Here is a 112549-nt window from a genome sequence, read left to right as displayed (position 1 = left end):
GCGAGATGGCGCGGGCTCACAAGGCCGAAGGGACATAGGAACGCCTCAGCGCCCCTTCCACACGGGCTTGCGCTTCTCGATGAAGGCGTCGATGCCCTCGGCTGCATCCTCGGCCATCATGTTGCAGGCCATGACGTTGCCTGCGTAAGTATAGGCCTCCTCGAGACTCATGGAACGCTGACGCGCGAACATCGCCTTGCCCGTGCGGATCGCCACAGGGCTTTTGGCGCAGATATCGGCCGTCAGGGCGGCCACGGCCTTGTCCAGCTCCGCATCCGGCGCGACGCGATTGACGAGGCCGAAGGACAAAGCCTCGGCCGATGAGATGAAGCGTCCCGTCACCAGCATGTCGAAGGCATGCTTGGGCGCCACATTGCGCGAAAGCGCGACCGCCGGCGTCGAGCAGAACAGCCCCACATCGATGCCGGAAACAGCGAAGGTGGCGCTCTCGGAGGCCACGGCGAGATCGCACGTCGCGACGAGCTGGCAGCCTGCCGCCGTCGCCATGCCGTGAACCCGGGCGATGACGGGGACCGGGAGATCGACGATGGACTGCATGACGCGGCTGCATTGGGCGAACAGAGTTTCGTAGTAATCCTGGCGCGGATTGGCGCGCATCTGCTTGAGGTCGTGCCCGGCGCAGAAGGCCTTGCCGGACGCCGCGAGAACGACGCAGCGCACGGTGTCGTCATCCTTGATATCATCCAGAGCCGCCTGCAGCGCCGACAGCATCTCCTCGGACAGGGCGTTGAACCTGGCGGGCCGGTTGAGAACCAGCGTCACGACTCCATCCCGATCCTCGCGCAGGAGAATGGCCTCGCCGGCAACGGACAGCTGGGCACTCATGATGGTTTTCTCCTGATCCGGGCACGTTGTTTGCCAGATCCAACCCGAATAAGCTCGATCTGGCAATAAGACCCGCGAGGACAGCCGCCTCGCACCGGGTTTCGACAAGAAGAGGTTCACCTGTGAGCAAGCCGCCGATCAGCCGCTTTCCCGTTCCGGAGATCCCGGATCTGCCGGAGGACATCCGTACGCGAATCTTGGCGGTTCAGGAGAAATCCGGCTTCGTGCCGAACGTCTTTCTGGTGCTGGCTCACCGGCCCGACGAGTTTCGCGCCTTCTTCGCCTATCACGACGCGCTGATGGACAAGCCCGGCAATCTCACCAAGGCCGAGCGCGAGATGATCGTGGTGGCGACCAGCAATGCCAATCAGTGCCAGTACTGCGTCATCGCCCATGGCGCGATCCTGCGCATCCGCGCCAAGAACCCGCTGATCGCCGATCAGGTCGCCGTCAATTACCGCAAGGCCGACATCACGCCCCGGCAGAAGGCCATGCTCGACTTCGCCATGAAGGTGGCCCTCGAGGCTCATTCCGTCGGCGATGCCGATATCGCCTCCCTCGGCGCCCACGGCTTTAAGGACGAGGACGTGTGGGACATCGCGGCGATTGCCGCCTTCTTCGCCATGTCGAACCGGCTCGCCAACGTCACCAACATGCGGCCGAACGACGAGTTCTATTCGCTCGGCCGTGGCTGAGCGGGATCTCAGGGCAGGATCACCTTGCCCGGATTGAGTCTGTTGTCGGGATCGAGCGCCCACTTGATCGTGCGGGCGAGCTCCATCTCGGCCGGGGCGCGATAGCGGGCGAGTTCGCCGACGCGATATTGCCCGATGCCGTGCTCCGCCGAGATGCTGCCGCCGAGGGCTGCGACGACGTCGTGCACGATGCGGTTCACGAGGCCCGCATCGTGACCGGCATCGACGAGAATGTTGTAGTGGATGTTGCCGTCGCCGAGATGGCCGAAGGCGTTCACGCGCGTACCCGGAGCGCCGGCAGCGAGCGCCTCCCCGGCCTCGACGAGGAAGCGTGGAACCTCCGTCAGCGGCACGGAGACGTCGTGCTTGACGCTCTTGCCCTCCCGCGCCTCGGATTCCGTCACATGCTCGCGCAGGGCCCAGAGCTGCGCCGCCTGGGCGCCCGACTCGGCGATGACGCCGTCGAGGGCGATCTCCTGCTCGAAGGCCGAGCCCAGCATCGCCTCCGCCGCTTCGCGCAGGCCCGCCAGGCCGGACGCCGCCTCGATCAGCACGAACCATTCGCCCTCAGTGATGGGAGGCTTCAGGCCCGCATGCTTGGCGACGAGCTGCATGGAGGTGGCCGAGATCAGCTCGAAGGCCGAGATCTGGTCGCCGAGCTCGTCCTGGGCGAGTTCCAGAAGCCGCAGGGCGGCGGCCGGATCGGCGATGGAGAGCAGCGCGGTTACAGAATGCTTCGGCCGCGGCAACAGCCGCAGGATCGCCGCCGTGACGATGCCGAGCGTGCCCTCGCTGCCGATGAAGAGCTGCTTCCAATCGTAGCCCGCATTGTCCTTGCGCAGCCGGCGCAGGCCATTGACGATGGTGCCGTCGGGCAGGACCACCTCGAGCCCGAGCACGAGGCTGCGGGTCATGCCGTAACGCAGCACGTTCACGCCGCCCGCATTGGCCGACACAACCCCGCCGATGGTGGCCGAGCCTTCGGCCGCCAGGCTGATCGGCAGGAGGCGGCCTGCCGAGGCCGCAGCGTCCTGCGCCACTTTCAGGATGCAGCCGGCCTCGGCCTCGATGGTCAGGCCGACGGGATCGACATGGCGGATCGCCGCCATGCGATTGAGGGAGAGGACGACCTGCCTGCCCGAGGCGTCCGGAACCGCGCCGCCGGCGAGCCCCGTATTGCCGCCCTGGGGCACGATGACGGCGCCGGCCTCGCGGCAGATCTGCACGACCTGGGCCACCTGCTCGGTCGAGGACGGGCGCACGACGCAGGCCGGCTTTCCCGGAAAGAGCTTGCGCCAGTCGACCGCATAAGGCTGGAGATCGGGTCCTTCGGCAATGACGGCCGCCGGGCCCAGAAGCCCTGTCAGGCGCTGCAGCAGGTCCTTCGGCTCGGTCATCTGAGATCCCTCGCGGTCGCCGTGTCTTTCCGATTGCGGCTATCGCTCCTGAAGGATCGGGCCGCAATCGTCAACTCGGCATCAGCGAGGATGCACCCGCCGGCAGGCTCGGCGAATCAAAGTTTCGCTTAGCGCTTTCCGGATCCCGGCTCCGCCATCTTGCGGTGCTGCTCGGCCAGCATGCCGGCCGGCGTCACGTTGGCGAGGATGGTCGTAAACTTGTTCTTCCAGCCGCTCACCACGTCGCCTTCGCCATTCATCATGGCATCGAACCCGACCTTCGCCACATAGGCGGGGTCATCCTTCTTGGCCTGGCCGACCTGCGTATCCTCCATGCCGGCGCGCTCGAAGAACTCCGTCTCCGTGGCGCCGGGCATCAGACAGGTGACGGTCACGCCACTGTCCTTCAACTCCGCCCGCAGGGCGAACGAGAAGGAATCGATGAAAGCCTTGGTGCCGTTGTAGACCGCCTGGAACGTGCCCGGCATGAAGCCGGCGATCGACCCGGTGATCAGGATCTTTCCCTCGCCTTTCGTGCGCATGTCGCGCCCGACCTTCTGGAGAAGGTAGATCGTACCGGTGATGTTGGTGTCGATCACATGGCGGGCCTCGGCGAAATCCTGGTCGAGGAAGGCGTGCCCGAGCCCGTGCCCGGCATTGGCCAGAAGTGCATCGACCGGCCTGCCCTTGGCAGCCGCATAAAGCTTGTCGACTCCCTCCGGATTGGAAAGGTCGACCTCGACGGCCTCGACCTTGGCGCCGAGCGTCCGGAATTCCTTGGCTGCGTCGTGGATGGCGGCACGATCGGCCGCAACCAGCAGATCGTAGCCCTTCTGGGCACAGAGCTTCGCGAGTTCATATCCGATGCCGGAAGAGGCACCGGTGACGATGGCAAACGGCTTTGCAGTTTCTGGCATGATTGTCTCCCAGCCGGTTCGAAGGAATGCTCCGGCCACGGGTGGAGAAGAGCGCAACCGGCACGTGGTGCTTGAACTCCCGGAGCGTCGCTTCAGTTCAAAAATACCGAACGACGGCAGGATCTCGCCGTTTGAAGGGGCTCGTGAATTCAGTCCAGTCAAAGACCAGTTTTGCCTTAAGCCCAGCCTGTTGCTTTCGCTTTGGGGGCAAGATACCTTCACTATAATAATAAAAGTAAGCTCAGGCCTCGAAGGCCTGCAGCCGGGAGAAGCGCTCTTGGGTCCGCAAGAATCGGTGACGTTCGACGTCGCGGTGAGTGGTAGCGCATGCGGGCATGACATGGCCCGAAACGCGGCGGAACATGACGCCGCGATCATCTCCGCCTATGCTTTCCCTCCTCTTTCGGATCCTGCCAGAATCCCGGGAACGTGCCGATGAGTCTCGTTCTCGAAGGCGTCTCGAAGAAGGTCGGGGCAACGGTTCATATCGACGACGTCAACCTGACCCTTCAACGGGGCTCCCTCAACGTGCTGCTCGGCGCAACGCTCGCCGGCAAGACCTCGCTCATGCGCCTCATGGCCGGGCTCGATGCGCCGACGAGCGGCCGCGTACTCGTCGAAGGCCAGGACGTGACGGGCTGGCCGGTGCAGCGCCGCAGCGTTGCCATGGTCTACCAGCAATTCATCAATTACCCCTCGCTCGATGTCTACGAGAACATCGCCTCGCCGCTGCGCGTTTCGCGGGTTCCGGCGCAGGAGATCGAGACGCGGGTGCGCGAAGCCGCCAAGCTTCTGAAGCTCGAACCCTATCTCGACCGCAAGCCGCTGAACCTTTCCGGCGGCCAGCAGCAGCGCACCGCCATCGCGCGCGCCCTGGTGAAGCGCGCCGATCTCGTGCTGCTCGACGAGCCTCTCGCCAATCTGGACTACAAGCTGCGCGAGGAACTACGCGAGGAACTGCCGCGCGTTTTCGCGGCGTCGGGTGCGATCTTCGTCTATGCCACGACGGAACCGACCGAAGCGCTCCTGCTCGGCGGCAACACGGCCACCCTGTTTCAAGGACGCGTGACGCAGTTCGGGCCGACGCCGCAGGTCTATCGCCACCCTACCGATCTCACCACGGCGCGGGTTTTCTCGGATCCGCCGCTCAATACTTTGCAGGTTCACATCAAAGGCGGCAGCGCGACCTTGAGCACCGGCGGGCAGATCCGGGCTGTCGGCCCCCTCGCCGCGGTCCCCGACGGGGACTACACCGTCGGCTTCCGCGCCCATCACCTCATGCTGGAACCGGGCGCCTCCGACGAGATCGCCATCCCGGCCATCGTCTCCGTCGCCGAGATCACTGGGTCGGAGAGCTATGTCCACCTCGATGCCAGCGACCACCGCCTCGTGGCGCTCGTCCCGGGCGTGAGACGGCTGGAGCCGAAATCCGCAGTGACCGCCTCTATCGACCCGCGGCACCTGTTCCTCTTCGATTCGGCAGGCCGCCTCGCGGCTGCGGATCCCGCCCAGAAGGCGGCTTGAGGAGAGATAGATGGCCCGCATCACGCTCGATCATCTCGCTCACGCCTACAGACCCGATCCGCGCAAAGCGGACGATTACGCGCTCAAGGAAATCAACCATGTGTGGAGCCAGGGCGGCGCCTACGCCCTGCTCGGCCCCTCGGGCTGCGGCAAGACCACGCTACTCAACATCATCTCGGGACTGGTCCGCCCGACGCGCGGGCGCGTGCTCTTCAACGATCTCGACGTGACGGACCTTCCGACAGAAGCGCGCAACATCGCCCAGGTGTTCCAGTTTCCGGTCGTCTACGACACCATGACGGTGCGCGAAAATCTGGCTTTCCCGCTCAAGAACCGACATGTGCCGCGCGACAGGACGGCCCAGCGGGTGGAGGAGATCGCCCGCCTTCTCGATCTCACCCGCGTGCTCGACCGCAAGGCGAGCAACCTTACCGCCGACATGAAGCAGAAGATCTCGCTCGGACGCGGCCTCGTTCGTCACGACGTGGCGGCGATCCTATTCGACGAGCCGCTCACCGTGATCGATCCGCATCTGAAATGGCAGCTCCGCTCGACCTTGAAGGAAATCCACCGCGCGCTCGACATCACCATGATCTATGTCACGCATGATCAGACCGAGGCGCTCACCTTCGCCGACAAGGTGGTGGTCATGCATGACGGCGCCGTGGTCCAGACCGGCACGCCGGACGAGCTGTTCGAGCGCCCGGCCCATACCTTCGTGGGCCACTTCATCGGCTCGCCGGGCATGAACATCCTCCCCTGTCGCGTCGAGGGCGCCACCGCCTTCATCGGCAACGAAGCGATCCCCTTGCAGCGGGTCTACCGCACGCTCTCCGCCGGGGAGAAGGTGGAGCTCGGCATCCGGCCCGAATTCGTGCGGCTCCAGCCGAAGGGATCGGGACTGCCGGTCCAGGTGCGGCGCATCGACGATATCGGGCGTGCGCGGATCGCCCGGGTGGAGATGGGCGGACGGCCCCTTGCCGCCAGCGTTCCGGACGGCATTTCCATCGAGGGGAGCGAGGCTGCGCTCGCACTCGATCCCGGCCATGTCCACATCTATGCCAATGGGCATCTGGTGGCCGGCGAGGCTCTCGGAGGGCACAGGGCATGACGAAGACCGTCTACAACAGGGCTTGGTTCTTCGTCCTGCCGGTCTTCGCCATCGTGGCGTTTTCCGCAATCCTGCCGCTGATGACCGTGGTCAACTATTCGGTTCAGGACACCTTCGGCAACAATCAGTTCTTCTGGAACGGCATCGGCTGGTTCCAGGAACTGCTCGATCCCTCGACCGAGCTTGGCGGCCGCTTCTTCGGCGCGCTCTGGCGCACCCTGCTCTTCTCGGCGATCATCCTCGCGATCGAGGTGCCGCTCGGCATCGCCGTGGCGCTCGCCATGCCACGCGAAGGCTGGACGGTCGCGCTCTGCCTCGTGCTCATGGCGCTGCCGCTGCTGATTCCGTGGAACGTGGTCGGCACGATCTGGCAGGTCTTCGCCCGCAGCGACATCGGCCTTCTCGGCTGGACCGTCAATCGTCTCGGCATCGACTACAATTACACGAACGATCCCATCGACGCGTGGGTCACGCTCATCGTCATGGATGTGTGGCATTGGACGAGCCTCGTCGCCCTGCTCTGCTATGCCGGCCTGAAATCCATTCCCGACGCCTATTACCAGGCCGCCCGCATCGATGGCGCTTCCCGCTGGGCGGTCTTCCGTACGATCCAGCTGCCGAAGATGCGGCGCGTGCTGCTGATCGCGGTGCTGCTGCGCTTCATGGATTCGTTCATGATCTACACCGAGCCCTTCGTGATCACCGGCGGCGGCCCCGGCAACGCCACCACCTTCCTGTCGATCGATCTGGTGAAGCTGGCGCTGGGCCAGTTCGACCTCGGCAAGGCGGCCGCCATGTCGCTGGTCTACAACCTGATCATTCTCGCCATCTGCTGGGTCTTCTACACCGTCATGACCAATGTGGATGCCGAACGCGAGAGGGTCGAAGCATGACAGGCACCATCGCCGTCGGCACCTCCGATGTGAAGCCAACCGCGGCGCCTCTCGCCGCCAACCGCGCCCTGTCCGGTCCGCGGGTCAGCGGGCGCACGGTCGTCATGACCCTCTATCTCCTGTTCCTGATGCTGCCGATCTACTGGCTCGTGAACATGAGCCTGAAGACGAACACGGAGATCACCTCCGGCCTCACGCTCTGGCCGCGGGAGATCACCTTCGACAATTACATCAAGATCTTCACCGATGCGAGCTGGTACTCGGGCTACATCAACTCGCTCACCTATGTGATCATCAACACGGTGCTGTCGATCTCCTTTGCTTTGCCTGCGGCCTATGCCTTCTCCCGCTATAAATTCCTGGGCGACAAGCATCTGTTCTTCTGGCTGCTCACCAACCGCATGGCGCCGGCGGCGGTGTTCGCCCTGCCCTTCTTCAATCTCTATTCCGCCATCGGGCTCTTCGACACGCCCTGGGCCGTCGCTTTGGCGCATTGCCTCTTCAACGTGCCGCTGGCCGTGTGGATTCTCGAAGGCTTCATGTCGGGCGTGCCGCGGGAGATCGACGAGACCGCCGCCATCGACGGCTATTCGTTTCGTCGGTTCTTCATAAAGATCTTCATGCCGCTGATCGCCTCCGGCATCGGGGTCGCCGCCTTCTTCTGCTTCATGTTCTCCTGGGTCGAGCTGCTGCTGGCGCGCACGCTGACCTCGGTCAATGCCAAGCCCATCGCGGCCACCATGACGCGCACGATCTCGGCTTCCGGCATGGATTGGGGTCTGCTCGCCGCCGCCGGCGTGCTCACCATCGTGCCCGGCGCGCTCGTGATCTGGTTCGTCCGCAACTACATCGCCAAGGGCTTCGCCCTGGGCCGAGTCTGAGGAGGTTCGCATGCCCGATCTCGCCTGGATGGCCTGGACCTGGCAGACCGGTCTCTTCTTCGTCGGGATCGCGAGCCTGCTGCTGATCATGACCCTGCTCGCGGTCTATCGTCCGGAAACGGAGCGCGTCGGCGTGCTGCGCATCCCGACGACGCGCGGCGACCGTCTCTTCATCTCGCTTCTCGGTGCGGCCTTCATCCACCTCGCCTGGCTGGGCCTCATCGGCCCAGGCCTGTGGTGGGCTTCCGGCCTTTCGCTTCTCTACGCGGCCTTCGTGTTCCGCTACGTCTAGGAGGGATCGGCTCAAGAACGCCCTCCGGTTTGCCCGGACCGGAGGGAACAAGACCAGCGCGCAAGCCGGCCAGGGCATTACTTGGGAGGAACGAATGAAACTCACCCAATCTCACCGGCGCCTGAAACACTTCGTCACGACAAGCGCCCTCGCCATGGCGCTCGGCAGCACCGCTGCCCTTGCCGGCATGGAGGAAGCCCGACGCTGGATCGACAGCGAATTCCAGCCCTCGACGCTCTCCAAGGACGAGCAGCTGAAGGAGATGGAATGGTTCGTGAATGCGGCCAAGCCTTTCGCGGGCCAGGAGATCAATGTGGTCTCCGAAACCATCACGACCCATGAATACGAGGCGCGGACGCTGGCCAAGGCGTTCTCCGAGATCACCGGCATCAAGCTCACCCACGACCTGATCCAGGAAGGCGACGTGGTGGAGAAGATCCAGACGCAGATGCAGTCGGGACGCAACATCTACGATGCCTGGGTCAACGATTCCGATCTCATCGGCACCCACTTCCGCTATAAGCAGGCTATCGCCCTCGACGACTGGATGGCGGGCGAAGGCAAGGACGTCACCTCGCCGACCCTCGACATCGCCGACTTCATCGGCAAGTCCTTCACGACCGCGCCCGACGGCAAGATGTACCAGCTGCCGGACCAGCAATTCGCCAACGTGTACTGGTTCCGCTACGACTGGTTCCAGCGCCCGGAATTCAAGGAGAAGTTCAAGGCCAAGTACGGCTACGATCTCGGCGTTCCGGTGAACTGGTCGGCCTATGAGGACATCGCCGAATTCTTCACCAACGACGTGAAGGATGTCGACGGCGTCAAGGTCTACGGCCACATGGATTACGGCCGCAAGGACCCGTCGCTCGGATGGCGCTTCACCGATGCCTGGCTCTCCATGGCGGGCAACGGCGACAAGGGCATTCCGAACGGCCTGCCCGTCGATGAATGGGGCATCCGCATGGAAGGCTGCCGTCCGGTCGGCTCCTCCGTCGACCGCGGCGGGGATACCAACGGCGCAGCTGCCGTCTACTCGATCACCAAGTATCTCGACTGGATGAAGAAATATGCCCCGCCTCAAGCGCAGGGCATGAACTTCTCCGAATCGGGGCCGGTGCCGGCGCAGGGCAACATCGCCCAGCAGATCTTCTGGTACACGGCCTTCACCGCCGACATGGTGAAGCCGGGTCTTCCCGTGGTGAACGCGGACGGCACGCCGAAATGGCGCATGGCCCCCTCGCCTCACGGCTCGTACTGGAAGGACGGGATGAAGCTCGGCTACCAGGACGCGGGATCGTGGACGCTGCTGAAGTCGACTCCCGTCGACCGCCGCAAGGCGGCCTGGCTCTATGCCCAGTTCGTCACCTCCAAGACGGTCTCGCTGAAGAAGAGCCATGTGGGCCTCACTTTCATCCGCGAAAGCGACATCTGGCATCCGTCGATGACGGAACGTGCGCCGAAGCTCGGCGGCCTCGTCGAGTTCTACCGCTCGCCCGCCCGCGTGCAATGGACGCCGACCGGCAACAACGTGCCCGACTATCCGAAGCTCGCGCAGCTCTGGTGGCAGAACATCGGCGACGCGGCCTCGGGCGCGAAGACCCCGCAGCAAGCGATGGACGCTCTGGCGGCAGCACAAGACGACGTGCTCACCCGTCTCGAGCGCGCCAATGTGCAGGGCGAATGCGGACCGAAGATGAACCCAAAGACCTCGGCCGAGGATTGGATCAAGAAAGCTGCGGCTGCCGGCACGATCGCGCCGCAGCCCAAGCTCGCCAACGAGAAGCCGAAGGGGGAAACGGTGGATTACGACACGCTCATCAAGAGCTGGCCCGCCTCGCCGCCGAAGCGCAGCTGACGAAGCCAGGCCCCGCCCCCAAAGGGCGGGGCCTTTTTCATGAACGACCGCTTGGATCAACTCCTGCCATGATGCGGGAGCAATTCAGGTTGTTGGTTTGGACTCTTGGCTCATGGGGACCGCATCACCACATGATGTGAAATAGCGTTATCATTCGGAGAGCCCCATGCTCGAACGCACTCCAACCTTTCTTCTCGATGCGGGCGGCGCATCGTCGACCCCGCAATCGCCAACTCCCGAGCAGCAGACAGACGATGCGCGCCTCGACGCCTATTCGCGGGCCGTGACGGCAGTCGTCGACCGCATCGGCCCGGCCGTCGTCCGGGTCGAGCCGCAAGTATCCGGCCGCGGCGCCGGAATGGGATCCGGCGTCATCATCTCGCCCGACGGGTTGCTGCTCACCAACAGCCATGTGATGCAGGGTGCACGCGAGGCGAGGCTGACCGGATCCGACGGACGGCCCATCGAGGCGCGCGTGATCGGGGACGATCCTGATACCGACCTTGCTTTGCTGCGCGCCAACGGCGACTGGCTTCCCTTCGCCGCCCTTGGCGATTCCAAGCTGCTGAAGCGCGGCCAGATCGCCATCGCCATCGGCAACCCGCTCGGCTTCGAATCGACGGTGACCGCCGGCGTGGTCTCGGCGCTTGGGCGCAGCCTGCGGGCGAAGTCGGGGCGGCTGATCGACGACGTGATCCAGACCGATGCCGCCCTCAACCCGGGCAATTCCGGCGGCCCGCTGGTTGCGACCTCCGGCCAGGTGATCGGCATCAACACCGCCGTCATCATGGGCGCGCAGGGCATCTGCTTTGCGGTCGCGAGCAACACCGCGAGCTTCGTCGTGTCCGAGCTCATCCGCCACGGACGCGTCCGCAGGGCCTCGATCGGCGTCGCGGGCCAGACCGTTCCCCTGCCCCGGCGCGTCACCTACGCGGCGGGCCTGGTGGACAATTTCGGCGTGGCGGTCGCGGCCGTGGAGCCGGGAAGCCCGGCGGAGCAGGCCCGGCTCGAGCAGGGCGATGTCATCCTCTCGCTCGACGGCGAGCCGGTCGGCGGCGTCGACGATCTCGTGCGTCTCCTGAACGGCGAGCGGATCGGGCGGTTCGTCGAACTCGTGCTTCTCAGAAAAGGCGAGATGCGCAATGTGACCATTACGCCGGTCGAGCGCAGAACGAAGGCTGCGTGAACGCGACGGGTGCACGGAAGACGGCGGGCGGAATCGGACAAGGTCTCAGCAATGAGATTTGGTGTCGCTCGCAGAAGCCGACGCATCGGCTTCCTCTTCGAGGGTTGACGGATCGAGTGTGAACAACTCCTGCGGCCGGGCGACGCCTCGCAGCGCGTAACGACCGACGGAGACCAGGCACTCCCGGTCGCCGGGCGAGGCTGTCGCATGGAAGGCCGACGACACCAGGACGTCCCGCTCGACGGAGCGGCACAAAGCGCCGATCCGGCTGACCTCGTTCACCGCAGGACCCACGACCGTGAAATCGAGGCGGTCCTGGCTTCCGATATTGCCGTAGAAGACCTCGCCGATGTGCAGGCCGAGATAGGCGGAGGTCACCGGCTGGTTGCACGACAGGCGCTGTTCGTTCAGTGCGCGGACCCGCGAGCGCATCAGCTGCTCGGCCTTGAGCGCGGCCCGGCAGGATTCGGCTGCATCCTCACACCGGAAGATCGCGAGCGTTCCGTCGCCGATCAGCTTCAGCACATCGCCGCCTGCCTCGTAGATCGACGAGATGATCGCCTCGGCATAATCGTTCAGGAACGGGATGATCTGCTCCGGATCCGCGGTCTCCGTGATGTGAGTGAAGCCATGCAGGTCGCTGAACCACAGGACCGCCTGGATCCGGTCGGTGACGCCGCGGGCAATCTGCCCGTTCAGCACAAGACGGCCGGCATCGCGGCCGAGATAGGTCTCGACGAGGGTCTTGGCGATGCGCGCGAGCGAGGCGCATTTCATGGCGAGCATGAGCGGCGATGCCAGTTCGCGCAGAAGGGCCATGTCTTCGTCGGAGAAGCCTCCCGCCGCATCCGTGATCCAGGACGAATAGAAGCAATCCATCTCGCCGATGGCACCTTCCGCCGCGAAGCGATGAATCAGGGCGAGATAGTCGGTCTGGCCTTCCGCGCGCAGGTCCGTGAGGATGGAGAAATCCTCGACCTCGCCGTTGCCGATCCGTCTGCGCAGGAAATCGTCGCCACAGCGCAGCAGGTGATAATAGGTGCTCCGGCGCCAATTATCGGCCGCCTCCCCTTCCACATTGGTGCGGCCATATTCGATAACGGGAGCGAGATCGCCCTGGTCGTCGCGGCGCCAGCGGAAGACACGTCCCTCGTGGATCGGGTGAAGGGTGTCGATGAGAATGTTCACCCGCCCGACGGGCAGGCCTGCGGCGACGAGGCGGTCGCAGAAGCCACGAAGGAGCTCGGGCTCCGTCGTGCCGGTCAGACCCGTCTCCGTCACCCATCGCGCGATGCTCGATGCCTGGGCAGTGTCCATGGAAACTCCTCACACCCGTTTCCGCCGGCGATCTATGGCAGCCGGTCGAGCGGTCAAGCGACCTGCCTATTCGGCCGGCGTCGGCCTGGCACCGGAGGCGTCCGGCCGCTTCGGGACCCTCCGCCTGAACATCCACAACACCAGGAGGCGCACGGCCACGTAGAAGACCGGCGTCAGGAACAGCCCGAACACGGTGACGCCGAGCATGCCGGCGAAGACCGCCGTGCCGAGCGCCTGCCGCATCTCCGCGCCCGGCCCGGTCGCGATCACCAGCGGCAGCACGCCGAGGATGAAGGCGAAGGCCGTCATCAGGATGGGACGCAGCCGCAGCCGGCAGGCCTCGACTACAGCCTCCACCGGCGTCTTGCCCTCGATTTCCGCCTGCTTGGCGAACTCGACGATGAGGATAGCGTTCTTCGCGGCGAGACCGACCAGGACCACGAGGCCGATCTGGGTCAGGATGTTGTTGTCCTGCCTGCGGATCATCACGCCGATCAGCGCGGAGAGCACGCTCATCGGCACGATCAGGATGATGGCGATCGGCAGCGACCAGCTTTCGTACTGCGCCGCGAGCACGAGGAAGACGAACAGCACCGAGAGCCCGAAGATGTACACCGCCGTGTTGCCGGTCTGCCGCTCCTGGAACGCCAGTTCCGTCCATTCGAAGCCCATGCTGGGTGAAAGACTTTGCCGGATCAGGGTCTCCATGGCGTCGAGCGCGTCGCCCGAGGACACGCCCGGAGCCGCATCGCCCTGCAGCGCCACCGACGTGAACATGTTGTAGCGCTGAACGAGAGCAGGGCCCGACACCTCCCGCATCTCGACGAGCGTCCCCAGCGGGATGAGCGCGCCGGTCGAGGAGCGGACACGCAGCCGGTTGATGTCCTCCTGATCGATGCGGAAGCGCTGGTCGGCCTGGGCGCGCACCTGATAGACGCGGCCGAAGGCGTTGAAGTCGTTCACATAGGCAGTGCCGAGATTGATCCGGAGGGTCTCGAAGATGTTCGGGATCGGCACGTTGAGGATGCTCGCCTTCTGCCGGTCGATCTCCAGATAGACCTGGGGCGAATTGGCCGAGAATGTGGTGAAGACGCCGGCGAGATTCGGGTTCTGCCGCGACTGACCCATCAGCTGATACGCGACTGCGAGAATTCCACGCACGTCGTCCCCGGTGCGGTTCTGAAGCTGCACCTTGAAGCCGCCGGAATTGCCGAGGCCGCGCACCGGCGGCGGCGGGATGGCGATGATGAACGCCTCCTCGATCTGCTGCATGCGGGCGAAGAGGTCGCCGATGATCTTCATTCCCGAGTTGCCGTCCCTGACCCGCTCGTCGAACGGCTTGAATCCGGCGAAGATCGCAGCTGCATTGGTGGCATTGGTGAAGGTGGCGCCGGAGAAGCCTGCGAAGGCCACTGCGTTCTGAACGCCCGGCGTTTCCTGCATGATCTTGGAGGCTCGCTGCACCACCGCGTCGGTGCGCGACAGGGAGGAGCCGTCGGGCAGCTGGATCACGACGATGGCATAGCCCTGATCCAGGGTCGGAATGAATCCGCGCGGCACGTGGTTGGAGATCCAGACGGTCCCGGCGAGAAGCCCGACATAGACCGGCAGAACGATGAACTTGTGCCGCACCAATGTTCCCACCGCTCTGGCATAGCCGTTCGACGTCACGTCGAATCCGCGGTTGAAGCCGTTCGCCAATCTGTTGCCCAAGCGCACGAGCGGGTTGCGGGACGGCTCATGGTTGTGTGGTTTGAGCAGGAATGCGGCCAGCGCCGGCGAGAGCGTCAGGGAATTGAAGGCCGAAATGACCGTCGACACGGCGATGGTCAGGGCGAACTGACGGTAGAATTGCCCCGAGATGCCGGGAATGAAGGCTGTCGGCACAAAGACCGCCACGAGAACGAGCGCGATGGCCACGAGCGCGGTGCCGACTTCGTCCATGGTGGCATGGGCCGCGTCCCGCGGCGACATGCCGAGGGCGATGTTGCGCTCGACGTTCTCCACCACCACGATGGCATCGTCGACCACGATGCCAATGGCGAGCACCATGCCGAACAGGGTCAGTGTGTTGATCGAGAAGCCGAGGGCCGCCATGAACGCGAAGGTGCCGATCAGGGAGACGGGGATCGCGACGATGGGGATGATCGCCGTGCGCCAGCTCTGCAGGAACACGAACACCACGATCACGACAAGGGCCGTCGCCTCGAACAGCGTCTTGTAGACCTCGTTCACGCTGTCGGCGATGAATTCCGTCGGGTTGTAAACGATCTGGTAGGCGATCCCGGGCGGGAACCCCTCCTTGAGCTGTTCCATGGTCTTGATGATCTGATCCGATGCGGCGAGCGCATTGGTGGCCGGCCGCTGGAAGATCGCAAGCGCAACGGCCGGCTTGCCGTTCAGATAGGAATTCGTCACGTAATCCTGGGCGCCGAGCTCGATGCGCGCGACGTCCTGCAGCCTGACGAGGCGACCCTCGGGCGTAGCCTGAACGATGATCTGCCGGAACTGGCGCGGATCCTCGAAGCGGCCTTGAGTCGTGACCGTGAGCTGGAACGCGGAATCCGACGGTGTCGGCTCCTGCCCCAGGGCGCCGCCGGAAACTTGGACGTTCTGCTCCTGGATCGCCTTGACCACTTCGCTCGACGACATGCCGAAGGATGCGAGCTTCTCGGGATCGAGCCAGATGCGCAGCGAATATTGCCGCTCGCCGAAGATGATGAGATCGCCCACGCCGTCGAGGCGCAGGAGGATGTCGCGCACGTAGTTACGGGCATAGTTCGAGACGTAGAGCTGATCGTAGGACCCGTCCGGCGAGAGCATGTGCACGACCATCATCAGGTCGGGCGAGCTCTTGAGCGTCGTCACCCCGAGGCGTCGCACCTCTTCCGGCAGGCGCGGCGTGGCGATCGCGACCCGGTTCTGAACCAGCACCTGAGCATTGTCGAGATCGGTGCCGAGCTTGAACGAGATCGTCAGCGCCATGGCGCCGTCGCCCGTGGAATAGGACGACATGTAGAGCATGTTCTCGACGCCGTTGATCTGCTGCTCCAGCGGCGTCGCGACGGTGGCGGCGACCGTCTGCGCATCCGCTCCAGGGTAGCTCGCCCGAACCACGACGGTGGGCGGTGCGATGTCGGGATACTGCGCGACCGGCAGAGTGGTGTAGGCGATGCCGCCGATGATCAGGAAGAGCGCCGACAGGACCGTTGCGAAGATCGGCCGATCGACAAAGAAGTGGGCGAAGCGCATGGCGATCTCCTCGCGTGGGATCAGCTGCCGCTGCGCTCGCGCGTCGGTGGAAGGGTCGTCATCTGCGGCGTGATCGGCATTCCGGGCCGGACGCGGACGAGCCCGTTCACGACCACCGTCTCGTTGCCGGTCAGCCCGTCGCGGATGACGCGATAGCCGTCGATCCGCGGTCCGATGCGCACAGGCTTGAGATGGACGACGTTCTTCTCGTCGACCATGTAGACCACACGCCGGTCCTGATCGCTGCTGATCGCCTCGTCCGGCAGGAGGATGCCCTTGTAGGGATCGGAGGCTCCCACCGTGACGCGGCCGAACAATCCGGGCGTGAGGAAGAGATCCTTGTTCGCGAAGATCGCGCGAAGGCGGATTGTGCCGCTCGCGGCATCGAGGCGGTTGTCGACGAAGTCGACCTCGCCTTTGAGCTCTCCCAGACGCTCATCCGTCAGAGTCAATGTAACTTCATTCTTCTCGCCGTTGGTCGAGGTCCTGGTTCCGCCCTGGGTCTGACGGGAGAATGCGAGAAAGGATCGCTCGTCGACATCGAAATAGAACTGGATCGGATCAAGCGAGAGGACGTTCGTCAGGATCGTCTGGTTCGCGATGACAAGATTGCCCTCGGACACGAGCTTGCGCGAGATTCGTCCCGACAATGGCGATTTCACCTCCGTGAACTCGACGTCGAGCTGCGCCTGCCTCAGCGCCGCCTGCGCACGATCCATTTCGGCCTTGCCTGTCAGGAAGGCCTGACGGCGCTGGTCGAAGAGCTGGTCGGCGATGTTGCCCGTGCGGCGCAGCTGCTCGGCGCGGTCGAGATCGCTCTGCGCGAATTCCAGCCGAACCTGCGCGGAGGTGACGGCCGATTGCGCCTGTTCGAGAATGTTACGGTAGGGTCGCGGATCGATGGTGAAGAGGAGATCACCCGCCTTGACGAAGGTCCCGTCCTGGAAATGAACCTTGTCGAGATAGCCCGTGACCCGGGCGCGGATATCGACCTGATCGATGGCCTCGAAGCGCCCGATGAAATCGGTCCGCTCGATGATGTCCTTCACCACGGGCTTCGCGACGGTGACGGGCGGCGGCGCCTGGCCGGGGCCTCCTTGAGCCTGGGCGCCTTCGCCCAGCACGAACCACGACAACAGAACGCTGAGAGCGAACACGGACCGGGGAGAGCGCATGCGTAACCTCCAGACGGCATCATCGACGCAGCACTAAACTTTAGATCTTTGGTGTGCGGGCCCAGACGCAAGAGGTCCGTGGCGAAGCTTTTGCCCACTTTGTGCTGAAATACTACGCAGCGTGGACCGTCTGGCAAGGCATGAAACACTGCTACATGCCGAACTTGGCCGGACGCGGCATCAGGAATAGGCCTCGGGCAGGTCGAGCGTGCTCTTCTGCCCGATGAACTGATAATTCTCCGCAAGCCATCGTTTCGCGCATGCCCTGCCGAGATCCTTCAACTCCTTGAAGAAGCCCCATTGCGCACTGAGCCGGGAGGCCGCCGTGAATTCGTCGAGCTTCCGCCCGCCATGGATGCGGTGCATGAGCACGCGCTTGTATTCCTTGGTCGAGAGCTTGCCGTCGTCGATCAGCCGGGTCACGAACTCGATCGATCTCAGCTGCTGCAGGAGATTGGCGTTGAAGGTGATCTCGGTCAGCCGGTTCTGGATCTCCTGCGGCGTCCGCGGCGTCGTCCGGCGTTCGATCGGGTTGATCTGCACGAGCAGGATGTCGTCGGACTTCGCCTCGTAGTACAGCGGGAACAGGGCCGGATTGCCCGAATAGCCGCCGTCCCAATAGGGTTCTCCGTCGATCTCGACCGACCTGAAGATCATCGGCAGGCAGGCCGAGGCGAGCACATGGTCGACCGTCATCTCGGAGCCCTTGAAGATCCTGATCTTGCCCGACCAGACATTGGTCGCGGTGATGAACAGCTTCACATCCGTGCAGGCGCGCACCTTGTCGAAATCGATGAGGTCGTTGAGGGCATCGCGCAGAGGATTGATGTCGAGGGGATTCAGATCGTACGGGCTCGCCACCCGCGACCAGGCATCGAACCAGAGCCGGGTCGGCACCTCGTTGACGCTCCAATAGCTCAGCATGCGATCGAACAGCGAGCGCTGGAGCGGCGTGAGCACGCCGTCGAGGCTCACCCGCTTCCAGAACGTGCGCAGCTGCTCGCGCGCGCCTTCCCGCCCGCCTTCGATCCAGCCTTCGATCAGCACCACCGCGTTCATGGACCCGGCGCTCGCCCCGGTGATCGCCTCGACGGCGAGCCGGCCGTCCTCGAGGAGATAGTCGAGAACGCCCCAGGTGAAGGCTCCATGCGCCCCGCCGCCCTGCAGCCCCAGCGACACGGTCTTCTCCGCATGGGGACCCGTGAGGCCGCGCACGGTCTTCTGATGGCGTTCCGCTCGACCGGTCATCCGGGCTCCCCTCGTCGACGGGCTTCCGGTTGCCCGGCCCTGTCCAGATTAGGACAGCCTCGCCGTTCGTCCAGGCTCAAACCCGATCACAACCCGCTTGACGGCCTCGGAGATGTATTACAGGAACAGGGAGGTCGCCGGGCACTTCGGCGACCGCCTCTCCGGACAAGGGGGACGGTCTCGCTTCGGCCAGACAATCCCCTGCTCTCCCTGGAAGGGCCTGTAGCTCAATGGTTAGAGCCGGCCGCTCATAACGGTCTGGTTGCAGGTTCGAGTCCTGCCGGGCCCACCACCTTCACCGCAACACCGCCCCAACCAGCCGGAGACGGCGGCTTCGACGCGGAGCATCTACGGCTTGTAGACTTCGATCGCCTCTGCGAAACCTTGGACTGCGTGCGCGCCGAGCGGCAGGGGATTGCCCCATAGGTGCTCCACGAACGGCTTCGACATCAGCAGCGGCTCGCCGAGGCTCTTGTTCAGATCGGCGATGCGGCTCGCCAGATTCACGTCGCGCCCGATCACCGTGAAATCCAGGCGCTGGCCGGAGCCGACATTACCGTAGGCGGCATCGCCGTGATGCAGCGCAAAGCCGACATTGATCGGCACGGGAAAGCGGCCCTCGTTGTTGGCGGTCTCGATGCGCCGCAAGGCCTTGGTGGCTGCGGTGAGCGCCGATTGCGCAGCGCCGCCCGTGTCGTCACCCTTGTCGCGCACGATGGCGAGCAGCCCGTCGCCGAGATATTTCAGCACCTCCCCGCCCTCGTCCTCGATGGGCGGCACGAGACAATCGAAATAGTTATTCAGCAGTTCGACCGCGCTTTCCGGGCTCAGGGTCGAGGAAATGTGCGTGTAGTCGCGCATGTCGGCGAACAGGATGGCCGAGCGGATGCGCGTCACCTGTCCGCGCTGGATCGCGCCCGAGAGAATGGCCTTGTGCGGATCGTCGCCCACATAGATGCGCAGCACCTCGTCGAGCCGGTTGCTCGTGGCGCGCAGCTCGGTCACGAGGGCGAAGGACGGGATGACCATGCGCAGGATCGTCAACTCGCGCGTGCCGAACCCTTCCGGCGATCGGGTCGCGAAAGAGATCGCGTTCTCGGCCCCGTTCGTGAAGCGGATCGGAATCGTGACGTAGTAGCGGTATCCTGCTTCCTTCAGCTCCGGAATGATCGGGAAGAGATCGTCGGAGGTCTCGGCGAGATCGAGAATCAGCCACTCACCGGTGCGGTTGACATAAGCGAAGGGGCTCGTCTGGTAGATGGCCTCGCGGCGGTCGCCGTGGGGCAGGTAGCGCACGACGGTGCCCTCCTCCCGGGTCCAGAACCGGCCGATCCCGGCATATTCCGAATGCAGCGCCTCGATGGCGGACACGGCGCGGTCGACGGGAAGGCCAAGCTCGATCAGCCGTTCGAGGAAACCGGAGAGAACCTCGTTCGAATCCTCCATCTGGCCCGCGGCCGTGATCAGCCAGTCCCGCAGGCCAATGACGCGCGCGAGGCTTTCGGCATCGAGGCTTCGAGCCATGGTCAAGAGATCGTCCGACGCGAGAGGCGAGAGGGAGGAGGACATCATAAGGCCAAGGTGTGTTGCCCCCGCGGATCCTGCAAGCCGCGAGGTGTCGTTCCCCAGGAAAGCTGGGATGCCCAGACTGAAAGGGCAATGGCTTTGACAGAAGCCGGCGGCCGGAATAGAGCCAAGCCATGGCCAGCATCGATACGCTTTTCGTCACCAAAGTCTACCGCGCCGAGATGACGGGCGCCAAGGCCGAGAGCCGCAATGCGGAGCTCGAAGCCGCCTGCCTGTCCATCGCCGAGGACGACGAGGCGGGCCAGCGCTGGTGCGCCAAGCATGGCTATCCGGGCTACACCTCCTACGCCTCCCTCAACGACCTGCCCTGGCGGGTGCCGGTGTTCGGCGACCTCCTGAAGGAGCTCGACAAGCATGTGACGGCCTTCGCCAAGGAGCTGGAATTCGACCTCCAGGGCCGCAAGCTCGTTCTCGACAGCCTGTGGATCAATATCCTTCCCCCCGGCGGCATCCACACCTCGCATATCCATCCGCATTCGGTGGTGAGCGGCACCTATTACGTAACGATCCCGGAAGGCGCGAGCGCGCTCAAGCTCGAGGACCCGCGCCTCGGCTTCATGATGGCGGCGCCGCCGCGCAAGGCCAAGGCCAAGCAGGAAAACCGGCAGTTCGCCTATATGAAGCCAGCCCCCGGCACCGTGCTTTTGTGGGAAAGCTGGCTGCGCCACGAGGTACCCCTCAACGAGGCCGAGAGCGAGCGCATCAGCGTGAGCTTCAACTATTCCTGGCAGTAGGACCCAGTGGGTCCAGGCAGACCAGACTTCATTCTAACCTCGACCTCATCCTGAGGAGCAGCCGTGAGGCTGCGTCTCGAAGGAGGATTCAGTGCGCGCTGGAATCTCCCTCGAGACGGTCGCTGCGCGACCTCCTCAGGATGAGGGCAGAGTGTTGGCAACATTGCAAAAAATCGAACGCCTACACCTCTGCCCACATCCTGAAGAGATTGGCGCTGGTCTTCGCCAGCAGGTCGAATTCCGGCGTCTTGCCGGATTGGGCGAACAGGCTGCGCTTGGCCGTTTCCAGATCGAAGAGAAGCTCGCGCTTGGCGCTGTCGCGCACATGGCTCTGCGCCCAGCCCACCGCCACCATGCGCTCTCCGCGCGTGACCGGCGCGACTCGGTGCAGGCTCGTCGAATCGTAGGCGACGAGATGGCCCGCAGGCAGCTTGATCTCATCTTCTCCGGACACCGATTCGATCACGAGTTCGCCGCCGTCATAGGTCTCCGGATCGGCCAGGAACAGCGTGAAGGAGACGTCCGTCCGCAGCCCGTGCATCAGCGGGTTGTCCACGTGGGAGCCGTAGGCCTTGCCGGCACCGTAGCGGGCGAAGGTCAGGGGTGTGAGCGCCTTCGGGCGAGCGGCGAGGCCGAAGACCTCGTTGCCGAGGATGGCGCCCGACACCTTATCCCGCAACAGGGTCAGCGCCGCGCCCTCGCGCGCCTGCTCGTTGTCCTTGACGAGCCTGGCGCTCCATCCTGCCGTTGCGCGACCATCCTCGAATCGCATGGAGCCCAGCATGGCGCGGACCTCCTCGAGGTCGGCTTGCGACAGGACATCGGCAATCGTGATCAGCATCGAAAGACACCCTCAGGCTTGTCAGGAGATCCCATAGGATGTAGCTAAATCATTGTAAAGAAAGGCAGTTTTTAGCCATTCTAAACTGCCTGCGGCAGTCCTGCCCGGCCTAGGGAGATACCATGAAGAAACGTAAGATTTGGGCGGGCTTGAGCACCGCCGTGCTGGTCGCAGCGCCCGTGGCTTCTCAGGGCGCCCCACTGCCGGCCCAGGCCCAACCCGGAATCGAAGCCAAGGCCGATCAAAGCCTGCTCCATCTCGCGCAGCACCAGGGCCATGCGACCCCTGCGGCCACGGCCGGCGGCGAGGGAGAGGGCGAAGGTGAAGGCGGCACCGCGCAGCTGCAGCCGTCGCTGCATCTCTATCGCGGCATCGAGATGATCCGCGGCCATCTCCTCGTCGGCGCCGAGCTGATCGAGGCCGGCCGTTGGGCGGATGCCATGCCCCACTTCCTGCACCCGGAAGAGGAGATCTATGCGAGCATTCGCGACCAGCTCAAGACCTACAACGTCGCCCCCTTCCAGGTGGCGCTGAAGGCTCTCTCGCAGACGGTGAAGGCCAAGAACAAGGACGCCTACACCCGCGCCCGCGCGGCCCTCGACGAGCGCCTCGCCGCCGCCGAGACGGCCGTGAAGGCCAAGGAGGAGAACGGCACCTATTTCGTGTTCGAAACCGCGCTCGAAGTGCTGCAGCAGGCAGCCGACGAATACGAGGAAGCGATCGACAAGGGCCGCATCGTCAACGTGGTCGAATACCAGGATGCCCGCGGCTTCGTGCTGGAGGTCGACCGCCTCCTCTCGACCGCCATGCCGGCGATCTCCGCCAAGAACGCCGACGCGGCCAAGGCCGTGCAGGCGAGCCTCAATGACCTGAAGTCGATCTTCCCATCCGTGATGCCGCCCAAGCAGCCCGTCAAGGATATCGGCCCGTTCCTGAGCGACGTCTCGAAGATCGAGCTGCAACTCGGCAACCTGCGCTGATCGACATGGGGCGTTGCGGCCTTGCCGGTACCAGCCGGGTGCTCGCGGTCCTCGCGCTCGCGGCCATCCTCGGCGGGGCGGCCGACAGGCCCGCTCCGCTCGATGCCGGGCATTGGCGCAAGGCCTTCACGCGTCCCGACCACACGCCGGTGCCGCCGGACAATCCGGCGACGCAGGAAAAAGTGTCGCTCGGGGCGAAGCTCTTCGAAGACCCCCGCCTGTCCGGCTCCGGCGACGTGGCCTGCTCGACGTGCCATCAAGCGGATCTGTCGTTCTCCGACGGGATCGACCGGCATCCAGGCCTCGACGGTCAGCCCCTCGACCGCCGCACCCCGCCGCTCTGGAACCTCGCCTGGGCCCTGTCCCTGTTCTGGGACGGACGGGCCGACAGCCTCGAGACCCAGGCTATCGTGCCGATCGAGAACACCCGCGAGATGGCGGGCGATCTCGACCTCTCGCTGCAGGCGCTCTCCGCCGACCCGCAGATGCGCAAGGCCTTCGCCTCCGCTTTTCCGGAGAATCCCGCCGTCACCCGCGCCAACATGGCGAAGGCGCTCGCCGCGTTCCAGCGCACCCTCGTCTCGCCCGAGACCCGGTTCGACCGATGGGTGAAGGGCGAGGATGCGGCGCTGGAGCCGGACGAGCTTGCGGGACTTTCGCTCTTCGTCGGCAAGGCAGCTTGCGTCGCCTGCCACAAGGGCTGGCGCTTCACCGACGACGCCTTCCACGACATCGGCCTGCCGGGGGAGGACAGGGGCCGCGGTCCGATCCTCGGCATCGCAGCGGCCGATCATGCCTTCAAGACGCCGAGCCTGCGCGAGCGGGTCTGGTCCGCGCCCTACATGCATGACGGCTCGCTCGCCGGTTTCGAGGATGTGGTCGACCATTATGCCGACCGCGTCATCAGGCGCCCCACCCTCTCGGCCGACCTGCCACAGCGCCTCGATCTCAGCCCCACCGAGCGCACGCAGCTCGTTGCGTTCCTGAACACCTTGTCCAGCAACGATCCGCCGCGCCCCGCCGGCCTGCCGCCGAAGGTAATGGCCTTCGGCACGGACGCGGAGGCGGTCGCGACCTCCACCGTCAGCCAGAAGGACCGGCGCTTCACGCCCACCTCCGTGCTGCTGAAGGTGGGCGAGGCCCTGCGCATCCTCAACGACGACATCCGCGTCCACAACGTGCGCCTCGATGGACCTGACAAAAGCTTCAACTCCGATGCCCAGAATCCCGGCGACACCGTCACCATCGGCTTCGATCGGGCCGGCCGGTACGACGTGATCTGCGGCATCCATCCGGAGATGCGCCTGAGCGTGACCGTGCTGGCCCCCTCGACAACAGAGCCTGCGCAAAACAAAAAATAGACGCCTCGTTTCCGGCGACAGGATCCCCGCCGTTGGTCTAGATTTGAGCCATGGAACTTCCCCGCGACGACGACACTCTCTTTGCCGCCCTGATCGCCCGCGATCCTTCCTACGAGGGCTTCGCCTATGTGGGCGTGACGACGACCGGCATCTTCTGCCGCCTCACCTGCCCGGCCCGGAAGCCGAAGCGCACGAATGTCGTGTTCTTCTCCTGCCGGGATGCGGCACAGGATGCCGGCTTTCGCGCCTGCCTGCGCTGCAAGCCTCTCGATCTCAAGCGGCCGACGAGCGGCGCCCTCGAGACGCTCAGGGACAGGATCAGGGCCGAGCCCGACCGGCGCTGGAGCGCCGGCGACGTAAGGGCGTTAGGGTACGATCCTTCCACCGTGCGCCGCGCCTTCCAGCGCGAATACGGCGTCACCTTCGCGCAATATGCGCGCTCCCAGCGGCTGGGACTGGCCGTCAACCGATTGCAGCAGGGAGGCTCCGTGATGGATGCGCAACTCGATGCGGGCTACGAATCCGGCAGCGGCTTTCGCGATGCCGTCAGCAGGCTCATCGGCGATGCGCCGATCCGCACCACGGCGCATCAGATCCTGACGGCGCAATGGCTCGATACGCCCATCGGCGCGATGCTCGCGGTGGCGGACGATGCGGGTGTGCATCTGCTCGAATTCGCCGAGCGCAAGGCGCTGCCGACGGAGATCGAGCGCCTGCGCAAGCGCGTCGGACCGATCTGCTTCGGCCAGCACCCGATGCTCGACGTGCTTGCCCGCCAGGTGGATGACTATTTTGCCGGCCACGCTGCCGCTTTCGATATTCCCATCGCTCAGAAAGGCACGCCCTTCGAAGCGATTGTGTGGGACGCGCTACGGCAGATCCCGGCAGGGCAGACGCGCAGCTACGGCGAGATCGCGCGCCATATCGGCCGCCCCGATGCGGCGCGCGCGGCGGCACGGGCCAACGGCGCCAACCAGGTCGCCATCATCGTTCCCTGCCATCGCGTCATCGGCGCCGACGGATCGCTGACCGGATACGGCGGCAAGATCTGGCGCAAGCAATGGCTGCTGGAACACGAGCGGCGCATCGCAACCGATCATTCTCAGCTCTGAGGTCACCATGTCCGATCAAGCAGCCAAGGCCCGCGCGTTCAAGGCGCTCCACGTTTCCGGAAACCCGCTCATTCTCTTCAATGCATGGGATGCCGGCACGGCCAAAGCCGTTGCGGCGAGCGGCGCCAAGGCGCTCGCGACCGGCAGCTGGTCCGTCGCGGCGGCGCACGGTTTCGCGGACGGCGAATACATGCCGTTCGATCTCGCCCTCGCCAATCTCGAACGCATCGTCGCCGCCACCGATCTTCCGGTGACGATCGATCTCGAAAGCGGCTACGGCGCGACGCCGGACGATGTCGGCGCGACCGTCGCCGGCGCGGTGGAGGCCGGCGCCATCGGCTGCAACCTTGAGGACGGTTCCCGCGAGGCCGGCCCGCTGCGCGATGTGGCGGACCAGGTGGCGCGACTCAAGGGTGCGCGCAACGCAGCCGAACGGCTGGGGATTCCCGCCTTCCTGAATGCGCGCACCGACGTCTTTCTGATCGCACCGGCAGCCGAGCATGAAGGCCTCGTCGCGCAGGCTCTCGCGCGCGGCCGCGCTTATGCCGATGCCGGAGCGGACGGGTTCTTCGTGCCGGGCTTAGTGAACGAGACGCTGATCGCCCGCGTCGTCGAGCAATCGCCTCTGCCGGTGAACATCATGATGACCCCGTCAGCGCCCCCGGCCAGGCGGCTTGCGGACCTCGGCGTCGCGCGCATCAGCCACGGACCGGGGCCTTACCGGACGATGATGAAGGCGCTCGAGGACGCTGCGAGGGCGGCGCTGCTCTAGCGGGGCGCCGTCGCCTTCTCAGAAATGCTTCTGCTCGATCTTGGGCAGGAAGTAGGCGAGTAGCCCGATGGCCGGCAGGAACGAGCAGACCTTGTACACGGTCGCGATGCTCGTCATGTCGGCGAGCTGACCGAGCGCCGCTGCGCCGAGGCCGGCCATGCCGAAGGACAGGCCGAAGAATAATCCTGCAATCATGCCGACGCGGCCGGGAACGAGCTCCGTCGCATAGACGAGGATCGCGGAGAACGCCGACGCGATGACGACGCCGATGATCACGCTCAGCACCAAGGTCCAGAACAGGTTTGCGAACGGCAGCGCAAGGGTAAAGGGCAGGACGCCGAGGATCGAGATCCAGATCACGTAGCGGCGCCCGATCCTGTCGCCCACGGGCCCACCGAGAACGGTACCGACCGCGAGAGCGCCGAGGAAGACGAAGAGATAGATCTGCGCGTCCTGCACCGACACCTGGAACTTCGAGATCATGTAGAAGGTGAAATAGTTGGTGAAGCTCGCGACGTAGAAATCCTTCGAGAAGATCAGGAGCATCAGGATCGCGATCGAAACCACGACGCGCTTCCTTGGAACGGAGGATCCCTTCTCCGCGCCGCGCGGCCTCGCGCGCAGATCGGCGAGCTTCGCCCGATACCATCGGCCAACGGCGGAGAGGATCACCATCGCGAGCAGGGCCACGGCTGAGAACCAGGCGATGCTCGGCTGCCCGAACGGGACGACGATGAAGGCCGCGAGCAGCGGCCCGAGCGCGCTTCCCATATTGCCGCCGACCTGGAACACCGATTGCGCCAGGCCAAGGCGCCCGCCTGAGGCGAGGCGTGCGACGCGGGAGGATTCCGGGTGGAAGACCGAGGAACCCATGCCGATCAGGGCCGCGGCGAGCAGCAGCATCGGATAGGACCCTGCCCGCGACAGCGTCAGCAGGCCGACGAGGGTGAATCCCATGCCGACGACCAGCGAGAACGGCTGCGGCCGGCGATCGGTGAAGGTCCCGACCAGGGGCTGGAGCAGCGAGGCGGTGCACTGGAAGGTCAGCGTCAGAAGCCCGATCTGGCCGAAATCCAGATGGAAGCTGCTCTTGAGGATCGGGTAGATCGCCGGCAGCAGAGACTGCATCAGGTCGTTCAGCAGGTGGGAGACGCTGATGGCCGCCAGGATCGGAACCGCGACGCGCTCTGCTGATGGGCGGGCAGGCGCGACGGAGATGGCGGAGGATTCGGTGGTCATCGACAGTCTTCTTGATGCAGCCAAGCTTGCGTTCGAGCCGGGCCTGAGGCGTTTCCAGATCTTCCTATAGACCAGAATGGAGGATCGACCTCCACCCGCTCCTGCAGGGCTGGGTTACGGCCCAGGTAGGGCCCGCCCTCGTTTCAGCCCATGCGACAATGAAACACTAAAACGCTTTGGCCACACCTTTACCCTATTTTGCCTTTACCCGCCGAAGGTATCGCCAATTGGCCCGCAACAGGGCAAAAACATAAGACTAAGGGGTATTTCATGTCGCAAGCGACGGCCTACGAGCAGTTCATGCTCGAATTGGTGAACCGCGAGCGTGCCATGACGGGCGCCCAGCCGCTCGTCTTCAACGGCAACCTCAACGATTCTGCGGATGCGCACAGCAGCTGGATGATCGGAACCGATACCTTCTCCCACATCGGGCTGAGTGGCTCGTCGCCGACCGACCGGATGAGGAATGCCGGCTATGCCTTCTCCGGAACCTGGGCCTCGGCCGAGAACATCGCCTGGGCGAGCACACGCGACCCGGCGGGCTATCAGGACGAGGTGCAGCTGCTGCACACGAACCTGATGAACAGCCCCGGCCACAAGGCCAATATCCTCAACGGCACTTATCGCGAGATCGGCATCGGCTTCCAGACCGGCGCCTACCAGACTTGGGACGGCGCCTTCGTCACCCAGAATTTCGCCCTGTCCGGCACAAAGGTTTTCCTCACCGGCGTGACCATGGACGACAAGGACGGCGATCATTTCTACGATGTCGGAGAAGGATTGGGCGGCCTCACGATCACCGCCGTCAGCACAACGGGCGCGAGCACCAGTACCGCCTCCCAGAGCGCCGGCGGCTACAGCCTCGCGCTGGATCCCGGCACCTATACGGTCACCTTCTCGGGCGGCGGCTATTCCTCCGTGACCAAGACGGTGGCCGTCGGCTCCAAGAACGTGAAGCTCGATCTCGTCGATCCCGCCGGAGCACCCGTGGCCACTCCGACGCCGCCGATCGACGGCACCGCCGCCGGCGAAACCCTCAACGGCACGGGCGGCGCGAACACGATCAACGGCCTCGCCGGCAACGACAGGATCTACGGCAAGGCCGGAAGCGACCGTCTCCATGGCGGAACGGGCAACGACAAGCTCTACGGCGATGCCGGCAATGACCGGCTCTATGGGGATTCAGGCAAGGACATTCTCAACGGCGGCAGCGGCAACGACATCCTCACCGGCGGCACGAACGCAGATACGTTCCGCTTCTCGGGCAAGTGGGGGAAGGACAAGATCGTCGACTTCAAGAATGCCAGCGACCACATCGATCTGCGCGGCAATGGTCTGAGCTTCGACAAGCTGAGCATCGGCGCGTACAACGCGGACAGCGACGGCAAGGCGGACGACGTGCTGATCAAGGCCGGCAGCCAGTCGATCACGCTGCTCAACGTGAAGCTCGCGCTGATCGGCGCCTCGGATTTTTTGTTCTAAAAGGCTGGCTCATCAATCTCCGACCTCATCCTGAGGAGGTCACGCAGTGACCGTCTCGAAGGAGATTTCAGAGAGCACTGGATCCTCCTTCGAGACGCAGCTTCGCTGCTCCTCAGGATGAGGGCTGTGAGTGCACTATCGTTGTCCAAGCAAGCCCCTGAAGGACGTAAATTCAAACGAAAAGGCGGGCCCGAGACGGCCCGCCTTTCTTATTGGCTCGCTTACACGACAATTACTCGGCGGCGACGAGAACGGCTTCCCCCGTCGGAGTGTGCGTCTCGACGGTGCCGTCGTAGACGGCCCGGTCGAGAACGCGCTCCTCTTGCGCCACGACCACCGGCACGAGAATCTGGCCCGTCACGTTGGTCATGGTGCGCATCATGTCGACGACGCGGTCGATGGCGACGATATAGCCGATTCCTTCCAGCGGCAGGCCCGCGGTGCTCAAGGTCAGCGTGAGCATGACGATGGAGGTGCCCGGCACGCCGGCGGTGCCGAGCGAGCCCAGAACGGCGGTGAGGCCGATCAGCACGTACTGCGTCAGCGAGAGGTCGAGGCCGAAATACTGCGCGATGAAGATCGAGGCGATGGCGGGATAGATCGCGCCGCAGCCGTCCATCTTCACATTGGCGCCGAGCGGAACCGCGAAGCTCGCATAGCTCTGCGGCACGCCGAGCTTCTCGACGGCGACGCGCAGGGACATCGGCAGGGTGGCAAGGCTCGACGAGGTGGCGAAGGCCATCTGCATCGCAGGCGCCGCGCCGCGGAAGAAGCGGCCGACCTTCAGGCCGTGCAGCTTCAAGAGGCCGCCATAGACCACGACGATGTGGAACAGGCAGGCGAGATACATGGCCGCGATGAACTTGCCGAGCGGGAGCAGCGAGGCAAGGCCGTAGCGCCCGACGACCCAGGCGATGAGGCCGAAGGTGCCGATGGGCGTGAGCTGCAGCACCCAGCGCGTGATGCGGAAGACGAGCGTCGCGCCCTGATCGACCAGGTTGCGGATGCCGGCGGTCTTCTCCCCCAGGGAGACGAGGGCCGCGCCGACGATGCCGGCGAAGAACAGCACCTGCAGCACGTTGGTGTCGGCCATAGCCTTGATCGGGTTCGTCGGCACGATGCCGATCAGCACCTCGAGCGGGCTCGGGATCGTACGCGGCTTCACCTCGCCGAGCGGCAGGTTCGACAGGCCGAGGCCGGGATCGATCAGATGGCCGAAGGCGATGCCCACCAGCACGGCGATGGCCGAGGTGGCGATGAACCAGAACAGGGTGCGCAACCCTAAGCTCGCCACGTTGCCGGCCTCCGCCAGCCTGGCTACGCTCGACGTGATGGTGAAGAACACGAGCGGGATGACGATCATCCGCACGAGGTTCAGGTAGATGTCGCCGAGCGGCTTGAACCAGATCGCCGCCTGCTCGCCCGCCAGCACGCCGGCCAGGATGCCGAGGGCGAAGCCCACCGCAACCCGCTGCCAGAGCGGGCGGGTAAACCACGATTTAAACATGTTGATTGCCTTATATTCACGAATTTCACGTGCAAATAGAGCTTTTGGCGCAAAAGCTCAATTGCGGCCGGCGCAGGGCAGGGTCTGGAGCGCCGCATGGGTGGGAGGGGCTCACAATGGCGTGTGAGACGTTGCCCCTCCGGAATGCCCGTCCATTTTCCGTTCTGTGCGACAGCGCCATGGATGTCCCAGCTCTTCATGCATCTCCTCTCAAGCTTCGCCCACCCTAAAGCCGGATTGGCGTTCCTCCTGGCGCTGACCTTGGCGTTCGGCGCGTCCGCACAGCCTGCCGCCCCTCCTCTCACGCCGGACAGGACGCTGATCGAGGAGACGGTCGAGCGCGCCGCGGCTGTGCCCAATCTCCGCTCGCTCATCGTGTCCCATGACGGAACTGTGCTGGCGGAACGGGCGCTCCAGGGCGCGCGGCTCGACCGGCCGACGAACATCAAGTCGGCCTCCAAGACGATCATCTCGGCGCTCGTCGGCGTCGCCATCGGGCGCGGCGTCCTGCAGGGCACCGGGCAGCCCATCGCATCGATCCTCGGGCCGAGCATTCCGTCCGATGCCGATGCGCGGATCCGGCAGGTCACCATCGGCCATCTGCTCTCCATGCAGGCAGGATTGGAGCGCACCTCGGGCCGCAATTACGGCGCCTGGATCGGCAGCGGCAACTGGGTCCGCTACGCGCTCTCGCGTCCCTTCGTCGACGAGCCCGGCGGGCGCATGCTCTATTCCACCGGCAGCACGCATCTCCTCTCGGCGGCACTGACGCGCGCCGCGAAGCGCAGCACCCTGGAGCTTGCCCGCGACTGGCTCGGCGAGCCTCTCGAGATCACGATCGCGCCGTGGACACGCGATCCGCAGGGCATCTTTCTCGGCGGCAACGAGATGGCGCTCTCGCCACGCGCGCTTCATCGCTTCGGCGAGATGTACCGGCTCGGCGGCACTATCGACGGCAAGCGCGTGGTGCCGGAGAACTGGGTTCGGGAATCCTGGACGCCGCGCACGTCCTCCCCCTTCACCGGCGACCGATACGGCTATGGCTGGTTCCTGCGCGAGATGCACGGACACATGGCCTATTACGCCTGGGGCTTCGGTGGGCAGATGCTCTACGTGATCCCGAGCCTCGGGCTGACGGTGACGATGGCCTCCAATTCCACGGAACCCTCGCGTGAAGACAATTATGTCGGACAGCTTCATGCGCTCGTCGCGGACGGCATCGTTCCGGCGTTGCTGCCGAAGGAGAACGAGACGACCGGCAGCTTGGGAACGAACGATCCGCAGCCGTCCGAGAAACCGCTTTAGGTGTGATGCATGTTTCCCCTTCCTTGCGAGAAGGGATGACGGGTGAAGGTCGGAACTCGACACCTCATCCAGCATGCACAAAGTCTATACAGCACATCCCCTCTCCCGAGCGGGAGAGGGGCAGGGGTGAGGGTGGGGCGCATGATCGACCCAGCGCCACCGCTTCCGCCGCGACACGTCTCCCTCACCGCTTCATCCGGCACCGGCCTTCCCTCACCCCGACCCTCTCCCACCCGGGAGAGGGAGAAATGCCAATCTGGTTTTAAGATTTCACCTTCCCGGCGGCTTTCTTCGACATGTTGAGCGCGACCGCAGCACGGATGAGCGCCTTCAGCGCCTCTTCATCGATCGTCTCGCCCTCACGGATATCAATGGCGCGTCGGGTATTGCCTTCGAGGCTGGAATTGAAGAGGCCGGAAGGATCCTCCAGCGAAGCCCCCTTGGCGAAGGTCAGCTTCACGACGGTCTTGTAGGTCTCGCCGGTGCAGATGATGCCGGCATGCGACCACACCGGAACGCCTCGCCATTTCCACTCCTCGACCACGTCGGGATCGGCCTGCCTGATGAGATTTCGGACACGGGCGAGCGTCTCGCCGCGCCAGTCGCTCAACTCCTCGATTTTTGCATCGATCAGCCGAGAGGGATTGTCCCCTTCATTGGCCTCCACCGCATCGTTCTTCTTCATGATTGTCGTCGCTTTCTTCATCCGTTGTCGCTCACATTCTCTCGCCGGGCAATTGGCCGGCTTGCTTCACCCAGTCGACGAACTGAGCTTCGTCCAGTCGGTCATCTTCGTGGATGTGGAAGTAGCGCACATCCTTGTGCTTGGATGTTTCGGGAGGGGCAGGATTCAGCGACGCACCGCGGAAGAAAGCCACCTTGATGTATTTTGTGAAGCAATGAAGGCTGAGGAACCACCCCTCGCCATCGACGCCATATAGCGGCGAGTTCCATTTGACGGCCTTGTGCACATCGGGGATCGTGCGCGCGATGAGCGCGTCTAGGCGGCGTCCGACATCGCTCTTCCAGCCCGGCATGGCGGCGATGTAAGCCTGCACCAGAGCATCGCCATATCCTTTCGCGATCTGGGGATTGCCACCCGAGAGGAGAGTCGGCTGCGCGGCGTTGGCCGGCTTGCGGATCGACGACTTCTGAGGTGTGGCCGCCTTTGCGGCCTTCGCCGGCTTCTTGGGGGTCTTTTTAACCGCAGGATCGGTCATGATGGGTGCCTTCACGATTGGCGATGTGCTGACGCGCTTCATACTGCTCCTATTGTGTAAACGAGCCCTAATCCAGCAGCAGCTTCAGCACCAGCGGCAGAAGCAGCGCGGTGACGAGCGCGTTGAGGCCCATGGCGATGCCGGCGAAGGTGCCGGCGAGCGAATTGACCTGAAACGCGCGCGCCGTCCCGATGCCGTGCGAGGCTAGCCCCACCGCGAAGCCGCGGGCGCGCCAGTCCTTCATGCGCAAGGCGTTCATGAGCGGCGTGACCATGATCGAACCGGTGACGCCGGTGAGCATGACGAGAATGGCCGTGAGAGCCGGATCGCCGCCGAGCGCTTCCGTGATGCCCATGCCCACCGGCGCGGTGACGGATTTCGGCGCGAGCGAGATGAGGATGGATTTTGGCATGCCGAAGAGCTGCGCGATGCCCACGGCCGAGACGATGGCCGTCACCGAACCGACCACGAGCGCCACCGTCATCGGCACGATGGAGCGCAGCACGATGTGCCGGTTCTCGTAGAGCGGAATGGCCAGCGCCACGGTCGCGGGACCGAGCAGGAAATGCACGAATTTCGCGCCCTCGAAATAGACCGGATAGGATGTGCGCGTCGCCCACAGCACGAGCGCGACGGCGACGACCGAGATCAGCACCGGATTGAAGAGCGGATGCCGCTTGAAGGCCTGCGAGATGCGGTCCGCGACGATATAGGCGCAGAGCGTCACGACGAGCCAGAGCAGCGGGGTCTGCGAGAGATAGACCCAGAGCGAGAAGGCCTGGTCAGTCACGGGCTTTGCCCTCCTCCGCGGATTCCATCGACGAGCCGCTCAAGCGCGACACCACGACGAAGGTCACCACCGTCACGACCAGGGTCACGAAGGTCGATACGACGAGCGCGACGGCAAGGCCGGTGCCGTAATCCGCCAGCACGTCGAGCCGCTGAACCACGCCGACGCTCGCGGGAATGAAGAGCAGCGAGAGATGCGCCAGAAGCCCCTTGCCCGTCGAGTCGAGGGTCTTGCCGAGTTCGGGCACCTTTTTCGCGACGCTGTCGCGCAGGCTCAGGAAGACGAGGAGAAAAAGCATCCCGAGCACCGGACCGGGCAGCGGCCAGCCGACCCCGCGGGCGACGACCTCGCCGAGGAGCTGGCAGAGGAGGATGACGGTCAGACCGAAGATCATGGAAAAGCCTCTCTATCCGGCCGCGCGATAACGCGGGTGCGGAGCCCCTGGTATAATGGCCGCGGTCCGATGCAAAGCGCCCGCCTCCGACAGATCGGGCCGGCATTGTTGCGCCAAGCTTGACCATGATACGAACCGGAGGAGCACGGTCAAAGGGCACGGAGGGCGAAAAGCCGGATGGACGATACCTCTCTCTTCTTTCGCCTGGCGGTCGCCCTCGCCATCGGCCTGCTCGTCGGCCTGGAGCGCGGCTGGCAGCAGCGGGACGAGGCGGAGGGAGAGCGCACCGCGGGCCTGCGCACCTACACGCTGGTCGCCCTGCTCGGCGCCCTGTCGGCCGTCCTGACGAGCCATACCGATGCCGCCTTCCTCGCCCTCTCGTTTCTCGGATTTTCCCTGGCCTTCACCGCCTTCTCCTGGCTGGAGGCGAAGGCGGAGGGCAACTTCAGCGTCACCGGCGTCGTGGCAGGGCTCATCACCTTCGCCCTCGGCGCCTATGCGGTGCTCGGCGAGCTTCAGGTTGCGATCGCAGCTGGCGTGGTCGTCACCCTCATCCTCGCGCTGAAGCGGCCGCTGCACCAGTGGCTGCGGCGGCTGACCTGGCTGGAGATCCGCTCCGCGCTGATCCTGCTCGCCATGACGTTCCTGGCGCTGCCGCTGCTGCCGGACCGGACCGTCGATCCATGGGATTCCGTCAACCCATCGGAGATCTGGCTGCTCGCCATCATCATCGCGGCGGTGTCCTTCGCCGGCTACATCGCGGTCAAGATCATGGGGAGCCAGGCCGGCGTGGCGCTTGCGGCGCTCGCAGGCGGCCTCGCCTCCTCCACCGCCACCACGCTCACCCTCGCCCGCATGGCGCGCGAGCATCCGGATGCGAGCCCGCTGCTCGCCGGCGGCATCCTTCTGTCGGGTTCGGTGATGGTCGCCCGCGTGCTGGTCGTGGCGAGCGCCCTGAACCGGGAACTTCTCCTCCCGCTCGCATGGCCCCTCGGCGCGGCAGGCCTCGTGATGATCGCGACCGCAGGCCTGCTGTTCTTCACCCACGGCAGAGGACGCAGCGAGCATCCGCAGCTTTCCATGAAGAGCCCCTTCGAGCTCGGCACCGCGTTGAAGCTCGCCGGTTTGATCACGGTGATCAGCCTGCTGGCGAAGGTGATCAGCACATCCGTGGGCAATGCCGGCATCACCGTTCTGGCGATCCTCTCCGGCATCGCCGATGTGGATGCCATCACGCTCTCGCTGGCGCGACTGGCGAATAACGGCATCGGCCTTGCGACCGCAGCGCTCGGCATCGGCATCGCCGCGGCGGTGAACACGGTCGTGAAGGCCGGGATGACGGTGAGCTTAGGGGGAATGAAGGCCGGCTGGATCGTCTCGGCGGCGAGCGCCGCCGCCATCGCGGCGGGCGGAACGGCCTTCGCCTTCTTCGGTTGACATGAAAAAGGCGGGTCGTGAAACCCGCCTTTGAACCTGCTTCAGTTGTCGAGGAAGCTCCGGAGCTTCCGGCTCCGCGACGGATGCTTGAGCTTGCGCAGGGCCTTCGCCTCGATCTGACGGATGCGCTCGCGGGTCACCGAGAACTGCTGGCCAACCTCCTCGAGGGTGTGGTCGGTGTTCATGCCGATGCCGAAGCGCATGCGCAGCACGCGCTCCTCGCGCGGGGTCAACGACGCGAGGACTCGCGTCGTCGTCTCACGAAGATTGCTCTGGATCGCCGCATCGATGGGCAGGATCGCGTTCTTGTCCTCGATGAAGTCGCCGAGATGCGAATCCTCCTCGTCGCCGATCGGCGTCTCGAGGGAGATCGGCTCCTTGGCGATCTTGAGAACCTTGCGCACCTTCTCCAGCGGCATGGCGAGCTTTTCGGCCAGCTCCTCCGGGGTCGGCTCGCGGCCGATCTCGTGCAGCATCTGGCGCGAGGTGCGGACGATCTTGTTGATCGTCTCGATCATGTGCACCGGGATGCGGATCGTGCGGGCCTGGTCGGCGATCGAGCGGGTGATCGCCTGCCGGATCCACCAGGTGGCATAGGTCGAGAACTTGTAGCCGCGCCGGTACTCGAACTTGTCGACCGCCTTCATCAGGCCGATATTGCCCTCCTGGATCAGGTCCAGGAACTGCAGGCCGCGGTTCGTGTATTTCTTGGCGATGGAGATCACGAGGCGCAGGTTCGCCTCGATCATTTCCTTCTTCGCCTGGCGCGCCTCGCGCTCGCCCTTCTGCACCATCATGACGATGCGGCGGAATTCCTGGATCTCCAGGCCGGTCTCGCTCGCCAGATTGTGGATGTTCTCGCGCAGGTCGTGGATGCCGTCCTTCGCCTTGGCGACGAAGTCCTTCCAGCCCCTGCCGCCGAGCTTGGAGACGCGCAGCACCCATTTGGGATCGAGTTCCCATCCCTGGTAGTGCTTGAGGAACTCCTCGCGGGCGACGCCGTGGCTCTCGGCCAGGCGCATCAGGCGGCCCTCATGGGAGATGAGGCGCTTGTTGATGTCGTAGAGCTGCTCGACCAGGGCCTCGATGCGGTTGTTGTTCAGCGACAGCGACTTCACCGCGGTGACGATATCCGCCTTGAGTTCCTTGTACTTGCGCTCCTGGGCCGGGGTCAGCTGCTTGTTCTGCATGCGCTGTTCCACATGCTCGACCTGCAGGCGGCGCAGCTTCTTGTAGTTGTCGGCGATGGAGTCGAAGGTTTCGAGCACGCGCGGCTTCAGCTCGGCCTCCATGGCCGAGAGCGACACGTTGTTCTCCATGTCGTCGTCGTCGAGCTCGCCCTCGGGCGGGGTCATGCCCTCCTCAGTCTCGGCCGTCTCTTCTTCGGCCTCGCCCTCGGCGAGACCGTCCACCTTCGGCGCGCCCTTGCCGTCGGGTCCGGCGTAAGTGGCTTCGAGGTCGATGATGTCGCGCAAAAGCACCCGGCCTTCGACGAGCTCGTCGCGCCAGATGATGATGGCCTGGAAGGTCAGCGGGCTTTCGCACAGGCCCGCGATCATCGCCTCGCGGCCAGCCTCGATGCGCTTGGCGATCGCGATCTCGCCCTCGCGGGAGAGAAGCTCCACCGAGCCCATCTCGCGCAGGTACATGCGCACCGGATCGTCGGTGCGGTCGGTCGGTTCCTTGGTCGTCGTCTCGCGGACGACGACGGCGCGGGTCTGCGCGGTCTCGACGAGGTCGCCGCTGTCGGCTTCCTCCTCTTCGGTCTCGGCCTGAGCGTTCTCGTCCGTCTCCTCGGACTCGACCACGTTGATGCCCATCTCCGAGAGCTGCCCGAGCACGTCCTCGATCTGTTCCGAGTTGAACTCCTCGGGAGGCAGAACCTCGTTCAGCTCATCATAGGTGACATAGCCGCGCTTCTTCGCGAGCTTGATCATCCGCTTGACGGCGGCATCGCTCAGGTCGAGCAGAGGCCCGTCGGTCTGCTGCTCGGTCGTCGTCGTATCGCCTTCGTCGCCGCCGGTTGTCTTCGTTGCCATGCTTTGCTCAACTCCAGCGCTTCGCCCATCCCCCCTACAGGACCTGCGATGCGCGAATGGGCGGCAAGCCTGGAAGGCTCCACCACCCGAAATTCATTCCGACTATAAACAGCGAGTCGCTTGACTAACCGTTAACCATCCCCTGCCCGGACTGCGGCAGCCGCCCTGCTGTCGCACCCTGACGTGTGAGACATCAGTGACCCCCGAGAGTCCCTGCATTGTCCATGTCGGCCTCGGCACCTTCGACGGAGGACAGCTGGTTTTGGACCTCCCGCAGCCAGGCGAGATTGGCCTCATTGTCCTCTTCGGCGAGAGCGCGCTCGGCAGATCGAAGTTCGCTATGTAACGTGCGTGCGCGGCGATGCAAGGTGATGGCTTGCCTCAATGCGTCCTCAAGCCGCAAGGGATCCGCATGCGGATCCAGCATCCACCGGTCGCCGGGACGGACCAGACCTGTCAGCCTGTCCGCCGCCGGTGTCAGTCCGGCCCGTTCCAATCGAGCCTTCATGACCGCCGGATCGGCAGGTTCGCCGCTCGCCGCTCCATCGAGCAGGAGACTGCGCACCATTTGGGTGGACCGGCCCTCAAGTTCAAGATCCGCAAGGGTTTCCACGTGGTTTTGAACGAGTTCCGGATGGATCAGGAACGTGGAGAGGATCATCGCCTCCCGGGGGCTCTCCCCCGTGTTTCCGGCAAAAAGCGGGTTGCGCGCGAGCAGCGGCGACACGCTCAGGCGGGCGCTCGGCGTTACCGGCTGGGGCCGCTGGAAGTCCCGCCGGGAGCCGCCGCCCTGGCGGTTGAAACGGCCCGAACGGGTATCGGGACTTAAGCCCGAAAGCCGGCTTTCGACCTCCTCCCGATAGTAACGCTTGAGGGTTTCGTCGCGAATCAGCGCAAGTGATTCGCGCAGGCGCCGCTCCAGGGCCGCCCGCCGCTCCGGCGTATCGAGCGGTCCCGCCTCGAGCTCGCGCGCCCAGAGCACGTCCACGAGGGGCCGCGCCGAGGCCAGCACCCGCTCGACGGCGGCGCTGCCGCCGGCGCGGGCAAGATCGTCGGGGTCCTGGCCCTCCGGCAGCATGGCGAAGCGCAGGGACTTGCCCGCCGTCAGGTTGGGCAGGGCCACATCGAGCGCCCTATAGGCCGCCCGCTGCCCGGCCTTGTCGCCGTCGAAGCAGAGGATCGGCTCCTCCGCGAGACGCCAGAGCAGGGTCAGCTGATCCTCGGTGAGCGCAGTGCCGAGCGGCGCGACCGCGTGGGGAAAGCCCGCGACGCTGAGCGAGATCACGTCCACGTAGCCCTCGACCGCGATCACCGTGCCCCGGTCATGGGCCGGCTGGCGGGCGGCGTGATAGTTGTAGAGGAGCCGCCCCTTGTTGAAGAGCGGCGTATCGGGCGAGTTGAGATACTTGGCCGGCACGTCGGCGCTCATGGCCCGTCCGCCGAAGGCGATGACGCGCCCGCGCAGGTCGCAGATCGGAAACATGACCCGGTCGCGGAAGCGGTCGTAGGGGATCTTCACGTCCTGGCCCGTGATCACGAGCCCGGCCTCCTCCATCATCTCGACGCTCACGCCCTTGCCGGCGAGATGATCGCACAGGGCGAAGCGCTCGGGCGGCGCATAACCGATGCGGAAGCGCACCTGCGTGTCGCGGCTCAAAGAGCGCCCGGCGAGGTAGTCCCGCGCCTTCGCCCCGAAGCGGCCCTGCAGCGAGGTCTCGAAGAACTCCGCCGCCATCTCCATGACGTCGTGAAGGCTCTTGCGCTTCACCTCCTCTTCCCGGTCCTCGCGGGAGAGCTTGGGCAGGGGCACCCCCGCTTCGCCTGCGAGCCGCTCGACGGCCTCGGGAAAGGACAGCCCCTCGGTCTCCATGAGGAAGGTGAAGATGTCCCCGTGCTTTCCGGAGGAGAAGCAATGGTAGAACTGCTTCTGGTCGTTCACGTAGAAGCTCGGCGTCTTCTCCGCGTTGAACGGCGACAGCCCCTTCCATTCCCGCCCTGCCTTCTTCAGCCGCACACGCTTGCCGACGACCGCCGAGGTCGGAAGCCGGGCGCGGATCTCTTCGAGGATTTGGGGCGGGTAGCGCACGAGGCGTGAATCTCCAAACCTGCTCCATAAACTAGAGCGGCTGCCGCGAGGTTAAAAACCCAAGGCCACGCTTGTCTGTACCCGCTATCCACAGGGCTGGATGCAGGAGTCTTGCTTCTCAAGACCGCCTCCGACGGAACCCCGAAGCGTGGCCGTCGATTGAATAGGAAGAAGCCTTTCACAGGAAAGGTTTTTCCAAGCTCAGGGCCGATCCATGCCGCTTACTCAAAACCCCATCGTCGAATGGCCGACGGAGTTCCACCACCTTCTGGCAGGCTTCGAAGTGGCAACCGGCGGGGACGGAAAGCGCTTCGGCCGCGTCGACATCGACATCGATCCCGAGACGCTGTTCCTCCTCAACGATTTCGAGGCGCATGTGCGCCATCGCCAGGTCCGGCTGAGACTGGCAGACAGTGCCGATTGTCTCGTGGGCGAGATGAACGTGCTGATCGGTCTGGGTGCCGCGGCCGATAGGACCCGGCACGCCAGTCGGATCCGGATCAGCTTTCACGACCTTCTGGACGACGACTGCGTCGATCGCCACGCTCGCGTTTGAGGGCTGCCTAGCCCGAAATTCGGTTTGCTTCCTCAGCCCTCACCCTGAGCGTCTGGCTCGTAAAGCGAGGGCAACCCTCCTCCCCCTTGTGGGGAGGAGTTGGAGGTGGGGGTGTGAGCGATAGCCTATCAGGCTCCGGCGCCGGCACCCCCACCCCAGCCCTCTCCACAAGGGGGAGGGAGAAGGCGTCTGCGCCTCATGATGATTAAGATTTGTGAGCCGGACCTTCAGGTCCTGACGAGGCTGGCCGCAGATGAAGAGCCGCCATGACAAGATGACGTTGCTTGCTTGGGAAACGTCAGCACTCCAATCTGCGGCTTTGGAAGCGGGTGGGGCACCATAAACCAGAGCATTGCTCATATCGCCATCGTCGTTCGCGACTACGACGACGCCATCGACTTTTACGTCAACAAGCTTCGGTTCGAGCTGGTCGAGGACACCTACCAGCCGGAGCAGGACAAGCGCTGGGTGATCGTCAGGCCGCCGGGAAGCGCAGGCACCTCGCTGCTGCTGGCGCGTGCGTCCACGGCTCATCAGGAAGCGTTCATCGGCAACCAGGCCGGCGGCCGGGTCTTCCTGTTTCTCCGGACCGACGACTTCCGGCGCGATCATGCCGCCATGATCGAGGCAGGCATCACCTTCGTCCGCGAGCCGAAACAGGCTTCCTACGGCATCGTTGCGGTCTTCGAGGATCTATACGGCAATCTATGGGATCTCGTTCAATTCACGGACGGCCGCCCGTGACGATCCCGGGGTCGGATGATCGGGGATCGATGGTTCCGACCTTAGGCACTGCGCCGTCGCTCGGCCGACTTGCTGGCCCGCTTGGCGCGTTCGGCCTTGGTCTTCTGCAAGGTGACCTGGGTTTCCTTGGCCATCTGCTCGCAGCGCTCGTGGAGAACTTCCAGCTCCTTGTCGGTCAGCTTCTCGATTCCCATGAACACGTCGTCTGCGCTCGATGACCGGATGAGTTCGTCGAGCTTGGTCTGCACGGCGGCGCCGTCGCGGTTCTGCGTGTTCTGGATCAGGAACACCATCAGGAAGGTCACGATGGTCGTTCCGGTATTGATCACCAGCTGCCACGTCTCCGAGAAACCGAAGAAGGGGCCCGACACGGCCCAGACCAGCACGACGACGACGCAGGCCAGGAACACCGCCGGCGTTCCCGCCACATGGGCCGTGGCATTGGCGAACTTGGCGAAGAATTTGTCCATTGCGGCTCCGCAGCGCTTGCGGAATCATAACGGTCGAGCTGGCTTTTCCGTTCAATTCGAGGCTGCGCGGCCTCTAGCGGCTCGCCGTGGTCAGCGCCGCGCCGATGCCGACGAAAGTCGCGCCGGCGGCGCGGTTGAACCATCGGCCGTGGCGGGTCAGCCAGGGCGCGATTCGCTCGGCCATGACGGCAAGGAGCAGCTCGTAGAGGACCTCCACGATGACGAAGGTGCCGCCGAAGATGGCAAGCTGAACCGTGAAGGAGACGCCCGTCACCATGAATTGCGGCAGGAAGGCCGCGAAGAAGATCAGCGCCTTCGGGTTCGACACGGCCACCAGGAAGCCCTGGTTGAACATCCAGAGCGGACGCGCCCTGCGCGGTCCCTCCTCCTGCCGGGCAACCTCCAGGACGGAAGCCGGCGCCCGCCAGATGCGGATGCCGAGATAGACGAGGTAGGCCGCACCGATCCACTTGGCGATGGTGAAGGCCTGCTCCGAGGCGGCGAGCAGGGCCCCCATGCCGGCGAGCGACGCGGCGATGAGGATGAAGAACCCGAGCGCCCCGCCGAGCACGGTGTAGATCGTCGGCCGAAAGCCGTAGCAGACTCCATGCGTCAACGACAGCAACCCGTTGGGTCCGGGTGTGAGCGAGAGGCCGATGGCGGACACGAGATAGATCAGCCAGAGTTCAAGGCCCATGTGTCACCGTCGCCCGCTCCCGCGGATGCCTCATCGATAAGGAGAACCGTCGCCCTTCTTAACACGATGGGCGGGAAAACCCCGAGCAGGAAATCGCCTGCCGCATCGCCCGTCTCCCTCCACTGCCCAATCCCGAGCCGCCGCCCGGCGATCCGCAGCCGACGGGCAAGCGACATTCCCTCTCCCGGTCGGGAGAGGGTCGGGGTGAGGGCAGGCCGGTGCCGGATGAGGCGCTGAGCGGGACGCACCGCAGGAGAGGGTGGACGCGCTTTGCTTGTGAAAGCCCCACCCCTGCCCCTCTCCCGCCCGGGAGAGGGGAATAGCGCCGGTGTCATCCCCGGCGGTCCGCAGGACCGGGAAGGGGATCCAGTCCCACGCTCTACGCTATGGATTCCCGTTCTCTCCGCTGGCCGCGCCATCTCCGGCCGGGACTGACACTGACGGTTCGCCTCATCCTCTCACGTCATCCCCGGGCTTGTCCCGGGGATCTCGATGCGAAAGGCGCCGCGCCTCACCGTTCGGGATGGCCGGCACGAGGCCGGCCATGACGTGGGAGGGTGACAGGAGGGGGTGAGCGGAAGAGCGCGGGCAACGTTATGTTCTCACTTTGTTCTTGACATCATTCCCAATCTTAGCTATACCCTTGCGCAGGATCTGCTCCTGACGAGGGGCGCGCTCGCGAGGCGTCGCAGTGTGGGAGCAGGCACGGTCCCGTGACAGGTCTCGCACCCCTGTCGACGGGAGGCCCAGGCTGCGTGCCGCTGAATAGGGATTGGTCCCAGGCCCCCGCTGACGTTGCGGTTCCCGCCTGGCGCAGTCACCGAACCGGCACCGCCTGTCCGCCTAAAAAAGCCGTGCGCGAAGCGGCCTCCCGGCTCTTCCATCATCACCATGCATCATCGAGCCGGGCCGCCCTTCGCGCCACCCTCGATCGCACCAAAAGGCTCGGAGCCAAACGGCTCCGGGCCCCATGGTGCTGGCTGTTTGACATCGCTCTTTGACATCGAAGATCGCCACTCCCCTCGCCGTCATGGCTGGACTCGATCCGGCCACCCACGTCTTGCGACCCTCTGCGCTGTCAAGACGTGGATCCCCGGGACGAGGTGGGGCTTGAGAGAGCTGGACGAGACGGGCGCAGCCCACCTCTCCTTGCGGGAGAGGTCGCGCCGGAGGCGCGGGGGAGGGGTTACACCCTCTCCGGATCGACCTGTACCCCCTCACCCTCGCTGCGCTCGACCTCTCCCCACCGGGGAGAGGTGGCTGTATCGGCGCTGAGGCCTGCTGGATGACACGCAGCATCCCGTCTTTGCGACCCCCACCCTCGGGCAAGCCCGAGATAGGTGGGGAGAGAAGAGCACCCGATCCCGGATCGTCACTCGCGCACCGTCCGCGGTGACAGCCGGTTTACCCCTTCGGCAGCAGATCCTTCACGAGGCCGCTCGCCTTGGCGAAGTCCATGCGGCCGGCGTATTTGGCGCGCAGCGCGCCGACGACCTTGCCCATGTCCTTCATGGAGGCGGCGCCGGTCTCGGCGATGGCGGCCTCGATGGCGGCCTTGGTCTCGGCCTCGTCCATCTGCTGCGGCAGGTAGGAGGTGATCACCGCGACCTCGTCCTTCTCCTGCTGGGCAAGCTCGGTGCGCCCGCCCTGCTCGTACATGGCGATCGATTCCTGGCGCTGCTTCACCATTTTCTGCAGGAGAGCCAGGATCTCCTCGTCCGAGAGGGGCTCCTTGCCGTTGCCGCGGGCCTCGATGTCCTTGTCCTTCAGGGCAGCCTGGATCAGGCGGATGGCGCCGAGGCGGCCCTTCTCGCCGGCCTTCATGGCCTCCTTCATCTCGGCGGTGAAACGGTCGCGCAGCATGGGGTTCTCCTTGGTTTTTCAGTCGCTCGAGCGTTGACGGGACGCGCATGGCCCCTTAAGTCACGGGGATAGTTCACGGGCGGCTTGGTTCTGGCCTGCTCAAGCACGGCCTCTCGGCCCCGGACTTACAAGAGATCATGACGATGCTGCAAGACAAAGACACCGCCGGGTCCCTCTCGGGTGGCTGGACCGAGCCGCGCGCGACGGCCGTTCTCGTGCTTCAGGACGGCACGATTCTCGAAGGCTTCGGCATCGGCGCTCTCGGCGAGGCGACCGGCGAGGTCTGCTTCAACACCGCGATGACGGGCTACCAGGAGATCCTGACCGACCCGTCCTATGCCGGCCAGATCATCACCTTCACCTTCCCGCATATCGGCAATGTGGGCACCAACGAGGAAGACACCGAGAGCGTCAACGCCGCCTCGTCCTCCGGGGTGCGCGGCGCCGTGCTGGCGGCCTCGATCACCGAACCCTCCAACTGGCGCGCCTCCCGCGATCTCGATGCCTGGCTGAAAGCCCGCAGCATCGTCGGCCTCACCGGCATCGATACGCGGGCTCTGACCGCGCTCATCCGCGACAAGGGCATGCCGAACGCGGTCATCGCCCATAGCCCTGAGGGCAATTTCGACCTCGAAGCCCTGAAGGCCAAGGCCGCCGCCCTCCCCTCCATGGACGGCCAGGACCTCGTGCCGCTCGTCACCAGCGCGCAGCGCTACGGCTGGGACGAGACCACCTGGACGCGGGGCGAAGGCTACGGCCATCAGGACGGCGCGACCAAGCATCACGTGGTCGCCATCGATTACGGCGTGAAGCGCAACATCCTGCGGCTTCTGGCACGCGCCGGCTGCAAGGTTACGGTGGTCCCCGCCACCGCCTCGGCCGAGGACGTGCTGGCGCTCAAGCCCGACGGCGTTTTCCTGTCGAACGGCCCCGGCGATCCGGCCGCGACCGGCGAATATGCGGTGCCGGTGATCCGCAAGGTGCTCGACGAGAAGATCCCGACCTTCGGCATCTGCCTCGGCCACCAGATGCTGAGCCTCGCCGTCGGCGCCAAGACCAAGAAGATGCACCAGGGCCACCATGGGGCGAACCATCCGGTGAAGGACAGGACCACCGGCAAGGTCGAGATCACCTCCATGAACCACGGCTTCGCGGTCGACCCGCAGACCCTGCCGACGAACGCGGTCGAGACCCATGTCTCGCTCTTCGACGGCTCGAATTGCGGCATCTCGCTCACCGACCGCCCGGCGTTCTCGGTGCAGTACCACCCCGAGGCCTCGCCCGGCCCGCAGGACAGCCATTACCTGTTCGACCGCTTCGTGCAGCTGATGGACGAGAAGAAGAAGGCCTGACAGATCAAAGCCTGACGAAAATGTGTTGGGAGAGCCGGCGCCGCGACAATGGGTCGGTTGCGCCGGCCGCCCAAATCACGGTAACCGATCATTAACCATAAAAAGCAAATGATTCCGGTCCTTGGTTTGGGGGTTTCTCCAATGGATTTCGATGACGATTCCGGCGAATTCAGCCGTCTGCACAACCTGTTCACGTTTCATCTCGGCATCGCGGTCACGCTCTCCTGGCTGACCTCGCTCTATGCCGCGCTCTACGCTCCCTGGGTGCGCAACATCCGTCCCCTGATCGACCCCGGCCATGTGGGCACGGTCGAGAGCACCTGGTCCTATCTCTTCATCTTCCCGGTGGTGCTCACGGCGGCCTGGCTGATCTCGGTCTTCGGGCAGAACCTGTTCGCCCGGTTCCGCATCATGAAGAGCCAGGCGGCCGAATTCGCCATCGCCGCCCTCGTCGCCTTCGGGATGTTCTACCTGTCCATCGACCGCGCCGTCGCGGCGATGCTCATCGGCATGTAGGACTGGAAGAGGCTTCGCGAGGCCCCGTTCGATCTTTCGCCTGCGCCGGACGTTTTCTCCCGACCTCACGGGAGAGTTTCATGGCTCAGGCAAAAGGTTATGGCGACCCGCATGGCTACAATGCCCCGCTCGGGACGGAGACTTACGTCTTCCGCAGCAACGGCATCGTTCCGAACTCGTCCCTGCCGCTGATCGTGCGGCGCGGGGCGGTCTCGCCCTCCGAACATGACGCGGTCAGGACCTTCAAGGCGACCTTCGCCAGGAACGGCTGGACGAATGCCTGGATCAACGGCATCCATGACTTCCATCACTATCATTCCAACGCCCATGAGGTGCTGGGCATCGTCTCCGGGTCGGCCCAGGTCCGTTTCGGCGGCGAGGATGGCGACCTCGTCGGCGTGAGCGCCGGCGACGTGGTCGTGATCCCGGCCGGCGTCGCCCATGCCTGCATCGAAGCGAGCGACGATTTCTCGGTGGTCGGCGCCTATCCGAACGGCGCCGATTACGACACGATCCGTGACGATCCCGGAACGCTCGCAGCCTCGCAGCAGCGCATCGCGCAAGTCCCCGTGCCGGACGCCGATCCGGTGGACGGCGCCGACGGTCCGCTCGTCAAGCTCTGGACCTGAGAGCGCGAAGACCTTCCAAACGTCGAAAGCCGGTGTTGCGAAACGGTGCCGTACGCTCCATGACTCATGGCCAGGGACTTAAGCGGGGCACTTCTTCCAATGAACTGGCGCGATTACTGGAACCAGGACACGCCGATCTATACGAGCGAGCGGCACAAGCTTCTGCACTACCGCCTGATCGCCAGCGACATCGCGGGTCTCATCCCCTCGCCTGAGGCGATCGTGCTCGACTACGGCTGCGGCGAAGCGCTGTTCGCGGATACGATCGCGACCAAATGCGCCCGTCTCTATCTGAGCGATGCCGCGCCGCTGGTGCGTGAGCGCCTGAACGACAGGTTCAGGGGCAACGGGCGGATCACCGTTCTCTCGACGGATGACGTCCCCCATCTGCCCGAGGCTTCGCTCGACCTCATCGTGGTGAACTCGCTCGTCCAGTATCTCTCCCTCGACGAGTTCCGCGCTCTGCTGTCGCTGTCGCGCGATAAGCTGAAGAGCGATGGACGGCTGGTTCTGGGCGACATCATCCCGCCCGACATCAGCCCCATCACCGATGCGAAGGCGCTGCTCTCCTTCGCCTGGCAGGGTGGGTTCCTACGGTCGGCCGTCACCGGCCTCGCCCGCACCGCGTTCTCGGAATATCGCAAGATCCGCGAGGAAATCGGCCTTGCCCAATACAGCGAGGAGGAGATCGTCGACCTTCTCAAGGATGTCGGCTTCGAGCCCGAGCGTGCCGCGCGCAATCTCGGCCACAATCAGGCCCGCATGACCTTTGTGGCGCGTCCCGCTCAGGCCCGCGACAGCGAGGACCTCGTCTAGCGCATCGTGCGGAAAAGTGGTTCCGGTTTTCCGCCTTCAACGATGCGCCAGCCAAGAGGGAGAGCATCGGATTTGATCCCAAAAGTGGGACCACTTTTGGGTCCGATGCTTTAGCGCTGATCGCTTAAGAGCGACACGCCGAACACCACCAGCCCTGCAACGGCGAGAGCCGCGCCGACCCATCCGGTCGCGGCGAAGCCGTAGCCTGCCCCGATCGCAAGCCCACCGAGCCAGGCGCCGAGCGCATTGGCGATGTTGAAGGCCGAGTGGTTGAGGGCCGCAGCAAGGGTCTGCGCGTCGGCCGCCACGTCCATGAGCCGGGTCTGAAGCGCCGGCCCGATGGCGACGCTGCAGCCGACGAGGAAGACGCAGGCCGAGAGCATGAACGGGTTCTCGGCGGTGAGCCAGAGCACCGTCATCACCACCACGCTGCAAGCCAGCGTTCCGCCGATGGTCGCCATCAGGTTCCTGTCGGCGAACCACGCGCCGACGAGATTGCCCACGATCATGCCGGAGCCGAAGAGTGCCATCATCATCGGGACGGCGCTTTCCGGCATCCCGGCGACCTCCGTCGCGGTCGAGGCGATGTAGGAGAAGACGGAGAACAGGCCGCCGAAGCCGACCGCGCCGATGCCAAGCGTGAACCAGACCTGCTTGCGCCTGAAGGCCCCGAGCTCGCGCATCGGGCTTGCGCCCTCCTGCACCTTGTCCTTCGGCAGGAAGAGCCAGATCAGGACGACCGTCAGCGCGCCCATGAAGCCGACGGCGCCGAAGGCGATGCGCCAGCTCAGGGCCTGCCCGAACCAGGTCGCTACTGGCGTGCCGAGCAGGGTCGCGACCGTCAGGCCCATCATGACCCGGGCGACCGCCTGGGTGCGCTTGTTGGGCGGGACCAGGGAGGCGGCCACCAGCGCGGCGACGCCGAAATAGGCGCCGTGCGGCAGGCCGGTGAGGAAGCGCAGGAGCACGAAGGATTCGAAGGTCGGCGCCACGGCGCTGACCACATTGCCGACGGCGAAGACCGCCATTAGCAAGAGGAGAAGCGTCTGGCGCGCGAGCTTCGCCGCCAGCACGGCGATGATCGGAGCGCCGACCACGACGCCGAGCGCATAGGCGCTGATGGCGTGTCCGGCCTGGGGCGTCGTGACGTTGAATTCCTGGGCGAGGTTCGGCAGCAGGCCCATGATCGCGAACTCGCCCGTGCCGATGCCGAAGCTGCCGACCGCAAGCGCCAGCTCGATCAGCGCGACGGCCAGTCGCGATTGCACAACGGCGGGAGCCCCGTCCTTCGCGGTCGGACAGACTTCCTCGGCAACGGTCATGTCGGAAATGAAGGCCCCAGGCTTCTTGGGAAATATCGGAAAAGGAACGAAGCTTTATATTGCACCGCAAAAAGATTCGCGGGACCCGCCGGAATGCAGCCCTGCCCTGCACGGGACGTTTGAAACCTCGTCCGATGCCGCATTAACGGACAGACAGTCTAGGCGAATGTCCAAATCTTGTGCGCCACGAAGCTCCAGAGCATGACCACGCCCGTGGTGACGATCTGCGCTGGAAGATAGGGCCCGTCGAGCCACACCGTGAAGGCATGCATCAGGACCCAGGTCACCAGGAAGCCGACGAAGGCGACGAGGGCGAAGCGCCAGGTGGCCTCCCGGTGCGGCCGGTCGCTGGCATAGGTGTGCCTGCGATTGAGGACGTAGGAAACAGCACCGCCGGCCACATAGCCCGCAAGCGTCGCCGGAACCGGGTGCGCGCCGGCTCCCTCCACGAGCGCAATGAGAAGCCCGTAATGGACCACGGCCGCGGCGAGGCCGACGCCGAAGAAGGCGGAAAACTGCCGGGCGAGGCCGTGAAGAGGACGAGAGACGGTCACGGCGCTTCGATAGCCGCTTCAGGCCGGCCCGTCACCTCATTCCCTGTAGGAGCCCGGCGATCCTGCGGGAGACGGAGCGTGGCGCGAACTTCGAGCCAAGCGCCCCCGCCCGGTTCCTGGTCCCGGGAATGACGATGGCCCTTCCCGCCTCGTAGCCGTCGATTCCGGCACGGGCGACTTCCGCCGAGGACATGACGCCCGCCTCGAAGAGCCGCGAATCCTTCAGGCCCGCCGTATCCGAGAACTCGCTCTCGGTCGGTCCGGGACAGAGCGCCGTCACGGTGACCCCATGCGGCTTGGCCTCGTCGTGCAGCGCCTCGGACAGGGACAGCACGAAGGCCTTGGTCGCGTAATAGACCGCCATGTAGGGCCCGGCCTGGAAGGCCGCGAGGGAGGCAACGTTCAGGATGCCGCCCTGCCGGCGCTCGATCATTCCGGGCAGCATGAGGCGGCAGAGGGAGGTCAGCGCCGTCACGTTGAGGTCGATCATGGCCAGCTGCTTCTCGTGCGGAAGGCTTTCGAAATACCCCCGCAGCCCGAACCCGGCATTGTTGACGAGGGTGTGGACCGCGATGCCCCGCTCCCGGAGCATGTCGTGAAGGTCCAAGGGCGCCTCCCGGTCCCCGAGGTCGAGGGCGATCGGCTCGACCGGGACGCCATGGGCTTGGCGAATCTCTTCGCCGAGCCCCTCGAGCCTCTCGTGCCGTCGGGCGGTCAGGGCGAGCGCATATCCCCGGGCGGCAAAAGCGCGGGCCAGCTCCGCGCCGATGCCGCTCGATGCCCCCGTGATCAACGCCCAGCGCGGTTCTTCGATCATGGCCATGTTTTCCCAGCTCCGTTCCTGCCTCGCCTTTAGCGGATCTAACCGCATGGGCATTGCCTGTCTAAATCATGGCTCGGGCCTTTGAATTTGCTCAAGGTCCGTGTAAGAGCCTCTCTCAACCTACAATCCGATCACATCCCGGCTGCGCTCGAAGCGCCGTAGCTTTACGGCCGCGCGGCTGGACACGCCTGGGTGGCCCAATGCCAAAGCGGACAGACATCTCCTCCATTCTCATCGTCGGCGCCGGACCGATCATCATCGGCCAGGCCTGCGAGTTCGATTACTCGGGCACACAGGCCGTAAAGGCCCTGAAGGAGGAAGGCTACCGCATCGTCCTGGTGAATTCGAACCCTGCGACGATCATGACCGACCCCGATCTCGCGGATGCCACCTACGTGGAGCCGATCACCCCCGAGATCGTCGCCAAGATCATCGAGAAGGAGCGCCCCGACGCGATCCTGCCCACCATGGGCGGCCAGACGGCGCTGAACTGCGCCCTGTCGCTCAAGAAGATGGGCGTGCTGGAGAAGTTCAACGTCGAGATGATCGGCGCGACGGCGGAGGCCATCGACAAGGCCGAGGACCGCCAGCTCTTCCGCGAGGCCATGACCAAGATCGGCCTCGACACGCCGAAATCGCGCCTGGCCAATGCCTCGGCCCTGAAGAAGGCCGACCGGGACGCCTATCTCGCCGAGCTCGCCCGGCTCGAGGCTCTCGACATGCACCCCGGCGACAAGAAGCGGGTGATCTCGAGCTACAAGCTGAAATGGGATGCCGGCGAGAATGACCGCCGCAAGCGCTACCAGGAGCACGCCATGGGCGAGGCCCTGATCGCGCTCTCCGAGGTGGGCCTGCCCGCGATCATCCGCCCGTCCTTCACCATGGGCGGCACCGGCGGCGGCATCGCCTATAACCGCGAGGAGTTCCTCGACATCGTGGAGCGGGGCTTGGACGCCTCTCCCACCAACGAGGTGCTGATCGAGGAGAGCGTGCTCGGCTGGAAGGAGTACGAGATGGAGGTCGTCCGCGACAAGGCGGACAACTGCATCATCATCTGCTCCATCGAGAACTTCGATCCGATGGGCGTGCATACCGGCGATTCCATCACCGTGGCGCCTGCCCTGACGCTGACCGACAAGGAATACCAGATCATGCGCGACGCCTCGCTGGCGGTGCTGCGTGAGATCGGCGTCGAAACCGGCGGCTCGAACGTGCAGTTCGCGATCGACCCGGAAACCGGGCGCATGATCGTGATCGAGATGAACCCGCGCGTGTCGCGCTCCTCCGCTCTGGCCTCGAAGGCGACCGGCTTCCCGATCGCCAAGGTCGCGGCCAAGCTCGCCGTCGGCTACACCCTCGACGAGATCGCCAACGACATCACCGGCGGCGCGACGCCTGCCTCCTTCGAGCCGACCATCGACTACGTGGTCACCAAGATTCCGCGCTTCGCCTTCGAAAAATTCCCCGGCGCCGAGCCGACGTTGACCACTGCGATGAAGTCCGTGGGCGAGGCCATGGCCATCGGCCGCTCCTTCCCCGAATCCCTGCAGAAGGCGCTGCGCTCGCTGGAGACCGGCCTCACCGGCCTCGACGAGATCGATATCGAGGGCCTCGGCAAGGGCGACGATCGGAACGCCATCAAGGCGGCCATCGGCACGCCGACCCCGGACCGGATCCTGAAAGTGGCGCAGGCGCTTCGCCTCGGCATCAGCCACGACGAGGTCTATGCCTCCTGCAAGATCGACCGCTGGTTCCTGGAGCAGCTCCAGGACATCGTCGACATGGAAGCCAAGGTGAAGGCCCACGGCCTGCCGCAGACGCCCGGCGCCTTCCGCCAGATCAAGGCGCTCGGCTTCTCCGATGCCCGCCTCGCCGTGCTCACGCACAAGACCGAGGCCGAGGTGCGCGAGCTGCGCCGCGCTCTCGCCGTGCGCCCGGTCTTCAAGCGCATCGACACCTGCGCGGCCGAATTCGCCTCGCCGACCGCCTACATGTACTCGACCTATACCGCTCCCTTCGCCGGCAAGCCCGCCGACGAGGCCAATCCGTCCGATGCCAGGAAGGTCATCATCCTCGGCGGCGGTCCGAACCGCATCGGCCAGGGCATCGAGTTCGATTATTGCTGCTGTCATGCCTGCTTCGCCCTGAAGGACGCAGGTTTCGAGACCATCATGATCAACTGCAACCCGGAGACGGTCTCGACCGACTACGACACCTCCGACCGGCTCTATTTCGAGCCGCTGACGCAGGAAGACGTGCTGGAGATCATCGAGACCGAGCGCTCCAAGGGCACGCTGCACGGAGTCATCGTCCAGTTCGGCGGCCAGACGCCGCTCAAGCTCGCCCGCGCCCTGGAAGAGGCGGATGTGCCGATCCTCGGCACCTCGCCGGACGCCATCGACCTCGCCGAGGACCGGGACCGGTTCAAGCGCCTGCTCGACAAGCTGCACCTGAAGCAGCCCAAGAACGGCATCGCCTATTCGGTCGAGCAGTCCCGCATGATCGCCGCCGATCTCGGCCTGCCCTTCGTGGTGCGGCCATCCTACGTGCTCGGCGGCCGGGCCATGGCGATCATCCGCGACGAGACCCAGTTCGAGGATTACCTGCTCGGCACCCTGCCGAGCCTGATCCCCTCGGACGTCAAGGCCCGCTATCCCAACGACAAGACCGGCCAGATCAACACGGTGCTCGGCAAGAATCCCCTGCTCTTCGACCGCTACCTCTCGGATGCGATCGAGGTCGACGTGGACTGCCTCTGCGACGGCAAGGACAGCTTCATCGCCGGCATCATGGAGCATATCGAGGAAGCGGGCATCCATTCGGGCGACTCGGCCTGCTCGCTGCCGCCGCGCTCCCTGTCGCCGGAGATCATCGCCGAGCTGGAGCGCCAGACGAAGGCCCTGGCCCTCGCCCTCTACGTGGGCGGCCTGATGAACGTGCAATACGCCATCAAGGACGGCACGATCTACGTGCTGGAGGTCAATCCCCGCGCCTCGCGCACGGTGCCGTTCGTGGCCAAGGTGATCGGCGAGCCGATTGCCAAGATCGCGGCCCGGATCATGGCCGGTGAGAGTCTGGCCACGTTCGGCCTGACGCCGAAGGACCTGCCGCATATCGGCGTGAAGGAGGCCGTGTTCCCGTTCAACCGCTTCCCGGGTGTCGACGTGCTGCTCGGGCCGGAGATGCGCTCGACGGGCGAGGTGATCGGCCTCGACCGCAGCTTCGGCATCGCTTTCGCCAAGAGCCAGCTCGGTGCCGGAAGCCAGCTGCCCAAGACCGGAACGCTCTTCGTCTCCGTGCGCGATTCCGACAAGTCCCGCATCCTGCCGGCGGTGAAGATGCTGGAGGAGATCGGGTTCCAGATCCTGGCGACGGCCGGCACCCAGAGATATCTCGAGGCCGAGGGCGTCAAGGCCAGGCGGATCAACAAGGTTCTGGAAGGCCGGCCCCATGTGGTCGACGCCATGAAGAACGGCGATATCCAGCTCGTCTTCAATACCACCGAAGGGGCCGGCGCCCTGTCGGATTCCCGGTCTTTAAGACAGGCTGCCCTCTTGCATAAGATACCTTACTACACCACTCTTGCAGGAGCGGTCGCTGCGGCCGAGGGCATCAAAGCATACCTCAGCGGCGATCTCGAAGTCCGGGCGCTTCAGGAATATTTTGCCTGAGGCATCCGGCCTCACATTGGAACTGCGAAGCTTCTGGTAAGTTTTCGTTGACATGCGAGGGCGCTGGCGACAGCGGCCTCGTACCTCTTTTTGGACGAGACAAACGATGGACAAGGTCCCTCTGACGATCAAGGGTTATGCGGCGCTCGAGGAGGAGCTCAAGCACCGGCAGCAGGTTGAACGCCCCCGGATCATCCAGGCGATTGCGGAAGCCCGCGCGCTTGGCGACCTGTCGGAAAACGCCGAATACCATGCAGCCAAGGAAGCCCAATCCCTCAACGAGGGCCGGGTTCTCGAACTCGAAAGCCTGATTTCCCGCGCCGAGGTCATCGATATCGCGAAGCTCTCCGGCGACCGGATCAAGTTCGGCGCCACGGTGAAGCTCGTCGACGAGGACACCGAGGAAGAGAAGACCTACCAGATCGTAGGCGAGCCCGAAGCCGACGTGCGCTCGGGCAGGGTCTCGGTCGCCTCCCCCATCGCCCGTGCGCTCATGGGCAAGACCATCGGCGATACCGTGGAGGTTTCCACCCCGGGGGGCGGCAAGTCCTACGAGGTTGTGGGCGTCCGGTTCGGCGCCACCTGATCGGCGAAAGAGGAGCGGGCCTGGAACGGGCCCGTTCCTCACGAAGCGGACAATCAAGGCAGAATCAGCGCATTCGTTTGTTATTTTATATAATTCCATTTAACTAGGCTGTCGCTTTCCCTAAGGGGCCGATCATGCCTTACGTTCGCCGCGGTTCTGAAACTCGTACCCACACGACCACCGCGGGAGAGGAGAGAAATGCCGAAAGGCTTCTCACCACCCTCTCCGACGGGACCATGGTCGCCACCTGGATGATCGTGGACAACGGGGACGAGGGGGTGGCGCCGGGCGTCTTTCAGCAGCGTTTCGACCGTCTGGGAAACCGCATCGGCGCTGAAGTGCAGGTCAACACGACGGCCGCGGCCTCGTTTGACAGCACCGTCAGGACGATCGCCCTTCCCGGCGGACGCTGGGCAACCTCATGGGTGACGCACGACGGGGTCTCCAAACCGCTCGGTGCCTATGTCCAGATTTTCGACGCTCAGGGAAAAGTCGGGAGCGAGATCCAGCTCGACGCCGAGCAAGGGGAGATCCTGAACTGGCAGGTGTGGACCTTTCCGCAGGCGGACGGTGGCTTCGTCGCAATCTGGGGCGGCGAAAGCAGCGAGGGCCGCGAAGACGTTTACATGCAGCGTTTCGATCGGACGGGCGCCACGGTCGGCGACCCGCAGGCAGTCGGCGGGTCCGGCACCGCCGGATTGTACGACCTTTCCGTGGTCGAGACGGACGACGGATTCACTGCCATCTGGAACACGAAGATCAACGACACCGGCGAGGATCCAGACGTTTTGCTGCGCCGCTTCGACAAGAACTTCGAACCGCTGGGCGAGGCGGCGACCCGCGTCAACGAGGCCGTGGAGGGTCGCGCCGAGAGTTTTTCTAGCGGCGGCCATGCACAGCTGTCGGATGGCAGGTTCGTGATCGTCTATGGCAATCCCGGAGGGTATTTCCAGCAGCTCTTCGACGCAGACGGCACGAAGATTCGCGAAATCACCGTCCCCGAGGGTCCGAGCCAGGGTGGGGAATATTACCCTCCCCTCGTCTATGCCCTGGAGGACGGCAAATGGATGGTGGCCTGGAGCGGAATAACCCCGGGCAACGTCACCGACGCCTATTACCAGGTCTACAACGCCGATGGCACTTCGGACGGCGAACCTGTCCGCGTTTCCGCATCCACTTCAAACTCTCAGTCCCTGACCGCGCAAACCGTGCGGCTGCGGGACGGCGGCCTCGTGCTCTTTTGGGGAGGCACTGGCACGCAGGAGGGCCAGGAGGATCCTGACGGCCTGTTCTTCCAGCGCTTTGACGCGCAGGGCCGGAAGGTCGGCGGTGAGACGCGGATCAACACCTCGACGAATGGCGAGATCTTCAACCTGCAGGCCGCGGCCCTTCCGAGTGGCCACTTCGTCCTCACTTGGAACGGCGCAGGCACTCAGCCAGGGCAGCAGGATGACGCGGGCGTCTTTCAGCAGGTCTTCGACGCCGATTTCCGGCGCGTCGGCGGCGAGACCCGCGTGGCGACGTCGGTCGACGGCTACCAGAGCGTGCCCCAGATCAACGTCCTTCCCGACGGCTCGTGGGCGGTCATCTGGTCAGGCCGAGGCACGCAGAAGGATCAGGAGGACAGCTGGGGCCTCTTCTTCCAGCGCTTCGGGTTCAACGCAGCGCCGACGAGCATCGCTCTGGCCGGGGCCTCCATTCGGGAGGACGCGAAAGGCGGCGATGCGGTGGGAGTTCTGTCGGGCACCGACCCGGACGGCGACAGCCTCGCCTTCACCTTGCTCTCGCATCAGAACCTGTTCGAGATCGCCGGCACCACCTTGCGTCTCAAGCCCGGCGCGACGCTCGACCATGAGACGGCACCGTCTCTCACCCTGCGCATCGAGGCCGATGACGGTTATGGGGAAAGCCATGTTCGCGATCTGACCGTCACCGTTACGAACACTCTCGAGACGACACCCTTCGTCAGGACCGGCACGCCCGGCGACGATGCGCTCTTCGGCGAGCTGGGCAACGACACGCTGCAGGGCGGCAGCGGGAACGACACCCTCGACGGCGATGCTGGGAACGATCTCCTCTACGGCGGCGCAGGCAAGGACCTCCTGAAGGGCGGCGTGGGCCGGGACATCTTCGTTTTCAACAAGGCTCCCAACAAGAAGACCAATCTCGACCGGATCGCCGACTTTAGCGTGAAGGACGACACGATCTGGCTCGACAATGCGGTCTTCAAGAAACTGGGCAAGGGCAGCCTGACGAAGAAAGGCAAGCTCGACAAGGAGTTCTTCGTCATCGACACCAAGGCGAGGGAGAAAGACGATTACCTGATCTACAACAAGAAGACCGGCGTCCTCTCCTACGACGCGGATGGTTCCGGGTCGAAGAAGGCGGTCGAGATCGCTGCCCTCACCAAGAACCTCAAGCTGACCTCCGCCGACTTCCTGATCGTCTGATGCTGCCGCGGCGCGAGGGTCCGTAACGGCGCCCGGTCTTCGGATGCTGTGATGCCGTGAGAGCGGGCGGCCGAGTCCACATTTTCGCGCGCTGCACTAGAACAATCCGTAGAGGAGCGAAATCGTTTCGCCGTTCAGAGCATGCAGCACGTTCAAGTGAGGATCGGTTTCGCACAAGCGGGATCGGCTCCTGAGAGGGTCGAGGACCGTTCACGATGCAAGAGAAGCCCATGACCCTCTTTTCCCGCCGTTCGGTTCTGGGAGCTATGACGGTCGGCATCACTATTACAGGGGCGGGCTGCGTCCCGGCGGGTCTTTCATCCGACGGCTCGCCCTTTCCGCAGGCTTTCTCCGGGTTCTCGGTGGATGTCAGCGCCCTGAAGGCCAAGGGTCTCGGCCCTTTCGCCGATCTCATCGGCGCGGCCGCCCTCGATGAATTGCAGCGCTCCTTCGCCGACCGCGTCGACCCGCGCGGCCCCCGTCTCGTCCTGCGCGTGACGAGCGTGTTTTTCACGCCGTTTCCCGACAATAGCTCCGGCCGCCTTGGCCACGGAGGCAGCCGCGGCGGCGGCAACAGCGGGCACGATGCGATGGAAGGCGAGGCCCTGGCCGTCGGCCGCAGGGGCGAGGTTCTGGCGAGCCATCCGATGCTGGCCGTGCGCGACGTGAACACCAGTCCTCTAACGCCCGACGAACAGGCTCGCGCCGTCGCCGTGGCGCAGCATTACGTCCGCTGGCTGCGGCGGCAGATCTAAGACGGCTCGAACTAAAAATATTGCAAATATATAACCTTTCCCTAAGCTACGCCGCACCGCGTTCTTAAGGTCTCCAGCCATGCCTTACAATGTTGTCAGCCTCGGCGGGGAAACCCGCATCCACACGTCTATGGGCGGAGTGCAGGCTGCACCCCAGTTCATCAGGCTGCCGGACGGGCGTTTCATCCTGCAATGGGTCGGCAACGGAACCGTTCAGGGACAGGAGGGTACAAACGGCTATTTTCAGCAGCTTTTCGATGCCAACGGGGTGAAGATCGGCAGAGAGGTTCGCGTCAACGCCATGACGGACGGCGAGGTCAAACCGGATTTCGTTTCGGTCGCCCTCCCTGGCGTCGGATGGGGCTCCATCTGGAAGTCAGTCTCGGACGATCCTGCTGTCGGCGGCAACGCCTATTTCCGCACCTTTGACATGAACGGTACTCCCGGGCAGCAGCTCAGGATCAACGAGACAGAGAACGGCATATCGGAAGACTGGCGGAACGTGTTCCTGCGCAACGCCAATTCGATCGTCCTCTGGAACGGAAAAGGCACTCAGGAAGATCAGACGGACGACGCAGGCATCTTCTTCCGCCTCATGGACGAGGATGGCGACTTCATCGGAGGGGAGACGCGCGTGAACGTTGCCGTGGAGGGGCGTGAAGAAAAGCTGAGTGGCGTCACGGCTCTCTCGAACGGCGGATTTGTCGTCACCTATCGTGCTGGATCCGAGGCGTTTCAACAGGCCTTCGACCGCAATGGTGCGAAGGTCGGGGAAGAATTCACCCTCATCTCCAACGCGAGCATCACGCCATCCGCCCGCAGCCTGGCGGATGGCAAATGGGCGACCTTCTGGAATCTTCCCGTCACCGCCCAAATCAGGGACATCTACTACCAAGTCTTCAACGCCGATGGCACAGCCGACGGCGAGGCAAAAACCGTCAATACAACCGTCGACGGAGATCAGATCAGAGCAGCCACCCTGACGATGGAGAGCGGCGGCCCGCTGATATTCTGGCAGGGGAATGGCACGCAGGAGGGCCAGGAGGACGATCATGGGCTCTTCTACCAGCGCTTCGATGCCCATGGGAGGAAGATCGGCTCCGAAACGCGTCTCAACACGACCGTCGACGGGGAACAGTCCAACCTCCGGATCTTCACCAGCTACCAGTTCAATGAGAGCACCAGCCGATACGTCGTCAAGCACTACGTCACAGCTTGGACAATCGGTGACCCCGAGGCGCAGGATCCCGATGATCTATTCGTCCAGGTGCTCGATCCGTCCGGGGGCAAGATCGGCCCTGAAATCCGCTTCCAGGCAGTCGGCGACTTTCTCGATACGAACTTTGCGTATCTCCCTACCATCGGGCGTTCCGTTCTAACCTGGTCGGGCAAGAGTACGCGACAGGGACACGAGGACGATGCCGGAATCTTCATGCAGCTCTTCGACGTCAACGGCACGAGGATCGGCGCGGAGGTGCGCGTCAACAGCAGCACGGAAGGGGTCCAGAGCGGCGCCATGATCCGCGTATTGCCGAACGGCAGCTTCGTGGTGGCCTGGAACGGATCCGACGGCAGCGAAACCGGCCTCTTCATGCAGGCCTTCGATGCCAATGGCCAACGCGTCGGCGGCGAGATCCTGGTCAACACCTCGAAGACCGGCGCTCAGATGGGCACGTTCCTGGAATTCACGGCGGATGGTACGCTCTTGGTAGGCTGGGAGGGTGTCGGCGATCAGCCTGACCAGCAAGACGGGAACGGAGGCCTGTTCTTCCAGCGCTTCAAGATCAATTCGGCGCCGGAGAGCATCGCCGTCAGCGGATCGATCCAGGAAACGGCAGCCGCGGGCACAACGGCGGGCACACTCTCGACCGTCGATCTCGATCAGTCCGACAGACACACCTTCACGCTCGTCGACGCGGGCAACGCGCCGGCTACGCATCAGCTTTTCGAGGTCTCGGGCAGCACGATCAAGCTCAAGTCGGGCGCCAAGCTCAATTACGAGGTTGCGACATCCCACAATCTGCGCGTCAAGGTAACAGACGCCTTTGGCGGCAGCCATGTTCAGGACGTGGCCGTGAGCGTCACCAACGTGCGCGAAAAAACGCCTCTGCGGAAAAACGGCACCGCGGGCAACGACATCCTGTTCGGCGAGCTCGGCAACGACACGCTGTCGGGTGCGGGCGGCAACGATCGCCTGCATGGCGACCTCGGGCGCGACCGGATTTCCACCGGCAGCGGCAAGGATGTGGTGGTCTTCGACCGGCGCCCGTCGAGCAGCAACCGCGACACGATCACCGATTTCGATCCACGCAAGGACTCGCTCTATCTCGACAATGCCTTCTTCACGAAGCTGGGGAAGAAGGGCTCGCTCGAGAAGCCGGTGAAGCTCTCCAAGACCTATCTCGAGTTCGACGCACCGAACGACGCCAACGACTACCTGATCTACAACCGGAAAACGGGCGTGCTGTCCTACGACGCCGATGGCAACAAAGCGGGAAAAGCTGTCGAGATCGCGGTCTTCACCAACAAGCCCAAGCTCACCTACGCCGACTTCTTCGTGATCTGAGCCTGCCGCGGGAGGTGGATCCGGCCCCGCCGGATCAGGCCTTCTCCGGCTCGACTTCCTCGATCGGCACCAGAGGATCGTCCTTGATCAGGTCGAGAGTCAGGGCCGTGCGGACGTTGCGCACATTCGGCAGGGAGGTCAGCTCGGAGACGAGGCTCTGGAAGGAGGCGAGGTTCGGCGCGACGCATTTCATGATGAAGTCGATGTCGCCCGACAGGGTCCAGCACTCGCGGACCATGGACCAGTCCTTCACCTTCTGCTCGAATTCCTTGAGCTCCTTCTTGCCCTGCACATCGAGCTGGACCATGGCGAAGCAGACGATCTCGAAGCCGAGATTCTTCGGGTCGAGGATCGCGCGATAAGCCTTGATGATGCCGGCGCTCTCGAGCGCCCGCACCCGGCGCAGGCATGGCGGCGCCGACAGGCCGACACGGCGCGCCAGCTCCACATTGGTGATGCTGCCGTCAGCCTGCAGTTCTTTCAGGATGGCCCAGTCGATGGAATCGAGGCGTCCGCGCACGGTAACTCCGCTAGAGCACGATCGGGAGGGCGGGAACCGGCCGGCGGCCCGGATCGTGCGGGATCAGGTCAAAAAATCTCGTCTTGGCTGAGTAGACCGTGTAGAGGGTCTGCACAAGAAGGACAGGCGATTAAGTCGCAACGAACTTCATGAACTCCACAGGCTCGTTGATCGAATGTTGCGCAATGATACCGGCCTTATCACCTGGGTTCTGACCGATGGCAAGGCCGGAGACGAGCTGCAGGCGCTGAGCGTGACCGAGGCGCTCGGTCTCGATCCCGAGATCCGTCGGGTCGATCCGAAGTCGCCCTTCGACTGGTTCATGCCCTGGGGGCCCATCGATCCGCGGGAGCGTCCGGGCGCCCCGAACAGCCCCCTCGCCCCGCCCTTTCCCGACCTCCTCGTCGCCTCCGGCCGCCGGGCGGTGGCCTATCTGCGCTTCGTCAAGAAGGCCACCGGCGGGCGCACCTACACGGTCTTCCTCAAGGACCCCCGCACCGGCCCGAAGACGGCCGATCTCATCTGGTCGCCGGACTACGACCGCCTGCGCGGCCCGAACGTGCTCAACACCCTCACACCGCCGCACCGGGTCTCGGAGGGGCGGATCGCAGCTGCCCGGAATCGACCGGATCCCCGCCTTGCCTACCTGCCCCATCCACACGTTGCAGTGCTGGCCGGCGGCGACAGCCGCCATCATCGCTTCACGCAAGCCGACATCGCCCGCTTCGTCGAGCACTTGACAGCCGTCGCCGAGGCGGGAGCGGGATTGATGGTGACGGCCTCGCGCCGCACGCCGCAGGCCCTGCGGGACGCTCTCGTCGCGCTCACCGACCGGCATGGCGGCTTTCTCTGGGACGGCGCGGGGGAGAACCCCTATGCCGACCTCCTCGCTCTCGCCGATTTCGTGGTGGCGACGGGCGATTCCTTCAACATGATCGGAGAGGCCGCCGTGACAGGAAGGCCGATCCTGGTGTTCGAACCTTCCGGCGGACACCGGAAACTGGATGTTTACATGTCGGCCCTGAAAGCTCATGGAATTGTGCATCCGTTCGAGGGGCGTCTTGAAGGACAGCCCTATGAACCCCTAAATTCAACACCCAAGGTCGCGGAGGCCATTGCCGAGGGCTTGAGCCGCCACCGCCGCGCTCTCGGCTTGCCAGACCTCGCCTTTTTACTGGAGACCCCCTGATGGCCCATTCTCACGCCAAGCTCATCATCATCGGCTCGGGGCCGGCGGGCTATACGGCGGCGATCTACGCGGCGCGCGCCCTGCTCGAACCGGTGATGATCTCCGGCTTCCAGCCCGGCGGCCAGCTCATGATCACCACGGATGTGGAGAACTATCCGGGCTTCGCCGACGTGATCCAGGGTCCCTGGCTCATGGAGCAGATGCGCCTGCAGGCCGAGCATGTGGGCACCAAGATGGTCTCCGACCACATCACGAAGGTCGACCTGAAGCAGCGCCCCTTCCGCCTGGAAGGCGATTCCGGCGACACCTATACCTGCGATGCCCTGGTCGTCGCGACCGGCGCCCAGGCCAAATGGCTCGGACTGCCCTCGGAAGGGCAGTTCCAGGGCTTCGGCGTCTCGGCCTGCGCCACCTGCGACGGCTTCTTCTATCGAGGCAAGGAGGTCGTGGTGGTGGGCGGCGGCAACACCGCCGTCGAGGAGGCTCTGTACCTCGCCAACCTTGCCTCCAAGGTGACCCTCGTCCACCGCCGGGATTCCTTGCGTGCCGAACGCATTCTGCAGGACCGCCTGTTCAAGCACCCGAAGATCGAGTTGGTCTGGAACTCGGCCGTCGAGGAAATCTGCGGCAGCGAGAACCCCTCCTCCGTTACCCATCTGCGGCTGAAGAACTTCGGTACCGGCCAGACCTCGGATTTCAAAACCGACGGCGTCTTCATCGCCATCGGCCACAAGCCCGCGACTGAACTCTTCACCGGCCAGCTCGACATGAAGTCGGGCGGCTACCTCCTGACCAAGCCGGGCTCGACCGAGACGAACATTCCGGGTGTCTTCGCAGCCGGCGACGTCACCGACGACATTTATCGTCAGGCCGTCACTTCGGCAGGCATGGGCTGCATGGCCGCTCTCGACGCCGAGCGCTATCTCGCCGCCCTGGAGGCCACCCAGGAAGCCGCCGAATAGAATTTATTAACAACTGGTTAGCTCTCAGGCCGATTTCCTGTTGCGTCGAACCCTCGGCTCATAAGAGATAAAAGAAGCCTTGCATAAGGAGCATGCGGGGCATGAGGGGAACGCCGTGGACTGGGACAAGATCCGGATTTTCTATACGGTCGCAGAAGCGGGCAGCTTCACGCGGGCCGGTGACGATCTGGGCTTGAGCCAATCCGCCGTGAGCCGTCAGATCAGCGCCCTCGAGCGCGAGTTGAAGGCTCCCCTCTTCCACCGTCATGCCCGCGGGCTGATCCTGACCGAGCAGGGCGACTTGCTGTTCCGGGCCGCCCGGGACATGCGCATGCGGCTGGAAACGACCAAGGCGCGCCTCGTCGAGACCAGCGAGCGTCCCTCGGGCGAGTTGAAGGTGACGACGACGGTCGGCCTCGGCTCGATCTGGCTGGCCCAGCGCATCGCCGAATTCCTCGACCTTTACCCGGATGTGCGCGTGGAGCTGATCCTCTCCAACGAGGAGTTGGATCTGGCCATGCGCGAGGCCGATGTGGCGATCCGCCTGCGCCGACCCGCCCAGCCGGACCTGATCCAGCGCCGGCTCTTCACGGTGCATTTCCACGTCTATGCCTCGGCCGACTACCTGAAGCGGTTCGGCGAGCCCAAGACCCTGGAGGATCTCGATGAGCACCGCATCGTGTCCTTCGGCGGCGACCAGCCCTCCTATCTCATGGCGGTGCATTGGCTTTCGACCGCCGGGCGCGAGGGGCGCGAACCGCGCCAGTACCATTACGTGGTCAACAACATCACCGCCCTGAAGCTCGCCGTCGAGACCGGTGCCGGCATCGCCGTGCTGCCGGATTACGCGGTGGTGGGCAATCCGGATCTCGTCCAGATCCTGCGCGATGTGGAGATGCCCTCCCTCGACAGCTACCTCGTCTATGCCGAGGAGATGCGCTCCGTCGCCCGCGTCCAGGCTTTTCGGGACTTCCTGATCTCCAAGGCCCAACGCTGGACCTTCTAAGAGGCTGGCTCGTCAATCTCTCCCCTAATCCTGAGAGGCTGGCTCATCATTGAAAGGTGCACAGGCCATCTCCCTCCCCCTTGTGGGGAGGGCCGGGGTGGGGGTGTAGGCGCTGAACTGGACCAGCGTAGCGCCCACACCCCCACCTCCAACTCCTCCCCACAAGGGGGAGGAGGGTTGCCCGCGCTTTTCGAGCCAGACTTTCAAGATGAAGATAGGAGCGGAAGCCGCTTACGGTCCGGACTCTAGAGTCCTCTCAAAAAAGCGCTTTTCAGCCCTTGAGCACCGAAGCCGGGGCGCCGATCAAGCTCGGCAATATTCCAATTTTGTCACGGCCATGACGGAGCCATGCGCCTCACGCAGCCCTTTTATGAGGCATGCTGCATTGCAAATAAGCGCAATGCGGCCGATATCACCCTTGGCTGATTTCAACGCGGCACCGCTTTCTTCCTCCCGGCGATGCCGTGTCGGCCGTTCCCTCTGGAAGGTTTTGACTTTTGTCGGACCTCTACTTTAGCCGGGCTTCGAGCCCGGCTTTTTTTTGCTTTCGGGCCATCGAGAAACGTCAACGCGGCGTGGACCCTTCCACCTCTTCTTTGAGCGCGCGCCGCAGCACCTTGCCGACATTGGTCTTGGGAAGCGTCTCGCGGAACTCGATCCGGCGCGGCACCTTGTAGCCGGTCATGTTCTCCCGGCAGAACTTGCGCAGTTCATCGGTGGTGAGGGCCGGGTCGCGGCGCACCACATAGGCGACGACAGCCTCACCCGAATGCTCGTCCGGCAGACCGATGACCGCCGCTTCCACAACGCCGGGATGCTTGACGATCACCTCCTCGACCTCGTTGGGATAAACGTTGAAGCCGGAGACGAGGACCATGTCCTTCATCCGGTCGACGATCTTCACCTGCCCGTCGGGTAGAACGACCGCCACGTCGCCGGTGCGGAAGTAGCCGTCCGCCGTCATCACCTTCGCGGTCTCGTCCGGCCGCTGCCAGTAGCCGGCCATGACCTGCGGTCCCTTCACGCAGAGCTCACCCCGCTCGCCGGGAGGCAGGACCGCGCCGTCGGCAGAGCGCACGGAGATGTCCGTCGACGGCAGAGGATAACCGATGGTGCCGGTGAACTCCTCGATGTCGAGGCGGTTGGCGCAGACCACGGGCGAGGTCTCCGACAGGCCGTAGCCTTCGACGATGGGCTGCCCCGTCACCTGCTTCCATTTCCTTGCCACGACCTCCTGGGTCGCCATGCCGCCGGACACGGCGAAGACCATCTGCGAGAAATCCACCGTCTCGATGCCGGGCGCATTGGCGAGCGCATTGTAGAGCGTGTTGAGTCCGGACATCAGCGTGATCCGGCTTTTCTGCAGCGTCTTGACGAAACCGGGTATGTCGCGCGGATTGGCGATCAGCAGCTGGCATCCGCCGATGCGCGTCATCAGCAGGGCGCAAACCGTGAGTGCGAAGATGTGGTAGAGCGGCAGGGCCGTCACCATCACATGGTCCTCGCGATCGCCGAAGAACGGGCGCATCCAGGCCTCGCACTGGATCACGTTGGCGGCCACGTTGCGATGGAGCAGCGTGGCGCCCTTGGCGACGCCGGTCGTGCCGCCCGTATATTGCAGGAACGCGATGTCCTCGGGCGAAACGGACACCGATTGGGCTTTGCGTTTCGCACCCTCCGCAATGACAGCCTTGAAGGCGATTGCCTGCGGCAGCTGGAACGGCTTCACCGCCTTCTTCACATGCCGTGAAACCAGATTGACGATGGCGCCCTTGAGACCGAGCAAATCGCCGGGCGTGACCAGCACCACGCGATCGAGCTTCACCTCGGGCAGCGATTCCTGAACGGTTGCCGCGAAGTTCTCCAGCACGAACAGGAAGCGTGCGCCGGAATCCTTGAGCTGATAGGTGAGCTCGCGCGGCGTATAGAGCGGATTGACGTTGACCACGGTGCCGCCGGCCACCAGGACTCCGAACAGGATGGCGGGAAAAGCCATCACGTTCGGCAGCATGATCGCCACCCGATCCCCCTTCTTCAGCCCCTGCCCCTGCAGCCATGAGGCCACCGCATCGGCCTCTCGACCCAAAGCGGCATAGGTCATGCGCTTGCCGAAGCTCTCGATGGCGGCCCGGTTCGGATAATCCGCGACGGCCTTGCGGAAGATATCGGTGAGAGTGCCGATCCTCGCCTCGTCGATCGTCGGGGGAACTTGGCTCGGATAGGAGCTCAGCCAGGGGCGGGACGCATAAGGGTCCTGAGCGCCTGCGGTGGCAGGCGCCTGGGTGGTGGCATTCATCGTTGTCCTCCGCTTCGCGGCGAGGTTTGCTTCATGGGAGATGGCGTCTCCGTAAAGCACAACTTGGCGCGGAAGACCGCGTTTGTCGATGGAAATAGTTTAGGTCTGAACGATCATATCGGATCGCTCAGACCCAGTTTTCTCAATGCGCCTTCTGCAGCACCATCTCGGCTGGGCGGCCGCTGAGTTCCGCCATATGGTCGAAGCGGGTCGAGAACGTCCCGACGCCGGCCGTGGCCGAGCGCAGCTCGACGATGAGATCGCCGATCTCCGATTCCGGAATGGTGGCGCTGAGCACCTGCCATCCGTTCCAGCCGGGCCGCTCGTCATAGCCGAGGATCTGCCCGCGCCGTCCGGTCGCGAGGGCGGTCGCCTTGGCCAGCGCGTCGGACGGGATCGTGATCTCGACCGACAGCACGGGCTCCAGCAGGACCGGCTTCGCCTTCGGCAGGGCATCCGCCAGGGCGAGCCTGGCCGCCGCCTGGAAGGCCGCATCCGAGGAATCGACCGTGTGGTAGGAGCCGTCCGTCAGCGTCACGGCCAGATCGACCACCGGAAAGCCCAGCGGCCCGCATTTGAGCGCATCCCGGACGCCGGTCTCGACGGAGGGGATATACTGGCGGGGCACCACGCCGCCGGTGATCTTGTCCTGGAAGGCGAAGCCCTCCCCGCGCGGTAGCGGCTTGATCTCGATCATCACGTCGCCGAACTGGCCGTGGCCGCCGGTCTGCTTGCGGTGCCGCCCCCGGGCCGATGACGGGAGCTTGATCGTCTCGCAATAGGCGACCTTCGGCCGGGCGGTCTCGACGCCGACCTGGAAGCGGGAGGCGAGCTTTTCCACCGCCACGCGCAGATGCATCTCGCCCTGCCCGTGCAGGCGGATCTCGCCCATCTCGGGCCGGGTTTCCACCGCGAGGGACGGATCCTCCTCCGTGATCTTGGCAAGCGCGCTCGAGAGACGCACGTCGTCCTTGCGGTCCTTCACTTTGAGGGCGAGCACGTAAACCGGCTCCGGCGGTGCCGGCGATACGATGGCGTCGGGCCGCGCCTTGCCGGCAGCGAAGCTGTCTCCCGTGGCGATGCCCTCCAACCGGCCGAACCCGACCGTGTCGCCTGCACCGGCCTCGGCCTTGCGGGTCGTCGCGCTGCCCATGAGCGTCAGCAGGCTGCCGATCCGCGCCTCGGCGCTGCGCGAGCCGACCACCGTATCGCCCTCATGGAAAGTGCCGCGCATGACGCGGGAGACGGAGAGCTTGCCGCCTTGACCCATATGCAGGGTCTTCATGCCTTGAGCGAGCGGCGGGCCCTCCTCGGGAATGCCGAGGCGCGCGCGGGTTTCTGTCAAAGTCGGCGCCTCGTGGCGCAGCGCCTTGAGCAGCCGCGTGACTCCGTTGCCGCGCTCGGCCGAGCCGATCAGGGCCGGCACCACGTGGCGCTCCTTCAGCTCCTTCGAAAGATCGTCGAAGATCTGGTCGCGCGGCGGCTCGATCTCGGAGATCAGCTCTTCCATCAGCTCATCGTCATGGTCGGCCAAACGCTCGAGCATGGCGAAGCGCGCTTCCTTCTCGCGCGGCAACTCGCCCTCGGGCAGATCCACGATCTCGCTCGGCGCATGCTCGCGATAGATGAAGGCGCGCTCGAGGGCGAGATCGATGAAGCCGACGGCGATGCCGTCCTTCCAGAGCGGGATCTGACGCAGCAGAAGCGGCGTGCGCGATGCCTGCTGCAGCAACGCGAGCGTCTCGCGGATGCGCTGGTTGGCGGTGTCGATCTTGTTGATGAAGAGGAAGCGGGGGATATCGGCTTCTTCCAGCTCGCGCAGGATGATCTCGAGCGCCGGAATCTTGCGCTCATCAGCCTCGCAGACGACAACCGCCGCATCGCAGACCGGCGTGACGTTGCGCATCTCGTGCAGGAACTCGGTCGAGCCGGGGCAGTCCACGAAGGTCATGCTCTCACCGAGAAAATCGACACTCGCCACGTTGGGCTCGATGCTCATGGAATGGGCGCGGGCCTCGGCGCTCGCATCGCCCACGCTGTCCCCGTTCGCAACGCGGCCGGCGCGGGAGACAGCTCCCGTCCGCTCCAGAATCGCCTCGAGCAGGGTGGTCTTGCCGCTCTGAAACGGGCCGACGATCGCGATGCATCGCGGGCCCGCAGCTAGTCTGCCGTTGGGTGCCATAGGACGTCATCCTTCCCTGCTCCCACCTTTTGGCGCGTTCTTGTCAGGACGCGTTAGGTCGATGCTCTGCCTCTGGCGCAGAGTTGGCAAGAGGTCATTTAGGTTCAAGGGGGATCGCATGCAGAAACGGCCAGACTCGCGTCCGACCGTTCCTTGTAAGCAATATCCGTGAAATTACCGCGCCGCGCGCAGCTCGAGGTCGCCGACGCCGAGGGCGAAGTTGAGGCCGGTCTGGCCGCCGACGGAGACGGGCTGGAGGGCGATGGAACGGTTGGAGCCGCCGACGAGGACGTTGGCGCCGAGCCCCGCCCCCACCGTCGCCTCGGCGGCACCGCCCACATAGCTGCCGGCGAGAGAGCCCGGCGCCACGCTGCCGCCGGAGAAGACCGCCCAGGCCAGCACGCCGCGGCGGGTCACGCCGATGTCGAGGCCGAACCGGCGGATGAAGCCGACATACCGTTCGTTGCGCCCGCGGCGCGGGTTGAAGGTGCAGACGGTGCTCTTCTGCGATCCGACGATGAGCCCGATGCCGCCGGACACGTTGCAGGTCAGGACGCCCGCGCGGGTGCGGTTCTGGGCTTGAGCCTCGGTCACCCCGAGGGATGCCAGGAGCGCGAGAGCGGCAAGGGGGAAAGCGGCACGGACCATGGGTGAACTCCTAAGCTTAGCGTTCAACGGCGCAGAAGCGGCGCCGTTCCATGCGGAGGCTGTCAACCTTAAGACGAGGGAGCGGAATCCTGATGCTCGCCGCGGCGCACCACCCGCATGGCGGTGATCGTCACGGGGCCGGCGCGGAGCAGGTTCATGGCCGAGACGATCATCTCGGCCAGGCGCTCCGGGGCGACGCTTTCGCCCTCGATGTCGAGCAGAAAATCCTTCGCCTCCACATGGCCGCCATTGGTGAAGTCGACGCGGGCGTCGAATTTCACGCGGTGCGTGGAGGCGGGATCGGCCCGATAGGCCTCCGCCGCAGGATCCGGATGAAAGGTCCGCGGCAGGCTCATCCGCACATCGTGTGGAAAAGTGGTCCCAGTTTTCCGCATCAACGATGTGCTCCTTAAGAGACTAGGCATCGGACCCAAAAGTGGTCCCCACTTTTGGGTCCGATGCTTTAGCGCAAGCTTCCGCAGAAGCGCTGGACGCGGTGGCAGGCATCCTCCAGCGCCGCATTGGACGTGGCGTAGGAGATGCGGAAGTTCGGGCCGAGGCCGAAGGCGGAGCCGTGGACTGCCGCAACGCCTTCCGTTTCCAGAAGCTCGGAGACGAAGTCCTCGTCCGTCTTCAGCACCTTGCCGGAGGGCGCGGTCTTGCCCATGGCCTCGGCGCAGGACGGATAGACGTAGAACGCGCCTTCCGGCATCGGGCACTTCAGGTATTTCGACTGGTTGAGCATGGAGACCACGAGGTCGCGACGCTCCTGGAAAGCCTTCCTGAACACCGTGAGGTGATCCTGCGGGCCGTTCAGCGCTTCCACCGCCGCCCATTGGGCGATCGAGGTGGCGCCGGAGGTCTGCTGGCCCTGCACGAAATCCATCGCCTTGATCAGATGCTCAGGGCCGGCCGCGTAGCCGATGCGCCAGCCGGTCATGGCATAGGCCTTCGAGACGCCGTTCATGGTGAGCGTGCGCTCGTAGAGTCCGGGCTCGACCTGGGCCGGCGTGACGAACTCGAAATCGCCGTAGGTCAGGTGCTCGTACATGTCGTCGGTGAGCACCCACACATGCGGATGGCGCATCAGCACGTCGGTGATCGCCTTCATCTCCGCGCGGGTATAGGCGGCGCCCGTCGGGTTCGACGGCGAGTTGAGGATGATCCACTTGGTCTTCGGCGTGATGGCGCGCTCGAGCGGCTCCGGCTGGAGCTTGAAATTGTGCGCCATGGTGCATTCGACGAAGACCGGCGTGCCACCGCACAGACCGACGATCTCGGGATAGGACACCCAGTACGGCGCGGGGATGATCACCTCGTCGCCCGGGTTCAGGGTGGCGAGCAGGGCGTTGTAGATCACCTGCTTGCCGCCGGTGCCGACGATGGTCTGCGAGGGCTTGTAGTCGAGGCCGTTCTCGCGCTTGAACTTGCGGGCGATGGCCTCGCGCAGGGGCACGATGCCGGAAACCGGCGTGTACTTCGTCTCGCCACGGCGGATCGCTGCGATGGCCGCTTCCTTGATGTTGTCGGGGGTGTCGAAATCCGGCTCGCCGACGGAAAGACTGATCACGTCCCGCCCCTGGGCTTTCAGATCCCGCGCTTTCTGCGTGATGACGATGGTTGCAGACGGCTTGATGCGGGAAAGGGCGTCAGACAAAAAGCCCATGGGAATCCTCCGATCGGGGCGTTAGATAAGGACCGTGACGGCGGCGGACCCTAATGCGGTCAAGCCGCCCAAGCAAGCAAAACAGCCAGTAAAATAACCCTTCCCAAACGGGTTTTTGAGGAGCCGCCTTTTCCGATGACCACATCCGTCACCCGCCGCCTTGCGTTCGGCCTCGTCGCCGGCGCGACCCTTCTGGCCACCGCCGCCGCCGCCCAGGAATTCCCGAACCGCGTCATCAAGATGGTGGTCCCCTATCCGGCCGGCGGGCCGACCGACGTGATCGCCCGCATCGTGGCGGAGGAGATGGGCAAGTCTCTCGGCCAGAACGTCATCGTCGAGAACCTCGCCGGCGCCTCCGGCGCGGTCGGCACCCGCTCCGTCGCGAAGGCGGATCCCGACGGCTACACCATCGTGTTCGGCAACAACCAGACGCACGGGAACAACATGTTCCTGCTGAAGGAGCCGGGCTACGACGCGGTGAAGGATTTCGCGCCGCTTGCCGGCGCCGGCGCCTTCGAGCATGTCTTCGTGGTCAAGAACGACCTGCCCGCCAAGACGATCCCCGAGCTGATCGAGATCGCCAAGAAGGACCCCGGCAAGCTGAATTACGGCTCCACGGGCGTGGGCTCGGGCTCGCACCTGGCGACCGAGCTGTTCATGACCCGCACCGGCACCAAGATGACCCACGTGCCCTTCCGGGGCGCAGCACCCCTGGTCACCGAGCTCATGGCCGGTCGCATCGACGTGTCGAACTCGACCCTGCCCAGCGTGCTGTCCCAGTTCCAGGCCGGCCAGATGCGCGCCATCGGCATCGCCAGCCCGCAGCGCAACCCGCAGGCGCCCGACGTTCCGACCCTGCGCGAACAGGGCATCACCGATGCGGATGCGGAATCCTGGGCCGCCTTCTTCGCGCCGGTGAATACGCCGAAGCCCGTCCTCGACAAGCTGTCCGGCACGATCATCGCAATCCTCAACAAGCCCGACGTGAAGGAGCGCATCACCAAGCTCGGCTTCACCCTGAACGTCCGCGATCCGGAAGCGTTCAAGCCGTATCTCGCCAAGGAGATCCAGACCTGGGCTGAGATCATCAAGGCGGCGAACATCAAGGCTGAATGAAGGTTCTCGCCACGGTCATCCCGGACGGCTTCAGCCGCTCCGGGATCGCCTTCAGAAAAGGGCGCCATATTCGTCAACCGATCTTGGGGTCTCCTACGCAGCCCCGGGATGACGCGAAGGAGCGACTGCATGGAATTTCATCTGGGCCGCCTGATCGATCACGTCCACCTTCGCGTCTCGGATCTTGAGGCGAGCCGGCGGTTCTATCGGGCCGTTCTGAAGGCGGTCGGGCGTGAGTTCTCCTCGGAAAGCCCCAAGCATTTCGCCTGCGACGAATTGTGGGTCGATCGGGCGGACGGCCCGGTGTCACGGATCCACCTCGCGTTCCAGGCCCGCGACCGGGAGGCCGTTCAGGCCTTCCATGCGGCGGCACTCGCCAATGGCGGACGCGACAACGGCGAGCCGGGAGAACGATCCTATCACCCGGGCTATTATGCCGCCTTCGCCTTCGATCCGGACGGACACAATATCGAGGCAGTCTTCCATGGACCGGCCGAACGCTCTTCGGAATCCGTCGTGGTGCGTGCAAAGGCCTAATGCCACGCTGCCACATTGGTTAATGATTAGTTAACGCCGATACTTAGCCAAGATTCCGGAAGCGGCACTTTCGGATGATGCGGGAACTTTCTTGAATCGCACAAGTTTTTCTCCCGCAGCCACCGTTCGGTTGCAGGGTATGGTCCGATGAAAACATTCCAGCCGAGAAACGCCTGCCACGTCTCCTCACGTGCCCAGCGTCTCGATCCGCGCCGGGAAAGCCGCTGCTCGCTCGCTCTGATCATGCTAATGAGCCTTGCGACGCTCTCCGTGATGGCGACCACCCAGACCCTTTCGGCTCAGGACACGAAGGCTGCCCACATCCATTTCCAGCGGTAACGTGTGATTGAACTGCGTGGCGGTTGACGCCCTCGCGCAGGAGTTTAGCTCTCCGGCATCGGAACGACGGAGAGAACGATGTTGAGAGTTCGCCTTGCCCTGGCCTGCGCCCTGACCTTTGGCGCGCACCCCTCCGCCCTGGCCCAGGACACGCAGCGTCTTCGCACCGACAAGGTGGAAGTGATCGTCGAGACGGTCGCCCGCAATCTCCAAAATCCCTGGGGCCTCGCCTTCCTGCCGGACGGCCGCATGCTGGTCACGGAACGGCCCGGCCGCCTGCGCATCGCCGATGCCGACGGTTCGCTCTCCGAGCCGGTTCAGGGCGTCCCGCGCGTCGCTGCCCGCGGGCAGGGCGGGCTTCTCGATGTGGCGCTCGATCCGAATTTCGCGCAGAACCGGCTCGTCTATCTGAGCTTCGCGGAGGATCGCGGCGAAGGCCGTGCCGGCACCAGCGTGGCGCGAGGACGCCTGAGCCAGAACAGCAGCGCGCTCGAAACCGTTCAGGTCATCTTCCGCCAGGAGCCGACCCATACCGGCAACAACCATTGGGGCTCGCGCCTCGTCTTCGACCGCGACGGCAACCTCTTCGTAACCCTGGGCGACCGGTTCGACCTTCGCAACCAGGCTCAGAACCCGGCCAATCACCTCGGCAAGATCGTTCGTATCAAGTCGAATGGCGGGGCGGCACCGAACAATCCATTCCTGAATCGCGAGGATGCCAAGCCCGAGATCTGGTCTCTCGGCCACAGGAACCTGCAATCGGCCGCTCTTCACCCGACCACCGGTGAGCTCTGGACCGTCGAGCACGGAGCCCGTGGCGGCGACGAAGTCAACATCCCGCAGAAGGGCAAGAATTACGGCTGGCCGATCATCTCCTACGGCGTCGATTATTCCGGAGCCAAGATCGGCGAAGGCACCAAAAAAACGGGGCTGGAGCAGCCGGTCTATTATTGGGACCCGTCTATCGCACCGTCCGGCATGGCCTTCTACACCGGCGACAAGTTCCCGGCCTGGCGCGGCAGCATTCTCGTCGGCGCGCTCGCAGGCAAGCTCGTCTCGCGGCTCGAGACCAACGGCAACCGGGTGACGGGCGAGGAGCGCATGCTGCAGAATCTCGGCGAGCGCATCCGCGATGTGCGCCAGGGTCCGGATGGCTTCGTCTATCTCCTCACCGATTCCCGCGACGGACGCATCCTGCGGATGAAGCCCGCGACCTGACGGACTGCAGGCGCGAGGCCCGAACAGGGTGAGAGCCGCGCCGGCGATGTTCCATCGGTTGGGCTTCGCGCCTTCTGCGATCCAGAGCCCAGGATCTCGGCGAGTGCGGCCGTCGCGTAGACGAGAAGCGTCATGGGCGGCCCCGCTCAGCGCCCCTGGAAGATGAACGCCGCGCCGCCCGCGATCAGGATGAAGCCGATGAGATGGTTCCACCCCAGCGGCTCCTTGAGGTAGAGCACCGAGAAGCCCGCGAAGACCACGAGGGTGATCACCTCCTGCATGGTCTTGAGCTCGGCCGCCGAATAGACCTCAGAGCCGATGCGGTTGGCGGGCACGGCAAACCAATATTCCACGAAGGCAATGCCCCAGCTGGCCATGACCGCAAGCCAGAGCGGCGATGTCTTGAACTTCAGATGCCCGTACCAGGCGAAGGTCATGAAGACATTCGATGCGATCAGCATCAGGACGGGCGCGGTGTGAGGGCTCATGGGGAAGACCGGAGGAGATGGGAGAGAATTTGGAAGAACCGCCCTGCCCTATTCCTCCCCACAGCCATGTCAAGTTGCAGAAAGGAAGCAGCCTTAGAGCATCGGACCCAAACGTGGACCCACTTTTGGGATCCCATCCGATGCGCCACTCTTTGAAGGCCGCATCGTTGGATGCGCTAACGGGCGCCGAGGCGCTCCAGCACCTGAGAGCCGCCGGCAATCTGCGGATTGGATGGATCGAAGCCTTCGCGCCGCTCCCGCTGCGTGACGAGGCCGCGGGCGCGCTCGAAAGCGATATCGAGTCGGCGCTCGCCGCGGAGAGCCTTGTTGAAGAAGGCATCGCCGAAATAGGTCCAGGTCGCGCCGTCGCGGCAGCCGAAGGACGGCTTGTCGGCTGCGGCCGCCGTGATGACGAGGGTGCGCGCATCGGCCAGCTCCCGGGCGAAGACGCCCGAATAGCAGGCCGAGACAATCAGGACCCGATTCTGCGCCCGGGTCCGGTCCAGCAGCGTCCTGACATCCCGCGGCGTCACGAGGCGGGCGTCCCGTCCGGCCACGAGCCCGATTCCCTCCGGCGCCCCATGCGAGGTGAGGACGAGGACAACGATATCTTCCGCCGGGTCGAGAACCTGTCCCGCGGTCGTCGCTGCAGCCAGGAGGGTTTCCGGCGTCGCGCCCGCCCGGCGCTTGGTGTTGAACCGGACGATGGAACGTCCCTTCGCGTCTAGCTGCGCCTCGAGGACGCGCGCCGCGCCCTTGGCCTCGCTCTCGAACACGCTCTGCGGACCCCAGAGCCCGAAGGACAGGACGTAGACATCGACTTGGCCCGGACGCTGCGCCGCCAGCCGGACCGGGTCGGCCCGGCGTGCCGCCTGCGCATGGGCGTCGTGAAGCGGGCTCAAGGCGAGCGAGAGCCCAACCAGACAGAAAGCGATCAACCGGCGCATCGAACACCCCACCCTCGACTTACTTTACGCGCAGCCGGTGCCGAAAGCCATGGATCGGCCCAGTGAACGGCATCTGCCGAACCGAATCCCCTCTTCCGGGTTTCTCTGTCAGAGATTTCTCGAGAGGGCTTACATGGACATCGCGCTCGACAAGGTTTGCGAACTCATTCTCCGCGTCCGGGCCATCGACGTCAAAGAGGGCATCACAGATCCGGCCTCGGGCTCGAACCCTATCGACGACGGCAGCATCGACGCCCTCACCTCCGATCCGGACGATGCCACGGAGGACGAGCTTCGCGACGTGATCGCCGGCCTCAACGACGACGAGCGCGCCGACCTGATCGCCATGGTCTATATCGGCCGCGGCGATATGGAGCCGGAGGAATGGGGCGCCGCCGTGCGTCTCGCCCGCGAGCGGGAGGCCGCCAGCTCGCTGTCGACGGCCGACTGGCTCATTGGCATCCCGAACCTCGCCGACCTCCTCGACGAGGGCCTCAACGCCATGGGGCGCAGCTGCGCCTGAGGCAGGCGACGCACCGGACGTCCGGTGCGTCGCCGCCCCCAGCCTACATGGCCTTCGGCATCGCGGCGATGTCGCGCACATTGCCCTCGACGCCTGATACCACGGCGACCTGCGAAGCTTTGCCGGTCGTCAGATCGACCTTGTAGAGCGTCTTGCCGCTCATGAGCCAGCCCTCGCTCATGGCATCTCCTGACACGATGTTAAAGGCGATGGAGCCTGCTTCCATGCCCAGCATGCCGACCGAGTTGAGCACGCCGTCATTGGGCGGCGACTGCTTGACCAGAACGCCGCTCGCCTCGATATCGTACAGCGTCGTTTCCTTCGCGCCCTTCATGGAATTCGTATAGGCGCCGGCCACGACCTTCGGCATCTTGCCCTTGTGCATGTCGGCTTCCGCAAATTTGAGCTGTCCGTCCTTCGTGACCTTTCCGTCATCCACATTGGCCCGCAGGTTCATGCCGTCGGCGCCGATGATCCGCAGCCTGTCCGCGACCGGATTGAAATCGACGGTCGCCATGGTGCCCGGTGTGAGCATAGCGTCGAGCTTCGACTTCATGGTCGCCTTGCCCGAAGCCGGATCGATCGTGACCACCGTGCCGTCGGCCACGACCCCGTAGAGCATGCCGTCGGCCGGGCGGACATCGATCCCGACGAGCGTCCCGGTGAGACCCGAAACCTTCATCGACCGGTCGACCTTCTTTGCCGCGACGTCGACGATGGCGATCGTGTCGTCTCCGACAAGTGCGGCGACGCTCTGCGCATGGGCGGCCCCGGCCAACAGACTCGACCCGACGAGAGCCGCGGCCAATGACGTGATTTTCATGATCTTCCTCCGGCGAATGGCGCCGGCCATGCATGGCCGGCGTTGCGGATACCCACGGGAATCCCCTATGGATGCAGGGGCCGTGAATTTTTTCGGCACCCAGCGCATCCAGAGGCTGGATCCGAGTGTATTGTCCGCAAGTGGAAACGGAGATCTCGCGTGAAGGCAGTGCTGGGGGAGGCAGCCTCCCCGGCTTCGGACCTGAATCGCGCCCTGAGCCTCTGCGCCGGAGGCGATCGCTCGGCCTTGCGTGCCGTCTATGACAGCGAAGCGCCGCGGATGCTGGGTGTCGCCATGCGACTCCTGCGCCGACGGGCGCTGGCCGAGGAAGCCGTGCACGACACCTTTCTGCAGATCTGGCGCAAGGCGGACAGCTTCGATCCGATGAAGGGCGATGCCCGCTCCTGGCTCTATGCCATCCTGCGCAACCGCGCGCTCAACATCCTGCGCGGCGAAAACAGGACGGATCTGGTTGAGGATTTCGAGCCGATGGGTCTCGTGAGCGAGGAGGAGGACGCCGAGACCGTGATGCTGCGCCTGTCCGATACGGGCCGCCTGAAGGGCTGCCTGCAGCGCCTGGAGCCTTCGCGGCGCCAGGCCATTACGCTCGCCTATATCCACGGCCTCAGCCACGGCGAGCTCGCCGGACGCCTCGGCGTTCCCCTCGGCACGATCAAGTCGTGGATCCGCCGCGCCCTGGTCTCCCTGCGGGAGTGCATGGCATGACGCGGGACGAGCAGGAACGGCTGGCAGCGGAACACGTCCTGGGGCTCCTCGAAGGCGAGGAGCGCGGACAGGCCGAGCGCCTGCTCGCTTCCGATGCGACTTTCCAGGCCATGGTCGAAGAGTGGCGCAGCCGCTTTTCCGAATGGGACAGCACGGCAGCCGCCCTGCCACCAGGCAATGCTCTCTGGCAGCGTATCGAAGCGGGCCTCGCGGCCGAGCCGGCACGGGCAACGCAGCGCCCGCTCGCGGCAGCCCCGCTTTCGTCTCCCTCGGGGCCACTTCGGAGCCTGTGGGACAGTCTCGCCTTCTGGCGCGCATTCGGCCTTGCCGGAGCGCTCGCGGCTCTTCTCCTCGCTATGGGTATGGGCTTCTTTGCCCTGAAAGCCTCGCGCCAGCCGATCCTCGTGGCCGTGCTGATGAACGACGCCAACCAGCCCGGCGCTGTGCTGCGCACCTTCGCCGATGGCCGGGTCGAGCTGACCCCCCTGGGCGACATGCAGATCCCGCACAACCATTCCATCCAGGTCTGGACGTTCCCCGACCCGGCCTCGGCACCGGTCTCGGTCGGAATCGTCCATGCGGCGAGAACGGTTTTCCTCGACCTGCGGAACCTTCCGCAGCCGCACACCGATCAACTGTTCGCGATATCCGTCGAACCCCTCTCCGGATCGCCGACGGGTCTCCCCACAGGGCCCGTCATCATGAAGGGAACTGCAACGACGGCCCTGTGACGGTGCCCTATTTGTGACATGGATCAGGCCAATACTTCGGCCTACTCCCGAAGGAGGATGTCATGGCTCCGCGCCAGCCGCCGGAAAATCCGGACGACGACAGGCAGAGTGATTTGCTGCGAGCCGTTCATCGGGCGCTCAACGACGCCGTGCCGGTGAATGTCCCTGTGGAGGAACAACCCCTCACCGAAATGCAGCAGGACCTGCCCGAACCCGAATCCGTGGACGAGACGCAAGTCGAAATCGACCGCATCGAGGCCTACATGAAGGGACCGACCGCCTTTACGGCCTGACTTATATTTTTGCGTGACCCTGCATCCAATCGCGTCGATGCAGGGTACCCGCCCTGAAGGTTGACCCTTCGGTTTCCGGCAACCGGGCCGGAAACCCATGCAACCCATTCAGGGATCCAATTCCATGAACATTCGCATCGCCTGCATGACCGCCGCTTTCGCCTTTGCGGCTCCCGCCCTCGTAATGTCATTGCCCGTGACCGCCCAGGAGCAGACCAAGACGGTGGGCGGCGCGCCGATGTATGCCTCGAAGTCCATCGTCGAGAATGCCGTCAATTCGAAGGACCATACGACCCTGGTGGCCGCGGTGAAGGCCGCCGGCCTCGTCGAGACCCTGCAGGGCAAGGGGCCTTTCACGGTCTTTGCACCCACCAACGCAGCCTTCTCCAAGCTGCCCGCCGGCACGGTCGACACCCTGCTCAGGCCCGAGAACAAGGCCCAGCTCACGGGCGTGCTCACCTATCATGTCGTGCCCGGCAAGATGACCGCGCAGGACCTCGCCATGAAGGTGAAGGACGGCGGCGGCAAGGCCATGCTGAAGACCGTCCAGGGCGAGATGCTGACGGTCACCCCCTCCGGCAATACGCTCACGATCACCGACAAGAAGGGCGGCAAATCCACCGTCAGCATCGCCGACGTGATGCAGTCGAACGGCGTCATCCACGTTGTGGATACGGTTCTGCTGCCGGGTTAAGAAGCAGGCTATCCCAGTAATTTCCAATGAGGGCAGCCTTTTGAGGCTGCCCTTTTGCCGTTTAGAGCCTCGGACCGGAAATGAGACTCCTGGCTTCTGTGCGAGGCCGAGCTGTGATTCACTGCCTGGACTGGGAGGTGGATTATGGGTCATTGCTATTCCCTGGATCTGCGGGTGCGCGTCGCCGACTTTGTCGATGCAGGTCATTCCTGCCGGGCGGCAGCCCAGCACTTTGACGTCAGCGAGAGTTTCGCCATCAAGCTGGTGCAGCGGAAGCGGCGGTTCGGCTCGCCGGCACCGGCCCGGCAAGGCCGTCCGCCCGGACGCGGCAAGCTGGTGCCCTATGAGAGCTTCTTGATCCAGACGGTCGAGGCCGAGCCGGCCATCACCATGCCCGAGCTGGCCGCAAGGCTGCTGACTGAGCATGGGATCGTTGCGGCTCCCGCGATGCTCTCGCGCTTCCTGTGCCGGCACGGCTTCTCATATAAAAAAATGCCTGATGGCGGCGGAGTGCGCACGCGCCGATGTGCGGGATGAGCGCCGGGTCTGGCATGCCCAGCGCCAGCCGCGCATGCGCCAGGAGACGCACCGGCTGGTGTTCCTGGACGAGACGTATGTCAACACCAAGATGACGCGCCTGCGCGGGCGGAGCCGCAGGGGCCAGCGCCTACGCATGAAAGCTCCCTTTGGACACTGGAAAACCCATACCTTTCTGGCTGGGCTACGGTGCAACGAGTTGTGCGCGCCGTGGATCATCGATGGCCCGATCACCCGGTTGGCGTTCGAGGCTTACATTGAGACGCAGCTCGCGCCGACGCTGCGCAAAGGCGATGTGGTGATCCTCGACAACCTGGCTGTCCACAAGAGCGAGAAGGCCGCTCAGTGTCTGAAGCAACGCGGAGCCTGGTTCCTGTTTTTACCTGCTTATTCGCCTGATCTTAATCCAATTGAACAGGCCTTTGCCAAGATCAAAGCGCACTTGCGCAAGGCCGAGGCCCGAACGTTCGACGCGCTCTGGCGAGCGCTCGGTGAGATCTGCAACCTGTTCGAACCACAAGAGTGCTGGAACTACCTTAAGGCTGCCGGATATGCGTCCGTTTAACCGTCCGATGCTCTAGAGCGGACGCCTGCGGAACTTGGATTACTGTCCTGGAGAATAATACAAATCTTAGGTTGATTGACTTGGGTACTATATCTTATGGATGTATAAATATAACGATACACGCCTCGGTTATGTGCGTTGCCTTCTCCACCTTCCTTCCCGAATTCCGACGCCGTCGAGGCATTCATCAACCGATGGACGGCCCGTGAAGGCGGCGCGGAACGGGCCAACTTCCCGTTGTTTCTCTTGGAGTTGTGTGACATCATCGGTGTCCCGCGCCCTGCGCCTTCGGGACATCAGCGCGAGCTGAATGATTATGCTTTCGAGCGTGCCGTAAGCCTTCGCGAAAGCGCCACAACGAACGGATCAAAATTCATCGATCTCTACAAGAAAAGTGCCTTCATTCTCGAGGCCAAGCAGTCGCGCCTGCCTGACGGACGAAAGGTTGAGCGAGGCAAACTCGCACCTGTCACTGACGAGCCCGCCAATCTCGGCCAACGCAGCATCGCGAAGGGCTGGGACGTGCTGATGAAGAATGCGCGCCAGCAAGCGGAGTCTTACGTCTTCCTGCTCGATGCGGATCATCCGGCGCCGCCCTTCATCATTGTCTGCGACGTCGGCCACTGCCTGGAGCTTTACGCCGACTTCACCGGAACCGGGCGCGCCTATGGCCATTTCTCCGACCGCAACCGGTTTCGGATCTACATGGACGATCTCCGCAAGGACGACGTTCGCGCGCATCTGAAGCGCATCTGGCAGGAGCCGCATTCCCTCGACCCGTCGAAGGAAGCCGCCCGCGTCACCCGCGACATCGCCAAGCGCCTTGCGCAGGTGAGCAAGGGGCTGGAGGAGCGCGGATGCACCGCGGAGGATGTGGCGCATTTTCTCATGCGCTGCATCTTCACCATGTTCGCGGAGGATGCGGAGCTTCTGCCGAAAGGCGCGTTCACGCAGCTTCTGAAGGAGTGCATCGATCATCCCGATGCGTTCGCGCCGCTGATCGAGGAACTCTGGTTGAAGATGGACGAACCGCAGCACGAGCGGCGTTTCTACTCCCTGTTCAAGACACATCTGCGCCACTTCAACGGCAGCCTGTTCAAGCGGGCCCGCGCCTTCCCGCTGGGCCGCGAGGAGATCGGCGAGCTTCTGGCGGCCGCGGGCTATTCCTGGACCGAGGTCGATCCCGCGATCTTCGGCACCCTGCTCGAACAGGCCCTCGACAGGACCGAACGCAGGAAGCTCGGCGCGCATTATACGCTCCGCGCCTATGTGCAGCGCCTCGTCGAAGCGACCGTCATGGAGCCCCTGCGCGAGGATTGGCAGTACGCCCTGCGCAAGGCCGAGCATGCGAAAGAGACCGGCGACGAGAGGGCGGCCATCGCCACCATCCGTGCTTTCCATCGCCAGCTCTGCGCCACACGCGTGCTCGACCCTGCCTGCGGCACCGGCAATTTCTTGTACGTCTCGCTGGAGCTGATGAAGAAGCTCGAAGGCGAGGTGCTGGAAGCGCTGGCGCAGCTCGGTGAACCGGAGAGCATGGGTCTCGACCGCGAGACCGTCGACCCGCACCAGTTCCTCGGATTAGAGCTCAATCCACGCGCTGCAGCGATTGCCGAACTGGTGGTGTGGATCGGCTATCTGCAGCAGCACTACCGCAACCGCACCGGCCACCCCTCCGAGCCGATCCTGCGCGCCTTCGAGAACATCAATCTCGGGCGGCGCCAGGGTTATGACGCCGTGCTCACCTGGGACGGCTATCCCATGCCGCAGGTGATGGAGAAGGATGGCAGGCGCATCGAGGCCTATCCGAACGCGCGGCGGCCGGAATGGCCCGAAGCGGAGTTCCTCGTGGGCAATCCACCGTTCATCGGCGGCAAGGACCTGCGAGCCCGCCTCGGCGATGCCTACACGGAAGCGCTTTGGGCCGCGCACAAGCATATGAACGACAGTGCCGATTTCGTCATGTACTGGTGGGATCGCGCGGCGGAGTTCTTGACCGCGAAAGGCTCGCCCCTGCGCCGCTTCGGCTTCGTCACCACCAACTCGATCACACTGGAATTCTCACGCCGCGTGATGAAGAAGCGCATGGAGGCGAAGACGCCGATCTCACTTGTGATGGCGATTCCGGATCATCCTTGGACGAAATCAGCAGCAGATTCAGCTGCGGTGCGGATCGCGATGACCGTGGCGGCGAAGGGTGAGCGGGATGGTATGTTGTGCGAAGTCGTGCGCCAGAGTGGGCTCGATACGGATGAGCCATCCGTTGAACTTGTGGAGCGCGCGGGGCGCATCAACACGGATTTAAGCATTGGAGCTGATATAACGGCAAGTCGTTCACTAACTGCGAGCGTAGGTATATGCCACGATGGTGTGAAGCTTCATGGACGCGGCTTTATTGTTACCTCGCAGGAAGCTCAGCAGCTTGGGTTACAAATTCGAGAAGACCTTGATCAATACATTCGGCCATATCGGAATGGCCGTGATCTTGCTGCCTTATCACGCGATCTTAGGGTTATCGATCTTTACGGCCTGGACGCTTGTGAAGTGCGACAACGTTTTCCGGAGGTGTACCAGCACTTGCTAGCTACTGTGAAAGCTGAACGAGATAAGGTCGCTCAGAGATCTCGGACAAAAGATTCTGAGGCCTATGCAAGATTATGGTGGCTCTTTGGGAAACCTCGGCAGGAACTGCGCCCTGCGCTCTCTGGTTTACGAAGGTATATCGCCACTGTAGATACGGCCCGCCATCGCGTCTTCCAGTTCTTAGACCCCGCAATAGTTTGCGACGACAAGAGTGTGATCATAGCTGCGGATGATGCCTGGCTTCTGGGCACTCTACAATCGAGGATTCACGTTGTTTGGTCTCTACGTGCCGGAGGTTGGCTCGGTGTTGGCAATGACTCGGTCTACGTGAAGTCTAAAGTTTTCGACCCCTTCCCGTTCCCCGATCCGCCCGAATCCCTCAAGTCCGAAATCCGCGCCGTCGCGGAGGAACTCGATGCGTTCCGCAAAGCCCGTCAGGCCGAGCACCCGAAACTCACGCTGACGCAGATGTACAACGTGCTGGAGAAGCTGAAGGCGATGGCGGCGGCACAACGAGCCTCCAGTGTCATTCCCGGCCGGAGCGCAGCGGAGGGGAAGGGAATCCATAGCGTTGAGCATGATCGTCAATCCCCTTCCCTCGCCTCCGGCTCGCCGGGGATGACACGGGGTGAAGCAGTTGCCCTCACCTCCGACGAGGAGCGGATCAAGGACGAAGGCCTGATCCTCATCCTGAAGGAGTTGCACGAGCGCCTCGATGCGCTCGTGTTCCGGGCCTATGGCTGGCCTGACACCCTCACCGACGAAGAAATCCTCGAGCGCTTGGTGGCGCTCAACGCCGAGCGGGCGAAGGAGGAAGCTGCGGGCCTCGTGCGATGGCTGAGGCCCGACTACCAGATCCCGCGCTTCGCCAAGGGCGCCGCAACGGCGAGGACCGGCGAGCTCGATCTTGGCGAAAACGTCGTCGCTATCGACCGCTCCCTTCCGGATTTCCCGAAGGACCGGCACGAGGACCCGCTCGCCGTCGAGCACGCCCTCCTCGCCGCCGGCCGTCCGATGGATGCGTCGGCGCTGGCACGCGGGTTCAGGCGCGGCGGCAAGCGCATCGAGCCGCGGATCGCGCAGGCGCTCACCACCCTCGTCCGCTACGGGCGCATCGGCATGACCCAGGACGGCCGCTACCTCGCACGCCGGGCGGCGTGAGGCGGGAACGGCGGAGGAGAGTGGCATGCCGCCTTCCCTCCCCCTTGCGGGGAGGGATTGAGGGTGGGGGTCGGAAAGTCTAAGCGCTGCCCGTCGTAACTCTCTCGACGTCATCGCCGGCCTCGTGCCGGTGATCTCGATTGTGTGAAACGCCGTGCCTTACGGGCCGGGATGGCCGGCACGAGGCCGCCATGACGTGGCGGGTGCGACGGGACGGTCTCACCCAGCCGGCCCACCCCCACCCCCCGCAAGTGGGAGGGCAAGGGAGCCTCATCCCGCTCACCATCCTGGGTCGGCTTAGCCCTCCGGGACGACGCGCAATCCTGCACCCAATCCGGTCTCAAGACGTTGTCGAAGCTGGAGCAGCCGTGTAGCTGATTCCGACAGTCACGGTTTGGATTTCGACGGGAGCCCTCATGAGCATCGGCCTGATCGCCTTGCTGGACGACATTGCGGGCCTGGCCAAGGTCGCTGCCGCCTCGCTCGACGATGTGGGAGCGCAGGCCGTCAAGGCGGGCGCGAAGGCAGCCGGCGTGGTGATCGACGATGCCGCCGTGACGCCGCGCTATGTGGTCGGCTTTGCCGCCTCGCGGGAGTTGCCCATCGTCGGCAGGATCGCCCTCGGCTCGCTCAGGAACAAGCTGATCTATCTCCTGCCCGCGGCGCTGATCCTCAGCTTCGTCGCGCCCTGGGCGATCACGCCGCTGCTCATGATCGGCGGCGCCTATCTCTGCTACGAAGGTTCCGAGAAGGTGTTCGAGGCGCTGTTTCCGCATGGGGCGCACGAGCATGAAGCTGCCGTCGGCGCCGCCACGCAGACGGAGCAGAACGTCGAGGACGAGAAGGTGAGCGGCGCGATCAAGACCGACTTCATCCTCTCGGCCGAGATCATGGCGATCACGCTCGCGAGCCTACCCTCCGGCTCGACCTGGATGCAGGCCCTGGTGCTCGCTGTCGTCGGCATCGGCATCACGGCCCTGGTCTATGGAGGCGTGGCGCTGATCGTGAAGGCGGACGATGCCGGCCTGGCGCTCGCCGCCAACGACAGGCCGGTCTCGAGCCTCCTGCGCCGCGACGATGCGAGCGCCAAGCTGCATACGGACCGGCTTCTGGCGCCGCTCACGAAGGGTTTCGGGCGCGGCCTCGTGAAGGCCATGCCGATCCTGCTCAAGCTCCTCGCCATCGTCGGCACGGCCGCCATGATCTGGGTCGGCGGCGGCATCATCATCCACGGCCTCGAAGGCTACGGCTTCGCCGGCCTCGCCCACGCCATCCACGATATCGCCGCCGCGGCGGGCCATGCGGTCCCGAGCCTCGGCAGTGCGGTGGAATGGCTGGTCTCGGCGGCAGCCGCCGGTCTCTTCGGGCTGATCCTCGGCGCCATCCTGATTCCCCTCACCCATTACGTGGCCGTGCCGGTCGCGAAGGCCCTGCGGGGCGGGAGCCGCAAGGCCGAGAAGCATACGGTATAACTCCCTGCACTCTTCCAATCCCCGGCCGTTCGTACCATATTCGTTCTATGGCCAAATCACCCAAGAAGCCCAAGCTTTCCACCGGGAAAGCCTCCAAGCCTGAGCTCAAGCCGCTGGATCCCTATCTGGCCGATCTCCTGAATCCCGCGGTCAACCGGGAGCGGGAGGCGGCCAAGGGCTTTGCCGAGCGGGCGCAGGAAACCTTCATCCACGGCGATATTGCCGATGTCGACCCGGCTTTGGCCAAGAAGCTCGGCCTCAAAGGCCCGGATGACGGGCCGGACGTGGCCGAGGAGCTGGGCGAGCTCTCTCCCGGCTCCGGCGTCTCGGCCACGGTGGATGCATTGACGCGCCTCCTCACCGAGGGCGATCCGCGCTTCAAGGACGGCAAGGCCTGGGTGCCGCACCGCCCGCCGCGCCCTGAGAAATCGGAAGGCGGCATTCCATTCAGGATCCAGTCCGACTTCACGCCCTCCGGCGACCAGCCGACCGCGATCCGCGAGCTGGTGGACGGCGTGCGCCGCGCCGAGCGCGACCAGGTGCTGCTCGGCGTCACCGGCTCGGGCAAGACCTTCACCATGGCCAAGGTGATCGAGGAGACGCAGCGCCCTGCCCTCATCCTCGCGCCGAACAAGACGCTCGCCGCGCAGCTCTACGGCGAGTTCAAGTCGTTCTTCCCCGACAACGCGGTCGAGTACTTCGTCTCGTATTACGACTACTATCAGCCCGAAGCCTATGTGCCGCGCTCGGACACCTTCATCGAGAAGGAAAGCTCGATCAACGAGCAGATCGACCGCATGCGCCACTCGGCGACCCGCGCGCTTTTGGAGCGCGACGACGTGATCATCGTCGCCTCCGTGTCGTGCATCTACGGTATCGGCTCGGTCGAGACCTATACGGCCATGACCTTCTCCGTGAAGGTCGGCGAGAAGATCGAGCAGCGCCAGCTCATAGCGGACCTCGTGGCCCTGCAGTACAAGCGCATCCAGAGCGATTTCGCCCGCGGCACGTTTCGCGTCCGCGGCGATGTCATTGAACTCTTTCCGGCCCACTTGGAGGACCGCGCCTGGCGCATCGGCCTCTTCGGCGACGAGATCGAGTCGATCGTCGAGTTCGATCCGCTCACCGGCAAGAAGACCAACGACCTGCAATTCGTGAAGGTCTACGCGAACTCGCACTACGTGACGCCGCGCCCGACCCTGCAGCAGGCCGTCAAGGGCATCCAGGACGAGCTGCAGCATCGCCTGCAGGAGCTCGCCCGCATGGGCCGACTGCTGGAAGCGCAAAGGCTCGAGCAGCGCACGCAGTTCGACCTCGAGATGATCGAGGCCACCGGCGTGTGCAACGGAATCGAGAACTATTCGCGCTATCTCACCGGCCGCAAGCCCGGCGAGCCGCCGCCGACCCTGTTCGAATATCTGCCCGACAACGCCCTCGTCTTCACCGACGAGAGCCACGTCACCGTGCCGCAGATCGGCGGCATGTATCGCGGCGACTTCCGCCGCAAGGCGACGCTCGCCGAATACGGCTTCCGCCTGCCCTCCTGCCTCGACAACCGCCCCTTGCGCTTCGAGGAATGGGACGCCATGCGGCCGCAATCGGTGCACGTCTCGGCAACGCCCGCCAAGTGGGAGATGGAGCAGACCGGCGGCATCTTCGTCGAGCAGGTCATCCGCCCCACCGGCCTCGTCGATCCCATCGTGGAGATCCGTCCGGCGCGCTCGCAGGTGGACGATCTCGTGCACGAGGTGAAGGAGCTCGCGGCCCAAGGCTACCGCACGCTCGTCACCACGCTGACCAAGCGCATGGCCGAGGACCTGACCGAATACATGCACGAGAACGGCATCCGCGTGCGCTACATGCACTCGGACATCGATACGCTCGAGCGCATCGAGATCATCCGCGACCTGCGCCTCGGCGCCTTCGATGTGCTCATCGGCATCAACCTCTTGCGCGAGGGCCTCGACATTCCCGAATGCGCGCTCGTCGCCATTCTCGATGCGGACAAGGAGGGCTTCCTGCGCTCCGAAACCTCGCTGGTGCAGACCATCGGCCGCGCGGCGCGCAACGTGGAGGGCAAGGCGATCCTCTACGCGGACAAGATCACCGGCTCCATGGAGCGCGCGATCGCCGAGACCAACCGCCGCCGCGACAAGCAGCTCGCCTACAACGCCGAGCACGGCATCACGCCGCAGAGCGTGAAGAAGAACATCGCCGACATTCTCGAGAGCGTCTACGAGCGCGACCACGTCTCGGTCGATACCGGCCTCGCCGACAGGACGGTCGGGCACAACCTCAAGGCCGTCATCGCCGACATGGAAAAGCGCATGCGCGAGGCCGCCGCCAATCTCGAATTCGAGGAGGCCGCGCGGTTGCGCGACGAGCTCAAGCGGCTGCAGGCGACCGAGCTTGCGATCAGCGACGATCCAATGGCGCGACAAAGCGATGTGGAGCGCGAGGCCGGCCGCTACGGTGGCTCGCGCAAATACGGCCGCAGCGCCAACCTGCCGCCGAAGGGCCTGCCGCCCCCGGCCGAGGGCGCGGCGGAAGGCGACGAGAATTCCGCATCCTACGGACCTACCGGCAAGGGCCGCTCGGATGAGGGCACCCGCATCCGCAAGCCCGGCCTCGACGAGATGGGCCCCGGAACCGACCGCGAGGTTCCGTTAAACTTCCGCGAGCGGCCGGCGGCGCGCTCGACGCAGGGGCTCGCCGGACAGAAGCCGAAGTACAAGGGTGGCGGTGGGAAGCGGCGGTAAACCCTAGGCGGACGGCAAGGCTCGCCCGAGCCAGTGGCGCAGCGGCAACAGCCGCTGCAAATGAGGCCCCTTATCGACCTCCCCCTCCGTTTAGAGAGCAGAAGCGGCGAAACCCATATGGAATAACGATTCGAGTGTCCCTCGTTTCGGTCCTGCTCTGATGGCCCTTTCCCACCGTTCCGACGTCGCTTCCCGCACGACCCGGTCGCGCCTGCTGCTCCTCGTTCTCGCCGCCACGACGTCCCTCTGCGCCATCGACCGCGCGGCGGCGGATTGCGTGCTGACGAGCGGGCCCGGAACGGCGGACAATCCGCAAGGCGGCGCGCGCGTCACCTGTCAGGCCGCTGGAGGAGCCGAGGACACTCCGGTCGCGGCCGAGGCGGGCAGCTCGGACGTGCAGGTCACCATCCAGAACGGAGCGACCTTTACCTCCGACACAACCTACGTCACGATCAGGAACGACAGCCTGATCACGAATGCGGCCACCCTCACTGCCGCAACGATCGACGGCAGCTCCATATTTGTGGTCTCGGGGAACAACAACACCGTCACCAACACCGGCACCCTCATCAACAATACGGGGACGGGGATTATCGTCGACAATGGAAGCGGGAACACAATCCGCAATGATGGATTCATCCGGACCACCAGCAGCGCTCATTACGGCCTATTCCTGATAGGTGCCGACAATGCCACAATCATCAACAACGGCGAAATCACGGGCCGGGCTTCTCAGCCCGGCGGCTACGGAATCGTCATCAGCAGTGGGCCGGGTCAATCAAGCCTGGTCGTCAACCGGGGACTAATCGAGTCAACACTTGGCTTCGGCTTCTTCTCGGGAGCGGGAAATGAGCGTCTGGAGAACTTCGGCATCATTCGCAGCGAGCCGACCTTTGCAGCTGTCACCCTGGGCTCAGGCAACGACACCTACGTGATCGGTGGCGCTTCATCGTTCGACACTTTCATCGATGGCGGCGCGGATATCGACACGCTGGCATTCGGCCTCGACTCCGGCAGCCTCGACGTCTCGCGGATCGAATCCACGGCAGGTGCCTATCGCAACTTCGAGCGGTTGGAGAAGATCGGGAGCTTCGACTGGACGCTCACGGGCACCAACAACGCGACCCTGCCGATCACCGTCGGTGAAGGCCGCCTGTTCGTCGACGCCACCATGCCGAATTCAGCCGTGAACGTCGCCAGCGGCGGCACCCTCGGCGGAACGGGCTCGGTCGGCGCGGTCGCCGTCGTTTCGGGTGGAGCGTTGGCGCCCGGCGGGCGGACGTCCATCGGGATCCTCACGGCCGCTTCGGCAACCCTTGAGGCGGGCTCGCGCTACCTTGTGCGGGTCAACGACCAGGGCGGCAGCGACAGGCTCCAGGTGAACGGCACCGCGACGATCAATGGAGGCGCAGTCTCCGTGGATGTCTCGCGCGGCTACGTGCTCAGCACGCCCTACCGCATCCTGACCGCGAACACCCTGGCGGGCGGACGCTTTCAGAGCTCGACGGCAAGCCTCGCCCTGCTGCAGACCGTGCTGAGCTACGATGCCACGAATGTCTATGTGACGCTCGAGCGGACAATGCAGCCACCGGACGATCTGAACCAGCCGGACGATCCGAACCAGCCGGACGATCCGAACCAGCCGGACAATCCGAACCAGCCGGACGAACCTGACGAGCCGCCCCCGGTGATCACCCTCGACCAGGTCGGCCGCACGTGGAACCAGATCAGCACCGGCCGTGCCGTCGAATCGCAGGGCCTGAGCGGCCCGCTTCTGAAAACGGTGCTGGCGCAGCCGACGATTCCGGAGGTCCTGCAGGCGCTCGATCTCCTGTCCGGCGAGATCTATGCGAGCAGCGTCGGCCTTGCTCGATGGATGCCGAGACCATTCACCGTACGTTGCTCACCCGCCTGCGGACCGTCGGAGCGCCCTCCCCCGCGGCGGAGCCCCTGGCCTATGCGCCGGCCCCGGCCTTTCCGGCAGGAGTCCCGCCGCGCCGCAGCCTATCGATCGATCTGTGGGGGCAAGGCTTCGGCGCGTGGGGGCATCAGAGCGGCCAGTCGGTGATCGGTTCCGCCTTGATCGACAGGACCACCGGAGGCTTCATCCTCGGGGCGGAGACGGCATTCGACACGGCGTGGCGGATCGGCATGGCCGGCGCCTATACCCAGACCTCGTTCGATCCGACCGGCCGCCTCTCGTCGGGCCGCCTCGACGGCTATCATGCCGCCCTCTACGGCTCCGGCGCCGTCAGCGGCTTCAATCTCCGCGGCGGCGCCACCTATGCGCGCCATGAGCTCGATGCGGATCGCAGCGCCGTCTTCGTGGGCTTTCGCGACAAGGCCCATGGCACGCTGTCCCTCGACAGCGCCGGCCTCTTCGCGGAGATCGGCTATCCGGTGCGGTTCGCGAGCCTGACCGCCGAGCCCATCGCCAACCTGTCCTATCTGCACACGGGCTCGGGCTCCTTCGTCGAAGAGGCCGGCGCCATGGCGCTTTTCGGCACGACGCGCAGTTTCGACACGCTCAGCTCGACCCTGGGCCTGCGTCTCTCCGGCGATCTCTCGGGCGATGGCCGCCTCACGGGCTATTCCTTCCTCGGCTGGCGGCACGCCTTCGGCGATCGTCTGCCGGAGACGGTCAACCAGTTCATCGCCGGGGGCGATCCGTTCCTGATCATCGGCGCTCCCGTCGCTCGCGACAGCCTGATCGCGGAGACCGGGCTCGACTGGGCCATGACCTCCTTCGCGACCCTGGGCCTGCGCTATGGCGGCGAGTTCGGAGACCGCAATCGGAGCCAATCCGTCCGCGGCCAGTTCACGGCCCGGTTCTGACACGCCCGCTCGAATCCCAGGAGCCATTTTCCTTTCCTGTGCGAAGGCCAGCACCTGTAGGCCCGCAGCGATGTGCTGCGAGCCTGTGGTGAGATCGAGGGTGGCGCGAAGGGCGGCCCGGCTCGATGATGCATGGTGATGATGGAAGAGCCGGGAGGCCGCTTCGCGTCCGGTTTGTTTCGGCGGACAGGCGGCGCCGGTTCGGCGACTGCCCGAGGCGGTGACCGCAATGTCAGCGGCGGCCTCGACCCAATCCCTATTCAGCGGCGCACAGCCTGGGCCACTCGCCTGGCCCGCGTGCGAGGCGAACCAGCGAGACCGGGTCTGCTTCCACACTGCGACGCCTCGCGAGCGCGCCCCTCGAAGAAGAGACCCTCACGATATAGCAGAGCTTATGGCCGCCGTCAAGAACAAAGTGAGAACACAACGTTGCCCGCGCGCATCCTCTCCCGTCCCCCTCCACGTCATGGCCGGCCTCGTGCCGGCCATCCCGATGCGGACAAGCGCCGCGCTCCAAACAATCGAGATCACCGGCACAAGGCCGGTGATGACGTGAGAGGGTGAGGCGAACCGTCAGTGTCATTCCCGGCCGGAGATGGCGCGGCCAGCGGAGAGAACGGGAATCCATAGCGTAGAGCGTGGGACTGGATCCCCTTCCCGGTCCTGCGGACCGCCGGGGATGACACCGGCGCTATTCCCCTCTCCCGGGTGGGAGAGGGGCAGGGGTGGGGCTTTCACAAGCAAAGCGCGTCCACCCTCTCCTGCGGTGCGTCCCGCTCAGCGCCTCATCCGGCACCGGCCTGCCCTCACCCCGGCCCTCTCCCGCACGGGAGAGGGAGTGTCGCTCGCTTGTCGTCAGTGTCGCTCGCCTGTCGGCTGCGGAGGCAGGGATGGCATGTGCGGGTCTCCCTCTCCCGCACGCGAGACACGCGCCGATGAGCGTCGCGCTCACTTCCACGGCACCTCGTAGGCGTCGACCGGCTGCGCGAAGCCCTTCAGGCTGCGGCGGCCGAGGCCGGTGAGGCGGGAGGGTTCGGGCAGGAGGCCGCGGATCGCCGCGGAGACGACGATGGTGTCGGGCTCGGCGCTCTGGCACAGGCGGGCGGCCATCTGCACGGTGGCGCCGAACAGGTCGTTGTGGTCGGCGACGGGCTCGCCGGCATCGAGGCCGATGCGCAGCTGCAGCTTCTCGCGGCTTGCGAGGTTGAAGGCCTCGAAGGCCTGCTGAATGGCGCGGGCGCAATCGACCCCTGAAGCGGCCTCCTCGAAGGAGGCCATGATGCCGTCCCCCGTATGCTTGACCTCGCGCCCGCCCCGGCCGTTGAGGGCCCGGCGGACCATGGCGTCGTGCGCCCGCACCATCTCGACGGCGCGCACGTCGCCGAGGCGCGCGGTCATGGCGGTCGAGTCGACGATGTCGGTGAACATGATGGTGCGCATGGCCGGATCGACGCGCTCATGGGAGCAGCAGCCCGCCGGCTCCGGATCGGAGACGCGCCCCAAAAAGGCCTCGACGGCGGAGAGATCGACCTCGATCACGTCGCGGGCGACCTGCCCATGGGCCTCGTCGTGGACGCGCATGGCGGTCTCGATGTCGGGCGCATCGACGAGGCAGAAGGCCGTGCCGCGGGTGTCGTCGAACCAGTAGGTCAGGAACCGCACCCCATACTGCCCCTGGACCTCCAGATCCCGGCGATGCGCCTCGGCGATATCGGCGGCACTCAGGCCCTTCAGGTCATGCCGGTCGAGGAAGATAGGCATCGGTTTCCTCCGCGCCCCCTTGCGGAGTTTACATGGTTTGGGTGGGGGCTAGAATGTCAATAAATCTATGCGCCGGTTTAAGCTAGGATCTCTCGCGAAACGCGCAGGGTGGCAAGCACGGGTCAGTTTGTTCCGAACTCAAAACCTAAGTGTTGAAAATGGAACTGTCAGATCATTGTTAATTAAACCGCAGTTGTCACAATTCGCATATTGACAACAATCTGAGCGCGATATTTTCTAGTCCTCACAACTATAGCATGAATTCGGCTAGCAGCGTCAAAAAGCTAAATAAGAATTTTTGCAATGCTGCAAGTATTACAGGGGGCATATGGAGATGGCTCGGCCGCGTTTGATTACGGTTGGTTGCTTAAATATTTCCAATCCAAACGAAAGCGCAACTACTTATAGCGAACTCATCAGATCAGCATTTCGCCTAAAGCGACCAGTTAAGCTCAGCGCTCATAAGTTCGTTATCTTAAATCATATATCTCGGGATGCTACTGGCTTACGCGGTACATTTGCACGCTATAACGAAATAGATCCGGATCTCCCTTGGTTCGATATTGAAGCTCTAAATCAAGCGGATGATGAAACCACAAGCTCTATATCAATTCCAGACAACCTGCGCGTAATTACCCACGCCCCTATTTCGCACTGAGGTTCAGACGGACACGGTCTGAAGGATTGTGTTGAACGCATTGGTTCCCGGACCGAGACGAGCCGTGTCGACGACCGTTCGAATGTCCGCCTCGCCCTTGGCAGCCCACATGGCCCGATAACCGTTGGTCACCTTGCGCTGAACGACGGCCGGTCTGAGCGCGCGTTCGCAGGCGTTGTTGGTCGCATCAACCAGTCCGGGCCACTGGGCGAAGGTCAGAAGCTGATCGCGGGCGCGCCGGACCTTGCTCTGAATGTCACGGGCCAGATCGCAGGAGGTCGGCGCAGCCAGGATCGCCTCCAGACTTCGCTCCAGGGCCCGGCGCTTGCGAGCGAGGGTCGAGGCGGCAAGGGATCCGACCTCCTCCGCCAGGGCAAAGGCCCGGTGCAGCCACAGCTGGAGGCGGGAGGGCAGGACATCCGCGCTCGCCTCATCGGCAGAGGCGACGTCGCGGGAAAGATGGGCCAGGCAGGTCTGGTGGGCGTCGGCATGGCCCTGTTGCGCGCTGTAGCGGTCGGAGCACCAGACCTCGGGTCGGTGCCCGTCCATCATCGTCCGGACCACGATGGCGCCCCGGGTCGGCGAGGCGTAATGGACCACCGCCTCCGAACAGCGAAACACCCAATGAGAGGCGTTCGAGCCCTCGATCCGGACGCCGGTCTCATCGGAAGCGGTGACCCGGGCCCGGCGCAACGCCGCAACCGCCCTGTCGCGCTCGCCCGCGAAGGCGCCCTGCGCCCGGCGCAGCATGGTCATCAGGCCGCCCTGGCTGACGGTGAGCCCGAACAGATCCGCGAATGCGCTTTGCAGCCGCTCGTAGGACAGAGCCTGGAAGGTCTTGAGATAAGTCGCCATGGCATGGACGCGGGGCCCGAACGGCGTCCCCTTTGCGGCGTCCGGCACGGCCGCGGCGACCCGGGTTCCACACGCCCGGCAGCGCACCGCCAGGCGCCGATGCTGGGTGACACGGGGCGCCACCTCCGGCAGCTCGATCTGCTCGTGGATGCTGATCGTCTCCGCCGGCCAATCCGCCATCAGGACAGCCGAACAGCACGAGCACCGGTCAGGACGGTGCTCGACCACCTCATCCGGCGTGGCGCTGATGATCCGGCTGTGGCCTTCGTGACCGGGCTTGGCTCCGCCCGGTTTGGAGCGCTCGCGCTGCTCTTTGCGATCGGTCGAGGGCGGCTTGGAGGATGTGCGTGAGGTCTTTGCGGCCGCTGCAGTCGCAGCACCAGCTCGATCAGCTCTTCCTTGCTCAGACGCTCAAGATCGCTGCGGCCCATGACAACAGGGAATCAGCGAAACCCGCTTTGCGCAAGGGCCTGGGTAATTACCTACCTGCGCCCAAATTTCGTGCCCTTCCTTTTTTTCTTCGACTCACAAAAGCATCAGCTCTTCTTTGAGATCAAAGGACCTGACGGGTCTATTGCTCCAACAGAAGTCGAGAGGTTTTTTGCAATCCTGCTCACTCAAAGAGAACTGTTTGAGAAATATGGCCCAGTCTATGTGAATCTTGTTTCACGTCGGGAAAGTATTGATAAGATACTTTCTGGTCTTGATCTAAAAAAACTAGCAATTCGCATACAACGACCAAACCCGGACGATCACCAAGATTTAGATCGAAGAATGCGCGACAGATTGAGAAGGCAGCGAGCATCATCTCTAACTGAAACGCTACAAGCGGCGCCTGGAGAAACATTCGACCCAGATGAAGATACGCTTGCACTTGCCAAAGTTGCTACGATTAACGGCGAAGTCTCGGCGACTGGACGCGATGAGAATGGAGCAAGCGTCACGCGCTCTACACGCTCATACCCCGCGATTGAGACAGTATCGTATGATCCAGACGTGATATCTAATAACCAGGCTTTTATAACCTCGATTAGGAATTTTTGAGCCAAGAATATGAAACACTACAAAGGGGCGTGGACCGTTATCAAGGAGTATTTCACCGCTTATGGCGGCTGGAGAGCCGTATTTTGCAGTCCTTATTTTCAATTATCGACAATTATAACCTTCATTTGCCTCCAAGTATGGCAGGATGGATCGCGATGGAAAGAGTTGATAGTACAAATAATGCCCAATCTACTTGGCTTCTCGATTGGAGCTTTTGCTATATTATTTTCGTCGTTCCAGGGGAAAATTGGTCCATTCATGTTTGAGAGAGAAGAAGGCGATAAATTTACCCCAGCTGAAGAACTATCAGCGACGTTCATGCATTTTATTATGGTTCAGGCACTAACGCTGATTTTTGGAATCATATCATATAGCGGCTTAGGGGCAACATTGGTTAGAATTTTCACCAAGATGGATGCATTAAGGTATATCGACTATCCACTATTTATTTTGTATCAATGCTTTAAAGGTTTTGTCTTCTTGTTGTTTATCTATTCGATAATGATGCTTGTTTCTGCGACAGCTGCAATTTTTAGAACAATAACATGGGAAGCAATTGCAAATAACGAATAGGTTGCAGATTTCCCATAGCCTCGATTTGTGCAAAAAGGGCGGCTCAAGGCCGCCCTCTTTCGTTCCAGCGGTCTCGCCAGACCGTTACAGCCGTCCCATCAGCAGCAGGATGATGAGGATGAGCAGGATCACGCCCAAGAGGCCGCTCGGGCCGTAGCCCCAGCCGCGGCTGTGGGGCCAGGCCGGCACGGCGCCGATGAGCAGCAGAATGACCAGAATGAGCAGGATGGTGCTAAGTGCCATCGCGGGTTTCTCCCTTCCAACTCGGCCGCGTTCGGTGCGGCCGTCCGGTGAGGGAAACTTGACCGTAAGGGAAAAAGTTCCCGCCTATTTTGCCTGTGGATGGGTTCCGGCGGGGTAGGTCCGGGGCGGAACGAAGACCCCGGCTTGGCGTTACCTCCTCGGCGATCGGGAGATGCCCTCAACGCATCCCCTGCGGGAGGTCGCTGCCCTCGATGGTCCAGGACAACGCAATGCAGAAGAAGAACGCCAACATCATGCCCATCGACGATCCCGAAACCGTTCCTGGCCTTCACCGTTCTTCCTCTCCCGCCCTGAGCCGGTCCGTGCAGGCCCAGCTCGGGCAAAGGCTGCGCCAGTTCTACGAGGCGCTGGCGCTGGGCGAGCAGCCGGTGCCGGAACGTTTCATCGAGATCATCAATCGCCTCGACGAGCGTAAGCCGGAGCAACAATCCTCATGAGTATCGATCTGGATTTGCGCAATTCCATGCTGAAGGCGACGCCGAACCTGCGCGCCTTCGCCATCTCCCTCACGAACAACGTCGACCGGGCCGACGACCTCGTGCAGGAGACCCTGATGCGGGCGATCGCCAATATCGACCGCTTCCAGCCCGGCACCAACATGCAGGCCTGGCTCTTCACCATCCTGCGCAACCTGTTTCATTCCGAATACCGCAAGCGCCGCCGCGAGGTGGAGGATGCCGACGGCAAATACGCCGCCGCCCTCTCGGTCCAGCCGGACCAGCTGCCGCATCTCGATTTCGAGGATCTGCAGCGGGCGCTCGCCCGCCTGCCCCACGACCAGCGCGAGGCGCTGCTGCTGGTGGGCGCCTCGGGCTTCTCCTACGAGCAGGCGGCGGAGATCTGCGGCTGCGCGGTCGGCACCATCAAGAGCCGCGTCAACCGCGCCCGCAACCGGCTCGCCGAGCTCCTGCACTTCACCGATCTGGAGGAGGATCTCGGCCCGGACCGCGTCACCCTCTCGGTGATGCACGCGGTCGCCTGAGTTCCAAGGGAGCGCAACGCTCTTCCCTCCCCTTGCGGGGAGGGATGAAAGGGTGGGGGTCGCAAAGTCGAAGCTCTGTGCTTCCCTCAGAGAGCATAAAGGCTGCTACAGCGTCTTGCTCGTTTGATCTCTCACCCCGTCGTCCGACCCCCACCCCTACCCCTCCCCTCAAGGGGGAGGGAAACGCAGCGTAGAGCTTATCTGGCGGGCCTCGGACGTTAAGCCGTCACTCTCAGCTCAAACCAATCGGCGCGTCCAGCATGGGTGCGCCGATTGTTTTAGCGGCGCCGGAACTGCTGGTTGCCGCGCTGCGGCGGGCGCGGACCGGAAGAGGCACCCGAATCCTTGTGACGGAAGATGAGACGGCCCTTCTCGAGATCATAAGGAGACATCTCGACGGTCACGCGGTCGCCGGCGAGGGTCTTGATGCGGTTCTTCTTCATCTTGCCGGCCGTGTAGGCGATGACCTCGTGCCCGTTGTCGAGCTGCACGCGGTAGCGCGCATCGGGGAGAATTTCGGTCACAAGTCCTTCGAAGGTGATCAGTTCTTCCTTTGCCATGCAAAGCCTTCCTCATAACAAAAAAGCCGCCCCTGAAACGGAACGGCCATATGCAAGAGGACGTGCGGGGCACGTCCTCCGGCATCAAACCTTAGGCATTCTGCAGGTTCACTGCAGACTGGCGACCGGTGCGCTGGTCGGTCTGAAGCTCGTACGAGATCTTCTGGCCTTCGCGCAAGCCGCGCATGCCGGCGCGCTCGAGCGCGGTCGCATGAACGAACACATCCTTGCCGCCGTTGTCGGGCTGGATGAAACCATAACCCTTGGTTTCATTGTACCACTTCACGGTTCCCTGTTCCATGGGAAATCCTCTTCACTGTCGTTTGCACGTGGATGAGGGGCGAGCCCGCACACCCGTTAGTCGATAGATGGTAGAGAGAAGGAACGTGCGCTCGGCAGTGCCAAAGCGTGAAGCCCAGTCGTCCGGCCAAATGTCGATGGAAGCTACCTAGGACACAGATGGGGCAATTACAAGGCAAAGCCTCTGCCTTGGCCGGGCGAAAAAGATCTTCAAAGTCAGGTCTTTCGGGCGCTCCGAATGGCCGCGACCACGCGCTCCAGCGCCTCTTCGCCGGCCGGGGTGAAGACGATCTCGCGCTCCTCCGCCCGCACGAGGCCGCGCCCGTCGAGCTCGTCCGTGGCGGCCGCGCTCGCCCTGTGGCCGGCGCCGTCCTTGCGGACCACGCTGAGGATCTTCTGGCCGGTCGCCAGCCGGTGATAGGCGGCAAAGGCGAAGACCGCCAGCGCCTCGTCGCTCAATCCGGACAGATCCGCCATCTGACAACCCCGATCGTTCTCGCTCCGCGCAGGATGGAGTCCCGCACCCTGCCGGTCAATGCAGCGGCGGCGCGGCCGTTCGGGGAAAGCCAAAAAAAGCCGGCCGGAGGACGCGTCGTTCCCCAGGAACACTCGCAAGCGGCTCACGTTGGTTTGCGCGAGGGGGCCGCCCCGGCGCGGCCCGATCCACCAGCAGGAGGAGCGCAACCATGGCCACCGACCGCCGCTATGGCAATCAGGATTTCGACCGGCGCGACCGGGAGGACGACGGCTACATCGCCCGGCGCGGCTTCGGCAACCGCAGCGCGGGCTACGACCGCCGCTCCGACGAGGATGAAAGCAGGCGCTGGGGCGCGGACGAGGACCGCGGCTGGCGCTTCGAGCGTGAGGTCCGCGAGCGCGATTACGGAGATTCCGCCGGCTACGGCACCGGCGGCTCCGCCCTCGACTGGCGCGACGTGGTCGGCGACGAGGGCGGCACCGAGAAGCCTTTCTTCGGCACCGAACGCCGGCGCGAGCGGGACGCCTACCGGCGCGACCGCTACGGCTCGGACAGCTTCGGGCGCGGCTCGCGCGACTACGACGAGGAGCGCGGCTTCTTCGAGCGGGCCGGCGACGAGGTCCGGTCCTGGTTCGGCGACGAGGATGCCGAACGGCGCCGCGACAGGGACATGCGCGAGGCCGGCCAGCATCGCGGCCGCGGCCCGCGCGGCTATCAGCGTTCCGATGCCCGCATCCTGGAGGATGTGAACGACCGCCTCACCGAGGATCCGCATATCGACGCCTCCGAGATCGAGGTGCGGGTCGAGAACCGCGAGGTGACGCTTACCGGCACGGTCAACAGCCGCTTCGAGAAGCGGCACGCGGAAGACCTCGCCGAATCCGTCTCGGGCGTCACCCATGTGCAGAACAACCTGCGCATCCAGCAGGCGGCGGACGCGGGCATCAGCGGCAGCGCGCGCTCCGCCGGCGCGGCGGGGGCCGGCAGCGTCGGCATGCCGGAAACCTCGGGCAGCGGCACGGCCGCCGCGATCCGCCGCCGGACCGGCGGCCCGTCGGACAGCGGGATCTGACCGTACGCCCCGTGGCGGTTTACCAGGATGCGCTTCTCCCCTTGGGGCGGGAGCGCATCTGTCGTACGAAAGGCTCTGCCTTCCCCTGGACAGAAATGACCCCCATATGGGGGGCGGGAAGGACGAGGACATACATGGCAGGCATTTCCGTCACGCTCGAAGGCGACAACATCCAGCTGGCATTCCAGAAGGGCGAGCAATCAACCGCGGTGGTCATGGACCCCCATGCCGCCCGCTCGCTGGTCCGTGCCGTCAGCCAGCTGCTCTCCGCCATCGGCGAAGCCGCAGAGGAGAGCGAAGACATGCCGGAAGAACTGGTCGACGTAACCTCGCAGACCATCGATGTCGGCATGGACGAGCACGGGATGGCCGTGGTGGCTCTCCAGGCCGGCATGATGCCGCCCTTCCTGCTGCGCCTGAAGGACGACGAGGCTCGCCACATCGCCAACAGCCTGATCGAAATCCTCAACAGCCCGCGGGACGCCAGGATCTCGCACGGCGACCACTAGATTTAACCAATCTTCCTCGGGGGAAGCAGAAAAGAATTGATCCGAATAGCGGCGCCTGACATATGTAACATTATAAATATACATTCGGTCCAGGACGGGATACCTGGCCGGGCGATCGGGATGATGTCATGGCGGATTGGTCCTCGGGCTACGTGGTCGATGTGGAATACACCCACGGTTTCTATCAGGAGCTGACCCCGAGCCTGCTCGGCTTCCTGGCGCTTTTGCAAGGCGTGCAGTCGCCCGATCTCGGCCAGTCTTCTCTGAATTACTGCGAGCTCGGATGCGGCCAAGGCTTCTCGACCAACCTTCTCGCCGCCGCCAACCCGCACATCCAGTTTGACGCCACCGATTTCAATCCCGGCCATATCGTCGGCGCCCAGGCGTTCGCGCAATCGGCAGGACTGAAGAACGTCCATTTCTACGACGACAGCTTCGCCGAATTCGTGGAGCGCAGCGATCTTCCGGATTTCGACTTCATCACCCTGCGCGGGATCTACAGCTGGATCTCGCCCGAGAACCGCCGCACCATCGTCGAGTTCATGCGCCGCAAGCTCAAGCCCGGCGGCATCGTCTACATCTCCTACAAATGCATGCCCGGCTGGGCCGCCATGATGCCGCTGCGGCGTCTTCTCGTCGAGCATACGCTGGCCCGCGGCTCCCTCTCCGCGCCGTCGCGGGCCTCGACGTTCCTCGACCTCGCAGACAAGTTCGGCAGCCTGGACATGCGCTATTTCGCCACTCATCCCAAGCTGGCGAAGCGTCTCGAGCGGCTCAAGAGCCACCACCCCAACTACATCGTCCATGAATATTTCAACCAGGACTCCAACCCGTTCTACTTCATGGACCTGGCGCAGGAGCTCGCCGAGGCCAAGCTCAGCTGGGTCGGACCGGCGAACGCGCTCGACACCTTGGACGAGGTCAGCCTGACGAAGGAGCAGCGCGATTTTCTCGGCGGCGTCGACGATGTCGCCCTGCGCCAGACGACGCGCGATCACATGATCGACCAGCAGTTCCGGCGCGACATCTTCATCAAGGGGCCGGTGCGCCTGCCCGCCCATAAGGCCCGCGAGCGATGGCTCGACATGCGCTTCGCCTTAACCATGAAGGGGGCCAAGGTCCCGCGCGAAGTGCGCGGCATCCGCCATACGGTGAAGCTGCAGAATGCGATCTACGACCCATTGATCGCCTCCCTCGAACAGGGTCCCAAGACCCTGCGCGAGATCATGAGCGAGCCCGCTTTGGCCGCGATCGGCTTCAGCCGTCTGGTTCAAGCCGTCACCTTTCTGGTCGCCCTCGGCGCCTGCCACCCCTGCCTGCCGGCCAAGGGGCTCGCCGAGCGGAAGCTGCAGACCGACCGCTTCAACAGGGCGGTTGCCGAGGAATCGCGCGCCGAGCGCAAGTACAGTTATTTCGCATCGCCCGTCACCGGCGGCGGCCTCGGGGCAGACCGCATGACGCAGTTCATGTGGCTCGCCTTGCACGACGAAGAAACGGACCTTGCCCGCTATGTCGGAAAGGTCCTGTCCGACGCTGGCCAGCGCCTGCTGAAGGACGGCAAGCCGATGGACGGAGACGCTCAGCTGAAAGAGCTGCGGCAGCGCGTGGCCGAGTTCGAGGGCGATCAGCTCGCCATCTGGTCCCTTCTCGGCCTCGGGGCTCCCCAGCCGCAGAAAACCGCCGAGCAGCGGCGTCTGCGGGCCTGAGCCGGAACCGCCCGGCGCATTAAGCTCGGCCGCTACGGAACTTCATTCCTGCCATTCCGGTTGTCGAACGCGGGTCGCTCTTGGCCGCGCTTCGGACAGGGCCCATGGCAGTTCACGATCCAGATCTGGTTTCCGGTCTCCATCACGGCGTGCCCCTCATGGATGCCAAGGCAGAACCGACCCTTAAATACCCGGAATCCGAAGCCTTCTATGCCGAATCGCTGCGGGAGCTGAACCAGCTCGGCCTGCCCTTCCTGCTTGCCGGCACCTATGCGCTCTCGGCCTATACCGGCATCACGCGGCCGACCAAGGACCTGGACATCTTCTGCAAGGCCGGCGACTACACGCGCGTCCTCTCGCATTTCAAGCACCTCGGCTACTCGGTCGAGATCGAGGACGACCGCTGGCTCGGCAAGGTCTTCAAGGGCCAGTATTTCTTCGACGTCATCTTCGCCTCGTCGAACGGCACCATGCCGATCGGCGATCAGTGGTTCCAGCGTGCGCGCCAGATCGAGGTGTTCGGCCAGCCGGTGCGGATCGTCGGGCCGACGGAACTCGTCTGGTCGAAATGCTTCATCCAGCTGCGCCACCGCTATGACGGCGCCGATGTGGCGCACACGATCCTGAAGGCCCACGACCAGATCGATTGGCACGCGCTGCTCGCTTATATGGAAGTGCATTGGGAGGTGCTGCTCATGCACCTGCTCAACTTCCGCTGGATCTACCCTTCCGAGCGCGACAAGGTCCCGCGCTGGGTGATGGACGAGCTTCTCGACAGGCTTTCGAAGCAGCTCGATCTTCCGCCGCCGCAAATGAAAGTCTGCCGCGGTCGGATGTTCTCCCGCATCGATTACGAGATCGATGTCAAGCAATGGGGCTTCGCCGATGTCGGCGGCGAAGGTGAATGGCGGAATGAGTGACGAACCACAGCAGCGCAGCGAGCCGCAGCAACTCATGAAGATCGCCGCCATGGGCGATCTTCACGTGCGCGAGGATAACTGGATCTCCTATCGCGATCTGTTCGGCGAAATCTCCAAGGAGGCCGACGTTCTCGTGCTGGCCGGAGACCTGACCGATCTCGGAAAGCCCAGGGAAGCCGAGTTACTGGCGCAGGACATCAAGTCCTGCTCGATTCCCGTCGTCGGCGTTCTCGGCAATCACGATTACGAATGCGGCGCGCACGAAGAGGTTACGCATATCCTGCGCGATGCCGGCATGCGCGTGCTCGACGGGCAATCGGTGGAGATCGACGGCGTCGGCTTCGTCGGCGTGAAAGGCTTTGCCGGCGGCTTCGGGCGCCGCATGCTCGGCTCCTTCGGCGAACCCGCCATCAAGCAGTTCGTCGGCGAGACCATGAACGAAACCCTGCGGCTCGAGAACGCCATGCGGCAGGTGCGCGCCAAGCGCTCCATGGTCATCCTGCATTACGCGCCGATCACCGAGACCATCGAGAGCGAGCCGCTCGAGATCTATCCCTTCCTCGGCTCGTCGCGTCTTGCGGAAACCATCGACCGCTTCAAGGTCAACGCCATCGTCCACGGACATGCGCATCGCGGCCGTTTCGAGGGCAGGACACCCGGCGGGCAGCCGGTCTACAACGTCGCCAAGCATATCGAGAAGCCGACCGGCAAACCCTACGCCATCATCGAGATCTGAGCCGGCATCGCATCGCGGCCGGCCCACGTTTTCTCGTCATCTCAATAGCGCGTGCCCGGATCGGTGGGATTGCCCGGCAGATAGTCGGGCTCGGAGCCCGGCCCCTTCGGATCGGAGATCCTGGGATCGTTGACGGGATAGGGCGAGCGCGGCCCGGTCGGTCCGATATCCGGCTCCTCATCGGGCATCGTCCCAGGCGGCACTTCACTCGGAATATTGCCGCCGGGCGTCGGCTCGTTCGTCGGTACGCCTGGATTGACCATTTGCATCCTCGATCTCTGCAGGTTTCTGACTGGGTCAACAGGCCCGCAGAGGCGATGTTCCGGGACGATCTCGCAGGAACCGCACACCGCTCCACCCGTTTCCAACCATATTCCCCACACAGAAACGGAGACCATCATGCCTGACATCAAACAGGCCAAGATCCTCATCATGGCGACCGACGGCTTCGAGCAATCGGAACTGATGGTGCCGCAGGAGAAGCTGTCGGATGCCGGCGCGACCGTCGAAATCGCCGCTCCGAAATCGCGCATGAAGTCCGGCAAGATCTATGGCTGGGACAAGACGGATTGGGGCAAGACGGTGTCCGTCGACAAGGACATCGACGATGTGAACCCGGCGGAATACGACGCGCTCGTGCTGCCCGGCGGCCAGATCAATCCGGACAAGCTGCGCGCCGAGCCGAAGGCCATCGAGATCATTCGCGCCTTCTACTCTTCCGGCAAGACGGTCGCCGCGATCTGCCACGCGCCGTGGCTGCTGATCGAGGCGGGCATCATCAAGGGCAAGAAGTGCACGTCCTACCATTCGATCAAGACCGACGTGATCAATGCGGGCGGGCAATGGCGCGACGAGACGGTCGTGACCGATCAAGGCCTCATCACCAGCCGCAATCCAGGCGATCTCGAAGCCTTCGTGAACAAGATCATCGAAGAGGTGCGCGAAGGCTCACATGCAGGCCGTCGTCAGGCGGCGGAGTAATCCCGCCATCCAGTGACCGAAATAAAAAAGCGGCCGGTTTTCACCGGCCGCTTTCGTATTTGCATGAAGAGGATTCGTTAGGCCTGCTGGATCGCCGAGACTTTCCACTCACCGCCCTGGTCACGGCGGAAGGTCCAGAGCTCGGTCGCCTCTTCGACCTTGTTCGGATCGCCTTCCACCACGCGGCCCGTGGTGCGGTCGGTCATCACGTCGGTGATGCCGAAGCGCATGGCGACGGTCGCGTAGTCGGCTGCGCCCTCACGCCAGGCCTCCGACAGGTCACCCTGGTTGAGGCGCACGTTGGAGAGCTTGTTCACGACGCCGCGGGCGGCGTTGTCGTTCAGCTCCTCCTGGATGTAGCCGGCCATCTCGGGCGTTGCGAGCGTCCAGAGCTTGGCGACATCCTCGCGGGAATAGGCGTCCTGCATCTCGACGAGACCCTTCTCGAAGGCGGCAAAATCCTGCTCGCCGATGCCGATCTCGTCGCGCACGCCCGGACGGGCCTGCGCCTGCTGAGCCCGGCCACCGAGGGCGCCGCCCAGAGCACCGCCGAGGCCGGCACCCAGGCCGCCGCGAAGTCCACTGCCAAGTCCACCACCAAGTCCGCTGTTCATGGGCCGTCCGCCCGTGGGGGGCACGCTGCCGCCCGTTGAACGGGCATAGCCTTGGCCCGCGCCGGCATAGGCCGGCTGCTGGCGCCTGTTGCGGAACCACTTCATAGCGAAGGAGACCAGCAGGACCACGAGGCCGATCTGGAGCAGCAGGCCGAAGATCGAGGCGAGGCCCCCGAGGCCGCCGAAGAAGCCGTGGCCCATCAGCATGCCGAGCAGGCCCGCGCCGAAGAGGCCGGCCATCAGGCCCGTGCCGAAGCCGAAGCGGCGCGGCTGCGCCACGTTCGGAGCCGGGGTGCCAGGACGGGTGACGTTCGGACCCTGGTTCGGAATCTGCGAGCGCTGGATCGGGGCTGCCGCTTCCGGCGCCGTCCGAGTGGCCGGCGGCGCGGTATAGGTGCGCGCGCCGCGCGAGCCGAAGCTGCCGCTTCCCCGCCCGACGCGAGCCTCGGCCGCGGAACCGGCCAGGACCAGAGCGGCCGCCAGGGCGATCATGACCCGGCTGCGGCGAGAAGCAATTTTCATCATCGTCTTCGTTTCATCCCTGTGGAGCAGAAGGCTCCTGCGGCATATGTGGTGATGCCCAAAGCGTTGCGGAAGAGTCGACGTGCCCAATTTCGGGCTTCAAGCCTCTTCTGTCATTCCGGGCTGCGCAGCGGCGTCCGGAATCCATAACCGCTGACGCTGCAGGAAAGTTCGCAACGCCGATCGCCTCATCGTGAGACGTCGTGTTTCGCCGGATGACAGGCCTCAACCGCCTCACCTCCCCTGCTTCTGCTTCAACCGGTCGATCCGCTTCGACGCCTCGGCCTTGTCGAGATCCGGATCGAAGGCCTTCGGATCGTGCGCCTGCTCGGACAGGGTCTTGAGATAGGAGGCCTGGGCTCCGGTCATGGGATCGTCGCCCGAGACCCACTCGTCCGGATCCTTGATTCCGTTGTCGGAAAGGTCAAGATGGGTCTTCGGATTGTCTGCCTCTGCGGAAGCATTATGGTTAACGGAAGTAGGTCGGGTCACTTTGTCGTGCGAAGACATGGGAGACTCCAATTGTTCTCGTTTTGTTCAGAAATGAGAACACTTCCTGCAGGACTTTGGTTCCTCAAGGAAACCCGGATTAACCCGGCCGATTATTCCCCGTTATCCACAGTTTTCTTGCCAACACCGGCACAAACGCCACATTCCCGGTTTGTTCGGCAGAGTGCAGCCCCTCGGCAGCCGGGGGAAACCGCCCTGCTTTCCTGCCTCCTTACGGAGCGTGCCCGAAAAATGTCATGCCCGGCTCAGGGCCGGGCATGACGATAGGACGTGAATGAGGCGGAAGCGTTACGCTGCCTTGCTCTTCGGCTGAACCTCGGCCGAATAATCTTCCATCAGCACCTTGGTCATGTTGCCGGGCTGGAACTTGTACGGGCCGATCTCGGACACGGGCGTCACTTCCGCCGCCGTTCCGGTGATGAAGCACTCGTTGAAGGTCGAGAGCTCGTCCGGCATGATCCGGCGTTCGGTCACCTCGAAGCCGCGGCGCTTGGCGAGATCGATTACCGTGCGGCGGGTGATGCCGTCGAGGAAGCAATCGGCGGTGGGGGTATGGACCACGCCGTCCCGGATGAAGAACACGTTGGCGCCCGTGCATTCCGCGACGCGGCCCTGCCAGTCGAGCATCAGCGCATCGGCATAGCCCTTCCGCTCCGCCTTGTGCTTGGAGATGGTGCAGATCATGTAGAGGCCGGCCGCCTTGGCGGCCGACGGAGCGGTCGCCGGATCCGGGCGGCGGTACTCTGCCATGTCGATGCGGATGCCCTTCATCTTCTGGGCCGGGTCGAAATAGCTCGGCCATTCCCAGGCGGCGATGGCGAGGTGGATCTTGTTGGCTTGAGCCGCGACGCCCATCATCTCCGAGCCGCGCCAGGCGACCGGGCGCAGATAGGCGTCCTGCATGCCGTTCTTCTGCAGCACGAGGCGCTTCGCGGCATCGATTTCCGCCACCGTGTAGGGGATCTCGAAATCGAGGATCTGCCCCGATTTCTTGAGGCGCTCGGAATGCTCGGTCGACTTGAAGATCTCGCCGCCATAGGCGCGCTCGCCTTCGAACACGGAGGATCCGTAATGAAGGCCGTGCGAGAGGACGTGGAGCTGGGCATCCTTCCAGGGTACGATCTGCCCGTCGTACCAAATCCAACCATCACGTTGATCGAAAGGGGTCGCGGACATCGTTGTTCTCCTTGCATGCAGACCTTGTGGCGACCGGGGTCGTGTAATTTCCGGTTCGCTTCCAAGCGATTTCAATTTCATTCATTTCGCGGAAGCGGCTTGACGAGTAACAATCGTCCTGAGATATGTCAACAAGGCTGACATAAAATTTGGGATAGGGATGGTGCCTGACGCATTTCCGGCTTTGAGGTCTCAGCAATCCGGCAGGGATATCCTGGACGAGCAGCCGGCTTACGACCTGATCGAGCTGTTCTTCTTCGCCTACCGCGACTTCGTCAGCGATCCCGACCGGATCCTGGACGAATACGGTTTCGGGCGCGCCCATCATCGCGTCCTGCATTTCGTCAGCCGCCGGCCGGGCCTGACCATCGCCGAGCTCCTCGACATCCTGCGCATCACCAAGCAGAGCCTCAACCGGGTGCTCAAGGAGCTGATCGAGAAGGATTTCATCGAGAGCCGGATGGGCACCTCCGATCGGCGCCAGCGGCTGCTCTTCGCCACCACGAAGGGCCACGATTTGGCCTTGAAGCTCGCCAAGCTGCAGACACGCCGCATCATGCGGGCCCTGTCCGGGATGGAGCTGGAGGCGAAGGAGACGATCAGCCGCTACCTGCTTCGCCTCATCGACCCCAGCGACAGCGCCCACGTGAAGCAGCTCGTATTCGGGCCCAACGAAACCTGATAAGCAGGGCCCGACAAAGAAGCCCGACGCCTCATGGATGTACGCATCGACATTCCCGACCACGCCCCGCACGTTCTCGTGGTGGACGACGATCGCCGCCTGCGCGATCTCCTCACCCGCTTCCTGAGCGAGAACGGCTACCGGGTGACGGCGGCGGCGAGCGCGGCCGAGGCGCGGGCCAAGGCGGAAAATTTCGTCTTCGATGCTCTCGTCCTCGACGTGATGATGCCGGGCGAAACCGGGTTCGACTATGCCCGCAGCCTGCGCCAGCATTCGCAGGTGCCGATCCTCATGCTCACCGCCCGTTCCGATGCCTCCGACCGGGTAACGGGGTTGGAAATCGGCGCGGACGATTACCTGCCCAAGCCCTTCGAGCCACGCGAGCTGCTCTTACGCCTCGGCAACATCCTCAAGCGCGCCACGCCGGTGGCCGGCACCGGCAACGGGACCGTGCCGGAAGTGGTCCATTTCGGCCCCTTCTCGTACCGCTTCGACCGCGGCGAATTGCGGCGCGGCGACGAGATGGTGCGCATTACCGAACGTGAGCGCGAGATCCTGACGATCCTCGGCAGCCATGCCGGCGACAATGTCCCGCGCGAGGCGCTCGCCGGTAACGGCATTGCCGCCAACGAACGCACGGTCGACGTGCAGATCAACCGGCTGCGGCGCAAGATCGAGACCGATCCGGCAAACCCGATCTTTCTCCAGACCGTGCGCGGCGTCGGGTACCGCCTCGTGATCGACCGATGAAGATCGGGGCGACCCTGCGCTACACGCCTCTCGACCACGCCGCGCGCTGGTTCGGACGCTTTCTGCCGAAGGGACTTTACGCCCGCGCGCTCATCATCATCATCGCGCCCGTCATCCTGCTGCAATCCGTCGTCGCCTATGTGTTCATGGAGCGGCATTACCAGCTCGTCACGCGTCGCCTGTCCTCCGCGGTGACCGCCGACATCGCGGCACTCATCGACATCTACGAGAGCTATCCGCAGGACAAGAATGCCAGCACGCTCGCACGGATCGCGTCGGAGCGCCTGCAGCTCGACGTGGACATCCTGCGCAACACGGACCTGCCGCCGCCGGGCCCAAAACCCTTCTTCGACATTCTCGACGAGACCCTCACCGACGAGCTGCGGCGACAGATCGACCGTCCCTACTGGGTCGATACGGTCGGCCGTTCGAGTTATGTGGAGGTGCGCGTCAAGCTCGACCAGAACGACGTGATGCGCATTCTGGCGCGGCGCAGCCAGGCCTATGCCTCCAACTCGCACATCTTCCTGGTGTGGATGGGCGGGTCGTCCTTCGTGCTGCTCGGCATCGCCATCCTGTTCCTGCGCAACCAGATCAGGCCGATCCTGCGCCTTGCGGAGGCCGCCGAATCCCTCGGCAAGGGGCGCGAGGTCGATTTCCGACCGCGCGGCGCGCGCGAGGTGCGCCAGGCCGGCCACGCCTTCCTCGAGATGAAGCGGCGCATCGAGCGGAACATCGAGCAGCGCACGACGATGCTCAACGGCGTCAGCCACGACCTGCGCACGATCCTCACGCGCTTCAAGCTGTCCCTCGTCTTCCTCGATCAAACGACGGAGGTCGAGGATCTCAAGCGCGACGTGGACGAGATGAGCCGCATGCTCGAAGGCTATCTCGCCTTCGCCCGCGGCGAGAGCGGCGATGCCGGCGAGCAGGCGGTGCCCACCGATCTGCGCCAGCTCCTCGAGGAGGTGCAGTCGGACGCCGAGCGGCAGGGCCATGTGACCGAGCTCGACATCGTCGGCGACCCGATCATCACGGTGCGCCCCGATGCCTTCCGCCGCCTGCTGTTCAACCTCGTCGGCAATGCCGCGCGGCATGGCGACCGGATCGAAATCACCGCCAATCACGAAACGCGCTGGCTCATCCTGCATGTGGACGACGACGGGCCGGGCATTCCCGCCGACAAGCGCGAAGAGGTCTTCAAGCCGTTCGTGCGCCTCGACGAAGCCCGCAACCAGGACGAGGGCGGCTCGGGCCTCGGCCTTGCCATCGCCCGCGATGTCGCCCGTACGCATGGCGGTGACATCGTGCTGGGCGAGAGCCCGCTCGGGGGCCTGCGCGCGACGGTGCGGCTGCCGGCCTGAAATCAGGGGGTCTTCTTGCAGCGCATCTCCGGCGCGCCGTAGCCCCATGTCACAAGCGCTCCGCCCTGATGCTCCCAGAAGCTTTCGTTGCGTCCCTGATAGCGGGCGCCGCTTCCCGAGGGCTGCACAAACATCAGCGAAACGCTGTCGCCGCGCTCCGCAATCATCGTCGCCGGATCGGTCTGGAAGAATGTGGCGACCACCTCATTGCGCGGATCGCCGTCGCAGATGAAGGTGACCGGACCGATTCCGGGAACGAGGCGATAGCGCGCCTGCAGCTCCGCGATGCGGTGTTCGTACGCCCCTTGCACGCAGGCCCGCTTGTCGTCGCTCTTCCAGCACTCGTCGCGACCCTTGATCCAGCCGCGCTGCTCCGCCTGCAGCACAGGTGGATGTTCGTTCGTCGCCTTGCGGGACGCCTGCGCATAGACATCGGCAAGCTTGCGGTCCAGGGAGGATAGCGCGCCATCCTTGCAGATCATCTCCTCGATGCTGCCGGTTTCGACCTGATTGCAGGAGAAGGACGGAGCCTGTGCCAACGCTGCGCCGCCGATGACGGCGAAGGCGGCTGCAAGAATTGCCAAGGCGGAATACCTGCGAACTGCATTCATTGACTTGCCTCACTCCTGAATTGGCGCGATGGCATGAGAAACCTCTACGGGAATGGAGCGGTTGCGCCCTGATTGCATTGTCGAGAAACCCGTCCCGAAGCATCGCGATCCGGCGCAAATGCCCTCATTCAGACGTCATCCCGGACGAATATGACGCTGTCATCCCGGCGAAGGCCGGGATCCATAAACACGATCTTCAACCAGTTCGGCACCGTCAGCGGATATGGATTCCCGCCTGCGCGGGAATGACAATGGTGAGTTTCGTGCATGCATTCTTCACCCGATCCGGATCTCCATTGCGCTCCGTCCGGGACGGCAATGCTAAGCCAGCAAAGTGGAGCCTAATAAAGCCGCCCGCCCACCGGCACGTCGCGGTCCGGCCTGATCAGCATGACATCGCCGTTGGCATCCGGCACGCCGAGCGTCAGGACCTCCGACAGGAACGGGCCGATCTGGCGCGGCGGGAAATTCACCACGGCCATGACCAGCGATCCGACGAGATCGTCCGGCGCATGATTGATCGTGATCTGTGCCGACGACCGCTTGGTACCGATCTCGGGGCCGAAATCGATGGTGAGCTTGAACGCCGGTTTGCGCGCTTGAGGAAACGGTTCAACAGCGACGATCCGGCCGACGCGGATGTCGACCTTCAGGAAATCGTCGAACGTAATGAGTGCCGCTGTCGAACTCGCCTGATCCATTTATGCCCCTGACCTCTTTTTTTAGATCGCTGCCGCCGGATTGTCCTTGTCGCCGTTGCCCTCGTCGCTGCGGCGCGTCTCCCGGCGCGAGGGACCGCGGCCCTGCATCAGGGCGCGCCCGACGGCGCGCAGCGGCGCGCTCAGGCGGCGCAGATCCTCCGCGCCTTCGATGACGCGCTCGCCGCGGCGCAGCTCGCGGTCCAATCGCGCCATGGTCTTGGCCTGCGCCGGATCGTCGTCGTCGAGCCATGTGCGCATGGCGTTTGCATAGACCAGCACCGCGCCCTGAAGCTTCAGCGCGCCGAGAGGGCCCTCCGTGTCGATGCCGGCGGCGGCGAGCATGAAGCGTTGGGAATTGAGCGAGACCTTGTTGAGCGCGGCGAGCGACACCGGATCGTAGCGCAGGTCCTGCGTGATCCGGCGCAGCGCCGGCTTGTAGGGCTGCAGCGCATCGAAGCGGCGCATCAGCACGTCGAAGATGCGTTCGCGCGCGGGCTCGCCGGCGAGATCGTCGCTCGTTCCCTCGAGCACCTGCCGGTCGATCTGGCGCGAGAGCGCGCCGAGCACCGCGCCCTTGGACGGAAAGAGATCGCGAAACTCGGCAAGCGATACGTTGGCGGCTTTCGCGACATCGGTGATCTCGATCTCGTGCCAAGCCCGCCGCGAGGCGAGATCCATGAGCGCTTCGACGATCGCCTTGCGCTTGTCCGTTGGAGCTTCTGCCGTCACGATCACTCTCCTCGAAATCATCCATTGAGGATTAATCTAGGGGCCGAGGACAGCAAGCCCAATGGCCTAACCCGCGAGTTCTTCCGCACGCCGCTTGGCCGCCGCCACCGCTTCGCGCATGAGGGCCTTCAGGCCGTCCGGATCCCGCATTAGGACTTCAAGCGCTGCGGCGGTCGTGCCGCCGGGCGAGGTCACGTTCTGCCGCAGAATCGCCGGCGGCAGGTCGCTCTGGAACAGCAACTCGCCCGCACCCGTCACCGTGGCGCGCGCGAGGCGCTGCGCGAGATCGGCTGGAAGCCCGGCGGCAGCGCCCGCCTCGGCAAGGCACTCCACGAGATGGAACACGTAAGCAGGGCCGGAGCCCGACAGGGCCGTGACCGCATCGATCAGATCCTCCGACGGCAGCCATTCGACGATGCCGTTGCTGCCGAGCAGGGCGTCGGCCATCAGGCGCTGGTCCTCGCTCACCGTGTCGTTGGCGGCGGCGCCCGTCGCGCCGCGCCCGATGCTGGCGGGAAGGTTCGGCATGGCGCGCACGATCGCGCCGGAGGCTGGAAGCCTGCTCCGCAGGTCGCCGATGGTCTTGCCGGCGAGGATCGAGATGATGAGCGTTCCAGGTCCGAGAGAGCCGTTCAGCGCGGGCGCGGCCTCGTCGAGCATCTGCGGCTTGATCGCCAGCACCAGCACCTCGGGAGCGGAGGGGCTTGCCGGGTTGAGCGCGATGCCGCGCTCCCGGCAGAAACGGGTCATCTCGTCGGAAGGCTTCGGATCGAGAACCGTCACGCCCTCCGGCCTCACGCCGACCTTGAGCCAGCCTTCCAGCATGG

General features: G+C 64.3%; 105 protein-coding genes, 1 tRNA gene and 2 pseudogenes (2 of these 108 cut by a window edge). 61 read left to right on the top strand and 47 right to left on the bottom strand.

The genetic code is table 11. The features are described 5' to 3' along the window. On the top strand, positions 1-38 hold the 3' portion of the coding sequence (locus BB934_RS19035) for an acyl-CoA synthetase (protein ID WP_099511038.1). Its footprint begins 1606 nt before the window's first position; 38 of the gene's 1644 nt are visible here — the last part of the coding sequence; its start codon lies beyond the left edge, outside the window; it ends in the stop codon at positions 36-38. Between the two features lie 7 nt (positions 39-45). On the opposite strand, the gene BB934_RS19030 is transcribed toward BB934_RS19035, so the two are convergent. Beyond that, a complete protein-coding gene (locus BB934_RS19030) occupies positions 46-846 on the bottom strand; it encodes an enoyl-CoA hydratase (RefSeq protein WP_099511037.1) in 801 nt (266 codons plus the stop codon). Positions 847-968: 122 nt separating this feature from the next. Between BB934_RS19030 and BB934_RS19025 the strand changes: the two genes are divergently transcribed. Beyond that, positions 969-1541 (top strand): peroxidase-related enzyme, encoded by a 573-nt coding sequence (locus tag BB934_RS19025; RefSeq protein WP_099511036.1) that lies wholly within the window; start codon positions 969-971, stop codon positions 1539-1541. An 8-nt stretch (positions 1542-1549) separates the two neighbouring features. On the opposite strand, the gene BB934_RS19020 is transcribed toward BB934_RS19025, so the two are convergent. Together BB934_RS19020 and BB934_RS19015 are read right to left on the bottom strand one after the other, a co-directional pair. Then, the gene (locus tag BB934_RS19020; RefSeq protein ID WP_099511035.1) at positions 1550-2938 is read right to left on the bottom strand and encodes an FAD-binding oxidoreductase; all 1389 of its coding nucleotides are present in this window, start codon (positions 2936-2938) and stop codon (positions 1550-1552) included. A gap of 128 nt (positions 2939-3066) precedes the next feature. Next, positions 3067-3855 carry an SDR family NAD(P)-dependent oxidoreductase gene (locus BB934_RS19015; RefSeq protein ID WP_099511034.1) on the bottom strand — a complete coding sequence of 263 codons (789 nt, stop codon included), beginning with the start codon at positions 3853-3855 and terminating at the stop codon, positions 3067-3069. A gap of 435 nt (positions 3856-4290) precedes the next feature. Between BB934_RS19015 and BB934_RS19010 the strand changes: the two genes are divergently transcribed. The 7 genes from BB934_RS19010 to BB934_RS18980 all read left to right on the top strand — a co-directional run bounded on the left by BB934_RS19010 (position 4291) and on the right by BB934_RS18980 (position 11600). After that, positions 4291-5379, top strand: coding sequence for an ABC transporter ATP-binding protein (locus tag BB934_RS19010; RefSeq protein WP_099511033.1), 1089 nt, complete (start codon positions 4291-4293; stop codon positions 5377-5379). A gap of 10 nt (positions 5380-5389) precedes the next feature. Next, a complete protein-coding gene (locus tag BB934_RS19005) occupies positions 5390-6490 on the top strand; it encodes an ABC transporter ATP-binding protein (RefSeq protein WP_099511032.1) in 1101 nt (366 codons plus the stop codon). Then, positions 6487-7383: a carbohydrate ABC transporter permease gene (locus BB934_RS19000; RefSeq protein ID WP_099511031.1), complete on the top strand. Its 897-nt coding sequence runs from the start codon at positions 6487-6489 to the stop codon at positions 7381-7383. The genes BB934_RS19005 and BB934_RS19000 overlap by 4 nt, the downstream gene beginning before the upstream one ends. A gap of 104 nt (positions 7384-7487) precedes the next feature. Further along, positions 7488-8264, top strand: a complete 777-nt coding sequence (locus BB934_RS18995; RefSeq protein WP_099513029.1) for a carbohydrate ABC transporter permease — start codon at positions 7488-7490, stop codon at positions 8262-8264. Between the two features lie 10 nt (positions 8265-8274). After that, complete coding sequence (locus BB934_RS18990; protein ID WP_099511030.1) at positions 8275-8556, top strand: DUF2160 domain-containing protein; 282 nt, start codon at positions 8275-8277, stop codon at positions 8554-8556. Positions 8557-8710: 154 nt separating this feature from the next. Beyond that, complete coding sequence (locus BB934_RS18985; RefSeq protein WP_237050345.1) at positions 8711-10414, top strand: ABC transporter substrate-binding protein; 1704 nt, start codon at positions 8711-8713, stop codon at positions 10412-10414. Positions 10415-10580: 166 nt separating this feature from the next. After that, positions 10581-11600 (top strand): S1C family serine protease, encoded by a 1020-nt coding sequence (locus BB934_RS18980; RefSeq protein WP_099511028.1) that lies wholly within the window; start codon positions 10581-10583, stop codon positions 11598-11600. Between the two features lie 45 nt (positions 11601-11645). Here the strand turns inward: BB934_RS18980 and BB934_RS18975 are convergent, their stop codons facing one another. The 4 genes from BB934_RS18975 to BB934_RS18960 form a co-directional block, all read right to left on the bottom strand. Next, positions 11646-12917: an adenylate/guanylate cyclase domain-containing protein gene (locus BB934_RS18975; protein ID WP_099511027.1), complete on the bottom strand. Its 1272-nt coding sequence runs from the start codon at positions 12915-12917 to the stop codon at positions 11646-11648. A gap of 66 nt (positions 12918-12983) precedes the next feature. After that, positions 12984-16169 (bottom strand): efflux RND transporter permease subunit, encoded by a 3186-nt coding sequence (locus BB934_RS18970; protein ID WP_099511026.1) that lies wholly within the window; start codon positions 16167-16169, stop codon positions 12984-12986. A 20-nt stretch (positions 16170-16189) separates the two neighbouring features. Next, the gene (locus BB934_RS18965; RefSeq protein ID WP_099511025.1) at positions 16190-17344 is read right to left on the bottom strand and encodes an efflux RND transporter periplasmic adaptor subunit; all 1155 of its coding nucleotides are present in this window, start codon (positions 17342-17344) and stop codon (positions 16190-16192) included. Between the two features lie 180 nt (positions 17345-17524). Continuing rightward, positions 17525-18592 carry a patatin-like phospholipase family protein gene (locus tag BB934_RS18960; RefSeq protein WP_099511024.1) on the bottom strand — a complete coding sequence of 356 codons (1068 nt, stop codon included), beginning with the start codon at positions 18590-18592 and terminating at the stop codon, positions 17525-17527. Between the two features lie 216 nt (positions 18593-18808). Here BB934_RS18960 and BB934_RS18955 point away from each other — a divergent pair. After that, positions 18809-18884 (top strand) — tRNA-Ile (locus BB934_RS18955). A 56-nt stretch (positions 18885-18940) separates the two neighbouring features. Here the strand turns inward: BB934_RS18955 and BB934_RS18950 are convergent. Then, positions 18941-20116, bottom strand: a complete 1176-nt coding sequence (locus BB934_RS18950; RefSeq protein ID WP_237050014.1) for an adenylate/guanylate cyclase domain-containing protein — start codon at positions 20114-20116, stop codon at positions 18941-18943. Positions 20117-20292: 176 nt separating this feature from the next. Between BB934_RS18950 and BB934_RS18945 the strand changes: the two genes are divergently transcribed. Next, positions 20293-20913 (top strand): TIGR02466 family protein, encoded by a 621-nt coding sequence (locus tag BB934_RS18945; protein WP_099511023.1) that lies wholly within the window; start codon positions 20293-20295, stop codon positions 20911-20913. Positions 20914-21094: 181 nt separating this feature from the next. Here the strand turns inward: BB934_RS18945 and BB934_RS18940 are convergent, their stop codons facing one another. Continuing rightward, complete coding sequence (locus BB934_RS18940; RefSeq protein WP_099511022.1) at positions 21095-21754, bottom strand: Fe2+-dependent dioxygenase; 660 nt, start codon at positions 21752-21754, stop codon at positions 21095-21097. Positions 21755-21876: 122 nt separating this feature from the next. On the opposite strand from BB934_RS18940, the gene BB934_RS18935 reads away from it, so the two are divergent. Genes BB934_RS18935 through BB934_RS18920 form a run of 4 tightly spaced genes read left to right on the top strand, consistent with a single transcriptional unit; the run spans position 21877 to position 25979 of the window. Then, positions 21877-22734 carry a hypothetical protein gene (locus BB934_RS18935; protein ID WP_099511021.1) on the top strand — a complete coding sequence of 286 codons (858 nt, stop codon included), beginning with the start codon at positions 21877-21879 and terminating at the stop codon, positions 22732-22734. 5 nt (positions 22735-22739) lie between these two features. After that, on the top strand, positions 22740-24095 hold the full coding sequence (locus BB934_RS18930; RefSeq protein WP_099511020.1) for a cytochrome c peroxidase: 1356 nt from the start codon (positions 22740-22742) through the stop codon (positions 24093-24095). A 50-nt stretch (positions 24096-24145) separates the two neighbouring features. Then, positions 24146-25207, top strand: a complete 1062-nt coding sequence (locus BB934_RS18925; protein ID WP_099511019.1) for a bifunctional transcriptional activator/DNA repair enzyme AdaA — start codon at positions 24146-24148, stop codon at positions 25205-25207. A 7-nt stretch (positions 25208-25214) separates the two neighbouring features. Further along, positions 25215-25979: an isocitrate lyase/PEP mutase family protein gene (locus tag BB934_RS18920; protein WP_099511018.1), complete on the top strand. Its 765-nt coding sequence runs from the start codon at positions 25215-25217 to the stop codon at positions 25977-25979. Between the two features lie 18 nt (positions 25980-25997). On the opposite strand, the gene BB934_RS18915 is transcribed toward BB934_RS18920, so the two are convergent. Further along, positions 25998-27218 (bottom strand): MFS transporter, encoded by a 1221-nt coding sequence (locus BB934_RS18915; protein WP_099511017.1) that lies wholly within the window; start codon positions 27216-27218, stop codon positions 25998-26000. A gap of 270 nt (positions 27219-27488) precedes the next feature. Here BB934_RS18915 and BB934_RS18910 point away from each other — a divergent pair, with 270 nt between their 5' ends. Then, positions 27489-28700, top strand: coding sequence for a CAP domain-containing protein (locus BB934_RS18910; RefSeq protein ID WP_099511016.1), 1212 nt, complete (start codon positions 27489-27491; stop codon positions 28698-28700). Between the two features lie 232 nt (positions 28701-28932). Here BB934_RS18910 and BB934_RS18905 read toward each other — a convergent pair whose 3' ends face one another. After that, complete coding sequence (locus BB934_RS18905; protein WP_099511015.1) at positions 28933-30207, bottom strand: dicarboxylate/amino acid:cation symporter; 1275 nt, start codon at positions 30205-30207, stop codon at positions 28933-28935. Positions 30208-30390: 183 nt separating this feature from the next. On the opposite strand from BB934_RS18905, the gene BB934_RS18900 reads away from it, so the two are divergent. After that, the gene (locus tag BB934_RS18900; protein ID WP_210422107.1) at positions 30391-31512 is read left to right on the top strand and encodes a serine hydrolase domain-containing protein; all 1122 of its coding nucleotides are present in this window, start codon (positions 30391-30393) and stop codon (positions 31510-31512) included. A gap of 262 nt (positions 31513-31774) precedes the next feature. Here BB934_RS18900 and BB934_RS18895 read toward each other — a convergent pair whose 3' ends face one another. From BB934_RS18895 to BB934_RS18880, 4 genes are all read right to left on the bottom strand, one after another. Beyond that, entirely contained in the window at positions 31775-32218 is a 444-nt protein-coding gene (locus BB934_RS18895; RefSeq protein ID WP_099511014.1) for a DUF1801 domain-containing protein, read from the bottom strand. 10 nt (positions 32219-32228) lie between these two features. Then, the gene (locus tag BB934_RS18890; protein ID WP_173909469.1) at positions 32229-32732 is read right to left on the bottom strand and encodes a DUF1801 domain-containing protein; all 504 of its coding nucleotides are present in this window, start codon (positions 32730-32732) and stop codon (positions 32229-32231) included. 67 nt (positions 32733-32799) lie between these two features. Then, positions 32800-33522: an LrgB family protein gene (locus BB934_RS18885; protein ID WP_099511012.1), complete on the bottom strand. Its 723-nt coding sequence runs from the start codon at positions 33520-33522 to the stop codon at positions 32800-32802. Beyond that, the gene (locus BB934_RS18880; RefSeq protein WP_099511011.1) at positions 33515-33916 is read right to left on the bottom strand and encodes a CidA/LrgA family protein; all 402 of its coding nucleotides are present in this window, start codon (positions 33914-33916) and stop codon (positions 33515-33517) included. Before BB934_RS18880 ends, BB934_RS18885 begins: the two co-directional genes overlap by 8 nt. A gap of 177 nt (positions 33917-34093) precedes the next feature. Here BB934_RS18880 and BB934_RS18875 point away from each other — a divergent pair, with 177 nt between their 5' ends. Further along, positions 34094-35353 (top strand): MgtC/SapB family protein, encoded by a 1260-nt coding sequence (locus BB934_RS18875; protein ID WP_099511010.1) that lies wholly within the window; start codon positions 34094-34096, stop codon positions 35351-35353. A gap of 41 nt (positions 35354-35394) precedes the next feature. Here BB934_RS18875 and rpoD read toward each other — a convergent pair whose 3' ends face one another. Beyond that, a complete protein-coding gene (rpoD, locus tag BB934_RS18870; RefSeq protein ID WP_099511009.1) occupies positions 35395-37392 on the bottom strand; it encodes an RNA polymerase sigma factor RpoD in 1998 nt (665 codons plus the stop codon). 193 nt (positions 37393-37585) lie between these two features. Next, positions 37586-39478 carry a DNA primase gene (gene dnaG / locus BB934_RS18865; RefSeq protein WP_099511008.1) on the bottom strand — a complete coding sequence of 631 codons (1893 nt, stop codon included), beginning with the start codon at positions 39476-39478 and terminating at the stop codon, positions 37586-37588. 214 nt (positions 39479-39692) lie between these two features. Here dnaG and BB934_RS18860 point away from each other — a divergent pair, with 214 nt between their 5' ends. Together BB934_RS18860 and BB934_RS18855 are read left to right on the top strand one after the other, a co-directional pair. Beyond that, entirely contained in the window at positions 39693-40034 is a 342-nt protein-coding gene (locus BB934_RS18860) for a hypothetical protein (protein ID WP_099511007.1), read from the top strand. Between the two features lie 339 nt (positions 40035-40373). Then, positions 40374-40778 carry a VOC family protein gene (locus BB934_RS18855; protein ID WP_099513023.1) on the top strand — a complete coding sequence of 135 codons (405 nt, stop codon included), beginning with the start codon at positions 40374-40376 and terminating at the stop codon, positions 40776-40778. 41 nt (positions 40779-40819) lie between these two features. On the opposite strand, the gene BB934_RS18850 is transcribed toward BB934_RS18855, so the two are convergent. From BB934_RS18850 to BB934_RS18835, 4 genes are all read right to left on the bottom strand, one after another. Then, positions 40820-41248 (bottom strand): low affinity iron permease family protein, encoded by a 429-nt coding sequence (locus BB934_RS18850; protein WP_099511006.1) that lies wholly within the window; start codon positions 41246-41248, stop codon positions 40820-40822. Positions 41249-41321: 73 nt separating this feature from the next. Next, the gene (locus tag BB934_RS18845) at positions 41322-41945 is read right to left on the bottom strand and encodes a LysE family translocator (RefSeq protein ID WP_099511005.1); all 624 of its coding nucleotides are present in this window, start codon (positions 41943-41945) and stop codon (positions 41322-41324) included. Further along, on the bottom strand, positions 41924-42121 hold the full coding sequence (locus BB934_RS18840; RefSeq protein WP_099511004.1) for a hypothetical protein: 198 nt from the start codon (positions 42119-42121) through the stop codon (positions 41924-41926). The genes BB934_RS18845 and BB934_RS18840 overlap by 22 nt, the downstream gene beginning before the upstream one ends. 1228 nt (positions 42122-43349) lie before the next feature. Beyond that, positions 43350-43808 (bottom strand): GatB/YqeY domain-containing protein, encoded by a 459-nt coding sequence (locus BB934_RS18835; RefSeq protein WP_099511003.1) that lies wholly within the window; start codon positions 43806-43808, stop codon positions 43350-43352. 143 nt (positions 43809-43951) lie between these two features. On the opposite strand from BB934_RS18835, the gene carA reads away from it, so the two are divergent. The 4 genes from carA (at position 43952) to BB934_RS18815 (ending at position 47121) form a co-directional block, all read left to right on the top strand. Beyond that, a complete protein-coding gene (carA, locus tag BB934_RS18830; protein ID WP_099513021.1) occupies positions 43952-45160 on the top strand; it encodes a glutamine-hydrolyzing carbamoyl-phosphate synthase small subunit in 1209 nt (402 codons plus the stop codon). A gap of 141 nt (positions 45161-45301) precedes the next feature. Continuing rightward, positions 45302-45676, top strand: coding sequence for a hypothetical protein (locus tag BB934_RS18825; RefSeq protein WP_099511002.1), 375 nt, complete (start codon positions 45302-45304; stop codon positions 45674-45676). 80 nt (positions 45677-45756) lie between these two features. Further along, positions 45757-46305 (top strand): cupin domain-containing protein, encoded by a 549-nt coding sequence (locus tag BB934_RS18820; RefSeq protein WP_099511001.1) that lies wholly within the window; start codon positions 45757-45759, stop codon positions 46303-46305. Positions 46306-46404: 99 nt separating this feature from the next. Continuing rightward, on the top strand, positions 46405-47121 hold the full coding sequence (locus tag BB934_RS18815) for a class I SAM-dependent methyltransferase (RefSeq protein WP_099511000.1): 717 nt from the start codon (positions 46405-46407) through the stop codon (positions 47119-47121). Between the two features lie 110 nt (positions 47122-47231). On the opposite strand, the gene BB934_RS18810 is transcribed toward BB934_RS18815, so the two are convergent. From BB934_RS18810 to BB934_RS18800, 3 genes are all read right to left on the bottom strand, one after another. After that, positions 47232-48443 (bottom strand): MFS transporter, encoded by a 1212-nt coding sequence (locus BB934_RS18810; protein ID WP_418294708.1) that lies wholly within the window; start codon positions 48441-48443, stop codon positions 47232-47234. Positions 48444-48601: 158 nt separating this feature from the next. Beyond that, the gene (locus tag BB934_RS18805) at positions 48602-48997 is read right to left on the bottom strand and encodes a GtrA family protein (RefSeq protein ID WP_099510998.1); all 396 of its coding nucleotides are present in this window, start codon (positions 48995-48997) and stop codon (positions 48602-48604) included. Positions 48998-49028: 31 nt separating this feature from the next. Further along, positions 49029-49814 carry an SDR family NAD(P)-dependent oxidoreductase gene (locus BB934_RS18800; protein ID WP_237050013.1) on the bottom strand — a complete coding sequence of 262 codons (786 nt, stop codon included), beginning with the start codon at positions 49812-49814 and terminating at the stop codon, positions 49029-49031. 206 nt (positions 49815-50020) lie between these two features. On the opposite strand from BB934_RS18800, the gene carB reads away from it, so the two are divergent. From carB to BB934_RS18775, 5 genes are all read left to right on the top strand, one after another. Beyond that, positions 50021-53491 carry a carbamoyl-phosphate synthase large subunit gene (gene carB, locus BB934_RS18795; protein WP_099510997.1) on the top strand — a complete coding sequence of 1157 codons (3471 nt, stop codon included), beginning with the start codon at positions 50021-50023 and terminating at the stop codon, positions 53489-53491. Positions 53492-53597: 106 nt separating this feature from the next. Further along, entirely contained in the window at positions 53598-54077 is a 480-nt protein-coding gene (greA, locus tag BB934_RS18790) for a transcription elongation factor GreA (RefSeq protein WP_099510996.1), read from the top strand. A gap of 134 nt (positions 54078-54211) precedes the next feature. After that, positions 54212-56527 (top strand): hypothetical protein, encoded by a 2316-nt coding sequence (locus BB934_RS50425; RefSeq protein WP_157934223.1) that lies wholly within the window; start codon positions 54212-54214, stop codon positions 56525-56527. A 230-nt stretch (positions 56528-56757) separates the two neighbouring features. Continuing rightward, on the top strand, positions 56758-57282 hold the full coding sequence (locus BB934_RS18780; protein WP_157934222.1) for a hypothetical protein: 525 nt from the start codon (positions 56758-56760) through the stop codon (positions 57280-57282). A gap of 79 nt (positions 57283-57361) precedes the next feature. Continuing rightward, on the top strand, positions 57362-59848 hold the full coding sequence (locus BB934_RS18775) for a hypothetical protein (protein WP_157934221.1): 2487 nt from the start codon (positions 57362-57364) through the stop codon (positions 59846-59848). 34 nt (positions 59849-59882) lie between these two features. On the opposite strand, the gene BB934_RS18770 is transcribed toward BB934_RS18775, so the two are convergent. Further along, complete coding sequence (locus tag BB934_RS18770; RefSeq protein ID WP_099510992.1) at positions 59883-60368, bottom strand: Lrp/AsnC family transcriptional regulator; 486 nt, start codon at positions 60366-60368, stop codon at positions 59883-59885. A gap of 175 nt (positions 60369-60543) precedes the next feature. Here BB934_RS18770 and BB934_RS18765 point away from each other — a divergent pair, with 175 nt between their 5' ends. From BB934_RS18765 to BB934_RS18755, 3 genes are all read left to right on the top strand, one after another. Further along, positions 60544-61557 carry a mitochondrial fission ELM1 family protein gene (locus BB934_RS18765; protein WP_099510991.1) on the top strand — a complete coding sequence of 338 codons (1014 nt, stop codon included), beginning with the start codon at positions 60544-60546 and terminating at the stop codon, positions 61555-61557. After that, a complete protein-coding gene (gene trxB / locus BB934_RS18760; RefSeq protein ID WP_099510990.1) occupies positions 61557-62519 on the top strand; it encodes a thioredoxin-disulfide reductase in 963 nt (320 codons plus the stop codon). The genes BB934_RS18765 and trxB overlap by 1 nt, the downstream gene beginning before the upstream one ends. Positions 62520-62634: 115 nt before the next feature. Continuing rightward, the gene (locus BB934_RS18755; RefSeq protein ID WP_099510989.1) at positions 62635-63525 is read left to right on the top strand and encodes a LysR family transcriptional regulator; all 891 of its coding nucleotides are present in this window, start codon (positions 62635-62637) and stop codon (positions 63523-63525) included. A 565-nt stretch (positions 63526-64090) separates the two neighbouring features. On the opposite strand, the gene BB934_RS18750 is transcribed toward BB934_RS18755, so the two are convergent. From BB934_RS18750 to BB934_RS18730, 5 genes are all read right to left on the bottom strand, one after another. Continuing rightward, a complete protein-coding gene (locus BB934_RS18750; protein WP_099510988.1) occupies positions 64091-65821 on the bottom strand; it encodes an AMP-binding protein in 1731 nt (576 codons plus the stop codon). Positions 65822-65963: 142 nt separating this feature from the next. Further along, the gene (locus tag BB934_RS18745; RefSeq protein WP_099510987.1) at positions 65964-68003 is read right to left on the bottom strand and encodes an elongation factor G; all 2040 of its coding nucleotides are present in this window, start codon (positions 68001-68003) and stop codon (positions 65964-65966) included. 174 nt (positions 68004-68177) lie between these two features. Beyond that, on the bottom strand, positions 68178-68651 hold the full coding sequence (locus tag BB934_RS18740; RefSeq protein ID WP_099510986.1) for a DUF992 domain-containing protein: 474 nt from the start codon (positions 68649-68651) through the stop codon (positions 68178-68180). Positions 68652-68719: 68 nt separating this feature from the next. Continuing rightward, a complete protein-coding gene (locus BB934_RS18735) occupies positions 68720-69007 on the bottom strand; it encodes a hypothetical protein (RefSeq protein WP_099510985.1) in 288 nt (95 codons plus the stop codon). Positions 69008-69114: 107 nt separating this feature from the next. After that, a complete protein-coding gene (locus tag BB934_RS18730) occupies positions 69115-70317 on the bottom strand; it encodes a pyridoxal phosphate-dependent aminotransferase (protein ID WP_099510984.1) in 1203 nt (400 codons plus the stop codon). 135 nt (positions 70318-70452) lie between these two features. On the opposite strand from BB934_RS18730, the gene BB934_RS18725 reads away from it, so the two are divergent. The 4 genes from BB934_RS18725 (at position 70453) to BB934_RS18710 (ending at position 73527) form a co-directional block, all read left to right on the top strand. Beyond that, positions 70453-71433, top strand: a complete 981-nt coding sequence (locus BB934_RS18725; RefSeq protein WP_099510983.1) for a Bug family tripartite tricarboxylate transporter substrate binding protein — start codon at positions 70453-70455, stop codon at positions 71431-71433. Between the two features lie 129 nt (positions 71434-71562). After that, positions 71563-71970: a VOC family protein gene (locus BB934_RS18720; protein ID WP_099510982.1), complete on the top strand. Its 408-nt coding sequence runs from the start codon at positions 71563-71565 to the stop codon at positions 71968-71970. A gap of 147 nt (positions 71971-72117) precedes the next feature. Then, entirely contained in the window at positions 72118-72309 is a 192-nt protein-coding gene (locus BB934_RS18715; RefSeq protein ID WP_099510981.1) for a hypothetical protein, read from the top strand. A gap of 78 nt (positions 72310-72387) precedes the next feature. Continuing rightward, positions 72388-73527 (top strand): PQQ-dependent sugar dehydrogenase, encoded by a 1140-nt coding sequence (locus BB934_RS18710; protein WP_099510980.1) that lies wholly within the window; start codon positions 72388-72390, stop codon positions 73525-73527. 146 nt (positions 73528-73673) lie between these two features. Here BB934_RS18710 and BB934_RS18700 read toward each other — a convergent pair whose 3' ends face one another. Further along, a complete protein-coding gene (locus BB934_RS18700; RefSeq protein WP_099510979.1) occupies positions 73674-74015 on the bottom strand; it encodes a DMT family protein in 342 nt (113 codons plus the stop codon). Positions 74016-74191: 176 nt separating this feature from the next. Next, a complete protein-coding gene (locus BB934_RS18695; protein WP_099510978.1) occupies positions 74192-74962 on the bottom strand; it encodes a C13 family peptidase in 771 nt (256 codons plus the stop codon). Positions 74963-75095: 133 nt separating this feature from the next. On the opposite strand from BB934_RS18695, the gene BB934_RS18690 reads away from it, so the two are divergent. Next, a complete protein-coding gene (locus BB934_RS18690) occupies positions 75096-75485 on the top strand; it encodes a DUF3775 domain-containing protein (RefSeq protein ID WP_099510977.1) in 390 nt (129 codons plus the stop codon). Between the two features lie 43 nt (positions 75486-75528). Here the strand turns inward: BB934_RS18690 and BB934_RS18685 are convergent, their stop codons facing one another. After that, positions 75529-76308: a DUF4394 domain-containing protein gene (locus tag BB934_RS18685; RefSeq protein ID WP_099510976.1), complete on the bottom strand. Its 780-nt coding sequence runs from the start codon at positions 76306-76308 to the stop codon at positions 75529-75531. A gap of 159 nt (positions 76309-76467) precedes the next feature. Here BB934_RS18685 and BB934_RS18680 point away from each other — a divergent pair, with 159 nt between their 5' ends. From BB934_RS18680 to BB934_RS18635, 10 genes and pseudogenes are all read left to right on the top strand, one after another. Then, positions 76468-77034 carry a sigma-70 family RNA polymerase sigma factor gene (locus BB934_RS18680; RefSeq protein ID WP_237050012.1) on the top strand — a complete coding sequence of 189 codons (567 nt, stop codon included), beginning with the start codon at positions 76468-76470 and terminating at the stop codon, positions 77032-77034. Beyond that, complete coding sequence (locus BB934_RS18675; protein WP_099510975.1) at positions 77031-77765, top strand: anti-sigma factor; 735 nt, start codon at positions 77031-77033, stop codon at positions 77763-77765. Before BB934_RS18680 ends, BB934_RS18675 begins: the two co-directional genes overlap by 4 nt. Before the next feature lie 62 nt (positions 77766-77827). Next, positions 77828-78058: a hypothetical protein gene (locus BB934_RS18670; RefSeq protein WP_099510974.1), complete on the top strand. Its 231-nt coding sequence runs from the start codon at positions 77828-77830 to the stop codon at positions 78056-78058. A 124-nt stretch (positions 78059-78182) separates the two neighbouring features. Continuing rightward, positions 78183-78752 (top strand): fasciclin domain-containing protein, encoded by a 570-nt coding sequence (locus BB934_RS18665; protein ID WP_099510973.1) that lies wholly within the window; start codon positions 78183-78185, stop codon positions 78750-78752. Between the two features lie 144 nt (positions 78753-78896). Beyond that, positions 78897-79854, top strand: a pseudogene (locus BB934_RS18660) (IS630 family transposase). Between the two features lie 138 nt (positions 79855-79992). Next, complete coding sequence (locus BB934_RS18655) at positions 79993-83598, top strand: class I SAM-dependent DNA methyltransferase (protein ID WP_099510972.1); 3606 nt, start codon at positions 79993-79995, stop codon at positions 83596-83598. A 416-nt stretch (positions 83599-84014) separates the two neighbouring features. Next, positions 84015-85070 (top strand): DUF808 domain-containing protein, encoded by a 1056-nt coding sequence (locus tag BB934_RS18650; protein WP_099510971.1) that lies wholly within the window; start codon positions 84015-84017, stop codon positions 85068-85070. Between the two features lie 47 nt (positions 85071-85117). Continuing rightward, entirely contained in the window at positions 85118-87829 is a 2712-nt protein-coding gene (gene uvrB, locus BB934_RS18645) for an excinuclease ABC subunit UvrB (protein WP_099510970.1), read from the top strand. A 160-nt stretch (positions 87830-87989) separates the two neighbouring features. Next, positions 87990-89897: an autotransporter outer membrane beta-barrel domain-containing protein gene (locus BB934_RS49160; protein ID WP_237050011.1), complete on the top strand. Its 1908-nt coding sequence runs from the start codon at positions 87990-87992 to the stop codon at positions 89895-89897. After that, a complete protein-coding gene (locus tag BB934_RS18635; protein WP_237050010.1) occupies positions 89894-90664 on the top strand; it encodes an autotransporter outer membrane beta-barrel domain-containing protein in 771 nt (256 codons plus the stop codon). Before BB934_RS49160 ends, BB934_RS18635 begins: the two co-directional genes overlap by 4 nt. Positions 90665-91612: 948 nt before the next feature. Here the strand turns inward: BB934_RS18635 and BB934_RS18630 are convergent. Next, complete coding sequence (locus BB934_RS18630) at positions 91613-92425, bottom strand: nickel-binding protein (RefSeq protein ID WP_099510968.1); 813 nt, start codon at positions 92423-92425, stop codon at positions 91613-91615. Between the two features lie 328 nt (positions 92426-92753). Between BB934_RS18630 and BB934_RS50940 the strand changes: the two genes are divergently transcribed. Next, positions 92754-93083, top strand: a complete 330-nt coding sequence (locus tag BB934_RS50940) for a DUF4747 family protein (RefSeq protein WP_099510967.1) — start codon at positions 92754-92756, stop codon at positions 93081-93083. Between the two features lie 3 nt (positions 93084-93086). Here BB934_RS50940 and tnpC read toward each other — a convergent pair. After that, positions 93087-94369 (bottom strand): annotated as a pseudogene (tnpC, locus tag BB934_RS18620) (IS66 family transposase). Between tnpC and BB934_RS18615 the strand changes: the two are divergent. Further along, positions 94368-94982: a DUF4747 family protein gene (locus tag BB934_RS18615; protein WP_099510966.1), complete on the top strand. Its 615-nt coding sequence runs from the start codon at positions 94368-94370 to the stop codon at positions 94980-94982. The pseudogene tnpC and the gene BB934_RS18615 overlap by 2 nt on opposite strands. Positions 94983-94991: 9 nt before the next feature. Next, positions 94992-95555, top strand: a complete 564-nt coding sequence (locus BB934_RS18610) for a hypothetical protein (RefSeq protein WP_099510965.1) — start codon at positions 94992-94994, stop codon at positions 95553-95555. 84 nt (positions 95556-95639) lie between these two features. On the opposite strand, the gene BB934_RS18605 is transcribed toward BB934_RS18610, so the two are convergent. Continuing rightward, positions 95640-95798: a DUF3309 family protein gene (locus tag BB934_RS18605; RefSeq protein WP_099510964.1), complete on the bottom strand. Its 159-nt coding sequence runs from the start codon at positions 95796-95798 to the stop codon at positions 95640-95642. Between the two features lie 230 nt (positions 95799-96028). Between BB934_RS18605 and BB934_RS18600 the strand changes: the two genes are divergently transcribed. Both BB934_RS18600 and BB934_RS18595 read left to right on the top strand, forming a co-directional pair. Then, entirely contained in the window at positions 96029-96256 is a 228-nt protein-coding gene (locus BB934_RS18600; RefSeq protein WP_157934219.1) for a NepR family anti-sigma factor, read from the top strand. After that, positions 96253-96801 carry a sigma-70 family RNA polymerase sigma factor gene (locus BB934_RS18595; RefSeq protein WP_173909468.1) on the top strand — a complete coding sequence of 183 codons (549 nt, stop codon included), beginning with the start codon at positions 96253-96255 and terminating at the stop codon, positions 96799-96801. The genes BB934_RS18600 and BB934_RS18595 overlap by 4 nt, the downstream gene beginning before the upstream one ends. A 278-nt stretch (positions 96802-97079) precedes the next feature. Here BB934_RS18595 and infA read toward each other — a convergent pair whose 3' ends face one another. The 3 genes from infA to BB934_RS18580 form a co-directional block, all read right to left on the bottom strand. After that, positions 97080-97361 carry a translation initiation factor IF-1 gene (gene infA / locus BB934_RS18590; protein ID WP_009494617.1) on the bottom strand — a complete coding sequence of 94 codons (282 nt, stop codon included), beginning with the start codon at positions 97359-97361 and terminating at the stop codon, positions 97080-97082. Between the two features lie 91 nt (positions 97362-97452). Next, complete coding sequence (locus BB934_RS18585) at positions 97453-97662, bottom strand: cold-shock protein (protein ID WP_009494616.1); 210 nt, start codon at positions 97660-97662, stop codon at positions 97453-97455. Positions 97663-97877: 215 nt separating this feature from the next. Further along, positions 97878-98138, bottom strand: coding sequence for a hypothetical protein (locus tag BB934_RS18580; protein ID WP_099510962.1), 261 nt, complete (start codon positions 98136-98138; stop codon positions 97878-97880). A 209-nt stretch (positions 98139-98347) separates the two neighbouring features. Here BB934_RS18580 and BB934_RS18575 point away from each other — a divergent pair, with 209 nt between their 5' ends. The 5 genes from BB934_RS18575 (at position 98348) to BB934_RS18555 (ending at position 103082) form a co-directional block, all read left to right on the top strand. Next, positions 98348-99211, top strand: a complete 864-nt coding sequence (locus tag BB934_RS18575; protein ID WP_099510961.1) for a BON domain-containing protein — start codon at positions 98348-98350, stop codon at positions 99209-99211. Positions 99212-99345: 134 nt separating this feature from the next. Then, positions 99346-99720, top strand: coding sequence for a hypothetical protein (locus BB934_RS18570; protein ID WP_099510960.1), 375 nt, complete (start codon positions 99346-99348; stop codon positions 99718-99720). Between the two features lie 128 nt (positions 99721-99848). Further along, complete coding sequence (locus tag BB934_RS18565; protein WP_099510959.1) at positions 99849-101426, top strand: class I SAM-dependent methyltransferase; 1578 nt, start codon at positions 99849-99851, stop codon at positions 101424-101426. A 104-nt stretch (positions 101427-101530) separates the two neighbouring features. Beyond that, the gene (locus BB934_RS18560; protein WP_237050009.1) at positions 101531-102346 is read left to right on the top strand and encodes a nucleotidyltransferase family protein; all 816 of its coding nucleotides are present in this window, start codon (positions 101531-101533) and stop codon (positions 102344-102346) included. Continuing rightward, a complete protein-coding gene (locus BB934_RS18555) occupies positions 102339-103082 on the top strand; it encodes a metallophosphoesterase family protein (RefSeq protein WP_099513011.1) in 744 nt (247 codons plus the stop codon). Before BB934_RS18560 ends, BB934_RS18555 begins: the two co-directional genes overlap by 8 nt. A 41-nt stretch (positions 103083-103123) precedes the next feature. Here BB934_RS18555 and BB934_RS18550 read toward each other — a convergent pair whose 3' ends face one another. After that, positions 103124-103345: a hypothetical protein gene (locus BB934_RS18550; protein WP_099510958.1), complete on the bottom strand. Its 222-nt coding sequence runs from the start codon at positions 103343-103345 to the stop codon at positions 103124-103126. Between the two features lie 136 nt (positions 103346-103481). Between BB934_RS18550 and BB934_RS18545 the strand changes: the two genes are divergently transcribed. Then, positions 103482-104063, top strand: a complete 582-nt coding sequence (locus BB934_RS18545; protein ID WP_099510957.1) for a type 1 glutamine amidotransferase domain-containing protein — start codon at positions 103482-103484, stop codon at positions 104061-104063. Between the two features lie 77 nt (positions 104064-104140). On the opposite strand, the gene BB934_RS18540 is transcribed toward BB934_RS18545, so the two are convergent. The 3 genes from BB934_RS18540 to BB934_RS18530 all read right to left on the bottom strand — a co-directional run bounded on the left by BB934_RS18540 (position 104141) and on the right by BB934_RS18530 (position 106885). Continuing rightward, positions 104141-105202: a Tim44 domain-containing protein gene (locus tag BB934_RS18540; RefSeq protein WP_099510956.1), complete on the bottom strand. Its 1062-nt coding sequence runs from the start codon at positions 105200-105202 to the stop codon at positions 104141-104143. Between the two features lie 231 nt (positions 105203-105433). Further along, positions 105434-105709: a DUF3072 domain-containing protein gene (locus BB934_RS18535; RefSeq protein ID WP_099510955.1), complete on the bottom strand. Its 276-nt coding sequence runs from the start codon at positions 105707-105709 to the stop codon at positions 105434-105436. Between the two features lie 288 nt (positions 105710-105997). Further along, entirely contained in the window at positions 105998-106885 is an 888-nt protein-coding gene (locus tag BB934_RS18530; protein ID WP_099510954.1) for a branched-chain amino acid aminotransferase, read from the bottom strand. Positions 106886-107045: 160 nt separating this feature from the next. Between BB934_RS18530 and BB934_RS18525 the strand changes: the two genes are divergently transcribed. Genes BB934_RS18525 through BB934_RS18515 form a run of 3 tightly spaced genes read left to right on the top strand, consistent with a single transcriptional unit; the run spans position 107046 to position 109681 of the window. Continuing rightward, the gene (locus BB934_RS18525) at positions 107046-107567 is read left to right on the top strand and encodes a MarR family winged helix-turn-helix transcriptional regulator (protein WP_099510953.1); all 522 of its coding nucleotides are present in this window, start codon (positions 107046-107048) and stop codon (positions 107565-107567) included. 33 nt (positions 107568-107600) lie between these two features. Further along, on the top strand, positions 107601-108317 hold the full coding sequence (locus tag BB934_RS18520; RefSeq protein ID WP_099510952.1) for a response regulator: 717 nt from the start codon (positions 107601-107603) through the stop codon (positions 108315-108317). Further along, on the top strand, positions 108314-109681 hold the full coding sequence (locus BB934_RS18515) for an ATP-binding protein (protein ID WP_099510951.1): 1368 nt from the start codon (positions 108314-108316) through the stop codon (positions 109679-109681). Before BB934_RS18520 ends, BB934_RS18515 begins: the two co-directional genes overlap by 4 nt. Positions 109682-109683: 2 nt before the next feature. Here BB934_RS18515 and BB934_RS18510 read toward each other — a convergent pair whose 3' ends face one another. From BB934_RS18510 to proC, 4 genes are all read right to left on the bottom strand, one after another. Further along, positions 109684-110292: an MliC family protein gene (locus tag BB934_RS18510; RefSeq protein WP_099510950.1), complete on the bottom strand. Its 609-nt coding sequence runs from the start codon at positions 110290-110292 to the stop codon at positions 109684-109686. 341 nt (positions 110293-110633) lie between these two features. Further along, on the bottom strand, positions 110634-110993 hold the full coding sequence (locus BB934_RS18505) for a tRNA-binding protein (protein ID WP_099510949.1): 360 nt from the start codon (positions 110991-110993) through the stop codon (positions 110634-110636). 21 nt (positions 110994-111014) lie between these two features. Next, positions 111015-111743: a TetR family transcriptional regulator gene (locus BB934_RS18500; RefSeq protein WP_099510948.1), complete on the bottom strand. Its 729-nt coding sequence runs from the start codon at positions 111741-111743 to the stop codon at positions 111015-111017. Between the two features lie 45 nt (positions 111744-111788). Next, on the bottom strand, positions 111789-112549 hold the 3' portion of the coding sequence (gene proC, locus BB934_RS18495; RefSeq protein WP_099510947.1) for a pyrroline-5-carboxylate reductase. Its footprint extends 64 nt past the window's final position; the window shows 761 of its 825 coding nt (coding positions 65-825); its start codon lies beyond the right edge, outside the window; the stop codon is at positions 111789-111791.

The sequence above is a fragment of the Microvirga ossetica genome, assembly GCF_002741015.1.
Lineage (GTDB): Bacteria > Pseudomonadota > Alphaproteobacteria > Rhizobiales > Beijerinckiaceae > Microvirga > Microvirga ossetica.
This window is presented reverse-complemented; position numbering and strand designations above follow the sequence as displayed.

What these genes read in the sequence shown, in the direction of transcription:
- BB934_RS19030 (WP_099511037.1), bottom strand. Translation starts at nt 846, where the DNA reads ATGAGTGCCCAGCTGTCCGTTGCCGGCGAGGCCATTCTCCTGCGCGAG.
- BB934_RS19020 (WP_099511035.1), bottom strand. Translation starts at nt 2,938, where the DNA reads ATGACCGAGCCGAAGGACCTGCTGCAGCGCCTGACAGGGCTTCTGGGC.
- BB934_RS19015 (WP_099511034.1), bottom strand. Translation starts at nt 3,855, where the DNA reads ATGCCAGAAACTGCAAAGCCGTTTGCCATCGTCACCGGTGCCTCTTCC.
- BB934_RS19010 (WP_099511033.1), top strand. Translation starts at nt 4,291, where the DNA reads ATGAGTCTCGTTCTCGAAGGCGTCTCGAAGAAGGTCGGGGCAACGGTT.
- BB934_RS19005 (WP_099511032.1), top strand. Translation starts at nt 5,390, where the DNA reads ATGGCCCGCATCACGCTCGATCATCTCGCTCACGCCTACAGACCCGAT.
- BB934_RS19000 (WP_099511031.1), top strand. Translation starts at nt 6,487, where the DNA reads ATGACGAAGACCGTCTACAACAGGGCTTGGTTCTTCGTCCTGCCGGTC.
- BB934_RS18995 (WP_099513029.1), top strand. Translation starts at nt 7,488, where the DNA reads ATGACCCTCTATCTCCTGTTCCTGATGCTGCCGATCTACTGGCTCGTG.
- BB934_RS18990 (WP_099511030.1), top strand. Translation starts at nt 8,275, where the DNA reads ATGCCCGATCTCGCCTGGATGGCCTGGACCTGGCAGACCGGTCTCTTC.
- BB934_RS18985 (WP_237050345.1), top strand. Translation starts at nt 8,711, where the DNA reads ATGGCGCTCGGCAGCACCGCTGCCCTTGCCGGCATGGAGGAAGCCCGA.
- BB934_RS18980 (WP_099511028.1), top strand. Translation starts at nt 10,581, where the DNA reads ATGCTCGAACGCACTCCAACCTTTCTTCTCGATGCGGGCGGCGCATCG.
- BB934_RS18975 (WP_099511027.1), bottom strand. Translation starts at nt 12,917, where the DNA reads ATGGACACTGCCCAGGCATCGAGCATCGCGCGATGGGTGACGGAGACG.
- BB934_RS18970 (WP_099511026.1), bottom strand. Translation starts at nt 16,169, where the DNA reads ATGCGCTTCGCCCACTTCTTTGTCGATCGGCCGATCTTCGCAACGGTC.
- BB934_RS18965 (WP_099511025.1), bottom strand. Translation starts at nt 17,344, where the DNA reads ATGCGCTCTCCCCGGTCCGTGTTCGCTCTCAGCGTTCTGTTGTCGTGG.
- BB934_RS18960 (WP_099511024.1), bottom strand. Translation starts at nt 18,592, where the DNA reads ATGACCGGTCGAGCGGAACGCCATCAGAAGACCGTGCGCGGCCTCACG.
- BB934_RS18950 (WP_237050014.1), bottom strand. Translation starts at nt 20,116, where the DNA reads ATGGCTCGAAGCCTCGATGCCGAAAGCCTCGCGCGCGTCATTGGCCTG.
- BB934_RS18945 (WP_099511023.1), top strand. Translation starts at nt 20,293, where the DNA reads ATGGCCAGCATCGATACGCTTTTCGTCACCAAAGTCTACCGCGCCGAG.
- BB934_RS18940 (WP_099511022.1), bottom strand. Translation starts at nt 21,754, where the DNA reads ATGCTGATCACGATTGCCGATGTCCTGTCGCAAGCCGACCTCGAGGAG.
- BB934_RS18935 (WP_099511021.1), top strand. Translation starts at nt 21,877, where the DNA reads ATGAAGAAACGTAAGATTTGGGCGGGCTTGAGCACCGCCGTGCTGGTC.
- BB934_RS18930 (WP_099511020.1), top strand. Translation starts at nt 22,740, where the DNA reads ATGGGGCGTTGCGGCCTTGCCGGTACCAGCCGGGTGCTCGCGGTCCTC.
- BB934_RS18925 (WP_099511019.1), top strand. Translation starts at nt 24,146, where the DNA reads ATGGAACTTCCCCGCGACGACGACACTCTCTTTGCCGCCCTGATCGCC.
- BB934_RS18920 (WP_099511018.1), top strand. Translation starts at nt 25,215, where the DNA reads ATGTCCGATCAAGCAGCCAAGGCCCGCGCGTTCAAGGCGCTCCACGTT.
- BB934_RS18915 (WP_099511017.1), bottom strand. Translation starts at nt 27,218, where the DNA reads ATGACCACCGAATCCTCCGCCATCTCCGTCGCGCCTGCCCGCCCATCA.
- BB934_RS18910 (WP_099511016.1), top strand. Translation starts at nt 27,489, where the DNA reads ATGTCGCAAGCGACGGCCTACGAGCAGTTCATGCTCGAATTGGTGAAC.
- BB934_RS18905 (WP_099511015.1), bottom strand. Translation starts at nt 30,207, where the DNA reads ATGTTTAAATCGTGGTTTACCCGCCCGCTCTGGCAGCGGGTTGCGGTG.
- BB934_RS18900 (WP_210422107.1), top strand. Translation starts at nt 30,391, where the DNA reads ATGTCCCAGCTCTTCATGCATCTCCTCTCAAGCTTCGCCCACCCTAAA.
- BB934_RS18895 (WP_099511014.1), bottom strand. Translation starts at nt 32,218, where the DNA reads ATGAAGAAAGCGACGACAATCATGAAGAAGAACGATGCGGTGGAGGCC.
- BB934_RS18890 (WP_173909469.1), bottom strand. Translation starts at nt 32,732, where the DNA reads ATGACCGATCCTGCGGTTAAAAAGACCCCCAAGAAGCCGGCGAAGGCC.
- BB934_RS18880 (WP_099511011.1), bottom strand. Translation starts at nt 33,916, where the DNA reads ATGATCTTCGGTCTGACCGTCATCCTCCTCTGCCAGCTCCTCGGCGAG.
- BB934_RS18875 (WP_099511010.1), top strand. Translation starts at nt 34,094, where the DNA reads ATGGACGATACCTCTCTCTTCTTTCGCCTGGCGGTCGCCCTCGCCATC.
- rpoD (WP_099511009.1), bottom strand. Translation starts at nt 37,392, where the DNA reads ATGGCAACGAAGACAACCGGCGGCGACGAAGGCGATACGACGACGACC.
- BB934_RS18860 (WP_099511007.1), top strand. Translation starts at nt 39,693, where the DNA reads ATGCCGCTTACTCAAAACCCCATCGTCGAATGGCCGACGGAGTTCCAC.
- BB934_RS18850 (WP_099511006.1), bottom strand. Translation starts at nt 41,248, where the DNA reads ATGGACAAATTCTTCGCCAAGTTCGCCAATGCCACGGCCCATGTGGCG.
- BB934_RS18845 (WP_099511005.1), bottom strand. Translation starts at nt 41,945, where the DNA reads ATGGGCCTTGAACTCTGGCTGATCTATCTCGTGTCCGCCATCGGCCTC.
- BB934_RS18840 (WP_099511004.1), bottom strand. Translation starts at nt 42,121, where the DNA reads ATGTCGCTTGCCCGTCGGCTGCGGATCGCCGGGCGGCGGCTCGGGATT.
- BB934_RS18835 (WP_099511003.1), bottom strand. Translation starts at nt 43,808, where the DNA reads ATGCTGCGCGACCGTTTCACCGCCGAGATGAAGGAGGCCATGAAGGCC.
- carA (WP_099513021.1), top strand. Translation starts at nt 43,952, where the DNA reads ATGCTGCAAGACAAAGACACCGCCGGGTCCCTCTCGGGTGGCTGGACC.
- BB934_RS18825 (WP_099511002.1), top strand. Translation starts at nt 45,302, where the DNA reads ATGGATTTCGATGACGATTCCGGCGAATTCAGCCGTCTGCACAACCTG.
- BB934_RS18820 (WP_099511001.1), top strand. Translation starts at nt 45,757, where the DNA reads ATGGCTCAGGCAAAAGGTTATGGCGACCCGCATGGCTACAATGCCCCG.
- BB934_RS18815 (WP_099511000.1), top strand. Translation starts at nt 46,405, where the DNA reads ATGAACTGGCGCGATTACTGGAACCAGGACACGCCGATCTATACGAGC.
- BB934_RS18810 (WP_418294708.1), bottom strand. Translation starts at nt 48,443, where the DNA reads ATGACCGTTGCCGAGGAAGTCTGTCCGACCGCGAAGGACGGGGCTCCC.
- BB934_RS18800 (WP_237050013.1), bottom strand. Translation starts at nt 49,814, where the DNA reads ATGATCGAAGAACCGCGCTGGGCGTTGATCACGGGGGCATCGAGCGGC.
- carB (WP_099510997.1), top strand. Translation starts at nt 50,021, where the DNA reads ATGCCAAAGCGGACAGACATCTCCTCCATTCTCATCGTCGGCGCCGGA.
- greA (WP_099510996.1), top strand. Translation starts at nt 53,598, where the DNA reads ATGGACAAGGTCCCTCTGACGATCAAGGGTTATGCGGCGCTCGAGGAG.
- BB934_RS50425 (WP_157934223.1), top strand. Translation starts at nt 54,212, where the DNA reads ATGCCTTACGTTCGCCGCGGTTCTGAAACTCGTACCCACACGACCACC.
- BB934_RS18780 (WP_157934222.1), top strand. Translation starts at nt 56,758, where the DNA reads ATGACCCTCTTTTCCCGCCGTTCGGTTCTGGGAGCTATGACGGTCGGC.
- BB934_RS18775 (WP_157934221.1), top strand. Translation starts at nt 57,362, where the DNA reads ATGCCTTACAATGTTGTCAGCCTCGGCGGGGAAACCCGCATCCACACG.
- BB934_RS18765 (WP_099510991.1), top strand. Translation starts at nt 60,544, where the DNA reads ATGTTGCGCAATGATACCGGCCTTATCACCTGGGTTCTGACCGATGGC.
- trxB (WP_099510990.1), top strand. Translation starts at nt 61,557, where the DNA reads ATGGCCCATTCTCACGCCAAGCTCATCATCATCGGCTCGGGGCCGGCG.
- BB934_RS18750 (WP_099510988.1), bottom strand. Translation starts at nt 65,821, where the DNA reads ATGAATGCCACCACCCAGGCGCCTGCCACCGCAGGCGCTCAGGACCCT.
- BB934_RS18745 (WP_099510987.1), bottom strand. Translation starts at nt 68,003, where the DNA reads ATGGCACCCAACGGCAGACTAGCTGCGGGCCCGCGATGCATCGCGATC.
- BB934_RS18740 (WP_099510986.1), bottom strand. Translation starts at nt 68,651, where the DNA reads ATGGTCCGTGCCGCTTTCCCCCTTGCCGCTCTCGCGCTCCTGGCATCC.
- BB934_RS18735 (WP_099510985.1), bottom strand. Translation starts at nt 69,007, where the DNA reads ATGAGCCTGCCGCGGACCTTTCATCCGGATCCTGCGGCGGAGGCCTAT.
- BB934_RS18730 (WP_099510984.1), bottom strand. Translation starts at nt 70,317, where the DNA reads ATGGGCTTTTTGTCTGACGCCCTTTCCCGCATCAAGCCGTCTGCAACC.
- BB934_RS18725 (WP_099510983.1), top strand. Translation starts at nt 70,453, where the DNA reads ATGACCACATCCGTCACCCGCCGCCTTGCGTTCGGCCTCGTCGCCGGC.
- BB934_RS18720 (WP_099510982.1), top strand. Translation starts at nt 71,563, where the DNA reads ATGGAATTTCATCTGGGCCGCCTGATCGATCACGTCCACCTTCGCGTC.
- BB934_RS18715 (WP_099510981.1), top strand. Translation starts at nt 72,118, where the DNA reads ATGAAAACATTCCAGCCGAGAAACGCCTGCCACGTCTCCTCACGTGCC.
- BB934_RS18710 (WP_099510980.1), top strand. Translation starts at nt 72,388, where the DNA reads ATGTTGAGAGTTCGCCTTGCCCTGGCCTGCGCCCTGACCTTTGGCGCG.
- BB934_RS18700 (WP_099510979.1), bottom strand. Translation starts at nt 74,015, where the DNA reads ATGAGCCCTCACACCGCGCCCGTCCTGATGCTGATCGCATCGAATGTC.
- BB934_RS18695 (WP_099510978.1), bottom strand. Translation starts at nt 74,962, where the DNA reads ATGCGCCGGTTGATCGCTTTCTGTCTGGTTGGGCTCTCGCTCGCCTTG.
- BB934_RS18690 (WP_099510977.1), top strand. Translation starts at nt 75,096, where the DNA reads ATGGACATCGCGCTCGACAAGGTTTGCGAACTCATTCTCCGCGTCCGG.
- BB934_RS18685 (WP_099510976.1), bottom strand. Translation starts at nt 76,308, where the DNA reads ATGAAAATCACGTCATTGGCCGCGGCTCTCGTCGGGTCGAGTCTGTTG.
- BB934_RS18675 (WP_099510975.1), top strand. Translation starts at nt 77,031, where the DNA reads ATGACGCGGGACGAGCAGGAACGGCTGGCAGCGGAACACGTCCTGGGG.
- BB934_RS18670 (WP_099510974.1), top strand. Translation starts at nt 77,828, where the DNA reads ATGGCTCCGCGCCAGCCGCCGGAAAATCCGGACGACGACAGGCAGAGT.
- BB934_RS18665 (WP_099510973.1), top strand. Translation starts at nt 78,183, where the DNA reads ATGAACATTCGCATCGCCTGCATGACCGCCGCTTTCGCCTTTGCGGCT.
- BB934_RS18650 (WP_099510971.1), top strand. Translation starts at nt 84,015, where the DNA reads ATGAGCATCGGCCTGATCGCCTTGCTGGACGACATTGCGGGCCTGGCC.
- uvrB (WP_099510970.1), top strand. Translation starts at nt 85,118, where the DNA reads ATGGCCAAATCACCCAAGAAGCCCAAGCTTTCCACCGGGAAAGCCTCC.
- BB934_RS49160 (WP_237050011.1), top strand. Translation starts at nt 87,990, where the DNA reads ATGGCCCTTTCCCACCGTTCCGACGTCGCTTCCCGCACGACCCGGTCG.
- BB934_RS18630 (WP_099510968.1), bottom strand. Translation starts at nt 92,425, where the DNA reads ATGCCTATCTTCCTCGACCGGCATGACCTGAAGGGCCTGAGTGCCGCC.
- BB934_RS50940 (WP_099510967.1), top strand. Translation starts at nt 92,754, where the DNA reads ATGGAGATGGCTCGGCCGCGTTTGATTACGGTTGGTTGCTTAAATATT.
- BB934_RS18615 (WP_099510966.1), top strand. Translation starts at nt 94,368, where the DNA reads ATGACAACAGGGAATCAGCGAAACCCGCTTTGCGCAAGGGCCTGGGTA.
- BB934_RS18610 (WP_099510965.1), top strand. Translation starts at nt 94,992, where the DNA reads ATGAAACACTACAAAGGGGCGTGGACCGTTATCAAGGAGTATTTCACC.
- BB934_RS18605 (WP_099510964.1), bottom strand. Translation starts at nt 95,798, where the DNA reads ATGGCACTTAGCACCATCCTGCTCATTCTGGTCATTCTGCTGCTCATC.
- BB934_RS18600 (WP_157934219.1), top strand. Translation starts at nt 96,029, where the DNA reads ATGCAGAAGAAGAACGCCAACATCATGCCCATCGACGATCCCGAAACC.
- BB934_RS18595 (WP_173909468.1), top strand. Translation starts at nt 96,253, where the DNA reads ATGAGTATCGATCTGGATTTGCGCAATTCCATGCTGAAGGCGACGCCG.
- infA (WP_009494617.1), bottom strand. Translation starts at nt 97,361, where the DNA reads ATGGCAAAGGAAGAACTGATCACCTTCGAAGGACTTGTGACCGAAATT.
- BB934_RS18585 (WP_009494616.1), bottom strand. Translation starts at nt 97,662, where the DNA reads ATGGAACAGGGAACCGTGAAGTGGTACAATGAAACCAAGGGTTATGGT.
- BB934_RS18580 (WP_099510962.1), bottom strand. Translation starts at nt 98,138, where the DNA reads ATGGCGGATCTGTCCGGATTGAGCGACGAGGCGCTGGCGGTCTTCGCC.
- BB934_RS18575 (WP_099510961.1), top strand. Translation starts at nt 98,348, where the DNA reads ATGGCCACCGACCGCCGCTATGGCAATCAGGATTTCGACCGGCGCGAC.
- BB934_RS18570 (WP_099510960.1), top strand. Translation starts at nt 99,346, where the DNA reads ATGGCAGGCATTTCCGTCACGCTCGAAGGCGACAACATCCAGCTGGCA.
- BB934_RS18565 (WP_099510959.1), top strand. Translation starts at nt 99,849, where the DNA reads ATGGCGGATTGGTCCTCGGGCTACGTGGTCGATGTGGAATACACCCAC.
- BB934_RS18560 (WP_237050009.1), top strand. Translation starts at nt 101,531, where the DNA reads ATGGCAGTTCACGATCCAGATCTGGTTTCCGGTCTCCATCACGGCGTG.
- BB934_RS18555 (WP_099513011.1), top strand. Translation starts at nt 102,339, where the DNA reads ATGAGTGACGAACCACAGCAGCGCAGCGAGCCGCAGCAACTCATGAAG.
- BB934_RS18550 (WP_099510958.1), bottom strand. Translation starts at nt 103,345, where the DNA reads ATGGTCAATCCAGGCGTACCGACGAACGAGCCGACGCCCGGCGGCAAT.
- BB934_RS18545 (WP_099510957.1), top strand. Translation starts at nt 103,482, where the DNA reads ATGCCTGACATCAAACAGGCCAAGATCCTCATCATGGCGACCGACGGC.
- BB934_RS18540 (WP_099510956.1), bottom strand. Translation starts at nt 105,202, where the DNA reads ATGATGAAAATTGCTTCTCGCCGCAGCCGGGTCATGATCGCCCTGGCG.
- BB934_RS18535 (WP_099510955.1), bottom strand. Translation starts at nt 105,709, where the DNA reads ATGTCTTCGCACGACAAAGTGACCCGACCTACTTCCGTTAACCATAAT.
- BB934_RS18530 (WP_099510954.1), bottom strand. Translation starts at nt 106,885, where the DNA reads ATGTCCGCGACCCCTTTCGATCAACGTGATGGTTGGATTTGGTACGAC.
- BB934_RS18525 (WP_099510953.1), top strand. Translation starts at nt 107,046, where the DNA reads ATGGTGCCTGACGCATTTCCGGCTTTGAGGTCTCAGCAATCCGGCAGG.
- BB934_RS18520 (WP_099510952.1), top strand. Translation starts at nt 107,601, where the DNA reads ATGGATGTACGCATCGACATTCCCGACCACGCCCCGCACGTTCTCGTG.
- BB934_RS18515 (WP_099510951.1), top strand. Translation starts at nt 108,314, where the DNA reads ATGAAGATCGGGGCGACCCTGCGCTACACGCCTCTCGACCACGCCGCG.
- BB934_RS18510 (WP_099510950.1), bottom strand. Translation starts at nt 110,292, where the DNA reads ATGAATGCAGTTCGCAGGTATTCCGCCTTGGCAATTCTTGCAGCCGCC.
- BB934_RS18505 (WP_099510949.1), bottom strand. Translation starts at nt 110,993, where the DNA reads ATGGATCAGGCGAGTTCGACAGCGGCACTCATTACGTTCGACGATTTC.
- BB934_RS18500 (WP_099510948.1), bottom strand. Translation starts at nt 111,743, where the DNA reads ATGATTTCGAGGAGAGTGATCGTGACGGCAGAAGCTCCAACGGACAAG.